Genomic DNA, 110,652 nt, shown 5'->3' with positions numbered 1-110,652 from the left:
TGCCGGCAGGCGTAGGGCAGGTCCCAGCCCTCCTCTTCGCCGGCGTCGAGGATGGTCTCGTTGTTGGCGACCTCGATGGTCTCGCCTTCCTTCGCGAACTCGATCTCGTAGTACTCGACCTCGTCGTCGGCGATAGAGTCGGGGTCGAAGCCTTCGTCTTCCTCCTCGGCTTCGTCTCCCTCGGCGAGTTCGCCCTCCGCACCGCCGGCGGGGATGGCGGCCGCACCGCCACCGCCGATGGAGCGGTTGTACGGTTCGGCGAAGTCGGTCTCCGGGACCGACGCGGCGCGCTGTTCGAGGACTTCCTGGGAGATGTCTTCCGGCGCCTCCCAGCCGGTCCCCTTCGCGTAGTGGAACGCCACCACGATGAGGGTCAGCGTGGCCCCGCCGAGGAGCCCTGCGAGTTCAACCATGTGCGCGGCTATGGAGTACTGGTTTAACTAAGCTTTGGATTCGCCCGTTTCGCCGTCCCCGCCGGGAGAAACGCGCCCCTCGCTGCTCACGGGTCGCTTCGCTCACGGTTGGCCCGTTCGCGTTCGAGGCGCTTCGTGCCTCGCGCTCCCCGTTCGCTATTCGAGGGCCGCTCACTGCGTTCGCGCCCCTCGCTATCTCCGCGGCACGTCGTGCCGGCCGAACCCGTAGCGGAGGCGACTCGCGAGGCGTCGCGAGAACCGGCCGTCGTCGGCCCGCGACCCGAATCGCTCGGCCAGCGCCTGATAGATGAGCGGGACCGGCACCTCCTGTTCGAGGGCTTCCTGCACCGTCCACGTTCCCGTCGAGCCGCCCTCGACGCGGTCGGCCACGTCGCCGAGGTCGTTACCCTCCTCGCGGAACGCCTCCTCACACAGCTCTAAGAGCCACGAGCGGATGACTGCGCCGTTGTTCCACGTTCGTGCGACGGCCTCTAAGTCGAGGTCGTAGCGGCCGTTGGCGAGCAGTTCGAACCCCTCGCCGTAGGTCTGCATCAGGGCGTACTCGACGCCGTTGTGGACCATCTTCACGTAGTGGCCCGACCCGGCCGGGCCCATGCGGTCGTGGCCCGCCGGCCCGGTGGCGACGGCGTCGAACACCGGCGTCAGTTCGTCGTAGGCCCACTGGGGACCGCCGACCATCAACGAGAACCCGTGTTCCGCGCCGGCGGGACCGCCGGAGGTCCCGCAGTCGAGGTACGCGGCGTCGGTCGACTCCGCGCGGCGAATCGAGTCCTCGAAGTAGGAGTTCCCGCCGTCGACGACCACGTCCTCGCCGTCGACTATTCCGTCGAGTTCGTCGAGCGCGGCGTCGACCGGGTCGCCCGCCGGGACCATCAGCCAGATGCGTTTCGCCTCGCCCAGCGAGTCGGCGAGGGCCGGAATCGAGTCGGCCGGCCGCGCACCCGCGTCGGCGGCGTCGGCCACCGCGTCCTCGTCGATGTCGAAGACGACGACGTCGTGACCGGCGTCGAGTACGCGGTCGACGACGATACGTCCCATGCGTCCGAGTCCGATGACGCCTAGTTCCATACGCGGGGACTCGCCGAGCGCACAAGTAGGGGTTCCGATTCAGTGCGTCGGCGGGGTGGGCGCGTCGGCTTCCGACGTTTAGTGAGTACTCACTCAGATTTATCACGCCGGGGCCCATAGCTATCACGCACAGATGCACGCGACACACGATACGACACCGCTCGCAGGCGCCCTCTCACTCGGTATTCTCGCTGTCGGTCTCGGCGGTCTCGCCCTCGGCGTCCCGTGGGCGTGGGTCGCCTTCCCGGTGGGATACGGCGGTGTCCTCCCGCTAGCGCTGGGGCTGGCACAACGGCGACGCGAACCGGAGACGCTCACTGACGACGCCGGCGACGACGCACTGGCGACACTCCGCGAACGGTACGCTACCGGCGAGATAGACGAACGGGAGTTCGAGGCGCGCGTCGAGGGATTGCTGGAGACGGAGCGGTGAGGACGGGGCCACGCCGAACGCGAGGGGCCGTTCGGCGTCGGCATACGGGTCAACCGCTGGTGGGCGCTCTCCCGCTCGCTCCCCATCCCGCTTACACTTCGGGTGGTCCGCGGACTGCGCTGTGACTCCGATAGCGGCTTGTTCGGGAGTCCAACGCGGTTCTCGTGGCAGTCTTCGGGTTCGTCCAGCACTGGGCCTATCGTACAGATATCCGTACCGCCGCGTGGCCGGGTCTGCTACGCGCCCTGACGCGGTTGCGTGGCTGTCGGCCGGACGGCACTCCCGACGCCGACACCTCGCTCGGAGAGGCGGTACGTTTTCCCGGTCGCCGTCCCTCGACGGCGCATGGACGAACGCGTACGCGAGCACGCACGGACGCTGGTCGACTGGAGCGCCCGCATCGAGGCGGGTGACGACGTCGTCGTACAGGTCGACGAGGGGGCACACGACCTCGCCGTCGCCGTCGCAGCGCACCTCGGTACACGGGGGGCGAACCTGCTTTCGACGTACAGTTCCGCCGAACTGCGGCGCGCCTATCTCCGGGCCCACGACGGCGCGTTCGACGCCGACCCCGAGTACGAACTCGCGATGTACGAGCGCGCCGACAGCGTGTTGATACTGAAAGGCTCCACCAACACCGCCGGCACCGCCGACGTGCCCAGCGAACGGCGGCAGGCTCACTCGAAAGCCCGACGAGCCATCCGCGAGGCGCGTCTTCACACCGACTGGGTGTCGACCCAGCACCCGACGCGAGCGATGGCCCAGCAGGCGGGCATGGCCTACGAGGCCTACGAGGACTTCGTCTACGACGCCACGCTCCGGGATTGGGAGGCACTCGCCGAGGAGCAGGCGCAGTTGAAGGAGCTACTGGACGCCGGCGACACCGTCCGCATCGTCACCGACGGCACCGACCTCACGATGTCGATCGAGGGCCGCACGGCGGTCAACTCCGCCGCCAGTGTCGCCTACGACTCGCACAACCTCCCTTCGGGCGAGGTGTTCACTGCCCCCGAGGGTACCGAGGGCGTCGTCACGTTCGACGTACCGATGACGATTCAGGGCCGGCGGGTGCGGGACGTCGAGTTGACCTTCGAGGACGGCGTCGTCGTGGACTTCGCCGCCGAGCAGGGCGAGGCGGTCATCGAGGAGGTGCTGGCGACCGACGACGGCGCCCGCCGACTGGGAGAACTCGGTATCGGGATGAATCGCGGCGTCGACCGGGTCACCGACAACATCCTCTTCGACGAGAAGATGGGCGGAACCGTCCATCTAGCGCTCGGCCGAGCCTACGACGCGTGCTTGCCAGACGGTGTCGCTGGCAACGACAGTGCAGTCCACGAGGACCTCATCACGACGATGGGGGCGGGGTCACGGCTGGAAGTCGACGGCGACGTGGTGCAAGAAGACGGCAAGTTCCGGTGGGAATAGCGAGGGGCGTGAACGGCCCTCGGCGGAACGGCGATCGGAGAGAGCCGTAGAGCAGTAGCGAGGGGCGCTCACTTCGGTCGCTCTGACTCGCCGGTCTTCGGTCCGGTGTCTAGAGACGCGACGACCAGACACGCGGCTATCGGACGCGCGTAGTCACTCCGAGCGGAAGCGATCGGAAAGAGGGGGTGGGGGTGGGGGGTGGTGGCACCCAAAGTGGGTGCAGCCGTAGCTTCGACGGTGATAATTAAGAACCTTCCGGCCAAGCCGTCCCGTGGTACGACGGTATAAATACATTTCAATCGTGATAGTCAGGGTCAGTGATCACTCGGCGAGTCGGCGGCAACACCTTTGTGTACTCACACCATACCCAGAGACGTGACAACCGTCGCACCGGACGGTCCAGACGGGGCCGACAGTCCGACGGTCCGGCAGGCAGAGCGGGCCGACTTGCTGGAGATTCACCGCATCGAGCAGTCGGTGTTCCCGCAGCCGTGGCCGTTCTCGGCGCTGGAGAGCTATCTGGGGGAAGAGGGGTTTCTGGTGGCGGAGACGGACGGTCCCGAGGACGTTCCGTCGGTGGCGGGCTACGTCGTCGCCGACACCGTCCCGAATCACGGGACGCCGCTGGGCCACATCAAGGACATCGCGGTGCGCGAGGAGTACCGACGGCAGGGCGTCGCCAGCGCGCTGCTGGAACGGGCGCTGGGCGTCCTCGCCGTGGCGGGCGCCGGGTCGGTCAAACTGGAGGTCCGGGCCGACAACCACGGGGCACGACGCCTCTACCGACAGTTCGGGTTCGAGCACCGCAAGACCATTCCGAACTACTACAGCAACGGCGAGAACGCGCTCGTGATGGTCCGGTTGCGCTGAGACCCGACGGCATATACCGCTGGGACGTCTCTGTGGACGTACAATGGGATACGCCTGTCCAGTGTGTGGTGACCCACAGTCCGACGCCGGCCACCTCGCGAACCATCTCGCCTTCACGGCGCTGACCGGTGGCGACGACCACGAGGCGTGGTTGGACGACCACGTCGACGACTGGGGCCAGATGGGGGAATCGGAACTGGCCGAGGCCGTCGTCGACCACGCCGAGGAGACGGAGTTCCCGCAGGTGTTCGAGGAGAGCGGCGTCGACGACGGGGGCCACGACCACGAACACGACCACGGACACACCCCGACGAGCGACCTGCCGCCGGGGGCCGACAGTCAGCGGGGCTCCCGCTCCATGAGCGAGGACGACCGGTCGGTTCTCGCCGAGGCCCGCGACCTCACGCGGGAGATGCTCGACGAGGACGCCGACCAGTCCGAAGACGAAACCGAATAAGCCTGCCGTCCCCTACACCCGTCCATGGAGACAGAGGGGCAGTTCTCGCCGACGACAGTCGCCGAGGCGCGTGACCGCTACGAGGCGTTCGGCCCGACCGCACAGGTCGTGGTCAAGGAGGTCGCGAAGGCGATGGGGCTGGACGCCGAGGAGTACAGCGAGCGAGTCACGGGCGAGGTGGTCGAGACGGCGCGTGACGTCCTCTTCGCCGAGTCGCTCGCCGTGACCGTCGGGACGACCGAGGAGTTCGAGTCGTGGCGGGCCGACGCCGACCACGACGTGACCGTCGTCGGGTCCGAGAACGTCGACAACGTCGTCTGGCACGCGCCGCCGTTCGCCGACGAAGCGGTGGCGGCGACCTTCCAGTCCGAGCGCCGGGCCGCCGTCGGCACCCTCCGACGACAGGCCTTCGGTCGCATCTACAGCGAGGTCGTCTGATGCGGACGGTCACTCGCAACTTCGTTCTGGGCGTGGCCGTCGTCGTCGTCCTCTTGCTGGCGCTGGGGGCTCTCCCGAGTTACCTCAAGAGCGGCGACCCGTATTACCTCACCGCGACGGCCGAAGGGAACGCCACGGCCCTCGACGGGAACGCCAGCGCCGTGAACGCCAGCACCCTCTCGGCCCAGCGGTATCCCTTCACGACGGCGGCGCTCGAAAACGCGACGGCCAACGGGAGCGACGGGACCGGCCAGTCCGACCCCTACTGGCGCGGCCCCGTCGGACTGAAAGGCGCGTTCACGCACTCGCCGTTCGACGAACTCGACGCCCTCCGCCAGCGAGTGCCCGAGGCCGCCGCCGACGAGACGGTACTGGTCCGACACGACGGTACGCTTTACCGCCTCGCGGTGACACAGCAACCATGAGCCGAGAGCCGACCTACGACTGGCCCGTCGTCGAATCGGAAGCCGAGTACGAGACCGGGTGGTACACCGGCGGCTACGACCGCGTGCGCCAACCCGACGGCTCCGAGAAGGACTACTACTGGGCCGAACTGCCAGACGCCGTCGTCGTCGTCGCGCGCACGGGCGAGGAACTCGTGATGGTCGATCAGTTCCGCCCGACCATCCGCGAGCAGTGTCTGGAACTCCCCGCCGGCATCGTCGAGGACGGCGAGTCCTACACGACAGCGGGTGCCCGCGAACTCCGCGAGGAGACGGGGTTCGAGCCGTCCGGCGTCTCGTTGCTGGAGGACTTCTGGTGTTCGACGGGCGTGTTACGACACCGCCGGGGTATCGTCTTCGCGGAGGGACTAAAACCGGTCGACCGAGACTTAGACGACAACGAGTTCCTCTCGGTGACGACCGTTCCCATCGAGGACGCTCTGGCAGTTGCTCGCCGCGAACCGGCCAACGACGCCACTATCGAGGGTATCCTGCTCGCACAGGCCGAGGGCTTGCTGTAGACCGCTGTGTGCGAGCGCCCACCCGCGTCCGGTGAACGTTTAGGCTTCGACCGCTAGCAGTCGCACATGGACGGCGAAATCGGGAGCGATGAACTCCGGTCGCTACTCGACGACGAGGACGCCCGCGTCGTAGACATCCGCCCGCCGGCGGCCTTCCAGCGAGGCCACATCCCCGGCAGCGAGAACGTCCCGTTCCAGTCGCTCGTCGACGAGGTCGAACGGTTCGAGGGTGCGGACCGCGTCGTGACGGTGTGTCCCCACGGGAAATCGAGCGTGCAGGCCGCTCGCCTGTTGGCCTCCTACGAGGGGTTCGACGGGACGGTCGAGAGCTTCGAACCCGGCCTCGACGGGTGGGACGGACCGCTCGAAGACGCCGCGTCGGCGGAGACGGCCGAAGCGGCGGCCGACGAAGGCCCGGACGCCCCGTTCTGAGGCAGGCCGTCTCGGCATCCAGACGGCGCTCGTGACAGGCCCACACAGCGGAACAACGTCTTCGAGCGACTGGAACGGGATACTAGGGCGTCGGCCCACTCGTCGTCGCGCTTTCGCTCGGCGACGCCGGCCTCCAGTCGGTTTCCGATGCGGTGACAGTCCGCGGCGGAACGCATCCGGAGCTCTCGGGAGTGTCCCATAGGCTATTGGGGGCGGTTTCGTCCGGAGTGTGACAGGTCGGTGTCGGGTTCCCGTCCCGCCGTTTTCCAGCCGAAGCGAGCGGGTCAGGACCGGAACCGGATCGCCACCGTCGTCGCACCGCTTTCCGTCTCCTCGACGGTGACGGCCGGTAGCACCGCTGCGAGGCGGGACGGGAAGCGCGCAGAGAGGGCCGAGAACCGCCTGCGAACGAGCGTGTAGCCACCCGCGACGGCGACCAGCCAAAACAGCGCGGCCTCGACCGTCGACCCGGACGCTGGCGAGCGTATCGCAGTGGCGGCGGCGACGAGTGCCAGGAGCCAGTCTTCGGGTGCGCCGGAGTAGCGCACGTACCGTCGCGGGCGGTGCCACGCGCCGAGCGCGTGGTTGTACACCGCCCGTTCGGTGGTCGGGTTCCACGGTTCGGCCTCGACGCTCCCGGCAAGCACGTCCGAACAGGTGTGGACGGCCGCCGACCCGACGAGGACCGCCGCGAGGAGGAGCGTCCCGGACGGTGCAACGACGTAGCCCACGGCCAGGAGGAACGCGAGCACGCTGTAGCCGACCGGGTAGTGGAGGGTCTTCCGGTGGTCGGCGACGATGTCGAGGTCGGGCAGGATACCGCCGAGGAAGGCGACCACGAGGAGGGGCAGGGCTACCGTATCGGGTAGCGCGGGCGTAGCGAGGGCCACGAGCGCGACGCTCACGGCCCCGTGGGTCAGGGCCATCATACGCCTATTGAGAGCTATATGCGGCTCCGTTGGCATAAGCTGGGCGGACGTCAGGTGACGCGTTCGAGGCCAGCGACGATGCGGTGGCGGACCGCGTAGGCGACGACCGACCCCGCGGTCAGGAGCGTCAGGACGAGTGCAGCGGTGCCGAGGGCGCCGTCGGCGACCTGGGTGCCGGCGTAGGCCACCGCGAGGAAGGAAGGCGTCCGCCCGACGACGACCAGCGTGAGGAAGGTTCGGAGACGGATGTCGGTCAGCCCGGCGACGAAACAGAGGACGTCGTCGGGGAACGTCGGGAGCAAGAAGAGGACGAACAGTCCGGAGACGCCGGTCCGAGCGACGAACTCGTCCCAGCGGTCCAGCGCGGCGGGGTCGACGACTCGCTCGACGTAGGGTCTACCAAAGCGGCGAGCCGCGACGAACACGAGCGTGCTCCCGAGAACGACGCCGGTCATGCTGTAGCCGGTGCCCCGGAGGGTTCCAAAGAGGTAGCCGCCGACGCTGGCGAGCACCTGCCCGGGAATCGGCGCGAGAACGACCTGTGCGGTCTGGAGCGCGAGGAAGGCGAGCGGTGCGAGCACGCCGAAGGCGGCGATACGAGCCCTGACCCACTCGGGGTCGGTCAGGCCGGGGACGGCGAGACGGAGCGCGACGGTGACCGCGACGAGGGCTCCGACCAGCACGAGGGTCCGGACGATGGCGTCACGACGGGCCACAGCGGACGCGAACACCCGGCCGTCGTCAGCGTCGTCACTGTCCACCATCGTCAGCGGAGCGAGGGCGTCTTGGAGCGGGCGTTCGCCACGAGTTTCCTGACGTACTGCCACGTGGAGGTACGGCGGCCCACGGCGGCGGTCCGGCCGGCCCGCATCGCCGCGACGACTGCCTCGGGCGTGCAGGCGGCTCCGGGCTCGAGTTGGACTTCGGTCGCCGCCAGCCCGATACCACTGGGCCGGTGGGCGTCGCTCCCGCCGAACGCGGGATACCCGTGCCGTCGGGCGTAGCGTTCGGCCTGTTCGTTGCGGAAGTTCACGAGGGTGTGGGCGTTGTACACTTCGACGCCGTCGACGTCGTCGATGGTGGTCGCGTTGGCGCCGTGTCGGGACCGTTGGAACGGGTGCGGGACGACGGCGACGCCGCCGGCCTTGCGCACCCGTTCGGCCGTCTCGGCGAGCGAATCGCCCGCTGGCGGGGCGTCCTCGACGCCGATAGCCAGCAGGTGCCCGTCGGCCGTCGAGACCTCACAGCCGACGACGGCGGTCACCGACGACTCGGCGGCGAGGTCGGCGACCACATGGGCACCGTCGACCGTGTCGTGGTCTGTGACGACGACGCCGTCGAGGCCGACGGCCTCGGCCCGTCCGAGGAGCTCTTCGGGGAGTGTCTCCCCGTCGTAGGAGGCCGTAGTGTGGAGGTGCGTATCGATCCGAACGGTCCGGCCGGTGGCCTCGCTCACAGGTAGCCCCACTCCAGCGCCAGCGCGAGTCCCGCGGCGACGAGTGCGCCGAGGCCGGCCAGCGCGTGGCTCACGTCGGTCTTGTATGCCTTGTAGTCCGAGACCATCAGCGGGCAGACGGCGGCGACGACCAGTCCAGCCAGCCAGCCGTTCCACGGGGCCACGAGCGTCGCGAGGAAGTAGTTCGCGACGACCACGAGGTTGGTGTGGACCACCGTCGTCCCGTGGTAGTAGCTCGCGCCCTCGTCCGACCCGAAGCCCTCGCTGCTGTGGCGGATGAGCCTGAGGCCGCCAAAGGCCAGTATCAGAAAGCCGACGACGAGGCTCGCGAGGTCGTTGGGCGCGATGGCGACGTGATACAGCAGCGCTCCCGGCACGACGTACGCGAAGATGTCGATGAACGAGTCGACCCGGCGGCCAAACGGCGAGGAGACGCCGGTCCGCCGCGCCCACCAGCCGTCGAGTTTGTCGAGTAGAAACGCCCCGAACATCGCCAGCAGCGCCCAGTTCGGCTCGCTTCGCAGGAAGAGCAACGCGCTTCCCCAGCCGACGAACAGTGCGCCGAGGCTGATGTAGTCCGCGCCGGTCAGCCGTGCCAGTACGTCCGTTCTGTCGCCCCGCTCGCCGACCACGCGGTCCGCCGCGTCGACCCGCTCTCTGACTCCTCGGAGCGCTTTACGCAGTTCCCCTGACATGGGCGTGTGAGAGAAACGGCCCGCTCGACGTATAAATCCACTCCGAGAATTATTTACTTGGGAGGAATCTATATATCTATGGTCCGGTCTGTTCCGGTTCAGGTCGCTCGGACGCTGTAGTGCGAGAGCGGGCCGACCCGGACGTAACGGTGGTCTCGGACCACGTCGAACCCGTGGGCGGCGAACAGCGCCCGCGAGGGAACGTTGTCACGAGCGACCAGCGCGCTCGCCCGTGTCGCCCCGCGTCCGTGTGCCCAGTCACAGGCCCCGACGACGAGTGACGAGGCGACACCGCGCTGCCTGTGGTCGGGTGCCACGAAGACGCGACGGAGGTAGGCCCCCTCGAACGACCGTCGGCGTTCGAGCGGTGCGATGGCGTGGGTCGCATCGAGCGAACAGAACAGGTATCCGAGCGGCGTTCCGCCCTCGAACGCGCCGAGGACGACTTCGCCGTCGGCCAGTTCACCCACTGGCGCGCCGAGTTCCGAGACGCGGGCGGGGTCACACACCTCGACGGACACTGACTCGCTTCCGGACGGGTCGACGGCCGCAGGGTCGGCGACGTACTCCGACAGCAGCGTCGCCGTCACGCCCGCCGCAGCCAACCGGTCGTAGACGGCACGGCCGTAGCGGTTCCGCGTTAGCCGCCAGAGTTCCACCATCTACGTCGGCGCTCAGTGGGACGGGATATAAACGCTCGGGTCGCCCACCGGCGGCACCGCTCACGGTATCGGACGGTGGCTCGGTCGGAAACGCCTCGTCACGAGAGGGTCAGCGAGACGTCTACGCATAGATTCGCTAGGCGTCTCGGAGAGTTGGTGGCTCAGGGGAAGCTATCTTCACAAAGGGCTCTGCGGGGGTAACATTTCGTCATTGCCACCATCGGGGGATAGCCTGCCACCGGTGAAAAACTCGTTCATCGACCGGTGGAGCAGGTCGACCAGGACTCGTCCAGCGTGTGTACGGTTCTGAGTCACCGAGCCTGCTACAGACCGGGGGACTCAATCTACTCTCTCGGAGCTCGGGGTGTGATGGCAGTGGCAAGCCAAGAGGCGGGACGGATGGGTCGGTTCCACGTCGGGTCGTTCGCCCCATCCGTGACGAAGATCACGACGCGATACCGGTAGCGCTCGACGAACCGGCCGTCGGCGTCGACCCCGACTCACGCGGAGCGTTCTACGACCTGCTGTACGACCTGAACGGCGAGCGGCTCACACTCTCCGCATCGAACACGACATCGGCGTCGTGACCGCTGGATGCCGTATGTTATCAGTTCTGAATACTGGCCCGCGAACTTGATATCTGTGTGTCATAGTGGTTGGGGGTATGGGTGCGAAAACAGCGAACATAGGTATTTTCGGCCGTATCCTCGTGTACGTGGGTGTGGTTCCGATCTGGATCGAACAGCGGCTTCCGGACGTCCTCCGGCGGAGTTTCGGTGCTCGGATCTTCTGGCTGGCCGCCATGTCGATCGCTATCGGACCGGCCCTCGCCGTGCTACTGTTCGACGACGTGTTGCTGGCGGCCGGATTCATCTCGCTGATCGTCGCCATCACCGGGTTTCTGGGCTACTGTGAGATGTACCGCACGCTACGAGCCATCAACGCGAACATTCGACGGGTCGACGACGGTGAGTTCGACATCTCGTTCGAAACCGACCGAATCGACGAGGTCGGTGAGACGTACACGGCCCTCGTCGACACGGCGGCGTCGCTCGGCGAAACGATCGAGGAGTCCCGAGAAGCACAACGCACGGCCGAACGAGCACGCGAGGAAGCCGAACGGGAGCGCGAGCAATCGGCGGCGCTCGTCGACCACCTCGAAGCCAAAGCCAACGCGTACAGCGAACGCATGTCACGGGCCGCCGACGGCGACCTCAGCGTCCGCTTAGACGCCGATAGCGAGAACGAGGCGATGATTCAGATCGCCAGCGCGTTCAACGAGATGCTGGCGCACGTCGAGTCGACGATACAGGAGATTCAGGGGTTCGCTCAGGAGGTCGCCGACGCGAGCGGGCAAGCAAACGCCGGGGTCCGCGAGGTCAAGCAGGCGAGCGAAGACGTGAGCGACTCGATTCAGGAGATATCGAGCGGAACGGCCGAACAGCGTGAGATGCTCGACGAGGTGGTGGGCGAGATGAACGACCTGTCGGCGACAGTCGAGGAAGTCGCCGCCTCCGCACAAACCGTCGCCGAGACATCGCACGAGATGGCCACTATCGCGGACGACGGGGAGACGACCGCCCAGCAGGCGATCGAAGACGCTCGGGACGTACAGGACTCGATCAACACGACCGTCGACAACATCGAAGCCCTCGACGAACAGATGGTCCAGATCGGTGAGATCGCTGATCTCATCAGCGACATCGCCGATCAGACGAACATGCTGGCGCTCAACGCCAACATCGAAGCCGCCCGCGCCGGACAGAACGGTGGTGACGGGGACGGCGACGGATTCGCGGTCGTCGCAAACGAAGTCAAAGAACTGGCTCAGGAAACCCAGACGTCCGCAAACGAGATCGAACAGCTCATCGCGGACGTACAGAAACAGACCGAGCGAACGGTCGAGGAGGGGCGGACGGCCGAACAGAAGATGCGCGACGAAGTCGACGCCGTTCGAGACGTCGTCGACGCGTTCACGAAGGTGGCGGCGACCACCGAGAAGACCGACAGCGGCGTTCAGGAGATAAGCGACGCGACCGACGACCAAGCCGCAAGCGCCGAAGAAGCGGTGGTGATGGTCGAGGAGGTGGCAGGCATCAGCGAGACGACGGCCGCCGAGGCCGAAGACGTCTCCGCGGCGGCCGAGGAACAGGCGTCGTCGATGACGCAGGTCGGTTCGAACGTCGAGTCGCTCACCGACCAGGCCGAGCGCCTCCAGACGCTGCTCGACCGGTTCGAAGTCGGCGGCGCGGCCGTCGCCGCCGAATCGAGTACGAACACGGTTATGCGCGACGGTGGCCGCCACGAATAGCCGTCTGACACCGTATGAGCACCCAGCGGGTCGGCGAACGCGCCCGCCGACGGCGGCGAGTCCGCCCGTTCCCGCCACCTACCGTTCGTCGGGGCCACCGAGTAATACTGGTGGCTGTAACAAACTGAAGTAATTCGCCACCCCGGAGTGGCGAATATCTTTACGAACTTACAGCTACCAGTATAACGAGCGGTGGCTCCCTGCGTGAGTCGTAGACCGGATCTCAGTGAGGACCGCATGCCGTCACTACCGTCGACGTCCCCGCTGATTCTGACTGAGAATCTGTCCGCGGGTGATATCGAGCGAGATATGAGCGATACGTTCGGCTCAATAGCTAGCCGTACCGGTATTGTTCTTTTATAGACGACTAGATCCATCGTAGCCGAAAATACCCCTATTATAAACGGGTTTAATACTCCTTCGGCCTGTTTCAGGTGATGACGCAGGACTCAGAGATGCTGTCTGACCGCGTTTCGCGGCGTAAGTTCATCGCGGCCACAGGGGTAACGGGTGCGGCAGCCATCGCCGGTTGTTCGAGCGGCGACGGCGGTAGCTCCGACGGTAGTAGCTCCGACGGGGAGTCCACGGAGAGCATGGAGAACACCGAGAGCACCGACAGCGGGAACGAGTCGGGTGACGTCTCCGCACTGGAGTCCGGTGGCTCCTCGACGGTGTACCCTATCATGAACACCGCGGCGTCCTACTGGAACGCCAACCGCCCGGCCAGCGACTCCGAGTACTGGCCCCACGGCGAGTACGACATAGATACGGACAAGAACCTCGCCGACTACTGGGGCGGCCTCTACGGCTTCGAGGCCGGCGGCGACGACGGCCCGCCGTTCCAGTTCACGGTCGGTCTCTCCCACTCCGGGACCGGCGTCGAGAAGGTCATGAACGGCCAGCACGACATCGGGAACTCCTCTGGGAACGTCGAGGACGAACTCCCGGACCGGGACTCCTACGACAGCTTCGTCGACCACGTCGTGGGCGTCGACGGCCAGCCGCTCGTGGTCTCCCAGGAGATCGCCGACGCCGGCATCGAGAAGATCACCGGCGACCAGCTGAAGGACCTCTACAAGGGCGAAATCACCAACTGGAGCGAACTCGGTGGCCCGAACAAGGAGATTCAGGTACTGGGCCGCGTCAAGGGCTCGGGGACCCGCACCTCCTTCGTCTCGAACGTCTTCGACAACCCCGAAGAGGACACGCAGGTCGCCAACCGCTACGGCCAGAACCAGCGCCTCGCACAGGCCATCGCACAGGCCGACAACGCCATCAGCTACCTCGCGCTGGCGTTCATCAACACGGACGGCCTCGCCCCCATCGCACTCGAATGGGAAGGCACGACCTACAGCTATCAGGACGACCAGAACGGACTCGACTCCAAGGCCTACCCGCTCTCGCGTGACCTACACTGCTACACGTGGGAGGGCACCTCCAAGAAGGAGGCCGCGGTCATCAACATGGTCCTCTCCGACTTCGGGCAGGACCTGTTCGTCAAGCCGAACAACTACTTCGCGCTCGGCAAGCGCCGCCAGAAGGAACAGCGGAACAAGCTCCCCAGCCAGGCGTAAGCAGCCACGGCGCGGACACGGCTGCCGGGGAGACAGGACGCCGACCGCACCGGTTTTTGATACAACGATATGATAGACGACGTACGTACGAACACACGAGAGACGATCCTCGGCGGGGACGCGACAGAGGGGTCACTGCTGGCAGTCGGCGCGTCGGCGGCGACGCTCGCGGCGACGATTCTGGTGTTCCTCTTTCGTCCGGCCATCGCCGTCCCGATGGTCGGCGCGTTCATCTTCGTGACCGCACTGGGGTGGGTCACGTACCAAGCCGAGATAGCACGATTGCTGACGCTAATCGCCACCGTGCTGACGGTGTTGACTGTCACCTTCATCACTATCTTCCTCTTTGCCAGCGCCTTCCCGGCGTTCGTCGAACACGGGCTGGGGCTCTTGCTCGTCCCGATTCAGGGCGGGGAGGTTCGCTGGTTCTTCTGGCTCGACGCCGTCCTGCCGACCAGCACGAGCTACTGGAACCCCGCCGGCGGGGCCTATTCGCTGATTCCCGCCATCTGGGGGACGGTGATGGTCACGCTCATCGCGGGCGCCATCGCCGGACCGCTGGGTCTGTTCGGCGCGCTGTTCATCGCCGAGGTGGCCAGCGACGGACTGCGCGAGATAATCAAACCCGGCGTCGAGGTGCTGGCCGGGATTCCCTCTATCGTCTACGGCTTCATCGGCTTCCAGGTGCTGAACGGCTTCGTCCAGCAGTCGTTCCTCGACGACGGCGCGAGCTTCCTCATCGCGGGCGTGGTCGTCGGCGTGATGGCGCTCCCGACGGTCGTCTCCGTCGGCGAGGACGCCCTCTCCAGCGTCCCCGACGCGATGGGTGACGGCTCCATCGCGATGGGCGCGACCCGCTGGCAGACGATGAAGAGCATCTCCATCCCCGCCGCGTTCTCGGGTATCTCCGCCGGGGTCATCCTCGGACTGGGCCGGGCCATCGGCGAGACGATGGCTGTCGCGGCCATCATGGCCGCCGGCGTCGGCCTCGCGAACCCGCTGTTCGACGTCTTCGACGCGAGCGCGACGCTGACGAGTCTCATCGCGGTCAACTACGGGAGCGCCTCGGAGAGTACGGTCGACGTGCTGTTCGTCGCGGGCGTGATGCTGTTCGTCATCGTCGCGGGCATGAGCGTCGTCTCCCAGTACATCGAGCGCCAGATGCGCGAGAAACTCCGGGGTGAAGCATGAGCGAGGGATACGCTACCGAGACGACGCTGGTCAACGCGGAGTCGAACGTCTACGACCGGGGCCTCGACGCCGCCATCGGCCTCAGCGTCCTGACGTTCGCGCTCGGGATGGTCACGCTCGTCGACGCCGTCCCGCTGAGCGCCAGCGGCGCGGCGCTGGGCGAGTCGCTCGGGCTGATTCTTGCCGTCGTCGTCGGCGGCGTCGGCATCGTCGGCGTCTCCTCGTGGGCCAACGTCACGCCGGTCGAGTCCCAGCGGGTCCGCGGCATCGCGCTCGGACTGGTCGTCAGCACGCTCGGTCTGACGGTGCTGGCCTACGCGGTCCCGGTGACGCTGGCGACGCTGCTGGGCCTCACGCTCGTCGTCGAGGCCGTCGCCGTCGCCGTCGCTGGCGTGGCCTCGCGCGTCGAGACGGTCGACACCAGCCCGAACACGAGCGCCGGCTTGCTCGCTGGCGTCGTCTTCGGCGCTCTCGGGCTGACTCTCGGGGCCGCTATCGGCGGTTCGCTCGTCGGCTTCGACTCGCCGGCGTGGGTCGCCGTCGCGCTGGGTGCCGGACTGGTCCTCTCGGCCCTGACGGTCCTCCCGCGCGAGGACGTCGGGTCGACGATTCCCGCGGCGCTCGTCGTCGGGACGCTCGGCCTCACTATCGCGACGGCCGTCGTCGGCGTCGGCTGGCAGTGGAACCCCCAGTCGCTCTCCGGCGGGTTCACCGGTGGCGCGGTCATCCCGATTTTCGTCCTCGTCGGGGCGATTCTCTCGTCGTGGTCGGCCGCGAAGTGTCGGGCCGGCTTTGGCGCCCGCGGGCGCGAGTTCGGTGCCTTCCTCGTCATCAATCTGAACGTGTTCCTGATGGTCGCCGTCATGGCGACCATCGTCGTGTTCGTGACGGTGAAAGGCGTCGGCTACGCGCTCCACGGGTTCACCATCGGGGCGCTCTCGGCGCTCGTCCTGCTCGCGCCGCTGCTCGTGGTCGTGGTGAACGCCGCACGGACGCCCGCGGGGACGGACGACTGGCACACCGGCGCGCGCCAACTGTTCCGACTCCTGCCGCTCGCCGCCGTGGGCTCGGTCGCCGCCGTCCTCCTGTCCGTACTCGTCACCGGCGACCGACTGGCCTACCCGTTCACCTACTCGGTACAGGTCAACCGGGCCCAACAGTCGCTCGACACCGCAATCGCGGTGACGCCGGAACCGACGGTCGGGTCGCTCCTGCTCGTCGCCCCGGCGCTGTTGCTGTCCGTCTACTTCTTCCGGACGTACGGCTCGCTGCGGAACGTCGGCAGTCGCGTCGGGTGGGCCGAGACGATTCGACAGACCCTCCCGCTGGCCGTCGCGGGAACGGTCGCGCTGACCGGTCTGTTCCTCCTCGTCGGCCCGCGACCGCTCGGCCTCCCGCTGGGTGGGACGCTCGGCGTCGCCGTGGTCGTGCTGGCCGCCGTCGCCGCCGTCGTACTCGCGGCCCTTCCGCTGGCCGGCGTCCTCGCCGGCGAGGGGACGCTGGCCGACCGCGCACAGGATCGCGCGACGCTGTTCACGCTCGGGGTGTTCGGCAGCCTCGCCCTGCTGACGTCGGCCCTCTTCCTGCAGGCGACGGCGACGGTCACGCCCAGCGTCGGTCCGGTCAACGTCGTCCCGGGCGTCGCGCTGGCCGGCGCCGTGGCTGCGAGTGCCGCCACGGCGCTGGTCGCGTACGCGAAACGCCAGTCCGGGGAGACGCTCCAGCGACGCTTGCTGGGCGAGGAGATAGCCCTCGGCCTGACCGGCGTCGCCGGCTTTCTGACCCTGCTGGGGCTTCACGTCGCCGTGACGAAGGTGTCCTTCACCGTACTCGGTGTCAGCGTCGCCAACGCCGGGACGCTCTCGTGGCCGATGACGATGCAGACGTACATCCCGCTGGGGACCGAACCCGGCGGCATCTTGCCCGCCGTCGTCGGCACGGTGTGGTTGGTCACCGGCGCGACGCTCTTTGCGGTGCCGCTGGGTGTCGGTGCGGCCGTCTTCCTCACCGAGTACGCCGAGCAGGGCCGCTTCACCGCGCTGGTCGAGATCGCGACCAACGCCCTGTGGTCGACCCCGAGCATCGTGTTCGGTCTGTTCGGGGCTGCCTTCCTCATCCCCCGACTGGGCGGCGACGAGTCTCTGCTCGCGGGGATGCTCGTCCTCGGGTTCATGCTCCTGCCGCTGGTGCTGATCACCAGCCGCGAGGCGGTCAAGTCGGTCCCCGACGAGTATCGGGACGCGAGTGCGGCGCTGGGCGTCTCCCAGTGGGAGACGATCAAGAGCGTCGTCCTGCCGGCCGCGATGCCCGGCGTCATCACCGGCGTCATCCTCGGCGTCGGCCGTATCGCTGGCGAGACGGCTCCGCTCATCCTCGTGTTAGGATCCACGCTGAACGCCACGGAGTCGGCACAGGTGCTGGACGGCTTCCGCTTCACCGCGCAACCGCCGTTCGTCGCCAACGACGCGCTCCTCTCGGCGTCGGCCTCGTTGCCGACGCAGGTGTGGGCGGTCATCGCCGCCGGTGTCAGCGGCTCCCCGTCGATGGGGTGGGCGTCGGCGTTCGTCCTGTTGCTGGTCGTACTGACCTTCTACGCCGTGGGTATCACGGCGCGGACCTACTTCCGGAGGAAACTAACCCATGAGTAACGCGCTTAACGACAGCGAGACGAAGCAGACGACAGAGGGTACAGACACGCAGCCGACGTCGACCACGACGGCCGGCGAGACCGAAGAGCGGGTCCGCGAAGCGTGGACCGACTACGACTTCGCGGGCGACCCGAAGCTCTCGGTCGAAGATCTGAACGTCTGGTACGGCGACGACCACGCACTGAAGGACGTCTCGATGGCCATCCCGGAGAACTCCGTGACGGCGCTCATCGGCCCATCTGGCTGTGGGAAGTCGACGTACCTGCGGTGTCTCAATCGGATGAACGACCGCATCAAGGCCGCCCGAATCGACGGCTCGGTCGAACTCGACGGAACGGAGATCTACGACCCGAACGCCAACCTCGTCGAACTGCGCAAGCGCATCGGCATGGTGTTTCAGTCACCCAACCCCTTCCCCAAATCCATCCGGGAGAACATCTCCTATGGCCCGCGCAAGCACGGCGACATCGAGAAGGGACTACTGGCGCGCCTGTTCGGCCGCGACGACACCGCCGAGGAGGACGAACTCGTCGAGCGCTCGCTGAAACAGGCGGCGCTGTGGGACGAGGTCAACGACCGACTCGACGACAACGCCCTCGGTCTGTCTGGCGGCCAGCAACAGCGACTCTGCATCGCTCGCTGTCTCGCCGTCGACCCCGAGGTCATCCTGATGGACGAACCGGCCTCGGCGCTGGACCCGATCGCCACCTCGAAGATAGAGGACCTCGTCGAGGAACTCTCGGAAGAGTACACCGTCGTCATCGTCACGCACAACATGCAGCAGGCGGCCCGTATCTCCGACCAGACGGCCGTCTTCCTCACCGGCGGGGAACTCGTCGAGTACGACGACACGGACAAGATATTCGAGAACCCCGAGAGCCAGCGCGTCGAGGACTACATCACCGGGAAGTTCGGGTAACTGCGCCGGCGCGCCGTCGTCCGGCGCACCGACCACGACCGTATCGTTCCCCACGCAGGGCGTCGTCCCGTCGCGTGGGTGTGACTATCACGACACACGCGACCGATGGAAACACGCAAGATACAGCAGGTCGGCGGCGGCACCTACACCGTCTCGCTCCCCAAGGAGTGGGCCGAAGTGGCCGGCATCGAGACGGGGTCTATCGTCGACCTCCACACGCACATCGACGGGGTCCTCGTCATCCAGCCACAGGAACGCGACCGGGAGACGACGGGCCGCCTCACCCTGACGGTCCCGCACGCCGACTCCACGTGTATCGAACGCGCCCTCCGTGCGGCCTACGCCGCGGGCGTCGAAGTACTCGAGTTCGACGCGCCCGACGAGTTCAGTGACGAGCAACGGCGCGCCGTCGAGCGCGTCACCCGGACGCTGACTGGCGTCACCGTCACCGAGTCGACGGCGACGACGATGACGGTCCGGACGCTACTGGACGCCGACGAGGTGTCCATCACGCAGTCGGTCCGCCAACTCCAGTTCGTGGTGCTGTCGATGCACCGCGACGCGACGGCCGCCCTGACCGGCCCGACGGCGGTGGACAGTCCCGCTGACAGGGACGACCAGGCCGACCGCCTGTACGCCATGGTCGACCGCTACTTCGAGCGCGGACTGGCCCGCTTCGACGAGATGGACGCGCTCGGCCTGACCCGCTCTGAACTGTTCGTCTGCTGGGTCACCGCCCGGGAACTCGAACGGGTCGGCGACCACGCCGAGCGTATCGCGCGGACGGCCGAGGAACTGGACGGCCGCATAGACGACGCGACGGCCGAGGAGATTACCGACCTCGCGGCGACGGCCCGCGACATCGTCGAGGACGCGGTCCACGCCATCGTCGGCGACGCGGGCGTCGACGCCGCTCGCGAGGCCCTGCACGCCCGTGACGCCCTCAGGTCGGACATCGAGGCGCTCGACCGTCGCCTCTTCGAGTCGACGGACGCCGCGTACCGACTGACCCACGTCCTCGACAGCATCGGTCGGACCGCCGAACACGGCGGGAACGTGGCCGAACTCGCCCTCCGGACCGCCATCCGCGACGGTGAACTGAGCGAGCACGTCGGCGACGCGACGGTCGAAGGGCAACTGGCGGAGTGAGTCCGTCGACCGAAACCGCCGGTTTATCCCCGTTGCGGTGCGTACATCACCCGATGACCGTACACCACGAGGGGGTGACCGTCGACTGGCTCGGGTACGCCACTATCCGTATCGCTGGCGACGACACCGTCGTCTACACGGACCCGGGACGCTACGGCGTTCTGACCGGGGAGTGGGAGCCGTACGAGGACGGCGTCGGTCACCCACCGAGCACCGACTACCGCCCTGGGGACGCCGACATCGTCTGTGTCACGCACGTCCACCACTACGACCCGGACGGCATCGAGCGCGTCGCCGGCGAGGACACGACCATCGTCGCCTTCGAAGGTATCGACGGCCGAGACGTCGAACGGGACCTGCCGCCCATCGTCGACTTACCCTACGAGGTCCGGCAGGTCGACGCGAAAGCACAGGTGACCGTCGACGACGTCCCGATATGGACGACGCCCGCACACAACGAACCCGACGGCCCGCACACCCTCCCCGACGGGTCGCCGTACCACCCCGAAGGGTTCGGCTGTGGGTTCATGGTCAGCGTCGACGGCACGCGCGTCTACTACCCCGGTGACAGCGACGTCCTGCCGGGCCACCGCACGCTCGACACCTCGCTGTTCTGTCCCCCTATCGGCCCGCGAGCGACGATGGACCGCCACGAGGCGGCCGCCCTCGCCGCGACTATCGAACCGCGTCTCGTCATGCCGGTCCACTACAACACCTTCTCGAACCTCGAAGCCGACGCCCGTGAGTTCGCCGCCGACGTGGCCGAGGCCGGCGTCCCCGTCGTCCTAGACGAACAGTAGCGAGGTTCTGAGTGAAACGAAGAACCTCGAAGCGAAACGGCGAACGAAGTGAGCCGGAGAGCAACAGCGAGGGGCTGGACGAAGTGAAGCGCCTCGGAGAAGCGCAGCGGTGACCGACGTGAACCGCGAGCGAAGGAAGCGGTCCTCGAAGCGAAACGGTCCGGCCGAACCAGCGCCAGACGTTTCTTCCCGGCCCACGCATCGGTGCTATGCCCTACGCCGACCTCTCACAGCCGATTCGATCGGGGATGCCCGTGTTCCCCGGTGACCCGCCGGTGTCCGTCTCGCCCCACGCCACCGTCGAGGCCGACGGTTACCGCGTCTCCAGCGTGGACTGCGGCAGTCACACCGGCACGCACGTCGACGCGCCGAGTCACACGGAAGCCGACGGCCGGACCGTCGACGACTTCGCCGTCTCGCGGTTTGCGTGGGACGCCGTCCTCGTGGACCTGCGCGACCGCGACCCCCGTGGCCGAATCCGCCCGGCGGACCTCCCGGCGGTCGAGGCCGACGTCGTGGTCCTCCGGACGGGGTGGGACGCCCACTGGGGGGACCCCCGGTACTTCGAACATCCGTTCCTCACCCCCGACGCCGCCCGTCACTGCGTCGAACACGGCTACGACGTGGCAATCGACGCCCTGAACGTCGACCCGACGCCCACCGACGCGGCGGCCGCCGACGAACCCGAGGGGTTTCAGGCCCACCACGAACTGCTGGGGAACGACTGCCTCGTCGTGGAGAACCTCGCGAACCTCGCGGGCCTCCCCGACCGGTTCGAACTGCTCGCGATGCCGCTGCAACTCGCCGGCGGCGACGGCGCGCCCGTCCGAGCGGTCGCCCGCTACGACTGAGCGTCGTCCCACGTGGCCCACTCTCGGTGGGCGGCGGCCACAGCCTCGACTTCGGCGGTGTTCAGTCGGCCCTGTTCGGTCACGACGGCCGTCACCGCGTCCGCCGGCGTCACGTCGAAGGTCGGGTTCACCACCGCTAGGTCCGCGTCGCCGTCGTACACCTCGGCGGCGTCGCGATGTTCGAGGTCGTAGTCGGCCGTCGCCGCGACTTTGTCGCTCGACGCGACGATCAGACACTCCGCTCCCGCCTCCGTCGCCGCCAGCGCCGCCCCGCGGGTCCCGGCCTTGTTGACGACGCGGCCGTCGGGGAGTACTCGGTCGGCACCGACGAGGACGGCGTCGGCGTCCCAGTCGTCGAGTTCGAAGGCCAGCGCCGCGTCGGTCGTCAGCGTCACCGCCGTCGCATCGGCCAGTGACTCGGCGACGCCGACGCCCTCGCCGCCCGGCCGGGACTCCGCGACGAGTACGGCCTCGGGGTCCGCCATACGAATCGCCGTCTCGACGGTGCCCGACCGCGAGAGCGTCGCCACCCGGTCCGGGAGCGCCCGGGCGGCCAGTTCGGCGGCCTCCCGGTCGGCGTCGACAGCCTGTCCGATCGCCCGGCGTGTGGCCGTCTCGACGGCCTCGGGCGTCCGTTCGTCGCTCGCGGCCAGCATGACGCGGTTCACGCGGTTCGCGAGGACGGCCATCGAGGGGCGGGCGTCCCGGAGTCCTCGTGCGAGCGATGCCAGTGCCGTCCAGTCGTCCCCGTCGCGGTCGGCCGATTCGAGTTCGTCCGTTCGGCCCTCTGTGGCCAGTGCGGCCTCGTCCCGCAGGGCTTCGAGGGCGCGCACCGAGAGCCACGCCGACCCGCGGGTCCGGTCGTCCCGAACCGTCGCCACGCGGGGCCGCACCCGGTCGTAAGCGGTCCAGAGGCGCGGGACCGTCTCGCGGCGCAGTATCTCGGGCGGGTGGACCCACGCCGTCTCGGTCGTCTCCTCGTTCGTCTCGACCGCCCGCGAGTCACAGTCGAACAGGAACGGGTGGACGACCCACCGGGTGTCGCGGTCGGCGTCCTCGACCGGAAACGGGTCGCCGCTGGTGACGAGCCTCACGGCGTCGGCGAGGCCGGTCTCCTCGGCTATCTCGGCCCGCGCGGCCGTCTCGGGGTCGCGCTGCTCACCGCTCGCGTCCGCGACGTGTCCGGCGACGCCGCCCCAGCGACCCTGATACGACCCGACGGCGTCGCTCCGGCGGAGGAGCAACACCTCGCCGTCGTTGCGGAGGAACGCGGTGACGACTGCCCGTTCGTCCATGCGTTCCCGTTGGCTCCCGGTCCCAATCAAACCGGAGGCCGTCACAGGTCGACGGCTTCGACTCGCTGTCGACAGAAGTGACGGCGAATCTATATCATTTGGCGGTCCGTCTGTGCCGACGTGGCAGACACGACCCCGAACTTCGACCTGCTGGCCGGCGAGTTCGGTCGCCGCCCCCGCGCCGCCGTGTTCCTCTACCCCGCCGACGACGCCGTCTACGACGAGTGGGTGGACGACGGGCCGGTGGCCGAGGCGGTCGTCGACGGCCTCGACCAGTTCGTCGAGTACGGCGCGCTGGGCGGCTACGCGGCGTTCACGCTGGCGGAATCGGAGCCGTTCGTCGCCGACGACGGCGGGGCCGAGTACGACGACGCCACGAAGGCCGCGTTCGTCGACGCCTTCGAGGCGTACACGGAGCGACACCCGGAGCTGTGTGGCGCTCGCGGCCTGCACTACGGCGTCGCCGGTGGCTTCGACGGTGGCGGCGGGTTCAGCGCCGACGAACTCGACGAACTCGCCTTCAGTACGAACTGCCGGATGGTCGTGGGGACGGCCTCCGAGGACGCCGCCCGCGTCGAGGCGTTCACCAAGCAGGAACTCGGGCATGCGCTCGTCAGCTACCGCCACCTCGCGGAGACGAGCGTGCTCGTCGAGAACGGCAGCCACATGCACGAACACGACACGGGCGTGGTCTACCCCTCCGGCGAGGTGTCGCCGATGGCGGTGACCTACCACGACAGCCACGCCGCCCACGGGCCCTGTGGCAACGGCCGCCTGCACTTTCGCGGGTACAACCCGAACTACACCGACTGCACGAAGATGGCTGTCAAACGCACGGCCGAAGCCGTCTTCGGAGGCGAGGGATGAGCGACGACCCGGTCAGCGTGACGCGGCGCGACGTCGTCCGGACCGGCGGCGTCCTCGGCGGGAGTTCGCTCCTCGGCGTCGTCGGGACGGCGTCTGCGGGGACCACGACGCGGGTGGTCGAAGTCGCCGCCGAGTTCGCCGTCGACGCGCCCGAAGACGTCCGTCTCCGAACACTGCACGTCGACGGCGCGCCGCCCTATCGAGTCGCGACCGACGACGGACTGCTCGTCTCCGACCCGTACGGACCGCTGACGGCGGCCGACCGGTCGCTGCTCGACGACGCGGCCTTCGTCGTGCGGGACGCCGTCGGCGTGGCTGCGTCGGGCGACCGCCTCGCGACGACGCTCACCGCCCGGGACGAGACGGTTCGGCGACTCCCGAGGCGATTGGCACCCGACTACCGGGCCGCCTACGCGGTCCGACTGGCCGCGCCGCTCGACGTCCGCGTCCCGTCGGTCACCCGGGTCGGCGAGGCGGCCCGCGTCACGCTGGGGTCCGACCGCTACCGCGTCCCGCCGGGGGAGACGCTGACGCTCGAACGCCCGGAACGCACGGTGACCGTCGAGCGTCGGACCGTCCGCGAGGCCGACGGGGCGTCGGGACTCGCAGCCGACACGGGCGACCCGGCGGCCCTCGCGGACGTTCCCCCGGCCGTCGAGACCGGCACCGCGGAACTGCACACCGCCGTGACGCCGGTGGTCCGGGTCCGCAACCTCGGCAGACTGACCGTCGAACACGGTCGGCGCTGACCGACTACAGCGCGTCGAGCAGTTCGTCCACGTCGCCCTCGGTGTTGAACGCGTGGACCGACGCTCGGACCGCCTCGGGGTAGGGGAGGTGCCGGACGACGATTCCCTCCCGAGCGAGTCGCTCGGCGGTCGCTTCGGGGTCCTCGGCGGCGAACGTGACGAGACCGGACTCGTACTCCTCGGGACTCAGCAGTCGGTCGCCGAGGCCGTCCTTCAGGCGGTCGGTCAGCCGTTCGACCCGGCGCTGGACGGTATCGATGCCCACTGACTCCATCGTCTCGATGGCCGCTGCGAGGGCGACGTAGGGGGCCGGCGAGGTGGTCCCGACCTCGAACCGGCGCGCGCCCTCGTGGTAGGTGTACGTCTCGGCAGCCGAGTCTTCGACGCTCCGATAGCCGATGCGGGTCTGGCGGAGTCGGTCGTGGGCCGCCGGGTCGACGTACAACATCCCCGCGCCCCAGATTCCCAGCAGCCACTTGTGGCCCGCCGCCACCACGAAGTCCGCGCCCCACTCTGTCACGTCGACCGGGTGCTGGCCGACCGACTGGACGGCGTCGACGAGCACCTGTGCCCCGGCGTCGTGGGCGACGTCGACCACCTCGCCGACCGGCAAGCGGGTGCCGTGAGTCCACGTCAGCGAGCTTAGCACGACGAGTCGGGCGTCGTCTATGGCCTCCGTCAGGTCGCCCGTATCGAGGCGTCCCCGTTCGGTCTCCAGCACTCGCACCTCGATGTCGTGGCTGTCTGCCAGTCGGTCCCACGGCAGGGTCCCGGCGGGGTGTTCGAGGTCGGTGCGGACCACCACGTCGCCGGGTTGCCAGTCGATGGCCCCCGCGACGAGGTTGACGCCGTCGGCGGTGCTCCGGGTGAACGCCACGTCCGCGGGACGCGCGCCCAGATGGCCGGCGGCGACCTCCCGGGCGGCGGCGATGGCGTCCCACGCGACGGCGTACGGCCCGTCGCCGGCGGGCGCTTCGAAGGCGTGGCGTTCCAGAAAATCCGTCGCCGCCCCGACGACGGTCCGAGGACTCGGGCCGCTCGCACCGGTGTTGAAGTAGGTACACCGGTCCAGCGCGGGTATCGATGCACGAAGTGCTGCAGGGTCCATACGCGGTGGAAGCACGCCGGCGTCTTGAGCGCTGTGCCGGGAACACCCCGGAGTATTAGACGACTCTAAAAATTAGATTAGAACAAAACTGTTATTTAGTTTGCCACCACTCTCCTCTTTCATGTCGAACCACGACGGTCAGCGCAGCCATAGTCGACGAGTGTCCAGACGGAAGGCCCTCGCGGCCGGCGGTAGCCTCCTCGCGACGGGGCTCGCCGGCTGTATCGGCGACAGCACGGGTCGGTCTGGCGGTGCCGAGAGCGGCGCGGGACAGGCCGACACGGGGGACGGACCCGTCGCAGTCGCTTCCTTCTTCAGTTTCTACGACTTCGCACGGACGGTCGCGACGGACACCCCGATTACGGTCGAGAACCTCATTCCGACGGGGCTCCACGGCCACGGCTGGGAACCGAACGCGAGCGTCACGAAGGACATCGTCGACGCGGACGCGTTCATCCACGTCGGCGAAGACTTCCAGCCGTGGGCCGACCGGGCCATCCAGACGCTCGAAGACGACGACGCCGATACGCATCTCATCAACGTCCGCGAGGGTATCGAACTGGTCGACCTCGCGGCGACGCTCGACCGTGAGGAGGAGGGCGTCGGCGCACAGCGGGGCAAGGACCCCCACTTCTGGCTGGACCCCGAGCGGGCCGCCCAGTCGGTCGACAACATCACCGCGGGGCTCGTCGAACTGGCTCCCGACCACGCCGAGACGTTGCGGAGCAACGCCGAGCAGTACAAATCCGAGGTCCTCCAGCGCATCGACGCGGACTACCGCGCCATCTTCGAGGCGGCCGACCGCGACGTCGTCCAACTCGCGGCCCACAACGCCTTCCAGTACATCGGCGTCGCCTACGGCGTCCGAATGCGCCCGCTCGTGACGAACCTCGCCGCCAGCGGCGACGTGAAACCGTCCGACATCACGGAGGCCAAGCAGGTCATCGCCGACAACGACATCAGGTACATCGCCAACGGCGTCTTCGAGTCCCGAAAGCCCGCGAAACAGTTGCTCGCAGAGACGCAGGTCGAGGCGTACTTCCCGGTGACGCCGTACGCGGGCGTCCGCGAGGCGTGGGTCGAGAACGACTGGGGGTACGAGGAGATAGCGTACAACATCAACATGCCCACCTTCGAGGTGGTCCTCGGGAACACGCCGCCCGCGGAGGCTGGCGACGACGGTTGGGCCGACGAGTGGAGGAACTTCGAATGAGCGACGCCGACCCCGTCGTCGAACTCGCGGACGTGGGGTTTGGCTACACCAGCGCGCGCGTCGTCGAGGACATCTCGCTGCGTGTCGGCCCCGGCGAGTACGTCGCCGTCGTCGGTCCCAACGGCTCCGGGAAGTCGACGCTCATGCAACTCATGCTCGGCCTCCTGCGCCCCGATTCGGGGACCGCTCGCCTGTTCGGTGAACCGGCCCACGCGTTCGACGACGGCGCTCGCATCGGTTACGTCGCCCAGCACGCAAGCGCCTCGAAGGAGATGCCAATCACTGTTCGGGAAGTCGTGCGGATGGGCCGATACCCGCACGTCGGATTCGGCCGTCTCTCGGCAGCAGACCACCGAATCGTCGATCAGGCGCTCGACACCGTCGGCATGTACGACTTCGCGGACCGACGCGTCACGCAACTGTCGGGCGGCCAGCGCCAGCGCGCGTTCATCGCCCGTGCGCTCGCCAGCGACGCCGACCTCCTCGTGCTGGACGAACCGACCGTCGGCGTCGACGCCGAGTCGGTCGACGCCTTCTACGGCCTCCTCGAATCGCTGCACGCCGACGGTATCACCGTCCTGCTCATCGAACACGACCTCCGGGCCGTCACGGAACACGCCGCCCGCGTCGTCTGTCTCAACCGCGAGATATACTTCGACGGCCCGACCGACGAGTTCGTCGAGAGCGACGCGCTGGCCCGGGCCTTCGGGACCGCGATGCCGGTCGGGGGTGACGCCTGATGGACGCCCTCGCGGTCCTCTTTCAGTCGACTCCGACCGACGCCGTCCTCTGGCCGCTGTACTGGCTGCTCAGCCTCTGGTCGGTGTTCATGTCGTGGCTGGGGAGCGTGACCGGCCTCGAACTGTTCCAGTACCAGTTCATGCACCGCGCCGTCCTCGTCGGTCTCTGTATCGGGGTGATGGCACCGCTCATCGGGACCTTCCTCGTCCACCGGCAACTCGCGCTCATCGGCGACGCGCTGGCACACACGGCCTTTGCCGGCGTCGCCGTCGGCCTGTTTCTCAACGCGGTCATCGACCTCGGCGTGTCGCCGTATCTCACCGCCGTCGTCGTCGCGATGCTGGCGGCGTTGCTCATCGAACTCATCTCCGAAGCGACCGACGCGTACAACGACGTCTCGATGGCTATCGTGCTCTCGACCGGATTCGCGCTCGGGACGGTCCTCATCAGCCTCAACGCGGGCGGCCTCGCCGTCGGCATCAACCAGTATCTGTTCGGCAACCTCTCGACGGTATCCGCCGAGAACGCCGCGATACTGCTCGTCCTGTTCGGTATCGTCGTCGCCACTATCGCGGTCACGCGCAACCAACTGCTCTACGTCACCTTCGACGAGACGGCCGCCGCCGTCTCGGGCCTCTCGGTCGGGTGGTACAACCGGCTGATGGTGATGCTGACCGCGCTCGTCGTCGTGGGCGCGATGCAGATAATGGGCGTCATCCTCGTCGCCGCGATGCTCGTCGTGCCGGTCGCAAGCGCGGCACAGGTCTCCCGCAGTTTCCGCTCGTCGCTGCTCACGTCCGTCGTCCTCGCCGAACTCGCCGTCGTCCTCGGCATCGGCGTCGCCTACTACGGCGAAGCGACGGCCGGCGGCGTCATCGTCCTCGTCGCGGTCGCGATATACGTCGTCACCGTCCTCGCGGGCAAACTCCGGACTCGCCTCGGGGACACCACCGCAGCAGACGTCGACCGAATATCCGCCGACGACACCGACTCGACCGCTGACTGACTCGCTTTGCCTCTCCTCGACGGGCCCTCAGGCAAGCGCCGTCGCGACGGCCCCGCCCAACGCGACGCCGACGAGCGCCACCGCCAGCGTCCCACCGGCGTACAGCGCCGCCTCGCGCGGGTGTCCCAGTTCGGCCAGTCGCACCGTCTCGAAGGCGAACGAGGAGAACGTCGTGAACGCCCCGCAGAAGCCGGTGCCGACTGCCAGTGTGACCGACTCCCCGACCGGGGCGGCCACGAGGGCACCCAGCAGGACGCTCCCCAGTACGTTGACGGTCAACGTGTCCGCCCGGTTCCGTTCGAGGCGCGTCCCGACGAGGTGCCGGCCCAGCGCACCGGCCATCCCGCCCAGACCGACGAGTAACAGTGGGTTCACGACACCCACCTCGCGACGAGACGGCCGAGGACGACGCCGAGGAAGGCCAGCGCGTAGTTGGCCGCGACGTTCCCGACGGCCAACGTCGGTGGCAGTCCGCTCGTCTGGACGGCGAACGTGCTGTAGGTCGTAAACGAGGAGAGAAAGCCGGTGCCGACGACCAGACGCGTCTCCGCCGAGAGGGCGTCCGCGAGGTGGGCCTCGTACAGCAACACCCCGAGCGCGAAACTGCCGACGACGTTGACGAGGAGGGTGCCGACGACGGCACCGCCGACGGCCCCCAGTCCCGGGGCCGCTACCGAGATAGCGTGGCGCATGACCGCTCCGACGAACCCCCCCAGCGCGACCAGCAGGAGCGGTTCTGCCCGCGAGAGGGCGTGGGGTCCGGTCATTACCGGCCCCTCGCGACGGCCCTACTCGTCAGTTGTGATGTGGACTGGTGGTTCCGTGGCCCGCTCTCACCCGCTCGGAGACACGCGGGCTCTCGCCGCCGTGGGACGTCCGCCGTTCGCGCACCTGCACGTGGTGGACCGACTCGGTCACGTCGTCGACGACCAGCGCCGCCCCCGTCTCCGCCGGGAGTCGCCGCTCGATACCGCCGTCGAGGTAGGTCGGTCGCGCGTCGGTCAGTGCGGCCACGTCGGCCTCGCTCGTCAGTCGGTGCGCCAGCAGGAGGTCGGCCTGTGAGACGGCGACGGGCGGCAGGGCGCTCGGGCGCTGTGTCGCCAGCCAGCAACTGACGCCGGGGTGGCGCCCTCGCGTCAGCAGGCGTTCGAGCGCCCGGCCCGCGACGCCGTCGGTGAAGGCGTGGGCCTCGTCGACGAGCAGCCACGGGAGATGCCGCGTCTCTCCCGCGACTCGGGTGTCGTACAGCGTACTGGCGACGGCCGCGAGGACGGCGTTCGCCGGCGCATGGTCGACGCCCGAGAGGTCGAGTACCGTCACGCTCCCGCCACAGAGGCGCTCGGACGACAGGCCCGCCGAGTCGAAGACGTCCCACGAGGCGGCGAGCGCGAGGTGGTTGCTCGCGGCCCGCCGCGTGGCCCCATCGGCGTCGCTGTCTTCGACCCACGCCGACATCTCCGTCAACGTGTCGCGACGGGCCGCCGCCTGCCAGACCAGCGCGCCGGCCCCGCTCTCGGGGTCGAGACCGAGCAGCGCACACCACAGCGACGGGTCCAGCGCGGTTGCCCTGACTCGGGGGTCGACCACCGTCGCATCGATATCGGCCGCGGAGAGCGGTGCGAACGCGCCCATCGGGTCCGCGACGACTGGCGAGACGCCGTCGGTGTCGGCCAGTTCTTCCAGCAAGACGCCCAGCGTGTACGTCTTCCCCGACCCCCGCTTGCCGACGATCAGACCGGCGTGTGGCCGGTCTAGGTCCACGTCGACGGGTGCACCGTGACTCCCGTCCCGCGCCCGGTAGTGTCCGAGACGCGCCGTCGGGCCCTGTTCTCGCTCGCGTCCGATGACGACCATGCCGTCGCTGGCCGCCCGCTCCCATTTGAACCTCTGTCCGAGGGTTCAAGTGTGGAGCCGGGACCACGCCACCTCATGAGCGAATCTCTGTGGCGAGACGAACGGGCCATCGAAGGACTGCCGATTCGACTGGTCATCGCGCTTGTCGTCGGCGTCGCCTGCCTGAGCGTGATGATGAGCACTATCTCGGGCATCGAGACGTTGCAGGTCACGGAAGTCGACGTGCAACCTCACCCGGAGGTGACGACGCCCGGAGAGCGCGAGGTGACCGTCACCGTCGTCGACCCGGAGGGTGCGCCCGTCTCCGGGGCCACCGTCGTCGCCAAGAGCGGGACGGCGACGCTCGATAGCGTGGCGACGGCCGAGACGGGGGCGGCGGGCAACGCCACCCTCTCCCTGTCGCCGTCGCTGGGGGCGAACCAGCAGGAGGGAACCGTGGTGTTCGACGTGAAACCGCCCGCGAGCAGCAGCTATCAGGACAGTCGGTCGAACACGGACCTGCTCGTGGTCGGCAGTTAGTCCCAGTCTATCCAGTCCTGTTCCCATCCGGTGCGGGACTGGGCGTTCCGTCGGGCGTGTTCCTGGTCCTCGCGGCGGGTCCGGTTGCGCTCGACGGTGTCGGCCTGCTCGCCCTCGACGAGCATCGGCCGGAACGCGACGCTGCCGAGACGCTGCGTCTCGCCGTCGGCGTCGACGGTGGCCAGCGTCTGCTGGCTGGCACCCAGTGGCATCACCATCCGGCCGTCGTCGGCCAGTTGTGCCAGCAGGGCACGCGGCGGTTCGATAGCGGCGGCTTCCAGCAGAATCCGGTCGTAGGGGGCGTACTCGGGGAGGCCGTCGGCACCGTCCCGCCGGTCGACGAGGACCTCCTCGTAGCCCGCCTTCGCGAGGTTCTGCCGGGCGTCGATGACGAGCCGCCGGGTGATGTCGATGGCCTGTACGTTGGCGGCGCCGACCCGTTCGGCGAGGACGGCGGCGGTGTAGCCGATGCCGGCGCCGACGACGAGGACGTCGTCGTCTTCTTCGGGGGCCAGTGCTTCGAGCAGTCGAGCCACGGTACTCGGCGAGAGCACGCGGGTCCCGAGTCGCTCGAACGGTCGGTCGGAGTAGGCCTGTTGCTCGCCGACGAACGCCTCGCGCGGGACCGCACGCATCGCTGCCGACAGCCACGCGCTCTGGACGACACCCTTGCTGTCGTGTTGCAGGCTGTCGACCATGTCGCCGCGCAGTACCGCAGGGTCCATATCCGAGATTCCGGCCGGAACTATATGAATGACGCGCCCCGCGAGTCCGCCGCGGTACCGTCGGCTTACTGCAACCGGACGAACCGCACGGCACCGTGTGTCTCGCGGGCCAGCGACCCGTCGGGGCGCCGGCGGACACGGACCAGCGTCTGTCGGCGCCGGCCACCGAGCGGTGCGAGCAACAACCCACCGGGGCGGACCTGTTCGACGACGGCGCTCGGGAACGCCGAGGCCGCACACGTCAGGTACGCGCGGTCGTAGGGCGCGTGGTCGGGCCAGCCCCGTTTCCCGTCGCCCGCGCGGACTGAGACGTCGCCGTACCCCGTCGCTCCGAGCGTCGCCTGCGCTCGCTCGGCCAGTTCGTCGTGGTACTCGACGGTGTAGACGTCGGCCGAACCGACGAGTTCGGCGGTGACGGCGGCGTGGTAGCCACACCCGGTCCCGATTTCGAGGACGCGGTCGCCTCGCTGGAGGTCGAGCAGTTCCGCCATGATGGCCACCATGTGGGGCGCAGAAATCGTCTGGTCTCGGCCTATCGGGAGTGGCCGGTCGCGGTAGGCGTCGGTCCGGTACTCCTCGGGCACGAACCGGTGTCGCGGGACCGCTTCCATCGCCGAGAGCACCCGCTCGTCGTCGATTCGCCCCTCTCGGAGGCGGTCGACCAGCGCGGTGCGGGCGCGCTCCCAGTCGGGCATCCTACCAGGCGGACCAGGCCGTCGAGGACTCGTCGCGAACGTACAACCGGTTGATGTCTTTCGCCACTGCGCTGTCGCCGTCGAAGTCCATCTTCTCGTGGTCGTAGCCGTGGGCGTCGTCGCGGACGTGGATGCCCTCGACGGTGAACTCCTCGTCGCCGAACGTCTCGGTCTCGCCGACGACGAACTCGAAGTCGCCGGGCACCTGCAGTTTGAAGCTCTCGGTCTCGTCGTGGCGCCCGTCTTTCGGGTGCATCGTGACGTTGACCGCGACGTTCCCCACCGCGCGGGACCAGATGGTCTCGACGGCCTCGACCGAGGCTTCCTCTTCGCGACCCTCGTCGGTTTCCAGACTCGTGATGCGGACGGTCAGGACGGCTTCCTCGGTCTCCAGTAAGAACTCCTCGCCGACGGCGAGGTCGGCGTCCTCGGGGACGTCGACCTGTGCGGTGAACGATTCGCCGTCTTGGGAGACGACGACGTCTCGCTGGAGCGTGGTCTCCTCGGGCAACTGTTCCTTGTGGACGTGGTCGCAGTCGGTACAGCGGACGGTGACGTGACCACCGGGCTTGAGCACCTCGTGGACGGTCTCTAAGTCCGGCGAGCAGGCCGGACAGGGGAGCGCGACGCGCTCTCCGGGTGTCGCTTCGGTCATACGCCTGCCTTGACGGCCCGGGCCTAAATGGTCGTCGCCACGGCTCTCGTCGTGGTTCTCCGTCGCACGGACGGGCCGCCGGCCCGAGTGCTCACTCGCCCCGCGGCAGGTTCACTGCCGCGCCGTCCTCGCGGCTCACTCCGTTCACGGGTCGCTACGCTCGCCGCTCACATTCGAGGCGACTCACTACGCTCGCCGCCTCGCTTTCACCGCTCAGACTGTGGGAGGTCTACGACCTCACTGTCCGCGTACACGGTCGGTTCCGTCAGGATGCCGTCCAGATGGATAGGGGCGTGGGTGTCGCCGCCGATGGCGTGGTCGTCGCCGATGGCGATGTGGACGGTTCCCCCTGCCTTCTCGTCCAGCAGGACGGATCCGACGAGGTCCGTGACGGCGACGTTGGTGCCGATGCCCAGTTCGGCGAGGTTGTAGGCGTCCCGGCCCACCTCCTCGGCGGCCGTCTCGACCTCCGCACGGATGTCGGGGTCGTCGATATCCGTGACGTAGCCGTCCTCGACCTCGAAGCGGAGTTCGCGACCGTCGAGTTTGCCGTGGGGGCGCATCGTCCCGTCGACGACGAAGGTGCCGTCGGCCGTCTCCGGGGCGAGGAACACCTCGCCCGCCGGGAGGTTCGACATCTCGCCGGGTTCGTGGACGATGCCCGTGTCGAGGTTCCACTCACGAGAGCCGACGCCGAAGGTGATGTCCGTGCCCTGCGGTGAGGTGACCCGAACCTCGGCGGCGTCGGCGACCTGTGCGAGGACGTCCTCGCAGTGCTGCCGGATGGCCTCGTAGTCGGCGTCTAACCCCATCAAGAACACGCCCTCGCTGATACCCGGGAGCGTGGCGATGCGGGCGCCGGCGGCGTTGGCCTCGCTTCGGGCCTCGGTGTGGCTCAGGCTCTTGGTCGTGGGCGCCAACACCACGTCGGCACTCCGCATCGCGCCGGCGACGGGTTCGGGCGGTTCCTCGCCGTGCTGATTCCCCGGTGGGTAGCGCAAAAAGACGGTGTCGTCGGTGATCTCGGCGGCGACCCGATACAGGGCCTCGCCGATGGCTTTGCACCCGTCGTCGGTGACGACGGCACACGACTCGTCGGACTGGAGGTTCATGCACTGCTTGACGGCCGTCTCCGCCGGGGCGCGAAGGGAGGAGTTGTCCATACAGACGCCTCGGCCCGGCCGGGATTAACTCTTGGTGGAAATCCGGGGGTGGACGAACGTCGAAACGACTCCATGTGTGGTGGTAACAGGGTGCGATAGTACAACTATCCGAGTTAATTTCTATCATCATTAACCGCAAAGAATATCCTCTCGCCACGTGAACGGTCGTCCATGCTCCACGTGGGCATCAACGGCTTTGGCACAATCGGCAAACGGGTCGCTGACGCGGTCCGTGTCCAGCCGGACATGACGGTGGCGGGCGTCTCCAAACGCTCCCCGAACTTCGAGGCAACTATCGCACACGACCGCGGATACGACCTCTATGCCGCCGGTGACGACGGCAGAGTGCCGTTCGACGCCGCCGGTCTCGACACCGCCGGCACGGTTCACGACCTCGTCGAGGTCAGCGACGTCGTCGTCGATACGACGCCGGGCGGCGTCGGCGCGACGAACGCCAGTCTCTACGAGGAACACGATACGCCGGCCATCTTCCAGGGCGGGGAGGACCCCGACGTCGCCGACGTGAGTTTCGTCGCTCGTGCCAACTACGACGACGCGGTCGGCGCCGACAGCGCCCGCGTGGTCTCTTGTAACACCACGGGACTCTCACGTCTCTTCGCTCCCCTAGAGGAGTCCTACGGCATCGAGAAGGCACGAATCACGCTCGTCCGGCGGGGTGGTGACCCCGGACAGACGAGCCGCGGCCCCATCAACGACACACTGCCAGACCCCGTCGAGATACCCTCTCACCACGGCCCGGACGTCCAGACGGTGTTCCCCGACCTCGACATCGATACGATGGGAATGAAGGTGCCGACCACACAGATGCACACCCACAGCGTCAACGTCACGCTGGAGTCGACGCCGTCGGCCGAGGCGGTCCGTGACCTGCTGGGCCGGGAGTCGCGCCTGTTTCTCATCCCGGAGACGCTGGGCATCGACGGCGCCGGCAAACTCAAAGAGTACACTCGCGACGCCGGCCGCCCGCGCGGCGACGTCTGGGAGAACTGCATCTGGGCCGAGTCGGTCACCGTCGAGGACAACGACCTCTACCTGTTCCAGGCTATCCACCAGGAGGCCGACGTGGTCCCGGAGAACATCGACGCGGTGCGCGCCCTCTCGGAACGGACCGCCAGCGCCCGACAGAGCATCGACCGGACCAACGACGCACTCGGCGTCGGCCGCGGACTCGTCGAACACGAGGGGAACGCCCCCCGAAGCACCGCCGACGACTGACCGACCGGTCGCCGGTCAGCCCAGTTCGTGGAACGTCAGGTCGCCACTCGCCGTATCCAACGTCGCCACCGAGAACGGCTCCGGTGCCGGCGGGATGGCGATGCCGCCGGGGTTGATTCGTACCGTCCCCTCGTACTCCTCTGATCCGGCCTCGTGCGTGTGGCCGTGACAGACGTAGTCGTAGGTCCCACACTCGACGAGGGCGTCGACGATGGCTCCGCTGGTGCCGTGATACACCGCGAACTCCGCGCCGTCGAGCGTCAGTTCGCCCATCTCCCCGAGGTAGGTGCCGAAGCCGTCGACGGTCGATTCGAGTGCCCACTCGCCGTCGTTGTTCCCGCGGACGGCGTAGAACGTCCAGTCGCCGTCGAACGGCGTCGCCGAGAACGGCGCGACGAAGTCGCCGCAGTGAATCACCGTCTCGACGCCCGCTTCGGTGAACGTCTCGACGGCCGCCTCGACCAGTCCGGTGTTGTCGTGCGTATCGGAGACGATGCCGACCTGCATGGCCGGCCGTTCTGCGGGCGGCCACAAGAACGTATCCTCTCGTCCCGCGAGGCTTTTGTCCCGCAGGAGCGAACCCCAGTCAATGGCACAGGGTATCCTCGACACGCTGGGACTGATGGCCATCGTCGTGCTGGCGATTCCGGTCGGCCTGTTCGGCGTCGAGCACCTCGTCCGGGGCGAGATGGTCGCCGGCGTCGTCTACCTCGGCATCGCCGTCGGGATGGTCGTCATAGAGCAGTACCTCACGACGCCGACGGACCTCCCGGGCATGGTCGCCGAGAAGACGGTCGGTGCCGTCGTCAAGACCGAGGACCCGACCGAGGAGGACTAGCGCTCCGACCGCCAGCGGTCGGGGTCGTCTGCGGCGAGATATTCGGTCAGCAGCGAGGGGAAACTCCGGCCCTTGAGGTATCGTAGCCCGAAGTCCTCCGCCCAGTTGATGATGCCTTGGTCCTCCGTGACGACGCCCGCGTCCAGTTCTTTCGCAAGCATCAGGAGGTCGAAGTCCTCGCGGGAGTCGAGCACACCCTGCCGGAGCGTGTCGCGGTACTCGTCCCGGAGGTCGGAGATGACCTTGTCCACCTCCGTCATGTGGTCGTGTTCCTCGACCGTCTCGGCGCGGGACTCTTCGGCTTTCCGGACGGCTTTCTCGGAGACGCGCAGGCCACGGTCGACCCGGTCGGACATCTCGTCGATGAACTTATAGACGAGGTCCGCCGGAATCATCACTTCGTGGTGGGCCGGCGACTTCGTGATGACCCACGTATCGAGTTTCGTCAGTACGTCGCCGCTGACGTCGCGGTTCTCCAGCATCCCCGTCAACTCCGCCTTGATGGAGGGCGGCATGTAACAGGAGATGTTGTGAATCTGTTTCGCCGCCGCGACGAGTTCCAGCAGGTCCCGACACGCCGCCTCGACGTCCTGGTCCGGTCCCCGTATCTCCGTGGTGAGAAACAGCGAGGTGTCCAGTACGAACCGCTGCTTGAGCGGACGGTCGGCCATAGCGGCGCTACGGCGCCTGTACACTAATGTCTGCTGTCGAGGGTCGCCTCGCCCGATAGGTTTAGTCGTTGTGTGAACAACTCCCATGCATGGTCCGGGACTGGTCGTCGGTGTTCGACCTCGGCGACACCGACCACGAAGACCTGCTGGAGCACTTCGACCGGGCGTGGTTTCAGGGGAACGAGTACCGATACCTCTCTGATGCGCGCCACGGCGTCGAACGCGGGACCGCCATCCTCGACGACGTCGTCGTCAGGGGGTACCCCTCGATGCCGCGAGCGCTCGTCCTCGAACCGGCCGTCCACGAGGTGTTCGACGGACCGGTCGCCGTCGAGGAGAAACTCAACGGTTACAACGTCCGGGTCGCCCGCGTCGACGGGGACTTGCTGGCGTTCACCCGGAGCGGGTTCGTCTGTCCGTACACGACCCGCAAGGTAGCGACGACGCTCGACGCCGACGGCTTCTTCGAGGACTACCCGGAGTACATGCTGTGTGGCGAACTCGTCGGCCCGGAGAACCCCTACACCGAACACGACTACCCGGAAGTCGACGAGGCGGCCTTCTACGTCTTCGGCATTCGCCACCGGGAGACGAGCGACCCGATGCCCGTCGCCCGCCGGCGAGAGTGCTGCGTCGACTACGACCTCGACCCGGTTCGCCACTACGGGACGTTCACGCCCGCGGCGGCCGTCTCGACGGCGAAAGAAACCATCCGCGACCTCGACGCCCGCGGCCGGGAGGGCGTCGTCCTCAAGTCCACCGACGGCCGGCGCGCGCTGAAGTACACCACCAGCGCCATCCACCGCGCCGACCTCGAACACGCCTTCGCGCTCCCGTTCGACTACGGCCGAGACTTCATCTTCACCCGCGTGATCCGGGAGGCGTTTCAGGCCGTCGAGTTCGATGACCCGCCGGACCGAGTCCGCGAGCGGGCCCGGAAACTCGGCGAAGCAATCCTGTTACCGGCCGTCGAGACGGTGCGGGCCGTCGACGCCGACGACCCGGTCGGGGAGACCCACACCGTCAGAGCCGACCCCGAGGTAGTCGAGGCGCTGCTGTCGTACTTTCGCGATAAGGGACTGGAACTGGCCGTCGAACGCGACCGGACCGAGGACGGCGAGCGCGTGGTCACGTTCACGAAGGTCGCGCGGTCGACCCGCGACAAGACGGCGTACTACCTCTCGGGCGGGACGATTGACGAGTGACTCGGGCGCGTTACCGCCGGCAGTCGCCGACGGTCCGTATCGTGTCGCGTCCAGAAAGTCCGTGTTCGCGGCCCGCGTCGCGGTCCCAGCGGAGTTCTGCCGTCTCGCTATCGTCGTCGAACCCAGCCTCGGCCGTTCGGAACTGTAACACGAGGTCCATCGACCCGTCCTCGTTCACGTCGTCGGTGTGAGACCGGACGGGCGTCGCACCGTCGCCGTCTGCGACCGCCTCGGGCGCACCGAAACGGTAGCGAACGTCCTCGATCGTCGGGTCGAACTCCTCGGTCTGGTAGACGACGACAGCGGTGACGCCGTTGCTCTCGGGGTTGATCGGACTCTCCTCGGAGTCGGGTTTCACCTCGACGTCGAGTTCGCGTGGGAAGTGCGCCAGCGCACCGCCGGTCGCCGCTGTGAGTCCGGCGGTCGCAGCGGCGAGACCGGCAGTCGCTCTGAGGACGGTTCGTCGGTCGGGCATAGGGTTCGTCATGCAGTCGTCCGGTACCGAGAGTGACGGGAAACGGATTCTGGTACGGTGGACGAACACGTTCGACGGGCGTACCACAATGACCGACTGCGACGGTCCGGCGCGTCCGGTACTGTGGGAAATCTCCTGTCTCTGTCAGTCCGCGACGATGGCCTCGCCGGCCTCGTCCAGCAGTTCGTCGATGGAGCGCTCGCTCGGTTCGTTCTCCAGAAGGACGTCGATGGGGAGGGTCGGTGCGCCGTCGACGAGGTTCTCCATCAGGACCAGTCGTTCGCGGGCCCGGGACATCCCGACGTAGAACACGCGCCGTTCGTTGTCGGTCAGCGTCGGCACCGGACTCGTGTGCTTGGTGAACTCCTCGACGCCGGGCACTTCGATGCCCTTCTGGTCGACTGTCGCGGCCATCTGCTCGACCACTTTCTCGGTCAGGTCCGTCGCGACGAACACGTGGTCGGCCTCACGACCCTTCGCGGAGTGGATGGTGCCCAGACGCACGCGGTCGGGGTCCATCCCGCGGTACTCGCCATTGAAGTAGGCGTTGACGGTACGCTCCTGGAAGTTCGTAACCTTCCGGAGCATGTCGCCCGCCGAGGCGGCGTCGGGGACGAACGGGACGTGGTCGGTGACGACCGTGTGGTCGATTTCGATCTCGGCGATGTCCTCGGAGTCGCTGTCCTCCTCGATGTCTTCGAGGGCGTCGAAGAAGTCATCGCGCTCCCCGGTGCCGAAGGCGGAGTCGACGAGCATGTCGGCCAATCGACGGGCCTCAAGCACCGAGAGCGTCTCCTCGTTCTCGACGGCCTCGACGGCGCTGACGTACTGGCTGAGGCGGTCGGTCCACATCCGCTGGTCGGTCAGACACGAGAAGGGGATCCCGTCGCCGATGAACTCGTCGATGAACTGGAACATCTGGTAGCGCGCCCGAAAGAGTACCATCACCGTCTCGTCGGACTGATCGACGGTACCGGTGACGTTGCGTGCGAGGTCGTACATCGATGGGTTCTGGACGGCCTCGACGCGACCGCCCTCTTTGCGCGGATTCAGGTCCTTCTCCTGGCGCTTCTCGATGTGGCGCACCTCGCGGTTGACGACGTTGAGGATGCGCGAGGGGAGGCGATAGGAGTTCGGTAGAATCTCGTCCTGCGTGACGTCCTCTTCGAGCAGGAGGTCCGGGTCCGCGCCCTGCCACGCGTAGACGACCTGGTCGTCGTCGCCGGCGATGAGTACCCGCTTCATGTGGGGCTTCCACTCCTCGTAGACGTCGTACTGCAGGGTCGTGATGTCCTGGAACTCGTCGATGATGAGGTAGTCGACGTTCGGGAGCAGGGAGCGCTGGGCGACCCGTTCGAGCATGTCGGCGAAGCCGGTGAGGTCGTTGTCGCCCTTGAACGTCCGCCAGCCACGGATGGCGCTGGGGACGTCCACCCGGTCGTCGTCGGTGGGCCACGTCGGCGTGTACTTGTTCCCGGTCTGGGCGTTGTCGTCGATTTCGGGCGGGAGGCGGACCTCCTCGTCGTCCCACTTGAAGGGGACGTCGTACCAGTCGGCCACGTCGCGGCGGGTCCGCTGGAGCCACTGACTCGTGGCGATAATCTTGTTGCCGAGTGTCGTCGACCGGGCCGAGCGCCGCCGCGACCCCTCGTACTCGTCCTCGTACTCGATACCGAACTGCTCGCAGAAGTCTTCCTTGTCGTCCTCGCCGACGACGTCGCCCCGCGAGAGGTTCAGCAGTTCGTACGCCTTCGCGTGCATCGTACAGACGTTTCCGCGTAGCGCCCGCGGCGTCAGGTCGAGTCGCTCGGCGAGACGCTCCCGTATCTCTGCGGCCGCGGCCCGGGTGTACGAGACCACCAGCACGTCACGAAAGTCCACGTCGTCGTCTTCCAGCAGTTCCTCGACGCGGTCCAGCAGTGCCGTCGTCTTCCCGCTACCGGGCCCACCGAACAGGCGGACAACCTCGGTGGTCGAATCGGTCATTGCACCTATACTAGTTCCCCGCACCAATAAACGACGTGCTTTAGAGAAACGGGGAGTCGTCGACCCGAAGCACTACCGATACAGCGAGACGTACAGCATCGCGAACCCGATGATGAAGGGGATGGTCTCGGCCATCTGGAAGAACACCCGCAGGAGTGCCCCCACCTCGCCGGCGCTCAACTGGGTGATGACACTGGAGATGGCGACGCCCATGCTGATGAACGCGAACCCGACGAACGCGTACTGCAGGCGCTCGGACGGTCGCTTCCGGTAGGCCTGAAAACTGATGAGCGTGATACCGAGCGTCAGGCCGAACACGACCATCCGCATCAACACGAGCGCTCCACGCGCGATTGCGACGCCGTCGGCCATCGTTTCAGTTCCGTCCGTTCATGTCGTCACTCGGGGTTCAGTTCGTCCCACAACTGGCTGAATCGGTCGGGGAGGTTCTCCTCGCGGTAGATGCGCACCTTGTACTCTTCGTCTTCCAGTGAGATGACCGTCGACTCGAAGTTGGACTCGTACACCTTGTAGTGGTTCCCGTCCTCGGCGACCAGCGTGTGGTCCGTGACGAGGTCGTACTCGTCTAACAGTTCGATGCGGCGGTACACCGTCGGCAACGAGAGGTCGCACTCTTCGGCGAGTTCCTTGGCCGAATGCGGTTCGCGGCTGATAGCGGCCAACACCCGTCGTGCGTGCTGGTCACCGATTGTGTCCAGAACCTCCTCGATGCTCTTGTCCTCTGCCACTATGAATGAGTTCTCATCCGGTCATATAAGCGTTTTCGAGACCGGGGGTTGTTTCAGAATCGGAAAACGCTGATGGGTTTATATGGCCACAGAGGCACTACGCACTGATGCGGATCGCGTTCAGGTAAAACGATGTCCGGAGACAACCTCCGTCGCGTGGCGACGGGCAAGACGATGGGTGACCGACCAGACGAGCGACTGACCCCCCTCGGAGGATCGGGTGACCCACGAGCGAACGACACCGCCAGTCGTGACGCCATCCCGGAGTCGCTGTTGACTTCGGTCATCGACGACGTTACTGATGGAGACCTCGCCGTCGACGACGGCATGGTGACCCAGAGCCTGGACGAGATTCTGCTCGCGCTGATAGCGTTGTCCGACGACGAGACGCACGGGACCGGTCTCATGGAGGAACTGTCACGTCTGTTCGACGCGCAGTTGAGTCCGGGCACCGTGTACCCGCGTCTGCACGACCTCGAAGCCGATGACACGCTCACGGTACACGAGCTCGTACAGACCAAGCAGTACTCGATAAACGACACCGCCGCAGCGGAATCGCAAATCGAGGCCGCGGCGTACAGGCATCTCCTGATCGGGATGTTCCTGCACGCGTCGCTGGACGCGCTGTAATCGCTCTCGTCTACCCCTCTTTGGCGTCGACGAGGCTGACGACTGACCCCCGTCGGCCGTCCTCGACGCTCGGGCGACGAACGCCGCTGGTCGACGACTGACCCCCGTCGGCCGGTGGCCATTTCTCGCTCTCTTGCTGCCTGACTCACCACCGACAGCGCATCCGCTCTGTCGTCACGAACGCGAAAAAACGAACCGCCGCGGAACCGCCCTCAGTTTACTGGTGTCCAGCCACACACCGAGCACTCGCTCGCGGCCGACTCGTGAAGGCCGCCACAGTCCGGACACTGCTTCTTGTTGTAGTTTTCCTCCCAGCCCGTCTCCTCGACGTCGTGGCCTCGCTGGGAGAGGAATTCGTCGAACATGTCGTCTCCACTCGGTGCGGTCGCCATACATGCTATGGTATAGCACATCAGTATTTAGAGCTACCGATATTGAGAAACGTTGCCGCACAACACGATATGTGTAGCCCACTCTGTCGTATCGAACTGCGGCCCCTCGATTTCCGCCGCCGACGACCGACTCGACGTCGAGAACAGCAGTGTCCCGCGGTCCTGGCGATTGTAGATCGCTGACACCGACCGGCCACAGGCAGTTCGTCGCTCGCACACCGACGCAGTGCCGTACTCGTCGAACGCGACACCCGGGTTCGTTTGCCGTCTCTCGTCGCTCGGCGGTCTCCGACTCCTCGCTGGCGACTGCCACCCGATACCCCTCGATAGTCGCTGCAATCGTCGTGTCGTACGACATCCCACTCCGAATCTTCGACGCCTTCGACCGTCGCGAACGACTTGACTCTCTTAGCGGTGATTTCAGTCGCGACGCCGTAACGAGTTCGTGATAACGACGACACACCAAATCGATTCGGCCGATGACGTTCTGGCCTCGCTTGTAGAAGCTGTGTCGGCTCAAAACCCTGCGAACTCTGGATGGGCCCTGCCGGGGAGTATCCAGAATGTACCGGGCTGTCAGCCAACCGTTTGTAGCAAGGTGCAGAGCTAACGCAGGCGATTTGATCGGGACCGTTTCTGCCTTCGCCAATTGACCATGTCAGATCTTGACCCACTCGACCCGGCAACGGCCAAGCAGATGTACCTCGACGATCGGCGGAATGAGCTCGCCGATGCAACGATACAGTCTCACGGCTACCGCCTCACGCAGTTCGTCGACTGGTGTGAACTGGACGGAATCGAGAACCTAAACGAACTCTCTGGTCGCGACATCCACCGCTTTCGCGTCGATCGGCGTAACGAAGATGATCTCGCGAGGGCGACGATGAAAGGCCAACTCGCGACCTTGCGGATCTTCCTTCGCTTTTGCGTGAGTATAGACGGCGTCGAGCCCGGACTAGACGAAAAGATCATCCTTCCGCGGACGACGGCGGAGGATGCCCGCGACGAGCTCGTCAGCGCCGACCGCGCACAGGAGATCCTCGAACACTTAGACCGGTACCGATACGCCACCCTGGAACACGCACTGCTTTCAGTCCTCTGGCACACCGGCCTGCGGATCGGCGCCGCCACCGGCCTTGACGTTGAGGACTATGATCCCGACGAACAGTGTCTGAACCTGGTTCATAGGCCGGACACTGGAACAACGTTGAAGAATAAGGGGAACAGCGAGCGCTTCGTGGCTCTGTCTGAGCGAGTCTGTCGTATTCTGGACGATTGGCTCACAGTGAACCATCCAGGCCTCATCGACAATCACGGGCGATCGCCGCTGTTCGCCACACGACGTGACAGACTTAGCAAGAATCGTGCGCGCTCGATCGCGTACCAGTACACCCCCCCTGCGTATACGCGAACGAGTGTCCTCATGACCGCGTCGAAGAGACTTGCGAGGCTAGGCCGACCGAGCGGGCCTACGCTTGTCCGTCGGCACTTAGTCCTCATCCGTTCCGACGCGGCGCGATAACGTACCACCTCCAGCAGGACACGCCGGAAAAGGTCGTAAGTGATCGGATGGATGTTGGGATGGACGTGCTGGAACGCCACTATGATCAGCGGTCGGCAAAGGAGAAGCTCCGACAGCGACGTCAATACCTACCGTAAACTGTTGTTTTGGAAGTATATTCAAGGGGGGATACGGAAAATAATCTGTTTCCGCAGAATTGGAACCTCGACTCACCTAAGAGGGTTAGCTACTGCAATTTAATTGCAGGCCGATAGTTTTTGGCCCTGTCAGTCGTATCCAGAACGGGGGTTTGGATCATGGGTAACGAATTTGTCTGTTGGCCGAACAGGAACGCGAGGCCGACTGGCCCTGCCATGAACAGATGTATTGTTGATGTGTTGGAGAGTTCGTTTAGGGAATCTCGGAGTCCCCTGCTGAAACATAGTTGTCGCTTGAGTCGCCGTCGAACTCCACGAGAACACCACCGTCGGCGGGACCATCCATGCCCGCGGCGAGATGATGATGCACACCGACGAGGTCATCGACCCGACGAGACGGCCGAAGCGATGGCCGAGGCCGCCGAGGAACTGGAAGCTGACGAGGAGAGCGACGAGGACGTGGTCGACGAAGAAGAGCCCGACGCCGCCGCACCCGAGCGGATGGAGGCCGACGACAACGCCATCGAGACGCCCGACTGACACTCAGGTCGCGTTTACTACCGACATCACCCACCCGTCGTCGCGGTCGCCGTACTCACCGATTGCGACGTAGTGGCCGTCCTCACTCGCGAGGCCAACCGGTTCGATTTCGCGGTCAGGAGCTATACCGTATTTGGTGCTCGACTGTACCCCACCATCTGGTCCGATAGCAGTTATCCAGATTCCTTCGTCACCTTCGCTGGCAAGAAGATACCCACTACTGCCGTTTGGTTCCAGAACGTCGAGTTCTATACCTGGCTCCTCGTACGTCCTCGTCCACTGCTCTTGCCGATTATGGTCGAGAGCGCGCACACGAACTTCGTTTTTCCGCGTACCCCACAACACGTACCCCGCCGGCGTCGGTAAAGCACGGCTGAACGTTTCGGGATTCACTCGCCATTCCTTCGCTCCGTCAGGTCCGAACTGCTGCATTACGTATCCACCCCTGATTTCGGACCCGTAGAGGAACCAGCTGCCGTCGTGTGTCCGTCGGACAGATTTGGTTGAGAGGGATTCGTAGTCTTTCTTCCACTGCACCGGACCCCCGGAGCCTTCGAACGCTCTGATGTACGTTTCGGCGCCTTCGGGGTGTTGGATAGTCCACGCGCACAAGTGGTTCCCATCGGCAAGCTCCAGAAACCATACGTTGTGGGCACCTTGCGTTGGTGCGTCGAATCCACGTTTCCATTCGAGTTCCCCCCGAGAATCCGTTTTGACGACGCCGACATCAGAGGTGTCGGCCTGTGGAATGCCGCCAAAGAGATATCCTCCATCCGACGCCACGTTCACGGTGACTCCACCCCGACCGGCCACCCAGTCCGAGAAGATTCGAGACCATTCGACGTCTAGATCGGTATCGAACGCGACGAGCCAGAGAGCCTCGTCTAAAGAGCCGGCACACAGAATCCCACCATCAGTCACGACGACATCCGAGAAGACACCTGTCAATTGACTCCCCTCGCGGTCAGACAGATCCTTCGTCCGAACGAGATGAGTCGGTGCGTTACCGTCCGGTGTTTCCGTCTCTGTCGGTGTCCCCGTCTCCGTCGACGTGTCGGATTCCGTTTGAGAAGATGCTTCGGTAGATGCTATTGAAGATTTATTCTGGCCCTCTGTCAGTTCGCTGTTTGGGTCCCCCGCAGGCGGTTGAAAATTGTTGCAACCAGCGACTACAGTTGTAGTAATGGCTCCAACGCTACCCAGGAATTTACGGCGTGAGGGGGGATCTGACATCTTTTGGTACACTAAGTTCCTGGCCGATAATAACCAACCGATTCTCAGTGATATTGGAAATTAGCCGATCCAGGCCCGCTATGTCCAAAAATCATTGGCTCAAAACCATGCAGACTCTGGATGGGCCCTGCCGGATTTGAACCAGCGCTCAATCGGTTATGAGCCGATCGCTTTAACCAGACTAAGCTAAGGGCCCTCGTGGGTCGTTTCTCGGTTCCGCGTCTTTAGCCTGTCGGGTCCGTGTCGGTCGGTTCGTGGCTCGTCGACGTCGGCGCGACACGCGTGGCTTGCGACGCGTTTCACCTGGTAACACTGAAGAAGGGGACGCCACCGCCAGGGCTCGAACCTGGGACAACCTGGGTAACAACCAGGTGCTCTACCAACTGAGCTACGGCGGCTTGTTCGCATGCATCGATTGACGGAGTTGTTAAATAGGGCTTTCGTTTCCGAACGCCATCGACACGCTTTCACGCACTCTGTGAGTACCGGTGGGCATGAGCGACGAGTTCGACGCCGTCGTCGAGCGGGTCCACGAGCGGGTCTCGCCCGACGCCGAGGAGCGCGAGCGGTTACAGCAGGCCGCCGAGACGGTGATGGAGCGGGCGAGAGACACTATCGCCGACCTCCCCGTCTCGGCCGAGGTGATACAGGTCGGATCGACGGCCAGAGGGACGTGGACCGCCGGGGACCGCGACGTCGACGTGTTCGTCGCGTTCCCGCCGGACCTGCCACGGGAGACGCTGGAGGAGTACGGACTGGAAGTGGGCCACGCCGTCCTCCCCGAGGGCCGGGAGGAGTACGCCGAACACCCCTACGTCGTCGGCGAGTGTGACGGCTACGACGTCGACCTCGTCCCGTGTTACGCCGTCGAGGACGCCACGGCCATCCAGTCCGCCGTCGACCGGACGCCGTTCCACACCCGGTACCTCGACTCGCGACTGGACGACGCCCTCGCCGGGGACGTACGGATCACCAAGCAGTTCCTGAAGGGCATCGGCGTCTACGGGAGCGACCTCCGTACCCGTGGATTCTCGGGCTATCTGACCGAACTGCTGGTGCTGGAGTACGGCGGCTTCCGCGAGTTCGTCGAGGCGGCCGCGGACTGGCACCCGCCGGTCACGTTCGATCCGGAGGACCACGGCACCGTCTCGTTCGACGACCCGCTCGTCGTCGTCGACCCGACGGACCCCGAGCGCAACGTCGCCGCGGTCTGTTCGGCGACGAACGTGGCGCGGTTCCAGCACTACGCGCGGGACCTCCTCGCGAACCCCCGAATCGGCCTGTTCGAGGCCAGCGAGCCCGACCCGTACGACGCCGACACAGTGGCTGTAGCCATCGAACGCCGCGGGACGACGCCGGTAGCCCTTCGGTTCGACGCGCCCGACGTGGTCGAGGACCAACTCTGGCCACAGCTACGGAAGTCACTCGGCGGCCTCACGGACGAACTCGACCGGCGGGGGTTCGACGTGCTTCGCTCGGCGGCCTTCGCCGCGGACGGTGTGGACGCCGAGGCAAGCACGGACATGCCGTCGGACGCGACCGGTGACGCCGTCCTGCTGGCGGAACTCGCCGTCGCCGAACGCCCGGCTATCGAGCGCCACGACGGGCCGCCGGTCCACGTCCGCGAGCACGCGACGGGGTTCTACGAGGCGTACGAAGACGACCCCGAGGTGGCCGGCCCATTCGTCGACGGCGAGCGCTACGTGGTAGAGCGACCGCGGGCGGTGACGACGGCGGCGGAATTCCTCCACAGCGACGCGCTGTTGGACGTGCGACTCGGGCCGCACGTCGAGTCGGCGCTCGACGCGGGCTACGACGTGCTGGTCGGCGAGGAGATTACCGAACTAGCCGACGCTTTCGGCGTGGAACTGGCCGACTACTTCGACCCGAAGCCCTGAGCGGCGACCTCGTCGAGGACGTCGCGGGCGTCCTCGCTCACGTCGTCGTCGGGTTCCATCGGCCGGTAGCCGTCGAACACCTCGTGGACAGTCGTCACCGAGTCGGAGAGCGTATCGAGGCCGTAGCCGCCTTCGAGGACGAAGCTCAGGCCGGCGTTACAGTCCTCGGCGAGCGTTCGCATCCGCTGTGTCATAGCGCCGTACCCCTCCGTCGTCACGCGCATCCGTGAGATGGGGTCGTGCTCGTGGGCGTCGAAGCCGGCGGAGACGACGAGCAGGTGGTCGTAGTCGGCGATGGCCGGCGCGATGGCCTCGTCGATGGCCGCGAGGTAGTCGGCGGTGTCCGCGCCGGGCTGGTACTTGACGTTGAGATTGGTATCGGCACCGTCGTCCTCACCGGTCTCGTCGATGGCCCCGGTCCCGGGGTAGAGGCCGTCCTCGTGAATGGAGGCGTAGAACACGTCGCCACGGTCGTAGAAGATGTCCTGCGTGCCGTTGCCGTGGTGGACGTCCCAATCGAAGATGGCGACGCGGTCGGCGTCGCGTTCGAGGGCGGCCTGTGCGGCGACGGCGGCGTTGTTGATGAAACAAAAGCCCATCGCGTCGTCGTAGACGGCGTGGTGGCCCGGCGGCCGGCCGAGCGCGAAGGGGGTGTCGCGGGCCGAGACGCCGTCCATCGCCGTCTCGGCGGCCCAGACCGCGAGTCCCGCGGAGGCTACCGCGGCGTCCCACGTCGCCTCGACGGCGACGGTGTCGGCGTCCCAGTTCCCCCCGCCGTCGTCGCAGAACTCGCGGAACTCCGCTATGTAGTCGGGGTCGTGGACGCCGTGGACCAACTCCAGGTCGACGTCGCCGGCGGCGACGTACTCGACGCCGTGGCGTTCCTTGAGTGCGCGTCTGACCGCCCGGAGTCGGTCGGGACTCTCGGGATGGCGCGGGCCGGTGTCGTGGTCTAGACAGACCTCGCGGTAGCCGAAGTTCATTCAGTAGTACTGGCCGAGTTCGAAGTAGGTCTCGATGTCTGCCGCCTTGACTGTACGGCGGTCTGCGTGACGGGCCAGCGTCGCCGCGGCGGCGGCCACGTCGTCGGCGAACGCTTCGAGGATGTTCGCGAGGGCGACGCGTGCGTCCATCGCGACGCGGTAGTCGTCGGCGATGTCGAGGCGCGCGATGCGGTCGACCGGGGCAACCGGGAGTTCCAGACTGTCCTTGTCCGGAACGTGGTTCACCCCGAAGTCAGCGGGCATCAGCGTCTTCCGGCCGTCAGCAGTCGCCTCCTCTGCGGCGGCGACCGCAAGCGACGCTCCTCGTTTCTGAATCCGACGAGCCAGTTCCTCTGCCGCGTCGGCACTGACCCGCAACCCGTCCGCGTTCCGTCGGATGACGGCGTCCACCGGCGCGAACGGTAGCTCGACGCTCATACCCACAAGCGAGAGTGTTGCGGCCTTAAGGGTTTCCGTAGCGGCGCTCCCCCGCTCAGAACACGTCGTCGGCGTCGAGACGACCGTCGTCCATGACTCCGCGTACCGTGATCTCCTGTCCCAGTTGGACGCGTTCGTTCGTCTCGACGCTCATCGTCTCCTCGCCGTCGTCTAAGACGACCGGGTCGCCGGTCTGGACGACGGTGCCGGTGAACTCGACCTGTTCGGCGGCCTGTACCCCCCCGCTGTCATCGGTACCGCTGGCACTGCTGCCGGCCCCACTCGACGCGCCCCCGCTGTCGCCGTCGCCGGCGAACGAAGCGAGGCCGGCGTGTTCGTCGTCCCCGGACTGGGCGGGTGCGCTCCCGACGTTCGTCCCGTCGTCTAAGACCACGACCGTCGAGGCCCAGTTGGCGGAGGCTTCCTTGTCGTCCTGCCAGCCGTCCTGGATCTCTACGTCGGCGACCAGTATCTCGTCGCCCGGCGCGATGTCCTTGTCGGCCTTATCGCCCCACAGGGCCACCCGGATGTCGCCGGTGGCGTCTTGAACCCGGACGTTCCGGACCTGTCCCTCGCTGCCGTCGTCGCGGTCGAACGTGCGGACCGGGTCCGTCGAGCGGACGACGCCGGCGATGTCGACGGTGTCGCCGATTTCGACGCGCTCGATGGGGTCGGCGTCGGGTTCGAAGTCGACCGCCTCGTCTATCTCGTCGATGGCGCCCTCGTCGCCGACGTGCAGTTCGAGCGCCCCGTCACGTTCACGGACGTAGCCGTCGACGACTTCGACGGCAGTGCCGGGGGCCAGTTCCTCGGCGCGGTCGGCCCGGTCGTCCCACATCGTCACGCGGACGCGGCCGGTCTCGTCGCCCAGCGTGAGGTTCGAGACGCGTCCTTCGCTGCCGTCGTCGCGGTCGAAGGTGCGGATGCTGTCGGTGTCCAGCACGAGGCCACGCAGGCTCACGTCGGACTGGCCCATCGTCAGCGACTCGACGCTGGATCCGTCACCGGGTTCGACGTCGATGGTGGCGTCCTCGTCGGGTTCGGCCTTGTCGACGGAGACTTCGAGGCCGTTGTACCCCTCTTTGGGGCGACCTTTGACCCGGAGAACGTCGCCCACGTCGAGTGCGCCCTCGTCGATGTCGACGGCCTGTCCGTCCCAGAAGGCGAGGCGGATACTGGCCGTCTCGTCTGCGGCTTCGACGTTGATGACTCGGCCGTCCTCGTCCTCGCCGTCGCGTTCGAACGTCTTCAGGTCGCCGACTGCCATCACCTTCGCGAGGAACTTCACCTCGTCCATCCCCGGTTCGACGTCCGCGATGGTCTCGACTTCGCCTTCGTTGAGTTCGTGGGCCAGCAACATCGCGGCCGTCTCCTCGTCCGCGAGGCCGCCCATCTGTTCGACCTTCTCCTTGACGGCCTCGCGGAACTCCTCCTCGGAGACGTCCGTCTCTAAGTCCGCGTAAATGTCCTCTATCGCACCCATTGCTACAACTCCATGTCGGTCAATTCTAAATACGATTGGCCGATACACGAACCCATGACTGACCTACCCGACCGCGACTCGCCCCAAAACCTGTTACGACAGGCTCGGGCGAGTCTTGAGACTGCTCGTGATGAAGGACGCATTTCTGAAAATGAGTTTGGCGTCATAGCCCAAATAGTCAACGCATATGACGAGGACCGACCATCTACACCACTTCCCGATGGAGAATCACATCGGAGTGGGACGACGTTGAAAGCGTGGTGCAACCGATTACGGTTAGTTGCGGAACGGATGGACGTCGACCTCACCGACGCGACTGCAGACGACGTCGATCAATTTTGGGACGACATACTGAGTGGCGAACACCCTGATGTGAAAGACGATGGACTGTCTCCTAATACTGTCACGGGACAGCAGTCGACAGTTAGGGTGTTCTTCGAGTATCACGACCAACTTGCCGTAGAACCCGATGAGCTGTCTGTCATTGCTCCTGAAAAGAACAACGTGGATGAACGGGATGTCTACACAGGTGACGAGATAGACGCAATGCGGGACAGTATCGACCACCCACGGGACCGCTGTTTGTTCGATCTACTCGTCTACACGGGACAGCGGTTACGTGCTGTCCAAACACTCCGCATCAAGGATGTCGATTTGGACGACGGCACTTTCTATCTCAACAAAGACGCTGGTGGACTGAAAGGTGCAGATGGAAAAAGACCATTGCTCGGTGCAGAAGCGGGAGTCCGTGAATGGCTTGATGATCATCCAAACCCCGAATCAGACGCCTATCTCATCACACAGCGTCCTGACTATCGAGCAGATGCGGATGGAAGTGAACCGTTGACACAGAAATCCATACGTCGGATTCTCGACAGAATAGCAGACGACGCGGGTGTCGACAAGCCGTCTAATCCCCATAACTTCCGCCACTCCTTCGTCACAATTGCTAAGCGACAGTATGGAATGGACGACTCAACGATTAAAGGACTCATCGGTCATCGGCTTGAGTCCCGAGTTATGGAAGAAGTCTACTCACATCTCAAAGACGACGACCACGTTCGTGCCGCACAAGAAGCGACGGGAATCCGTGAACCAGATAACGAGAGTCCGTTGTCCCCCGACTTTTGCCCTACGTGTGATGAACCACTCCCCGACGCCGCGAAGGCTTGTCCCCGATGTGGGATTATGTTCACTCCTGATGCAAGAGAGGTGAGCGACAATATGGAAGACATGTTCTATGAGGGTCAACGAGAAGCAGACGACGAGGAAGAAAGTGAAGCAGTTGACGCCCTGAAACAAGCGTTGGACGACAACCCCGACCTTGCCGCTGAAGTACTTGAGCAATTGGCCGACACTGAATAGGAGGGTCGATTACGCGACTGCGTCGGTTGCGTCCGTCGATTCCGTCGTCGTGGCTGGCATATTCCGGAGTGGCTTCGGCACCCGATATAAACCTCCGCCCGACACGGGCTCTCTCATCGCTCGGCCGTCGTCACCTCGGTCGGGCCGTCGCCGTGGTCGTGGGTGACGACGACGCGACCGGGCAGGCCGCCCTCGAACTGCACCATCGCCTCGTAGTCGATTTCGACGATGGCCTGCGTACACGCGTCGCCGGCGTCGTCGCGGGCACCCGTCTCGACGGCGACGGTCAGTTCGTCGGCCGCGGCGTCGTAGTCTGCCCCCGCCAGCGCGGCGGTCTTACAGCCGTTGGCGCCCCAGATGGTCCCGTCGACGGTCACCGCGTCCGTCCCGAAGGTGACGCTGGCCTCGCTCACCTGCGTGCCAGACTCGCGTCGGGTGACGGTGAACTCGGTCCCGGTCACGCGCGGGTCTTCGTCTCCGGTCCCGTTGTCTGTTCCGCCGCCGTCGCCGGTTCCGGGGTCGCCACTGGACGCACAGCCGGCCAGCGCAACCGCACCGGCCGCGCCGAGTCGCCGAAGGAGGGCTCTGCGGTGCATACCCGGACAACTACCCGGTAACAGGAAGGTCCTTGTGGTGGTTCAAACCCGGCTTTGACCGTGGTGTGCTCTCCCGTCGCGCGGGGCCGTCGAACCGTCACCCTTTTCATACCGACCACCCTCCGTCAAGATGAGTCCGGATAGGGTAGTGGACTATCCTCTTGGCTTGCGGAGCCAGGGACCGGAGTTCAAATCTCCGTCCGGACGTTACCTTTCCGCGAACCAACTCTGCGAGCGACGGCCCTGTCGCTCGCACCCGTGAGCGGTTATGCGGACTGCGGAGATTTGAACACGACAGTCACAGCGCGAGTGAAGCGAGCGACCGTCTGTCACCTGTTCAAATCTCCGTCCGGACGTTCACTTCGTTCACGACCGGCGAGCGACAGTGTCGTCACGCCGTTTTTCCCGACCCGTCGCATATCACCGCGCATGGACGCTCATCTCCGGGCCGGCATCGCCGTCTACGACGCCGGTCGGTTCCACGCCGCCCACGACGCGTGGGAGGACTACTGGCTCGAACTGGACGCGGGGCGCGACGAGCGGTTCCTCCACGGCCTCATTCAGTTCACCGCCGTCGTCCACCACGGCCGGACCGAGAACTGGTCGGGCGCACAGGGCCTCGCGGAGAGCGCCGGCGAGTACCTCGCAGGCCTGCCCGCGGACTACCGCGGCGTGAACCTCGACGACGTGCGGCCGTTCCTCGCGCGTGCGGCCGAGGACATCGAGGCAGTCGACTGGGACCACCCGCCCGCGCTTCGCCACCACGGCGAGACGCTGGACTACGAGGCGCTGGACTTCGAGGCGACGGCCGTCGCCGCCGGTGTGCTGGCCGAGGCCGAGGGGTACGACGACGGCGTCGTCGCCGACGCCGTCGACTACGCCCGGGACGAACTGGACGACAGAGGAGAAGGGCGGTTCGTCGGCCTCCTGTTCTCGTTCGTCAGAGAGGGCGAGCATCGGCCGGTGGTGTACCACCGCCTGCGCGACCACGTCGAACGCGAACGGCAGAAAGACGACGACGTGCGGGGACTGTTCGACGAGCGATCGGGGTGAGCAGGTCGATTGCCGTCGCCACACGGCTGGACCCGGTCGATCACAGAACCAGCAATAACGCCGCTCAGACGTCCGGTTCGACGACCCGCTCGTCCCCTTCGAAGTGAGCGGAGTTGTCCCGCGGGGTGTAGCCCAGCGCCTCTTTGGCGCGTTCGAGGGAGTAGTACTTCCGGTCGTTGTCGGAGATGCCGTAGACGATTTCGAAGTCGTAGTCCGCTTCGAGCGCGCACTCGTGGATGTGGGCGCAGTCGGGGTAGGAGAGCCACATCGCCTGTCCGCGCTCGTAGTCGATGGGCGGGTGGCCTCGGGTCAGGTTGCCGATGCGGATGTTACACACGTCGATGCCGTATTCGTCGTGGTAGTAGCGGCCGAGTATCTCGCCGGTGGCCTTCGAGACGCCGTAGAGGTTGCCCGGGCGGGGGAACTCCGTCCCGTCGAGCAGGAAGTCGGCCTCCTCGCGGTACATCTCGGGGGTGCGGCGGTCGGTCTCGAACGCGCCGACGGCGTGGTTCGAGGAGGCGTAGACGAACTTCTCGACGCCCTCGTCGACGGCGGCCTCGTACATCTTCTGGGTGCCGTCGATGTTGTTCGCTAAGACCGAATCCCACGGGGCTTCGGGGCGGGGGTCGCCGGCGAGGTGGATGATGGCCCCGACGCCGTCGACGGCGGCCGCGACGTCCTCGTCGTCGGCGACGTCGCCGACGAGGAACTCGTGGGATGGCTCCTCGGCCGGCGGACTGTGGAACATGAGTTTCCACTCGTAGGCGTCCCCGATGCCTTCGAGGATGGCCTCCCCGACCGCGCCGCCCGCGCCTGTGAGTAGAACCGGGTCGTCCATTCGTATACGAGGGATAGACAGCGCACAATAGGTAGCTTGCGGTTCCGTTATGTGCCGGTAGACCGACCAATGGGTATGGACCCGACAACGCCGCAGGTCGCCTGTTTCGAGGCCGGCATCAAGTTCGGCTCGCTGTATCACCAGTTCGCCGGCACGCCCGTGAGCCCCGATAGCGCCGATTCGCTGGCGGCGGCGATCGAAGAGGCCATCGAGAACCAACCACACTGCGAGTCGGTCACCGTCGAGGTCCGCGAGGCTCCGCTTCGCGAAGCCATCGCGGCGGCCGGCGCCGACTACACGGAACTGACCGGGCGGTTCCTCGACGTCTCGATGGTCATCGACTACGAGGGCTGTGTCGTCGAGACGAGCATGGCGATGGAGGACGGCTACCCGCTGATGCAGGTCGATTCGGTCAGCGAGTGACGCTGCCGTTCGGTCGGTGCCGTCACGCTTTCCCTCCGAAAATTTTACCCACGCTGGTCGTGCAGGTCCGGTGATGTCCCTCCACGCGATAGACAACATCGACGACGCTATCGACGCCACGCAGGCGTTCCTGTTCCCGTTCGACCTGCGCACGTGGCTCAAACTCGCGTTCGTCGCCTTCTTCGTCGCCGGTGGCGGTGGTGCCCTGAATCTGGTCCGGAGCATGAACAGTTTCAACAACTTCGATCAGGGGGCGTCGCCGACTGGCCCGTCTGGCACCGAGAGCGAGTTCGCACTCACGGGCACGCTCGACGTCTTCCCGTCGCTCGTCGGTGGGACGGTTTCACAGGTCACTCAGCCCGGACCGGACCTCCCGTCGGGCGGTGCCGAGGCGCTGGCGGGCCTCGGCGTACTCGTCATCGTCGCTATCGTCGCTATCGTCCTCTTCGCACTGGTCGTCGGCGTACTGAGCAACTTCATGGAGTTCGTCTTCGTCCAGTCGCTCGCCGAACAGGAGGTCCACGTCCGACGGTACTTCGGCGACAACGTCGGCAACGGCGTCCAGTTGCTCGCGTTTCGGTTCGTCTTCGGTCTCCTCGCTGGCGCCGCCTCGGTCGGTCTGTTCCTGCTGTTCTTCCTCGTCGCTGCTGGTGGCGAGATGGCCGACCTCGGCCCGCAGTTGCTAGCGGCGTCGTCGACGCTCTTGATCGTCGGGTTCCTCGGGTTCGCCCTCGTCACCGGGACTATCAACGGCTTCACCACCGTGTTCGTCGTCCCGTTGATGCTACAGGGCGACCACGGAATCATCACCGGGTGGCAACGCCTCTTCTCATCGCTCCGCGAGCAACCGAAGCAGTACCTCGCCTACCTCTTTTTCTCGGTCGTCCTCGGCATCGGCGTCAATATCGTCTCCGGGTTCGCTCTCCTCATCGGCGGCGGGTTGCTGGCGATACCGTTCGGCCTCGTCGCTGTCGCCCTGTGGTTCGCGCTCGGCGAGGGACTCGCCGCCGGTATCCTCGCTGGCATCGTCGTCGTCCTGTTCGTACTGACGCTTTTCGTCGTTGCCATGTTGGTCAAGGTACCGCTCGTCTCTTTCCTGCGCTACTACGCGATGTTGGTGCTCGGCGACATCGACGCCGACATGGACCCGATTCCGGACGTCCGCGCCGACGTCGAAGGCTGAGTGATACTGGTGGCTGTAACAAACTGAAGTACTTCGCCACCCCGGGGTGGCGAATATCGTTACGAACTTACAGCCACCAGTATGAGGACTTTCGGTTTTCGGTTCTCCCGTCCGCTCGCGTCTGTCGGTTTCACTTTCACTTTCAGGCGGGCTTTTAACCCCACACCACGTCAACTGGCAACCATGAGTCAGACCAGTCTGGACGACGACGAACTGTTCGGCGAGGCCGCAAACGAGATGCGAAGCGACGTCGAGGCCTCACTCGCCGAGGCCCGTACGGCCCTTCCCGAGGCAGACGCGGTGTGGGACGTCGAGGCCGACAACACGCTGGGCGTGCTCAACGCCCTGAAGACCGCACTCGACGTCGGTGACGCCGAGGACCACCTGCGCGATGCGAAGAAGTGGTACACGATGGGCGAACGCGCCGACGCCTTCGAGGACGCCGAGGACCTCGCCGAGGACATCGAGACTGTCGAGGACCTCATCGGCGACGTCGAGGACGCCCGCGAACAGGTCGGCGACCTCACCGCGACGATTCCGCAACTCCGCAGTACCCTCGAGGAGTTCGAGGAGAGCGAAGACGACGGAGCGGACGCCGACGCCGACGCCGACGCGGACGCCGACGCCGAGGAAGCCGAGGCCTGAACGCGCGGTGGTTCGCGCCAGCGGGTGCGTTCCGAGAAGCGCTTCGCTCGTCCCGTCCAGACCTCGTTTTCGAGTTTTTCAGGGGCCGTCGACGACGTCGACACTACCTGCCCGACGGCGGTCACCGTCGCCAGCGCTCCAGTACTGAGTGTCGAATCTGACGCCCGGTTCAGACGATGGAGTCCGGTCGCGTCGCGAAGTAGTTGAAGACGGCGCCCAGACCGATGCCGTAGACGACGTGGGCCGCTAGCGTCAACACGGCGTACAGCGCCAGCGTCAGGCCCGACTGGCCGGTGTAGAACGCGAGGACGAACCCGGTCCACATCGCCGCGCCGAAGAAGGCCCCGGAGACGGGGTCTGACTTGCCCGGCAGGTACTCTTTCAGCGAGGCGAACAGCAGCGGCCACGGGAACATCCCGCCGCCGAGGAAGATGATGTACCCGAACAGCACCTCGGGGACGTAGCCGGTCAGCCCCACGAGTTCGGTCAGGATGGCGAAATCCGAGAGGTTGAACGCGCCCAGCGACTGTGCGATGAGGAAGACGACGCTCATCATCGCCGTACCCACTAACCCACCGGCCGCACCGACGACGCCGTCGGCGAGGATGCCGCGTAGATTGTCGAACTCCTCGCTCTCCGCGACTGTCTCGTCGTTCACCGGGTCTTCGACCCCTGATGACGTATCTACCATGCGGTGTTGTACCATACCAATGAATAAAAAAGTTCGCGCACACGTTCGGGTCAGCAACCGCATATGTAAGACAGCTGTCCACAATGCCTAATAGATGGTACAAAAAACCATGAGGAAACGATGGGTCACATGGTACCACACGCCGCGATCGGCGTCCCACTCCACGGCGGCGACGTCAGGGCACCGGCGGACGTGTTCAACAGTATCTTCGAGGTGTTTCTCGTCCTCGGGACGGCCGTCGGCGTCCTCGTGGTGACGTACACGCTGTATCACGCCATCAAGTATCGCGAGACGGCGGGCGAAGACCCCTACGCCGACAAGGTCGAACGCCCGTCGATGGGCGAGATGCCTACCGGGGGGTCCGGCGGTCGGAAGGTGTTCTACTCTTTCGGCATCAGCGCCATCATCGTCGTCTCGCTCATCGCGTGGACGTACAGTTCGCTCGCGTACGTCGAGGACGGCCCACAGATAGCGGGCGAGGAGGACATCACCGTTCAGGTCGAGGGGTTCCGCTTCGGGTGGGCGTTCATCTACCCCAACGGCCACGAGGCATCGACGCTCAAGGTGCCACGGAACAGGGTGGTCAGGTTAGAGGTGACCTCTCGGGACGTGTTCCACAACTTCGGCATCCCCGAGTTGCGGGTCAAGGCCGACGCCATCCCGGGACAGACCACCGACGCGTGGTTCACCGCGAGCGAGACGGGGACCTATCAGGCCAAATGCTACGAACTCTGTGGGAGCGGTCACTCCGTGATGGTCGCCCCCGTCGAAGTGATGCCACAGGACGAGTACCAGTCGTGGTACGCGGGGACTAACGGGACCCAGAACGGGTCGTCGAACCAGACTGCCGCCAGCGTTGGAGGTGCCCCGGCATGAGCGAGGCCCACGACCACGGCCTGCCGCCCAAATCCTCGGTCAGTCGGTGGTTCCTCACGACTAACCACAAGGACATCGGCGTCCTCTATCTCGTCACGGCGCTGTTCTTCCTCGTCTTCGGCGGCTTGCTGGCACTCCTCTTCCGTCTGGAACTCATCACGCCCGGCGCGGACCTGCTGGGGTCGCTGGGGTACAATCAGGCCGTCTCGACGCACGGCCTGTTGATGGTGTTCTGGTTCATCTCGCCCTTTGCCTTCGGCTTCGCCAACTACGTCGTCCCCCTGCAGATCGGGGCCGACGACCTCGCGTTCCCGCGCCTGAACGCGCTGTCGTACTGGCTGTACCTCTTCTCGGGGGTCCTGATGGGCGTCTCCTTCTTCCAGGGGTCGACGTTCGCGGGCGGGTGGACCATGTACGCGCCGCTGAACACGCCGGCGTACATCCCCGGCGAGGGACTCGGTGCGACGTCGGTGGTGCTGGCACTCATCATGTTCACCGCCGCCGTCACGCTGGGGTCGGTGAACTTCCTGACGACGATGTACCGGATGCGCGCCGAGGGCCTCCGGATGCGGGACATCCCCATCTTCTCGCTGTCTATCAACCTCACGGTCTGGATGATGCTGTTCGCGTTCGCGGCGCTGCTTGCCGCGCTGATGATACTGACCTCGGACCACATCCTCGGGACGACGTACTTCCAGTTCGCCAACGACGGGTCGACGCTCGCTACCGACGCCGACAATCCGGGGGCGTCGCTGCTGTGGGCGCACCTGTTCTGGTTCTTCGGCCATCCGGAGGTGTACATCGTCTTCTTCCCGGCGCTGGGCGTGATGGCCGAGTGCTTCCAGACGTTCACCGGGCGACGGCTGGTCGGTCGCAAGTGGTTCATCATCTCGATGGTGCTGGTCGCCATCCAGAGCTTCGCCGTCTGGATGCACCACATGTTCCTCACCGGTATCAACCTCCCAATCAAGACCATCTTCATGGCGACGACCATCGGCATCTCCCTGCCGTTCGACCTGATGGTCTTCTCGCTCATCTACACGATGGCGAAAGGGCGGGTCCGGTTCACGACGCCGTTCCTCTTCTCGCTGGGTGCCCTGATACTGTTCATCGTCGGCGGCATCACCGGCGTCTTCCTCGGCGCCATCGTCCTCGACTACCAGTTCCGCGGGACCTACTGGGTCGTCGCGCACTTTCACTACGTGATGGTCTCCGGGGCGACGGCCCTGTTCGGCGGCCTCTACTACTGGTACCCGAAGATAACCGGGAAGATGTACGACGAGACGCTGGGGAAGATTCACTTCGCCACGTACTTCGTCGGGTTCAACCTGCTGTACTTCCCGATGTTCGTCGCGTGGGAGACGCCCCGACGGGTGTTCGAGTACTCTCAGGACCTCCAGATTTGGCACTCGATGGCCACCGTCGGCGGGTTCATCCTCGGGGCGAGCATGCTCATCATGTTCTACAACCTGTTCGTCTCGCTGTGGCGCGGCGAGGACGTCGGTGACAACCCGTGGGCCTACGCGACGACGGCCGAATGGGCCGTCTCCTCGCCGCCGCCGCTGGAGAACTTCCCCGGCGTCCCGACGTACGCCGACGGATCGCTCTCGTTCATGGACGACGAGGAAGTCGCCCGGCGGACCAGCGGGCCCGGCGGGAGCGGCGTGGCCGCGGACGGCGGGACCGCGGCCGACGGCGGCACCGCCTCCGTGACGACGGCGGCCACCGCGACGCCGGCGACGCCCGCCCACGAGGCGGCCGGCGAGGAACACGCGAGCCACGCCAGTTTCTGGCCGTTCCTCGTCAGCCTCGGCGGGTTCGTCGCGTTCCTCGGTCTCTCGGGCGTGCGCACGGGGAGTGTCGTCTACGTCTCGATGGCGGCGGTGGGTGGTCTCGTCACCGTCGGGTCGCTGTTCGGGATGACCCGCGAACCGTTCCACGCGCCGGAGATGCCTATCGCCGAGCGGTGGCCCTTCGCCAGCGTCGAGAAGATGAAACTCGGGATGTGGACGTTCCTCGCCAGCGACATCGTCCTGTTCGGCGCGTTCATCGGGTCGTACGCCTTCGTCCGGGTCGCCTACGGGTGGTCCGAGTGGCACCACGACCTCATCCCGGCCGAACACGTGACGATGCCGGGCCTGATCAACACCTACCTCCTGCTCACGTCGAGTTTCCTCGTCGTGCTGGCGATGGTCGCCGCCGAGCGCGAGAGCAAGAAGGGGACGACGGCGGCGCTCGCGGGGACGTTCGCACTCGGCGTCGGATTCCTGATAAACAAGGGCATCGAGTGGAACCACCTGTTCCACATCAGCACGGAGATGTTCCCCAACGGGTGGAACCTCTCGACGAACATCGCCTCGTCGACGTTTTACCTCACGACCGGACTCCACGGCGCTCACGTCACTATCGGGCTGCTCATCTGTGCGTACATGACCTACCGGGCGTGGACCGGGGCCTATCAGGGCGACGACAGGGCCATCGAGTACTTCGGGTTGTACTGGCACTTCGTGGACATCGTCTGGCTGTTCCTGTTCCCGCTGTTCTACATCCTCTGAGGTGATACTATGGACTGGAAAGGATACACCGTCATATACGTCGTGTTGTTCGTCTTCGCGACCGCACAGGCCGTCGTCGAGTTCGTCGGCATCGTCGACAGCGCCTACTGGCTGGCCTTCGGCATCATCATGGTGCTGTCCGTCGTCAAGGCCGTCGGCGTCGCCGCCTACTACCAGCACCTGCGCTGGGAGCCGCGGGCGGTGACGTACCTCGTGCTGGGTGGCACTGTGGCCGCACTCGCACTGACCGCCGCCGCGGCGTACTCCATCGTCTGAGCGGTCGACCCGCCTTCCGCCCGAAGTCACCAGACGACGACGGCCGCCAGCGATGCGAGGCCGACGGCCCCGGTACCGAGGCCGGTCAGTAGGGCGGCGGTCCCGTCGCCCCCGTCCAGCGGGTCGGCCGACAGGCGGAGCGGCGTCTCCTCGTCGTCCGTGAGGACCAGTTCGTCCGGGTGCCCGGTGACGGTGCCAGCGTCGGCCCGTCGGGAGACGGTCCCGAGGACGCTCACCTCGTCGCCCGGGCGGAGCCACCCCTCCCGATAGCGGCGCTTGCTCTCGTCGACGGTCGGCGTCGACGCCAGAGGCTCCGTCGAGAGGCCGTCGGTCGAATCGAGAAACCGCGCGAGTCGTGGGGGCGGCGTCTCCCCGCTGTCGGTCTCGACGTGCGTGTCGAACCGCTCGAACCGACAGCGGACCGCCGGCAGGGAGACGCCGTCGGACACCAGCACGCTCTCCGGCGTGAAGACGTCGTCAGTCCCGTTGCCGACCACGGTGTCCTCGACGTCGACCAGCAGGCGGTCGCCGTCGGCCTCGATGGCGAACGGGACGCTCGTGACGCCCCACGCGGCCTGCTCCCACGTGCTGTCGGTCGGCGTGTCGTACTGCTCGTCGATCTCGTAGCCGGCCAGCACGCACTCCCGGTCGGCGATTGGCGAGGCGAACGTCCCGTCAGCCGTCGTCGCCACCGTGCCACGAAGTCGGACGAGCGTATCCGGTTCCGCCTCGGCCGGGGTGACGTGGTCGGCGTCGGCGAGCAACGCCGCCGTCTGGCGCTGGTCCCAGCCGACGTAACACATCAGACCGCCACAGACGAGCAGTAGGGCGCCGCCACCGAGTGCCACCTCCTCCAGAACGGCGACGAGCCACTCGGGCAGTGCGAGTAGCGACATGACGAGTCATGCACAGGACGCGTATTTGAACGTTCGGCCGGACCGAGAGACGACGCCCCGTCGACCGGCGCTTATCCCATCAGCAGTTGGGCGGTCACGGCGACCAGAAAGAGGACGCCGGCCACCGTCGCGGATTCGGCGACGGCCAGCGAGCGCGGGTGCCCCCGTCGCGTCGCGGAGAGGTAGACGCCGAGCAGGAGATAGCCGACGAGGACGAGGCCGCCGGCGGCGGCGACGGCCAATCCGGCCGTGGCCTGCATCTCCACCGGCCCCGAGACGAAGAGGGTGACGCCCCCGACGAACCCGACGACGAGCAGTGTAAAGGCCACCGCCAGCACGCGCGGGTCGTCGGACATGGTCCCGAGCCGCGTCTCTCCGTCCCCGGTATGTGCAAGCGCGAGGTGCTCGGCGTTCGGCGAGTAGTGATACCAACCGCGACTCCGTGCCACCCAGCCCAGTACCGCGACCACGAACAGCCCCATGACCGCCGTGCTCGCGAGGAACGCGGTCGTCATGGTATGTCGGTACATGACACTCCGCCATAACTGTTTGTGCCGACTCGACCGGTGGAGAACAGACACCGAGCACCGGTGTCGAGGAGTCTACAGTACCCGCGGAGACGACTGATGTCTGGCACACTCGACACCGTCGGCGGCGGACGCGTCGGCTTCCAGACAGCTTCGATTCCCGACGACCGAGGCCACGACGTCAGCATCGTCGAACGCGATCCGGTCCGGCGTGGGACGCTGACGGACGCCTACGCCGCGCGGTCATCGAGGGCGACGCCTCGAACCCGGACGTGCTCGAACAGGCCGACGACGTGCTGTGCCTGCTGTGTGGTTAGGCCTCGACGGCTCGCTCTTCGACTGTCACCGTTTCGCCCAGTGCCCGACGGACGCTCTCCTCGAAGGGGGTCAGTTCCACGTCGACGACCGACGTGATGCTGTCGTCGCTGACGACGACGCGGTTGCGAAGCCCGTCGACCAGCGGCACGGCGACGCTGACCGGCACGTCGGTCACGAGGCCGAGCCATCGGGCCGACAACCCCGGTGAGAGTACCGGAACAGGGACGATAAGCGGCTGGCGACCCAGCATGAGACGCGCCGTCGTCGTCAGTATCTCTTGATACGTGAGCACGTCGGGGCCGCCGACTTCGTACGTCTGGCCCGCCGTCTCCGGATGTTCCAGTACGCCGACGAGGTACGCGACCACGTCGTCGACGTAGATGGGCTGGCACTCCGTGCGGACCCACGACGGTGTCACCATCACTGGCAGGCGGGCCGCTAGCTGGCGGATAATCTGGAAACTCGCCGACCCCCCGCCGATGACGATGGCTGCCCGGAGCGCCGTCAGTTCTGCCTCACCGGTCCCGAGGAGACGTTCGACCTCCCGGCGGGACCGGAGGTGCTCCGAGAGACCCTCGTCCTCGTTGCCGAGGCCCCCGAGGTAGACGATTCGCTCGATGCCGGCGGCGTCGACGGCGTCGCGGAAGTTCCGGGCGGCCCGCCGGTCCCGTTCCTCGAAGTCATCGCCGGCCTGCATCGAGTGGACGAGGTAGTAGGCGGCGTCGACCGGCGGGAGCGTCAGATCCGGGTCGAGGACGTCCCCCTCGACGACGTCGACGCCTGCCGGTGCGTCGTAGCTGCCGGCGTCGCGCGTGAGTGCAACCACGTCGTGGCCCCGGGCTAACAGTTCGGGCACGAGGTGGCTGCCGACGAAGCCGGTAGCGCCGGTGACGAGGACGCGCATACCGCTAGGTGTCGCTCCAGTGGCTTAATGGCGACCCCGCACAACGACCCCCGCCTCATACTGGTGGCTGTAAGTTCGTAACGATATTCGCCACCCCGGGGTGGCGAAGTACTTCAGTTTGTTACAGCCACCAGTATCAGTCGTCGGCGTCGGTTCGGGCCCGACGTTGAATCGCCCGCTGGACGAACTCCTCGGGGAGTTCGTCTATCTCGCCGGCCTGCACCGCCCAGAGGTTGGCGTACAGCCCCTCCGAGGCGAGCAGTTCCTCGTGCGTTCCACGCTCGACGATGCGGCCGTCTTCGAGGACGAGGATGGTGTCGGCGTCTTTGACCGTCGAGAGGCGGTGGGCGATAGCGAACGTGGTCCGGTCGGCCGTCAACTCGTCCAGCGAGCGCTGGATGAGCATCTCGGTCTCCGTGTCGACGTCGCTGGTCGCCTCGTCTAAGACGAGAATCTCGGGGTCTTTCAGCATCGCGCGAGCGATGGCGATACGCTGGCGCTGGCCGCCCGAGAGTTTCACCCCGCGTTCGCCGACCATCGTGTCGTAGCCGTCGGGGAGGTTCGTCACGAACTGGTGGGCCTCGGCGGCCTCCGCGGCCGCGCGAATCTCCTCGTCGGTGGCGTCGAAGGTGCCGTAAGCGATGTTCTCCCTGACGGTGCCGTAGAAGAGGAACGTCTCCTGACTGACGTAGCCGATGGCCTGCCGGACGGAGGGGATCTGCACGTCGCGGAGGTCCTGGCCGTCGATGCGGACCGCGCCCTCGTCCACGTCGTACATCCGGAGGAGGAGTTTCAGCACCGTCGACTTGCCCGCACCGGTCGGACCGACCAGCGCGACGGTATCCCCGCCGTCCACTTCGAAGTCGATGTCGGAGACGACGGGGTCGCCGTCGTAGCCGAAGGTCACGTCGTCGTACTCGACGGCGCCCCCGGTGACCGAGAGCGGCGGTGCGTCGTCGGCTTCGGCGAGGCGACCGGGCGTCTCCATCAGGCCGAAGACCCGCTCTGCGGAGGCGTAGGCCCGCTGGTACATGTTGATGATCTGCCCGAACTGGGCCATCGGCCAGACGAACCGCTGGGTGTAGATGATGAACGCGACGAACTCGCCGGGCGAGAGCGCCACCGACAGCGCCGCCGGGGCCTCCCCGATGACCATCAGGCCGCCGACGACGAAGGTGACGACGAAGCCCAGTCCGGAGACGAGTCGCAGGCCGGGAAAGAACGTGATGCGCGTCTCGATGGCGTCCCAGTTGGCGTCGAGGTACTCCTGTGAACTGTCCTCGACGCGGTCGGACTCGTAGGTCTCGGTGTTGGCCGTCTTGATTATCTGGATGCCACTCAGGTTGTTCTCCAGCCGCGAGTTGAGTCTCCCGACCGACGAGCGCACGTCGGCGTACTTCGGTTGGATGGTCTCGATGAACCGCTTGGTGAAGACGGCGATTATCGGGACGGGCAACAGGGCGACCAGCGCCAGTTGCCAGTTCATGTAGAAGAGGTAGGTGGCGATGCCGACGACCATGATGACCAGTCGCGACGTGGAGTTCAGCCCGTCGTTGAGGAACTTCTCCAACCGGTTCACGTCGTTCGAGAGCACCGACATCATCTCGCCGGTCTGCTTGTCGGCGAAGAAGTCCATGTTCAGCCGCTGCATCGTCCCGTAGGTGTCGGTTCGCACCGCGTGCTGGACGTGCTGGGCGAACTTGTTCCACCCCCAGTTTCGACTCCAGTGAAAGATGGCGCCGCCGGCAAAGGAGGCTGCGATGAGGCCCGCCGTCAGCCACAGTTGGCCGGTCGTCCCGTCGGGGATCAACTCCTGTGGGACGAACAGCAGGCTGTACCCGGACTCGCCCTCGATGACGGCGTCGATGGCCAGCGCGAGCAACAGCGGCGGGAGCAGGTCCAACATCCGCGCGAAGACGGAACTGACGAGGCCGACGAGGAAGGCGCTTCGCTGTCCGCGCCCGTACTCGGTGAACAGTCGCCACATCGGGCGCTCGACGCGCTCGCGGGCGTCCTCGAAGGCGTCCTCGTCGGACGCCGCGTCGATGTCCATGGTCCGTTCTCACGGGGCCGACGCGCAAAAGGCCGTCGGGCTACGCGACGCCCGCCGGCAGTTCCACCCGGTCGCCGACGGTGACGCCGGTCCGGTTGGCCCACCCGCGGTTCACTTCGAGGACGTACTTCCCCTGACCGCTGTACTCCTTGAGTTCGGACTCGCTGGTCCCCTCGGGCGGGAGCGGCGCGTGGTGGATGGTGGTGATGGTGCCGTTGGCGTCGACGAAGATGATGTCCAGCGGGAAGTCCATGTCACGCATGACGTAGCCGTACTCGCCTTCCTCGTCGTGGACGAACAGCATCCCCTCGTTCGGTTCCAGCGACGTCGTGTTGCTGAGTCCGAGATAACGCTTCGGTCCGGTATCGGCGATGCGAACTTCGACGGTCGCCAACCGCTCGGCGTCGTCGCGGACGGCGACCGTGGTGGCGTTCTCCGACTGGGTGGCCGTCTCGGTGGTCGTCCCGCTCGCCGTGCCGGTCGTCCCCTCACGAACCGTCACCGTCCCCTCGTCGTACTCGCCGACGCCGAGGACGCTGACCCACAGGCCGCTCTGCAGGACGAGGACGCCGACGACGAGGAGGCCGACGAGGCCGAGGACGACGGCCAGCGGACCGCGTTGCATGTTCAATACTGACGGACAGGTCGGGGGTAAGGGTTCCGACCGAGAGAGAAAGTGTTATTCCTGCCGGTGGAAAATTTGGGAGTACGGGTCCGTGGTCTAGTTGGTTATGACGTGGCCTTTACAAGGCCGAGGCCGGTGGTTCGAATCCGCCCGGACCCACTTCTGACGGCGACTGCAACGAACGTAGTGAGGTGCCAGCGGCGTTTGTGTGGAAACGCGGATTCGCACCCTGAAAGACGAGCGACGCGAGTCTTTCTCCGGTTCGAATCCGCCCGGACCCATCCTGCGACGAACGGCGGTGAGGAGCGGATGGACTATGTGGATTCGAAGTAGACGAGACGCGCACAGCGAAGCGAGTACGTCTCGGCGTGGTTCGAATCCGCACGGATCCACTGCACTGCTCGCGGCGCTCACCGACGAGCGCCGCGTGTGTGGCCGTCGACACGCCGTGCGTCGACGCCTGTCGCCCAATCGACACCTGCCGAAAGCCATTTATCACGACCTGTGGTACCGCAGACCATGATAGACGGCTCGACGTGCCCGAAGTGTAGCGGGCACGTCTCGACGGAAAACGGGACGGAGTACACCTGTGACGACTGTGGCGCAGAGTTCGACAGCGCCGACCTCTTTCTGCCGTAACGTGGTATGGTGACCCGCCCCGCGATTCGGCGGATGGCGGCGGGGTATCGAAATCCTTTTTTCTACCCTCGTCCTCGGATGGAGTGCACGCCGCCTTAGCTCAGACTGGGAGAGCACTCGACTGAAGATCGAGCTGTCCCCGGTTCAAATCCGGGAGGCGGCATCCCCTTCTCGGTTCACATGCCCGTAAGACATTCACTGTAGAGTGGGGTCTCGCGTCTCTCCACCGGCTTGTACTATTCTCTTCAAATGCCGCATATTCCTTCTGTAGCCGCGCATATCGGTCAAATTGGCCTTCAAGCGCAGCCGACACTTGGGGGTGTCGCGCGTGACGGGTTACGTCGAGCCGGCCCCGCACGAGTTCGCTGCGAACTTCCTATTCGACGAGGGAGGTCTCGCCCCGTTCTTCGCTGCTGACTCACGAGTCAAAGCGGGTGATGGCAGTCAATCCGCGGAGTTCCTTGACCGAGGCGAACGGTGGGTCGTGAAGCTGTACTTCCAAGACAGCAATATTGTCCATCCGGGGAACCAATTGCCGACAGGCACCGACTGGCGACTCCAAGAGATGCGCGAGTTCCGGCTGAAAATTGCTCGCCACCCCGACGAGGATTCGGTGGGAGAGCAGGATTTCAACGCGCATCTTACGCCGCGCTGGCAGGGGATGAAAACCGAGGACAAGTACGGCAACGTCTCGGAGTATTCGATCCCGGAGTCGATCCGAGAAGCGGTCAATGTGAAGATCATGGGGTCGAACATCGATTTCGATCGCTATCAGGCACTGCTCCAATCGGCAGCCGCAGCGGTTCGGATCCGCGGTGATTACTTCGAGACTCCACACGAGTACAGCAACGTCCAGGACGCCGAGCGGTACGTGCGCGTCCAGGAAGATGCCAGTGGCCCGGTCCACGCTCGTGATGGGCCAATCGCCTCGATGGGACATCTGCTCGAAAGCGACCGCACTGGCTACCGCAAAGTCGTACAGAACGATGATGACGACTACGGGCGGAATCTTCCCGGGTACTACCACACGGTCACACTCGGTCCGCGACGTGTTCGCGAGGTCTTCCCCGATCACGCGCTACCCAAAGAGATCAAGCACTACTACGCCCGGGAGGCGTTGGCCCAGCCCGATGATTCTCCGCTCCGACATCCGAAGATCGGCGTGTCGTATCAGGTGAGTCGCTGGGACGAAACGCTCGGCGTCTCGTCTGAGGATCTGGTGCAACTCCAGAGAGAACTCGATCAGACCCTTCTATCGGTGCTTGCTGATGCTGGGCTCGACATCGCACCAACGAACGGCAGCGGTGTCTTCGTCCCAGACGCATACTTCGACGCAGTGACGACGGAAGAGAGCCCAGAAATCGTTTCTCTGGACGTGACAGAGATTCGGTCGACGCAGGAGAGCGTCGTGATTCGTCACCTCGCGGATGGCCTTAGCCCGGTCCAATGGGAGAGCCTTGAGACGCTGGTCACTGACGGTGGTGAAGTTTCGCCGGCTGATATCGCGGAGGACCATGGCCGGCACGTCGAAAGCGTTCGCCGGGCACTCCGCGGGATCGAAGATCTCGTCGAGCGCGAATACGCCAAGGTGAGTCTTCGGTCGAGCTACGTCGCCGATCTGGTTCACCAGGCGGTCAAAGAAGCCGAGGACGCTGTCAAACGAGCTGCCGAAACCGGAGCCAAAGCAGTACGAACTGCCCAGCAGGGCATGGAGGAGACGATGGGCGTGTTTATCGCCTGGGCTGCTCGCCACGATATCGATATCGACGACGCTCTCAGTCGGCGCGACGCGCGGATGGAAATGCGGTTCGGAAATCCGGGCCAACAGGCTAGTCGCGTCATCCGTGAGGGATTCCGAATCTGGGAGGAAGCCGGTCTTCCGACGGAACGGTATCGGATGGCTCGGGTTCGTTTCAACGATGGCAGTATTGCCGACGCCTGGCGCTATCTGAAACCCGGATAGCGGGGCGACCTGTGAGTGGCAACGCTGGCTAGCACCCTTGTTTACCGGCGAATGCTACTGGATACTGCCCTGATTCCGATTTTGTTGGCAGGCTATTGACTGCTTTCGAGATCGCAAGCGACCAGTCTCACGCTCGAAACAAACCCGAGGGGTTTGATTCTCTCTTAGGGGTGTGCCTAAGAGCACAAAATCAAAATACCCGTTTCCGCTCCGCAGTCGAGTGTCAAAGAACACACGGTTGAGTGCACCGAGACGATCCGGGACGGACTCTTGATTACCTCCACTAACTCAACCGCTCTCAAGTAAGACCGAGCCCATTGTGGCGTATCTGTCCCTAATACCAAACCAACCCAAGCATTATCCTCGCCAATTCCGGGACATGACACGGTGGCTGTATTTCTCCCGGATTTTCAGGGGGTGTAGAGGTCAGTCAATGGTCGAATTATATCGTTTCAGATTGTTAGAGTCCGTTTTTCTCCGAAAAATGCGCAACCACATGAGTTAGTATGAAAATGCGATGGGTTTATGTATGTTGTTGGCATTAGGTGTACGTACAGATGACAGATGCGAAATCTCACACGAGGAGGCTAACGGCACACTTCCCCGCTAAGCAGTCGGAGAACCGGATGTACGGGAAGACTGCCACAGACATGGCGCTCAACTCGAAGCTGATGACGATTCCCCGCGAGGCTATCCAAAACACGGACGACGCTGGTCTCGAGGGCGAGACGCCGGAACTCGTGTTCCGGTTCGAGACGCTTGAAGGAGATGCCCTAGAGAAGTTCCTCACGGCTATCGACTGGGAGGAACTGCGAAAACACATGGAGGCAGTCGCCGAGACAGACGACTCCATTGGCATTGAGGAGGCCCTCCAGCAGGTTCGTGACGGTGGGCTGAACGTTCTCGTCGTTGAGGACAAACACGCCGAAGGCCTCGACGGTGCCGAAGACTCGAAGAAGACGAACTATTCTTCGCTTGTCAAGGACTTCGGTATCACGACCAAGGAAGGCGACCAGGCCGGGAGCGAGGGGGTCGGCTCCTCCATCTTCTACGGATTCAGCGGGTTCAAGACAGTGCTGTTCAACACGGTCCCGGCGAACCTCGCGGACGGGGAGACACCGCCACGTCTGGTCGGACGTGTAGACCTGCCCGACCACGAACTACGTGGGAAACCCTACAGTGGGGACGGGTGGCTCGGCGTCGACAGCACGGAGTACGACCGTCCGGTCTCGGCGTGGGGCGAAGCCGCCGAAGCCGTCGGCGAAGACCTGAACATCTCCCGACCGGACGAGCCGGGCACCTCCATCGCCATCGTCGGGTTCCGTGAGCCAACCCGGAGCACGCGGTCGCCGGACGAAGTCGTCAACCGGCTGTACGAGGCGACGGCCCAACACTACTGGCCGGCACTCGTCGACGGCAGTATCGAGGTGTCCGTCCAAGGCCCGTCGGACCCGGAACCACGTCCGGTGGAGCCGAAGACAGTCCCGAAAATCGCACCGTACATCGAGGCCTACGAGCGGGGAGCGTCGGCCGACGACTCGTTGGACGAGGAAGGGACCGTCGTCACGAGCGAGATACCGTTTCAGGTGCCGCCACTGAAAGGCGGGACGACCCACCCGGAAAGCCAGCTTCGGCTGGTCGTCCGCAGGCCCGACGAAGACGACCCCAACGCCTTCCGAAACAAGGTTGCACTGTTCCGGGGAGCACGGCACGTCGTCAAGTACCGAAAGTACGGCCACGTCGCGCGGACGGCCGGCCAGGACTTCGTCGGGCTGCTGCTCGTCGGGGGTGCCAATCAGGATCTCGGAGAGGAGCTCTCGGACGAGAATCAGGCTGCAGAGCGATTCTTCCGCGACGCAGAGCCCGAAGAACACGACAACTGGACGGATGGTACCTCGAAGCTCGAGAATCGCTACGAGGGGGACGGCCTGGACCTCATCAGGGACTTGCTCCGTAACCGAGTACAGGACGAACTCCACGACGTTCTCGCGACCGCCAAAACCGACGACGAGGACCGATTGCGCAACGCTGGGAAAGAATTCCCCTTCTTCCCGAACAGTCGGTCCGGGTCGGGTGGACCCGGTGGCGGTGGTGGCGGTGGTGGGTCTTCACCGTTCGAGGAGGTCTCGAGCGAGAGCCACTTCGACGGCCGTTCCCACCACTACGACGGGAAGCTCGTGACGGCCGACGCCAGTCCCGGGAAGTGGACGGCGACGGTCGAAATCGAAGAAGTGGACGGCGCCAACCGAAAGCTGGACTTGGTTGACGTCGCGGACGTGGACGCACCGCTCGCGACGCGGGACGAGGTCGTCGACGGCGTCGCAGAACTGGAGTTCCCGGCAGGCACGCGGACCGCCGAGTTCGAAGTGGACTCGGTCGAAGTCGGCGACGGTGGTGACCTTCTGGGTGGCGGACAGACACGGCTGAAAATCGGCTACGACTTCGACGAGGACGATGAGGAGGACGACTCATGAGCAACTCCATCCAAATCGACCAGTTCCCGTACCAGCACGCGGGCGAAACGCTCAGTTTCGCCATCGAAACGTACGACTTGGACACCGGTGAGGCAGGTGAGCCCGACGGGGAACAACACATCTCGTTGCCCGAAGAGTCTGGTTGGGAGACTGGTGAGCTCTCGGTCAGGGTGGCCGTTGACGACGAGACTCTGGAAGAGGTGTTCCCGGCGACGGAACCGAACGCCGGGGCGCTCGTTGTCGTGGGCTACTGCCCGACGAACCACCATCGGTTCGTCTCGGTGCTCGCGAAGCCACCGCTCACGGCTGGATCCGTGACCGGGACTGTCGAGTTGACGCACGAGGACCTGCGCGGTCGCGTGACGCTCACGCCGTACCTCGTGCGGACTAAAAAACGGGACGATGGCGACGACTACGCACACCGCATCGGGAACAAGCTGGCGTCCGGCCCGGCGTGGGTCGTGGACGTCGACGAGCCGTCGACGGGGCAGTCGACTGACCTGGACATCCGAACGAAGTCGTTCTCCGAGCCCGACTTTCCGGCGAACGAAGCGAACACGTGGTACGTCGACATCACCAACTCGGAGAGCCCGAAACTATACGTGAATAAAGACCACGCGTACATGGCCCCGCTGATAGACGAAGACGCTACGCAGACGTTCCGAGGCAGGGTGCGGTCGGTCGTGCTCGACACGATCGGGATCCCGATGCTCGTCGAGTTCGTCGTCAAGGCTGCCGAGCTGGCGGTCAATAGTGGCGAAATCAAGTACGAGTGGCAAGAGCGGATGCTCACCGAGGTCTGCGGTGACGTCTTCGGTGACGACCCCGAGCCCGACGACATCGAAGAGATGCTGAAGCCGGGCAGTCTCTCGGCGACGCTCAACGACATCGAGAGCGCCGTCCAACGCCGCCGGAGTCCACACGAGAACATCAAGCGCCTCCTGGAGCTGAACACATGAGCGAGAACACACTCTACAAGCTGAACGACGACGCATCGACCCTCGTCACCGAGGACTTCCGAGCCGGTGACGTGCAGTACTCCGACGCCCGCCTCAAAGCGTTCCGCGAAGCGACCGACCTAACGGCGAACTTAGACGCCCTGGAGCAGGTCATCGACTGGGTGCTGGACGAGCGGAGTCCCGTCGAGAAGGGGACGACGGAGATAGAGGCCGCCGTCGCCCCGGCGGTCCGGAAGTTCATCGACATCCCGCTCCGTGAGGCGGGTGACCCCTCGCTTTGGCACTGGCTGGCCATCGCCTGGAAGCCGGAGTTCGTCCGGTACCGATGGCCCTACGACGACTCCCAGCGGACGGTCACGTCGATGAACGAGAAGTTCTTGGGCTCGACGCAGGACCTGTACACCAACGCGTTCTCGCGCATGTGGTTCATCGCCGAGTTCACTTGTGACGGTGACGACTACTCGGTCACTGAGGCAGTGTTCAAACAGCAGTACCGCGTCAACCGTATCTTCGACCGGATGGACCTGCGTCGGCCAGCGACCGGGCGCGCGCTCAGCAAAGTCGCGATTGACGAGGACGCCGACGACGATATCTTGGAAGAGACGGCCAAGACGGTGAGTCACCAGTGGTCAGTAACCGCTGAGGAGTGCCTCAAAGAGGACATCATTGAAGACATCGTTGGCGAGATACACGAACGCGTGGAACGGAGGACCATGTGATATGAAGATGGTCGTCGACATTCCAGACGAGTTGGTCGCCCGTGTGCGGACAGCCGTAGCTGACGGAAGCTACGACGACCCAGAGCAGTTCTTAGAGCTCGCGCTCCGAAATCAACTGGAGATGGAAGAGTCTGAGCAGTCGTCGCTGCCGTCGTTCGGCGAAGCCGTCGGCAGCGGGCGTCCAGAGCAACAGAACCTCCTGACGGCTGCACACGAGAGCGAGTCGGAGGTCAAAGAGGCGAACGACCCGGATACATCCGACCACCTCGAGGATCTCTCGTGGCGGTCGTTCGAGGTTCAGACCGTCGCGCCGCCCGACGAGTCCCGACTTGACGACGGGCCGCTGTGGGGACAGTACAACCGATTGTTCCCAGTCAAGCTCGTCGTCCGACGGCTGGCGACGCTGCTCGCGGACGGTGAGAACGGAAGGGTTTCGTACAAACGCTTCAGAGAAGAGACTGCGACCACCGCCCGTGAATATGGACTGCGACTCGAAGAGATTGACGACCTCCAGGACCGTGGCCGTGGAGAGAAACTTGCCTCGGCACTTCCGACGAGCGATAAGAAAGATCGGTCGCTAGAACGTTTCAAGACTCATTTTGTCGGCCAGTTAGAGACGAGTGGTGAACTGACTGGTGCCGCGCCTGATCTCCGGTTTGTGGACATCCACCCGGATGAGAAGACGTTCGGACTCACCGACGCCGGGCTGGAGTTCGCGTCGATTCGGAATCCCTTGTTGGATGAGGGACTCGAAGCCGAGCAGTCCCTCTCGGCGGAAGAGAGGGAGTTCTACGTCAAGCACGTCCGATCGGCGGTGACCGACGAGTACGAGGCGATGCAGTTCCTCGCGGACGCGGTCATGGAAGGCGTCAATCGGCCGACGTCGCTCACGGAGAAGATCGCCGAATTGAACGACAATTGGTCGGAGTCACAAGCCAAGACGGTCCGCTCGGGCCTCGTCAGCCGCATGGTCGAGTTGGGGCTCCTGTCTCGGCATCGCGTCGGTGCCCGTGGGACCGGCTACGACGTAACCGACGAGGGGAGGCACTTGCTGCTACCTCAGATCGAATAAGCCCTTCTCTATATCACACCCGCTCTTTCTAACACGCGGTGTCGTTGTTTCCTGTTCTTAGGCCACCCTGCTCTGTCTGGAAGCCCAGGGTTTAAAAGAGAGAAAGTGGTTAATGCGGACCCACGACCAATCTGTTATGATGGCTTGTTCCGACGCTGAGTGTTGACTTGTCTGAGTCAATCATCGTTGAGAAGAGATCCTCCTGCATCAACCGAAGAAACTTGTTACCTATTCTTATCCTGAATCAATCAGTCATTTTATTAACACCGGGTTTGAACTGAGTCGCACTTATTCACATGTCTAGTGGTTCTGAACTTCCTGACGGATGGTGGTTCGAAGACCAACCGTGTGGTCGTACCAGACAGCCAGGGTTGCTTCAAAAGAAGACCGTAGATCGAAGTATCGACACATTCGTCCGCGAGATTCTGCAGAATATCACCGATGCTGGACTTGACAACGGTGACCCTGTCGAAGTAACCTTCCGCTTGTTGGAATTAGACGCAGAGGACCGAGCCGCGTTTGACGATGCGGTCTGTTGGGAAGATCTCTTCGCCCACGCCGAGAGCGCCGGCCGGGAGCAGGACGGTGCAGGTATTGAGGACTATATTGAGTACCTAGAAGATGGTGGTCCGCTCCGCGTCCTGATCGCCGAAGAAGAGAATACGACGGGTATCCAGGGTAACGAGGTAGATAAGAGAACGGACTACGCAGCACTCGTACGTGACCCCGGTCGAAGTAACAAGGAGAGCTCTTCGGCAGGCCGTCACGGGCTCGGAAGTGTCGTACTGTGGGTCGCGTCTGGTCTCCAGTCGGTAGTTTTCAATTCCAGTCTCGCCGACGATGGGCCCGAACAAGAGTCTCCCCGACTGGTTGGCCGTTCCTTTCTTCCGACACACGAACTCTCTGAAGGCGAATGCTACGATACTGAGGGATGGTTCGGATCACCGACTGGATTAGACAACGACCAATTAGAACGGCCTGAGTCAATCTGGGGTGATCTCGCGAGTGATATGGCCGACGACATGTTACTCTCGCGATCTCACTTAGATTCGTCTGGTACCTCGACGATGATTCTCGGATTCCGAGATCCATCTGATCCCTCGATGGACGATCAGCCCGGTCCCGAGGAGATCCTCGATACCTTCGAGACGGCCACGATCGAGAACTTCTGGCCAGCTATCTCGAAGGACGAACTCCGTGTTAAATTCGATATGGCTGGTGAAGAACGGCAGGTCACCTCCGACAATATCGACGATTACGACTCGATCCGTCCGTTCGTCGAGTGTTACGAACAACGCCTTGACGCATCTGACTCGCTCGGGGACCCTGGTGAAGTCGCTAGTGTTGATGTCGACTATAACATACAGAGTCTGAAAGAAGAGGTGACACCGACGGACGGGCAGGTCACGGTGGCCGCCCGGAAGGCGTATCCCCATGAGGAGGACTTCCGATCGGAGATCGCGTACTTCCGCGGGGCTGGAATGGTCGTCAATTACAAGCCGGGCCGTTATCTAGGTTTCTCTGGCAAGTACCATGCAATCCTCGTCGCGGGCGAGGCGCGCACTCCAAACGGAGAAGATCATTCACCAGCAGACGAAGCAGTCGAAAACTTCCTCGCGATGGCTGAACCGGTTGCTCACAATAAGTGGTACGGGTCTGGTAACGACGAACTCCAGGCAGAGTACGAGTCTGGCTGTGCACAGACAGCGGATTCGTTGACTACCGGCGTCCTTCGCGACGGCCTCGCAGAGCTATTCTACAGTGACGATATCGACACGAGCAAACCAGCGTCACCGGACCGAGACATCTTGCCACCGACTCGGAGTACGAAATCGAAACGGCCGGAACCACCCGGACCTTCGCGTGCTCCTCTGTTCGAGTGGGGAGTCACGGACTGTATCGAAGATCGTCGATGGCGATTCGACGGCCAAATTGAGCCCAATCGTGATCTAGTAACAGACTGGCAGGTCGTCATCGAATTGCGAGCGATGTTCGAAGACGATCAAGAAGCCGAACAAATCCCGATTGACGACATCGAATATGAGGAGAAAAGTAATCTCGATCACACGTACTCCGACGGTCGCGTCAAGCTTACAGCTACAGACGACGTCGGCCGTGTCGAATTCGTCGTCAAGTCGGAGCAGCTCGCTGCTGTCGATCCACGACTGGGGGACGCTACTGAGACGAAATTCAAGATCGTCGATGGGTACGTCTCCGTTCCGGACGACGAGGAGGGATCTGAATGACTCCACAACTTCGTCTCAATCGGTCACTGACACACGAAGCGTTCCCGCACGCTTGTCGGCCTGGAGAGTTAGATTTCGAGGTCGTTGAGTACTCTCTCGACGGAGAAAGTCCAGTTGAGCCCGAAACCGATGGGACAGTCGATCTCAAAGATTACGAGGGGTGGGACACTGCGAGTTTGAAGGTAAAAGTCGACGTGAGCGAAGACATTTTGGACGCAGTTTTTCCGGAAGATACGGACTATCCGGGTCGAATTCTGGTGGCGGGTCACTGTCGAGCGACGTACCTACGGGATCGGACGATTCTCTCGTCGTCTCCGGTTGATCCAGGTTCACACTCGGACGAGGTTGAGCTCAAAGTAGACGCCGTCGGAGGAGTCGTTGAATTACGTCCTTACCTCATTCGAGCTGAGACTGTATCTCCCGTTGATGACTATGGAGTTGACGAGGGTGTCATGTTGGCGGATGGGCGTGAGTGGACTGTTGAAGTCACCGAAGACGACGCCGGTGGCAAAAATCACCTCGAGGTCGACAGGACCTCGTTCGAAGAAAAACACGAAGAAGACGAGGACACTCGATTCCCTCCGAAAGACGAAATGTACTACCTGGATCTCGAACGAGACAGCGCGAATCCTGTGCTTTGGTTCAACGAGGACCACAGGGAGATCGTGAACCTCATCTGGGCAGGCGAGAGCGACTACGACAACCTCACCGCGAATCTAGTCTGGAATCACGTCCTCACGGACGTCTGGACGCGGATGATAACAATCGCTGCGATAGAGTTTGAGGCCGAAGACTCCGAATGGACACCGGAGTGGCACGCGGGTGTGATGGACGAAGCGAGCCAACATCTGTTCCCTGAACTAAACCCATCCGCGCGGAAGGCAGCTCAGTTCTTACAAGAGGAACTCCGTGAAGGGGGGCACGTCACTGCAACCAAGCGAATCGAGTCAGCCGTGCAAGAAATTTTGGATCCCGCATCGGGATTCCTTGATCACGTGGATCGGATCGGAGGAGAATGATGAAGGGAGAAAATCTACAAAGACTCACTTCTGGGGCAGAAGAGCTCCTTCGGGAGAATCTGTCCTTCATGAAAGGCGAGAGTGGCCACGAATATCTCGACGAGGACGAGACTACCGATTACGTAAAAGAACTGGATTTCGTACACGATAGCGAAACGCCGGGTGACGCAGATTTGGACGGGTTGGAAGAGGAACTTCGTCGTATCGAGAGCGAGTACGACCAGGGAGACGGAAAGATGGATAGCGAGGCAGCAGTAGCTGTGCGAGAACACGTCGACATAACTCGGACACAGGCGAGTGACCACGGTATTTGGCACGACCTCTCAATCCGGAAGTTCCCCTGGTTCGTCCGGCATCGGTGGAGCTACGAAGGAGAAGCAGCGATGCGCAAGAAGTTTTGGACTCACGGAGTAGCGCTCGATAGCCAGAGCTGCACGTTTGAGCGGCTGTGGTGGATCGCCGAAATCACTCGTAGAGAGAACGACGAAGATGACCCGTACCTCTACACGAGACGAGCGTTCAGTACCCGCCGGTTCGTCTTCCGTGTCTTCGACATCAAGATGGGGCGGTACATGCCGGCAGCGTACGCACTGATCAACGTCCTCTTTGATGAGAAGGGTGACGAAGAGGAAAGTGATGAGGTCGTCAACGGTGAATTCGTCAAGAACGACATCATCGACGAAGTGGTACAGCGATTCCGTAAATCCGGGGCAGCTATGCCCTACGAAGGACGTGACAAAGAGAGCCTTGAGGACGCACTGGGAGACATTCGATCCAACGTTGAGGCCGAACTGGCGGACAAGTGAGATCGTCACCCTGAACGATATCCACCAGTGGTATACGTCTGTATCTGATGACCCCGAACGGAGTGCCTGCCACTATCGAACCGTTCCGGAAGGACTTACTGGAGTGGGCAGAGTCGAACCTCCGGAACTTCCCATGGCGCGACGACTCGATTTCGGTGTACGAGATGTTCGTCGCAGAGTTCTTTTTGACCCAGACGCCAGCAGAGAACACTGCAGATGTCTATCCCGAGTTCTTAGACCGATATCCCGCTCTCGAACACGTCCGGGAGGCGTCCCAGGCGGAGTTGGCCGAAATGATCGAACCAATCGGCTTCCAGCACATGCGGGCGGACGCCCTCGCCGAAATAGCGAGCGAGTACGATGAGCTCCCGACCGACGTAGAAGAACTGCTACAGCTCCCACGCGTCGGTCCGTACGTGGCAAACGCGACCTTGTGCTTCGCACTTGACCGTCGGTTGCCCGTGGTTGATCGGAACGTGAACCGCGTCTACAGTCGTGTCTTCGGTGACGAGTATCCAGACGGTGACGCCGATCGCCGTGAGTTCGCGTTGGAATCGTTGCCCGAAGATGGTGCGATAGCACGGACGTACAACCTGGCACTCCTGGACTTCGGTGCGATGGTCTGCACGAAACAGGCACCGCGGTGTTCGGAGTGTTTCGCACGAGAGTACTGTTCGTACTATCAGTCGGTCGTCGCAGACGGCGAGAACCTGGATGCGTGACGTGTGTTCAGGCGCGTTAGTGAACGTCGGAGATGATTCGCCGGATGAGATCTCGCGCCTCTGTTTCGGTGAGACCCTCCAGTTGAATATTCGTCAAGGCGTGATTGAATCGTCGAGTTGTCTCGTCGATTACCCAGGACGGTTCGTCCGAGAGTTCGTCACAGATCGCGACGACGGCCGGCTGATACCGGGCGAACCACCGGTCGAACACCTTATTGACCATCGTCTGATTCCCGAACACTTCGTGGGTGAGACTGTAGTCGCCATCGTCTTCGGTCAGTTCGGCGATCCACCACAAACGATGAATCGCGTTCGAATAGAGGTCCGAGCCAGCGCCGAGAAACTTCTCACGCATCGCTTCCTCGGACGTGTACTCCCATCGCTGACGGACGAAGTGAGGATACCGAACCACGGCGAGCCAGTGCCATAGACCGGGGTCACCCGCGACTCGCCGGCTCACGTCCAGGTACTGGTGAACGTCGGCTGCCAATGCACCATCCATCGCCGTATCGAACTGGCCGTGCTCTTCCACGACAACCTCGACAGCCGCGTTCAACGAGGCTAAATCGGCTTTCACGCCACTCGGCATCGGTTCGACGAACGGTGCCACGTCGGCTTCGGTGAGTGTGACGTCGCCTTTCAGAAACTGGTCGCTGACGAGTCGCTGTCCATCTTCGGCCAACCGCATCAGTCGGTTCGAGTTCGAGGCAGTCACGTTAGATCTGGAGTCCTTCCTCCATGAGGTTGATTAGCTGTTCTTGTGGGTCGACGAACTTTTGTAGTTCTCTGTCGAGTTTCGGCATCAACCGAGCGAGTCCGTTGGGGTCTCTCACGTCGTCCCTGAGCAGGTGCATCGCGTCGTTGATGTCGTCGACATCGTACATGTCCGGTGCGAAGGCTTCTAACACCGTCTCCTGCCACTCGTATTCGACGTCTCCGTTCCGATCGATCGCCGTCGCTGCCCGGACGACGAGCTGTGACCAGACCGCGTAACTGATATGATCGAGGACGACGTCACGCATCCGTGGTTCTGCGCCGACCGATCCCTCGCTCCTGAGAACGTCGGCGATTCGTGGGTGATCAGAGTTGATCCACAGTTTCGGTCGTTCCTCGTTCCGGAAATCCAGGTAGTAGAGTTCGCCGTTGTCTGGAAGGTGCTGAGTCTGCGAAAAGCTCGCTTCTTCGCCGTCGATCGCGGGTGGTGCGTCCTCGTCCCAGCGGTCGACGACGATCTCGTAGCGGTCGCCGCTGGCGACCTTGACGTTTCGCGTCGACGCGTACGGACCAGTCTCGGTGCGTGCTTCGGTCCGAACCAGATACGGTCTGAGCTCAACGATGCCCCTGAAATCCTCCCAGTCTAGCTCGATCTCCACCTCGTAGGTCCCTGGGGTCGTCGGTGCTTCTTTCGCAGTGACGCTGTCACGGTAGATTGTGTCGTGGCACCGGACGGCGACATACAACTTCGCGGGTGGAGCATCCTGCTCGTCGTCCGGGAAGATGTCGTCCAGCACCTCTCGCTCTATAGTGACGATTCCGTACAGAGTCGCACGATCCCAATCGTCGCGATCGTCGTTCAGCGTCGCCGTGACTGACGGTGATATGTCGACCGTCCCCTCGCCGGGTCCCAGGTCGACGACTTTCGGTTTGCGCTTGTCGATTCTGTACTGCTCGAGTTCGAAGTTGAGACCGTCCTCGCGGTATTTGAACGGCAGGCTTCGACTCCGGTGTCGTTGTGATTGGCGGCTCATCGTCAATCTTCACCTCCCGTGCGTAACTCGGCCCGAATCTCGAGTTGGGTCTCGCCGACGCGACCACTTCGCACGTCGCCTTCGCCGACTCTCTCGGACACACCCTCGAACCGCACCCGGCCAGTTCCCGATTCGGCAGTCACGTGACCGACTCCGTCCTCACAACGAGTTGTGATTCCTGAACCTTCTGCATCGATTCGAGCAATCGAGATATCGTCGTATCGCGACCCGTCTTCTCCCACGCCAGTCAGTGAGACGGTCGCTGTCCAACTCTCGAAGTCGTCCTCTAGTGGTTCTATGTACCCTGTGAACGTCCAGTGATCCTCGTCGAACCCCGAACTGCTCCCGATATCGAACACCGTTGACGGTGACGGCATGGACCGAGTCCGTGCCTGTCCACCGTGGATGGGGAATCGTTTTCTCACTCTATCGGCGAGTACCTGCCCTCGCCCGTCCGTCTGTGAGACTAAGTGTCTGAGACCATCCCTGAGGGTGTCGAACATATCGTCAAGTGCGGTTCTGAACCCTTGCTGGTAGTGTTCCCGAAGGTTCTCAGTCGATTGCCAGTCGTCGTGCTCTGGTGGCTCGGCGTATCTTAGAAAGCGATCTACTTCCCTGTCGCCGTCCGTAATCGACTCCGGCGACTTCGCTTCCCCACAGGCCAATACTGCGTGGAAGTTTCGGTCACTGAACGCCACACGTGACTGGTCGTAGTACTTGACCACCATCCCCGCTCCTCTGAACATCGCGACGTTGTTCAGATACGAGTCGTCGTCCGCTGGTGAGGCTAACCTCGCCGCAAGTCGAACATCTCCATCGGGTGTCGGTTCTCCGTCCGCACGTGGCGGAAGTTGGACTGGGATATCGACCCCGGCCACGTCTCCAGACTCCTCCAGCGACTCACTGCTGACGAATCGCGATTCGAAGCAATCGACGAACGGGCGGACAGCGGGTACGTCTCGGACGTCTGCAATTCGGGATTCCTCGTCCCACTCAACAGTTACACGGAGGTCGTCACGAAGCATCGCTGGCCAGAAGTACTTGACCGCCGCTTCGACGAATTCGTCGGCGAGTTCGTCTATTTCCGGTCGCTTGTCTCGCGTGGGGTCACGATAGTCGACGACCAGTGCACTGGTGCCTGGGGTTTCGGGCCGGTCCACATGGAGGCGATTCGCTAATTCGGTGGCTTCGTTCCCCCACAGCGAGTCTGGTCTCACACCGTCGTCAGTCTGTTTCGGTTGGCAGAGCCAGCCTGCACCCTGGTAGGTAACGCCGTCGTCTAACTGATGAGTAGGAAGCTTCGTCCGTGCGATGAGTCGCTGCCGTTCATCGCGCTCTGTCCGATGTGGTGCGAGATTCGAATTGAAGACAACTGTCGACGCACCGGAGAACGTCCACAGTACTGATTTTCCGAGTCCGTACGACCCTCCGGCGCGGTCGTCTTGTTTGCTACTGTATAGTTCGTCTCTGACGAGTGCAGAGTAGTTGGAATCGTCATCCCAACTCCCAGTCAGTCCCGTCGTGTGCTCGTCTTCGACGACGAGCAGCCGTAGCTCTCCCTCGGGGTCCTCGAGGCGTCCGAAGAGGTCGTTGTGCCCACGTCCTCTCTCTGCCTCTGTGACGGCTCGCAATCGCGTCGAGAGTTCTTTGCCCCAGCCGAGTGCCTCTAAGAACGCGGTTCGCTCCTCACCCGAGAGCGTCTCGAATCGGAAGGTAACTTCTACGGGTCCATCGTCGTCCAAAGACTGGTCGTTCGCATTCTGTAATACCTCGCGGACGAACGTCTCCGTGTCGTGATCGACGGCGTGTTTCGTCGGGTCGTCACCGTATCTTGGGGCACCGGGTCCTCCGTCGAAAAAGAACCACTCGGCCAAGTCTGTACGCTGTCCTGTTCTTTGGGTCATGTCCACGTTTTCATCCATCGGCTCACAATTCGAGGGACTCACTGGCAACCACGCACTATCGGCCCGAACTCAGTTTCTGTCTTGTGCGTACTGCACATCCCTCAGAGGTCCAGCCACACGTCACCTATCGGGTAGTTCTCACACGTATCCTGTCGTATTGATGTTCAATGGTCAATACGTCCGCTCACATTGTTGCCGGACACTTTCGTCTCACTTAGCGTTGCCGGTGGGCGGGTCCCGATGTAATTTCGCCGGGCGCCACTCGGTAATCGTAGCCGTGAATGATTCCCTGAACGGTGGTAGATATTCGCAGTTCTCGTCTAGATATTTAAACAAGATTTTAGAGAACGACACCACATTGGTCTGTATGGACATCTCTGCTGTCGACATGTTCTGCGGCGCAGGTGGGTTGACCTACGGATTGGAACAAGTAGGGATCTCGGTCAACCGTGGACTCGACATTGATCGTCACAGCTCGTATCCATACGAAACGAATACGAATTCGTCGTTCAGACGGGTGGACATTAAGCCACTGGCACGGGATCCAGAACCGATCAAGCAGATGTTCCCTTGGAAAGCCGACGTCAAAGTATTGGCCGCTTGTGCCCCGTGCCAGCCGTATTCGACGCTCAGTCACGCAAAGAAAGGCGATACTACCGATCACGAGAAGTGGGGACTTCTAGACGACTTCCGGAAGATCGTAGAGTACGTTGAACCGGACGTTATCGTCACCGAGAACGTCCTACAAGTCCGGCACGACGACACCTATCGGCAGTTTGAGGAGACTCTCAAAGAGATGGGCTACACGCTCAACGACCCGGAGAACAGGAAGGTCTACGGTCCGGAGTACGGGATTCCACAGAAGCGCAAACGCTGGGTCTTACTCGCCTCTCAGGAGGGGCCAATACAGCTTCCAGACCCACTCCACACTGACGAAACGGAGTATCCGACCGTCCGCGAGACGATCGGACACCTTCCACCACTCGAAGCCGGCGAGATCCACCCAGACCTTGGGCTCCACCGGGCACGGACACTCTCAGACACGAATCTGGAGCGAATCAGGCACATGGAGCCGGGTGCCGACTGGCGCCTCTGGGAAGAGCGGGGTTTGGACCACCTCCTCGCCGACTGCCACAAGAAGGACAGTGGCCGATCGTACAAAGCACCGTACAGCAGGATGCGACCGGATGAACCGTCTCCGACGATTACGACACAGTTCTATAACTATGGGAGCGGTCGGTTCGGTCACTATGATACCGCCCAGGACCGTGCACTGTCGCTCCTCGAAGGCGCGCTTCTCCAGACCTTCCCAGAAGAATACGAATTCTACGACAACTTTGACGACGTCGGCGTCAAGAACGTCGGACGACTGATCGGGAACGCGGTTCCACCACTTCTCGGACAGCACATCGGCGAGGCCATCGTCCAGCACGTGAGTGGTACCGTTTCAACTGCGAGTGCGAAGGCCGACGACTGAGACCAGAGTAAGGATATTTTTTAGCACACCTCGGCACTAACCGACCGAAATCGTCAAGAGAAACGGCGACAAGGTACCTGTTGAAGCGATTGTGCACCAGTCGTCTCTCTCAACCGTGACGAATTTCCGACGCATCTTCAAAGATCGAGTAGTGAAAGCCACGCATTCGTCCAACCCTGCTCCTGTCACCATCTTCTATGGTCGTCAAGGTGGTGGGATTGATGACTGACGAGGAGCGCTCGATCCAGGCGGTTGATCTCTTCTGTGGCGTCGGCGGGTTCACTCACGGCTTGGAGCGAGCCGGTGTCGATGTGGTCGCGGGAGCCGACATCGAACCTCGCTGTGAAGTTCCTTACGAGGCCAATAATGAGTCTGTGTTCTACGAGCGAGACCTCGCGAAGGTGGCTCAAGAAGAGCCAGAGTGGGTCGAGAGTCTCTACTCAGACTCGACAGATGTCCGTGTACTCGCTGGTGGCCCCCCGTGCCAGCCATACTCGAACCTGAACAACGGGAAAGAAGATCACGAAAAGTCGGGGCTGATAACTGCGTTTGCGGAGATTGTTGAGGAAGTACGTCCGGACATCGTGGCGATGGAAAACGTCTACGGGGTCCGGAACGACGAAGAGTATGAGCGACTACTCGAAATCTTCACTGATGCTGGCTACTACGTGAACGACTCTCAGAACCGCCGTGTCGCGTGTCTTGACTACGGCATTCCACAACAACGCAAACGATGGATAACTTTAGCTTCCTTAGAGGGTCCCATCGAACTGGACTCGCCTTCTCGAACTGACGTTGAACTTGATCCGAATCCTACAGTGGAAAAGTTCATCGGCGACCTACCGAACATTAAGGCTGGTTGCCAGGACGAAGATGACCCGCTACACGCCGCGAGAGACCTCAACGACACGAACTTACAGCGTATAGAAATCTCGGAGCCGGGAGGTGACTGGACAGACTGGAAAGAGAAAGGTCGGGAAGATCTTGTCGCAGATTGTCACAAAGAAGATAGCGGGAAGAGTTACAAAGCACCATATAGTCGGATTCGAGGTGACCGACCGGGCCCGACGATCACGACACAGTTCTACAACTACGGGAGCGGCCGGTTTGGGCACTACGATACGGATCAGAACCGGGCCTTAAGTATTCGTGAAGGCGCAATTCTCCAGACGTTCCCAGATGACTACCGGTTCCTGCCCGGCGAAGAAATTGATGATGTGGGATTCCAGCGACTCGGCCGCTGGATCGGGAACGCTGTCCCACCAAAACTCGCTGAGGTTATCGGAGCAAGCATTCTGCGACACATCAATGGATTCCGTCAAATGACGGTCGTTGATTTCACTGAATGATCGGTCGTGTCATATCGCTTTCCTACGGTTCTCGTGGTACAGAAAGCATTAAAAAATGGGAAGTGGTTCGATACTGACCTGGCTGGGGCCGTACAGCAAAATCACTCACTCCGTTGTAGAGGGATACATTACAGCGGAAAATGGTACTGATTGCTGATGAGCGACGACCCTCCGGGGTTCAAGCTGGATGTATTCACCAATCGGGATCTATGCACATTCCGGCACCCAACGATTCGGCGATGTACATAGATCTCGACGTGATTGGTCGGGTCTGACCTTGCGACTCGGCTCTGCGATTCCCTCCTTTATCACCAATCCCCCGGACAATTACCCGAGAATAACGCTCTAGACCCCCCGGTGCATACATCAGATTATAATGGGATCGACCAAGCGGACGACCATCCGACTGACCGACGAGCGCCACCACCTTCTCGACCGGGCCAAGGACATCATTGCAGCCAGCGAAACCGACGACCCACCGAACTCTGTCGTCATCGACGCTGCCCTAACACATCTGATCGAGTCCTACGAGAACCTTGACGATGCTCGGCAGGAACTGGATCCAACCACGATACAGCAATTCAATACGTCGGTGGTCGGTCTCCGATATCGAACCTCGGTCGAAAGCCGGTGGCGCTAGTCTGTGAGAGGTCCTGAAACCTACGCTGTATTGAGAAAGTCATCCGCGGGATAGCCAGCACGGGAAACCACCGATCGGGCTATACGCCGGATCTTACGGTTTGGTGGACGTTTGCTTTCTTCTCGAATCGTGATTTTGATTTCCTCAGCAACGTGATCCACCTCAGCCTTTGTTGCACACTCTGCAACGCTTTTGAGTGTGTTCTCGTATCCGGTGATTGCTGGAGGAAACCCTTGGCGACTGCCAATCACCCGGTTGTTCTCGTCGCGGATCTCCTGGAGGTGACCGTTGATACGCAGCTCCAGGTCTCTCGGGATTGCCATTGTGACTTGTCCTAAAACAGACACCATCATCAACCCTCGGTCGACCGTTGGTGCATACTGACTGTCCCGATTGGTGTGGGTATCAATCGGGGGATTGCTATCACGAGGAAAACCGACACTTGATATATAAGAATACGTAAGTTAGTATCGGGTGCGGTTAGGGCCTGCCCTTGTGGCAGATTAAAGCACCCAGCCAGGGTCCCGATTAGGGGGCTTTGGTCCATGTAGCTCACCTCGACCAATTTTGGTCGGGGTGTTCCACATTACTATGACCGACAGTTCAAGTATCTACCAGCCACAATTTAATCCGGCTACATGGCCTTTCCCTACCCCCTGACCGGGATCCCTTCCTGAAAACAAAATTCAGTTGACTGATTGTGCCAGTCGAGCCTCGGTAGAGTTAGAAATATATTGTAGCAGTGCCTCCGAGACAGTATCTGAACCATATCCTTGGTTCTTAGGTAATCATAATATATCTAACATCCCTAACTGCGGACCCACGCGAGGTGATGGCTACATGTTCAGACTGGTCCAGGATGTAATGTGTTGAATGAAACGATGTCGTGGGGACAAGGTTCCCTTAGCCAACTCCCCAAGACATCGAATCGTACCGCTTGGAGCAACCCAGAATGGGGCTCCGGATGAGCGCTAGGTACCACACCGATAAAGCGTTTCTCTTGGCTCCTTCTGATTGCCCAGCTTCGCTGCCGACACTCCGATCAAAAGTAAATGCTGGCCATCGAACGTGCAGAATCGCACAAACCAGTTGGACGAATTGAGTACAATCAGACGAACCCTCAAACGACTAATCGAATCCTGGGGGTTCTGCGATGATAGAGGATCGCGCGCACCACCGGGTTCGACTAGTCAAGTGTCCTTTCTGTGGAGAGGACCTTCGAGAAAAAGTCCCGTCTGCCCACATCGCAAAGAAGCACGATCCCACAGACATCGTCTCGAAAGCAATACGGGAGGATGATGCCTGATGCGGGGTTACGACGGCGATCCGGAAAAATTCGTCCGCGAGAACCACGAAACCCTCATTCGCATCCTGAAACACTCTGACGACAAGTTCGTCAGAGGGCTGGCTCTCTCAGCACTCATCAAATACGGGCCTGAGCCTTGTCTTGATGATCTAGAACATGACCTGACACGAGCTCGTGACGAAGACGGAGGTGTCGCTTGATGGTCGCTGAGTCAGTCAGTAGTTGCGTCGACGAACGCTCTAGCTTCCCGTACGATTCCGGGATTGGAATCGACGAACTCCATCACCTGTTCGAACCGCTCGATGTCGTCGAGCAGGGTCGGATCTTCGCGGGCGATACGGAGCAGTTCGGTTCGTGTCTCTCGCTGCTCGGCGTGCAGTTCTTCGACCGCTCCCTGTTCCATTGCCTGACCACACCAGACACAGAGCGAATCTTCTCGCGGGGTCTCGTTGCGGCAACGCGGGCAGGTAACTGGTGCGAGACGCTCGTGTTCCTCTTCTTGGACATCAGCTCCGTGAGCACGCGCAATCTCTCGATCATTTGCTTTTCCGAAGACCGTGACGTACCGAGAGGCGATATCAGATCCACGCTTCCACCCGTGATGGTCTTCGAGATGGGCCTGGTTGACGTTCTGATTAGCGAGATAGGAGGCACTACTCTTTCTCATACGTCGGAACGTGATGTCCGTGTGGTCGATACCAGCTCGGCGGGCTGGCTTCTTCAGCATCTTGAGCTTCATCCGGTAGGAGACCTCTTCTGCCGAATTGAGCTTGCACCAGAGAGGCGCAGCAGGGTTGTCCGAGGCCGGATGAACATTGAGCCACTGACGGAGGTACGGGACGCTGGGAATGAGGAGGATCGACCGCTCCCCCCGTTTCCCGTCGACCGATATCTTCAATCCGTGTTCGTGGTCGGAAACGTCTCCGACGCGGAGGTTACAGAACTCTTCACTTCGTGCACCGGAGTCCCACGCGACAGTGATGGCCGCCTTGTCACGAAAGTGGTGAGCGTTCTCGACCATCGGTTGGATGTGCTCTTCCCACCAGAGCATCTTTGCCGGGTCGGGAACCGGGTTGTAGTTGCGCGGGGTTCCAGCAGAGAGCCGCTGAATCGGCTCGGGTATTTCCTCCCCCTCGGTAGCGTGTTCGCCAAACATCCGAACTGCGACTCTGTAATCTCGCTTCGTCTCCTCGTTGTCGAAGTTCCGCTTGATCCAGCGACCGACGTCTTTGACAGCGGTTTCACTGTCGAAAGTATCGACGAGACGCACGTCCGGAAGTTCGTCAGGGGCGTATTTTTGGGAGTCTCCAGCGAGGATGATGCAGTGCTGGAGAAGCTTGATGTGGCGTTTATCGGAGTATCGCGCATCGAGGAACTCCATCTCCTTGGAGAATCTCGTGAGGGCTTCTTTGTCGGCTTCGCAGAGTCGTTCAGACCTGCTGATTCGCTCCCGGAGAGCGTCGATTCTTTCGACAGGGTTGGTCATCGTCTACAACGGGCTTCTAAGCATGAGGATATGAACTGTCGGTCGCAGTCTGGGAGGCGGCATACCCGTTTTCTTCGATCCTCATTCGAGAAGCTACCGTACTCGACTGAAGACCGGGCTGTCTCCCCGTTTCCGCGAGCGGAGAGCAGTTCGTGCGGTGTGTGGACCCAGATAGTCTCGGCCTCTCGCCGGGCGTGTCACAGCGAACCCGGTCTTTATCGAGTCTGGGTGACACTATCGTGTATGGCTCCGTCACAACCACAGAACGGCCTCGCCGACACGCTGGAGAGCGGTGACGCCGCGCTGGGTCTGCTGGACAACACGTATAGCTCGACGCTCGTGGAGTTCTGCGGCGACCTCGGACTCGATTTCGTCTGGCTCGACTTAGAACACGGCGGGCCGGATCCGTGGGACGCGGCCGCGATGGAGGACCTGCTCCGTGCGGCCGAACGGACGGGTATCGAACTCCTCGTTCGGTTGCCCGATACGGACCCGACGCTGGTCCGGAAGGTGCTGGACCTCGGCGTCAGGAACGTCTTCTTACCGCGCGTCGAGACGGCTGCGGAGGTCCGCGAAGCCGTCGAATCGGCGCGGTTCCGATACGACGGCGGGCCGGGGAAGCGGGGGCTGGGCGCGCCGCGGGCCCGTCGCTGGGGGCTCGCCGATGACTACGCCGCCACCGAAGACGCGGAGACGCTCGTCGGAACGACCGTCGAGACCGAGGCCGCCGTCGACGACCTCTCGGAGATACTCGCCGTCCCCGAACTGGGGTTCGTCTTCGTCGGGCCGCTTGACCTCTCCGTGTCACTCGGGCACCCCGGCGAACTCGACCACCCGGACGTACAGGAGACCGTCGAGAGGGTCCGTGCGGCTGCCATCGACGCGGGGATCCCGGTTGGCGGTCTCGGCTTCGGGATGGACGACGTCAACGAGAAGGTGGCCGACGGCTACCAGCTACTGAACCTCGGGAGCACCACCGGTGCGCTCAAACAGACCGTCGACGGGTGGTTCGATGCATACGAGGGGGAGCGTCCGAGACGGGCGTGACCGACCCGTCGCCGCTCGGTGTGGCCAGTTCCATGGGATTCTCTCGCTAACAGCGAGCACACTGTTTTCGCGACCGTGTCGGTTATTTTTGGGCCCTCGATACGCTCTCGAAGGCGTTTTCGATACGGTCACAACGCGCGTCGGGTGCCGATTAGTCGGCAAATAAGCAACCCATACCACGGAGTAAGGGGCGACATGGCAGACTCGAAATTGGGAGTGGAGACGTCACGTAGGGCTAGTGCGACGGTGGTCATAGTCGGACTCGTCGTCGGTGCCCTCCTCCTCGCGACCGGTGGTATCGTCGCCGTCGGCTTCAGTCCGTTCGGTGGTGGGGACGACACTCAGACCCAGCCCACCGCGACACCGAACGGGGCCACGCCGAGCGAGAACCACGTCCGACCGTTCACCATCGACGTTCGGAACATCGAGAAGTGCGGCAATACGTGCCGGGACGTCACGGTCAAGATAACGAACAACGGCGGAAACCCGCGTGAGAACATTTCGGTCACGACGACCATCTACACGGGGGACAGTTCGGTCTGGGAGGGCGAGGAGTCCGTGGGGACGCTCGGCCCGGACGAGTCGTCGACCAAAACCAAGCGCATCGACGTCGGGTTCGTCGGTGGGGCGAAGATAAAGCAGAACGACGGCAAGATACGGATCGAGACAGTCGTTCACTGGGACGGCGGATCGGCGACGTTCAGCGAGCGACGCGACGTCGCCTGACTACTGTCGCACGAGGGGGCCACGCGCACCGGGTCCGGCGGTGTTGTGGTCCCCGTTAATTTCGTTTTAATCGTCTCGCTCGAATTTATCCATCCGATAGACGATCGAATCCAACCATCTAGCAACCGGGCTTGCCGTCGGTAATACGCACCCGAGTCTGGTCTCCACCATTGCAACGGCGTCGTCGATTCAGCTGTCAGCACACCGAGTGACGGTCGTGGCTGTGGCGTGACGAAAAGCGGCTACGACGCGTCTTCGTCGCTCTCGACGTCGATGTGGTGGGCCTCTCGTTCGGACTGGTCGTCGCTGCCCAGCAGTTTCTTTCGCACGTCGTCGGCGAACGATTCCACCTGATTCCGGAGGGTGCCGACCTCCTGTTCGAACTCCTCGACCGACCGCTCGACGTAGTGGACCCGCTCTCGCGGAATCCGCCGGACGACGTCACGGTCGGCGTCCTCGTCGGTCTTGAGTATCCAGTGGTCCTGAAAGTACGCGACGTGTTCGTTCTGGACGACCCGTTCGACGGTGCCGTCCTCGGGCGTTTCGTACACTATCGTCGCCGTACCGAGGTCGTCGTCGACCATGTCTCGGGTTTGGGGTCGACATCGGTTATGTCCTGTGCCTGACGACGAATAAACTTTCAACCGGTGGTTGTTTCTCCTTTCGAAGCCCCCTTCCAGTGTCCCCCTGTATGGCGTGCGATGCCAGCGACGAACCGCGTCTATCGGTTGGCGCACAGACCCGAGGGAACACCGACTCACGACGCCTTCGACCGCTCCGAGGAGTCCGTCCCGGACCCCGGCCCGGGCGAGGCACTCGTCCGGACGCTGTATCTCTCTGTCGACCCCTATATGCGTGACCGGATGCGCGCAGGCGAGTCGTACGCCGAGCCGTGGGACGTGGGCGACGCGCTCCGCGGGGCCGTCGTCGGCGAAGTCGTCGAATCGAACGGTGCGGGGTTCGAAGTCGGCGACGTGGTCACCGGGGAACTCGAATGGGCCGACTACGCCACCGCTCCGGGGACGGAACTGACGCAGATCGACCCCGACGTCGCCCCGCTCTCGACGCGACTGGGTGTCCTCGGGATGCCCGGCCTGACCGCGTACTTCGGCACGCGCGAGGTGGCCCAGCCGTCGGCTGGCGAGACGTTCGTCGTCACCGGCGCGGCGGGCGCCGTCGGGTCGGTCGCCGGCCAACTCGCCAAACTGCAGGGCGCCCGCGTCGTCGGCTTCGCTGGCTCCGACGAGAAAATCGCGTTCGTCGAGGACGAACTGGGCTTCGACGCCTGCATCAACTACCAGACGACCGACGACTACCGGGCGGCGCTCGACGAGGCCGCGCCGGGCGGCGTCGACGCCTACTTCGACAACGTCGGCGGCGAGATAACCGACGCCGTGTTCACGCGCCTGAACGTCGACGCGTCCGTCGCCGTCTGCGGGCAGATCTCGATGTACAACGACGAGGAACCGCCCGCCGGACCGCGGAAACTCGGGCAACTCATCCAGACGCGAGCCACCGTCGAAGGCTTTCTCGTACGCGACTTCCAGCCGCGATTCGAGCAGGCGGCCAAACAGCTCGGGCGCTGGGTCGGCGCGGGCGACGTCGCCTACCGCGAGACTGTCACCGAGGGACTGGAGAACGCCCCGGACGCCTTCCTCGGCCTGTTCGAGGGCGAGAACATCGGGAAGCAACTCGTGCAGGTCGCCGAGCGCGACGGCGGTCAGTAGTCGTAGACGGCGGCGGCGATACCGGCCGTCTGTCCGACGTTCGTCAGCGCGAGTCCGGCGAGGACGAACGCCGAGAGCGGCGCGAGGACGCCGGCGGTGTACGCGACGGCACCCCCGGCGCTCAGGGCCGCGCCGACGGTGTAGACGCGCGGGTGCCGGTCGATGTGTAGGCCCGTGTACGCGAGACCGGCCGCGGGGACGAGCATCCACCCGACGACGGTCGCCGTCAACAGCGGGTCGAGCGTCGGGTCGGCCAGCAGGCCGGCGGTCCCGACGAGCGTGACGACGAGGCCGACCAGCAGGACCCGTCGCCACGCCAGCAGGATGCCGTCGGTCATCTCGCGCCACGAGAGGCCGGTGAACGCGGCGATGATCGCGTCCATGACGAGGTGTGCGATGAGGACGGTCCGGAGTGTCAGCAGGTCCAGATGGGCCGCGGTGGCGAACGTCCACGCCAGCGGCACCAGCACCACCGGCCCGTTCTCCCGAAGTCGACGAAGCATATCCGAGGGTCGGGGCCGACCCACAAGAACGGTATGCCTACGTGACCCGCTCGAGTTCGACGACGAAGTGGGCGCCGCCGTCCTCGTCGGCCAACCAGATGTCGCCGTCGAACCGTTCGACGAGCGTCTCGACGAGGTAGAGCCCACCAGGTGTCTCGCCCGCGCGGGGGGAGAAAACGTTCTCGCGCTGGGCCGGCGGTATGCCGGGTCCGTCGTCGACGACGTGGAGTCGGACCGTCTCGCCGCTCCGCTCGATAGTGACCTCGACGGTGGGGTGGCCGCCGTTGTGTTCGATGGCGTTCTCTACGAGGTTCTTTACGACTGGGCGGACCGCCTCGTTCGCGTAGACGACCGCGCTGTCCGGCGAGTCGACGGTAATCGTCGCGTCGTAGGTGGCCCGAGCGCCGTCGACGACGTCCGCAACGACGCCGACGAGGTCGATGTGTTCGAACGCCGATTCGGTCGAGAGTGTCGCCGCGACCGCGCCGGCGTTGTCCACCAGTTGGGCTATCTCTGCGACCTGTTCGCGGATGGCGCGTGCGGCCGCCCGCGTCGATTCGTCGTCGGCGTCGGTCGCCAACAGCCCCGCGCGGCCGTCGATGACGGTCAGACTGTTCGTGATGTCGTGACGCAGGAGGTCGTTGACGAACGTCAGGGTGTGTATCGCTCTGGCCGCGCGGTCTGCGTCTTGACGTGCCTGACTCGCGAAGTAGCCGGCGATGGCGCCCGCGACAGCGCCCGTGTCGGCGGCCAGCAACATGATGAACACCGGTTCGGCGACGATTCGCCCCTCGGTTTCGCGGATGAGGATGCTCAGGCCGATGACGACCGCAAACAGCAGGCAGCCGGCCAGACTCCAGACGAACACCGTCCAGATTCGCCCCATCGGGAGGTCGGCCCGGACGAGGCGGTAACTGCCGTATACGAGCGTCAGCGGAACGAGTCCGTCGAGCGCGAACGAGACGACCGGCCCGCTCGACACGCTCAGGGAACTCGTCTCGAAGCCGAGATGCCACACTGCGGCGACCCCGTACAGCACGACGCCCAGACCAGCGAGTAGCCACGGCGCAGTCTGGTATACCCCCCTCCGGTCCATGCCCGACGTAACCTCAGGAATCCTATAGTTGTTGTGAACGATCGGCGCCGCTCGGCGTCGAAATCCCGCGTCCTCGATGGGTAGACCCGCTGTTTAGCGCCGTCGGTGGCCGTACCGGAACTGTTATCCGTGGCCCCGGTCACAGTTCGAGTGCAATGGCGAAAGGAACGGTTGATTTCTTCAACGACACTGGCGGTTACGGTTTTATCGAAACTGAGGACGCGGACGAGGACGTTTTCTTCCACATGGAGGACGTTGGCGGTCCGGACCTCGAAGAAGGACAGGAACTCGAATTCGACATCGAAGAAGCAGACAAGGGTCCGCGAGCGACCAACGTTACACGGCTCTAACAATGGCGAAAGGCAAAGTCGATTTCTTCAACGACACGGGCGGGTACGGTTTCATCGAGACGGACGACGCAGACGAGGACGTTTTCTTCCACATGGAAGACGTCGGCGGTCCTGACCTCGAAGAAGGACAGGAAGTCGAGTTCGACATCGAGCAAGCGGACAAGGGTCCGCGAGCGACCAACGTCACGAGGCTCTAACGATGGCGAAAGGCAAAGTCGATTTCTTCAACGACACGGGCGGGTACGGTTTCATCGAGACGGACGACGCAGACGAGGACGTTTTCTTCCACATGGAAGACGTCGGCGGTCCTGACCTCGAAGAGGGACAGGAAGTCGAGTTCGACATCGAGCAAGCGGACAAGGGTCCGCGAGCGACGAACCTCGAACGACTGTAAGACGGGTTCTGTCTTCAGTCAGCACTACGCTCGTTCGTGAGCGGCCGCTCCGGCGGTCGAACGTCGCCGGCTACGACTCGGTGAGCGGCGCTGCCGACCGATAGACGAGTGCCATCGGCAGTCCCGCCGTGTCCGTCGGTGGGTCCGCCGGCAGGGTCCGAAGCTTTCCCTCACCCGGCCGGACGGTGTAGGCAAGCACCACGGCGTCGAGGACGTCGGCGACTGTCACGTCGTGGCCAGCGGTCGCCTCGGCGGCGTTCTGGACCAGCGGTGGGGCATCGCGGTCGTAGTGGGCCAGCGTCCGCATCCGTTCGGCGTACCCGCCGGCGGTCTCCCGGTCGTATTCCAGTGGCTCGCCGGCGAACGCGCGGAAGCAGACCTCGGGATGGCTCTCACGGACGACGGCGGCGGCCTCGGGCACCTCTCGGAGGAGCTCGTCACACATCGCGATGCCCTCTCTGGCCTCGAAGGCCGCTTCCGAGAGGGGGGCATCGCTCTTGCGCTCGTGGACGCGATTTGCCGTTGAGTACCGCCGCTTCCGTGTCGCCTCTCGCACCGGCGGGTCGAAGACGGCGGCTCGCCGTGGCCCAAGTACCGACCGCGCGAGGGCGTCACAGCGCCGGACGGGGTCGCCGGACTCCACGAGACCGACGGGGACGTCGACCAGTATCTGACTGGCCGTCTCCTCGTAGCGGCTCCAGCAGTCCCCGATGCCCTCGAACACTGCGGTGTGGTCGTAGCCGTCGGCGTCGAACGCGACGGCCAGCCATGACTCGCCGCTCCAGTGGACGCCGACGTGCAGTTGCCCAGCCATCGGTGGGTATCGGTGATGGGGGCACAAAGGTCTGACCCGCTCGTGTCGGGTGGCTCACTCCTCGGATCCGACGAACACCGTCCGCAGACGCGCCCCGCAGTGGGGACAGCACAGGGTATGCCACCCGTCTAAGTCGCCGAACGTCCCCGACACGTCGGCCTCGGCGCGGGCGACCGTTCGCCCGCAGGTGTCGCAGTCGAACCGTGCGTCGGTCATCGGTCGGAGTAGGTCGTCGCCGGTGAAAAGCGACCCGCCGGGACGCTTTTTCCCGTCGCACCCGAGCAGTCACCCATGGACGGCGTCGTACTGGCTGCTGGCGAGGGGACGCGGATGCGCCCGCTCACGGCTGACCGGCCGAAGGGACTCGTCGACGTCGCGGGACAGCCGCTCGTCTCGTACGCCTTCGACGCGCTGGTGTCGGTCGGCGTGGATCGACTGGTGGTCGTCGTCGGCTACCGTGGCGAGGACGTGGTCGACCACTACGGCGACAGCTATCGCGGGACGCCCATCGTGTACGTCCGGCAGGACGAGCGACTGGGCACCGCTCACGCGCTGCAACAGGCGCTGTCGGTGGCCGATCCGCCACTGGTCGTGATGAACGGCGACAACGTCTGCCGGGCGAACCTCGACGCGGTGGTCCGGCGTCACCGTGTGACCGACGCGGCCGCGACGCTGCTGATCGAATCCGTCTCGCGAGAGCAGGCCCGGCAGACCGGCGTCGTCGAGACGGGGGCCGAGGGCCGCGTCACCGGCCTCGTCGAGAAACCAGACGACCCGCCGTCGACGCTGGTCACGCGGGGGTTCTACGCCTTCGACGACGCCATCGGCCCCGCTATCGACGAGGTCGCGCCGTCGGCCCGCGGCGAGTACGAACTGGCCGACGCCGTCGACCGCCTCGTCCGGACGGGTCACCGCGTCGAGACCGTCGAACTGGAGGGATGGTGTCGGAACGTCAACGACCCCGAGGACCGCGCGGCAGTGACCGAACGGTTGCCGTAGCAGTCGCTCGGGGAGCGAGAACGGAGAGTGAGGGTGGTGTGGCCGGGTTACCCTTCCATCCCGCTGAACGACAGACCACCTTCGATGTACCGCTGTGCGAAGAGGTACACGAGCATGATGGGCGTCGCGAAGGTGAGCGCGAAGGCGGAGAAGCGCGCCCACGGGATGGAGTACTCGCCGACCAGCGAGTACAGGCCGACCGGCAGGGTGTAGTTCTCCGTGCCCAGCAGCGTCTGGGCGACGACGAACTCGGTCCACCCGGTCAGGAAGATGAAGATGAACACCGTCGCCAGTCCGGCGGCGGACATCGGGAGGATAACCTCCGTGACCACGCGCCACGGCGGCGCGCCGTCGACGACGGCGGCCTCCTCGTAGGAGACCGGGATGCCGTCCATGTAGGTCTTCAGCAGCCACGTGTTGAACGGCACGGCCGTCGCGGCGTAGTACACCGCCAGTGCCAGTTTGCTGTCGTTGATACCGAACTGCACGTAGATGGCGTACATCCCGATGAGCAGGGCGACGCCGAGGCCGCCACCGACCTGCGTCATCAGCACGTAGAGGAACAGCACCTTCCGGCGCAGGAGGAACTCCTGCCGGGAGAGTGCGTACGCCGCCGGGATGATGAGCGACATCGCGATGAGCACCGTCGGGATGGCGACGGTGACGCTGTTCCAGAGGAACTTCTTGAAGCTCGACGGCCGGTCGATGCCGTAGTTGGCGGCGTCGAGTATCGTGATTTCCGGCGTGTTGAACACGACGGCGAGGTCCGTCAGCGGGATGCTGAGCGAGATGGCGTACCCCGGGACGATGAGGTCGCCGATCACCCAGATGAACGGTTTCAGGGTTGGGTTGGCCGGAACTAGCCTGAAACTCTCTGAGGTGTAAAGCGACGCCCCGCTGCCCGACAGCGCAGCCATCAGGATCCAGTAGATGGGAAAGAGGAGCACGAGCACCATCACCGTCGCGAGTATCGTCGAGACGGCGACTTTCACGACTTCCGAGGCCGGCACTTCGCCGCGCTGGACGGCCTCGACGGTGTACTTCCAGTTCCGAAGCGTGTCGACGGGTGTCGTCGCGACGTTCTTCGCGTCCTCCGAGAGCTTTCGCCCGATGTTGGCGAGGAGTCCCATCAGTCGTTCACCCCGTCAGCCAGCCGTCCTTTCTTGACGTTGAGCCACATGAACGCACCGATGAAGACGAGTGCGACGATGCTGATGGCGGCCCCGCGACCGTACTCCTGGAACTGGAGCGCTTCCCGATAGCCGTAGACGATCAGCAGTTCGTTCGCCCGAGCGGGCCCTCCCTCGTTGAAGACGAAGGGGATGAGGAACTGCTGGAACGACGCGGCCGAGGTCAGGATGGTCGCGAACAGTACCGGTCGTTTGATAGAGGGGAGCGTGACGTGGAGGAACCGGGAGACGAAGCCAGCGCCGTCGACGACGGCGGCCTCGTGGAGTTCCTCGGAGACGTCCTGCAGTGCGCTCACGGTGATGATGACCATGAACGGGTACGCGAGCCACGCTTCCGTGATGTTGTACGCCATGAACGCGGTCCAGCGACCCGAGAGCCACGCGACCGGTTCGAAGCCGAACCCGGTGAGGAACTGGTTCATCAGTCCGAACTCCGCGGAACTGAAGATGCCCCGCCACACCGTGATGGTGAAGATGGGGGGCAGCCCCATCGGGAAGATGATGAACGAGCGCAGGAACCGCTTCCCGCGAACGAGGTCGCTGGTGACCACCAGCGCGATGGAGAGGCTGGTGAGGATCTTCAGCACCACGCTCGTCGCCACGAACAGCCACGTGATACCGAAGGAGTTCCAGAACTGCGGGTCGGTTAGGATGTTGGCGTAGTTCTTGAGGCCGACGAACGTCGCGTCACCGAACGTCAGGATGGAGACGACGCCTTCGCCGGCAAAGAGGTTCGCCGGTTCGGCGTTGGTGAAGGATATCCCGACGAGGTAGACGACAGGAAACAGCATGAACGCAGAGAAGATGAACAGGCCGGGGAGCACCAGCAGTAGCGATGCGTCTCCACGACTGAGGAACGGCACCTTCTCGACGCGGTTCGCGACGCGTGTTGCCGTACTCATGTTGGTCAGGTCTTACTCCCAGTTGCTGCGGATCTGCTCTGCGGCTTTGTCGAGTGCCTTCTGTGCAGTGGCGTCGCCGTTGAACGCCGAGACGAGTGCGTTCTCGACCGGACCCCAGACGTCGCCCATACGGGGGTCGCTGGGCATCGGGACGCCCTGCCCGGCGGACTCGGAGTACGCCTGCACCTCTGCGGGCAGGTCGCTGCTGCCGACGAGGCTGGAGAGCACCGGAATCGCGCCCTGTTCATTGGCCAGATTGAGGAGGTGGTCCTCGTTGGTGACGAACCACTCGGTGAACTGTCGACCGGCCTTCGCGGCGGCGCCGCCGTCGGCCATCGGCTTGGCGAAGTACCAGACCGAGATGCCCGTATACGGGCTGGGGGTCCCGTCGCTCATCTCGGGGAAGCTGAAGACCTCGTAGCTGATGTCGTTGCTGTTGAGACCCGACAGCGACCACGGCCCGTTGATGGTGAACGCGGCGTTGCCCTCGGCGAAGGCGGCGGCCTGCGGTTCGTAGTTGGGGTCGTTTGGCATGTACGGCGCAAGGTTGTCAAGCGCGAACTGCAGCCCACGGACGGTCTCCTCGCTGTTGATGCCGAGTGGTTCCTCGGCGCTCGGGTCGAAGTAGTAGCCACCGAAGGCCTGGAGCCAGGCGCTCGTGAAGTACGGATCGAAGGGGTAAGCAAGCCCGTACTGCCCGTTGTCCGGGTCGTGGTGTTCTTCCATCATCGAGACCATCTCGTCGACGGACTCGGGGACCGAGTCGACGATGTCCGTGTTGGCGATGGGGGTCACGGTTTCGGCGCCGTACGGGAGGCCGACGAGGTTCCCCTCGTACTGGACGGCGCTTTGGGCCGTCTCGGTGAACGTGTCGAGGCTGACCGACACCTCGTCACTCTGGTCGACGACGAACCCCTGCTCGTAGGAGTTGCCGGCCCAGTCGTGGGCCCAGTCGAATATCTGCGGTCCCTCGCCGGCCGGGATGGCGCTCGACGTCTTCTTCTTGAGGTCTGAGATGTCCGCCCCGTCGATGGTGTGTTGGCTCTGCTCGTTGAACGTGCTAAGGACCTCTTCGCGGACAGCCAGTTCGCTCTCGCTGAGCGAGTACCAGGCCGTCGCCGTGCCGGCTGGTCCCTGACTGTCGGTGCTGCCGCCGGACTCGCCGTCGGACGAGCCGCTGCCGTCACCAGTGTCTTCCTGCACGCTACAGCCGGCGAGTGCCGCCGCGGCACCGACGCCGCCGATGTGCTTGATGAGTGTTCTGCGGTCCATTGTCATGGATGGATAATGGATGAAATAGTCTTTCACAACTTAAATCATTCGGATGATAACGAACGATAATCACATACTGGCCGACTGCTGTGGCTCTGTGAGAGGCCGAGAGAACGGGAATCGGTCACCGCGCCCGACGATGTGACAGCGGCTCACATCCATCGTGATCCTCCATGCACAAAAATACTACGAAATTGTTCTCCAAATGTATAAGCGGGCGATTAGGCGTTTTCCCAACTCTTTCACTAGACGTCGAAATCAAGAGTAACAATCAAATACTGGGGTGGCAAGCCATGGCGTATGCACCACCCCGGTCCACCACGCTTCTGTACGGTCGACGAATCCGTCGAACTGGCACCACGCCGACCAGACGTCGACGCCACGTTCACGTGGCGACTCGCGGACGCGCCCGACGACAGTTCTGTCTCACTCGGCGATGGTCCGGTCGTCCACCTCGAACCCGACGTGCCCGGAACCTACCGCGCCGAACTCGTCGCCCCCGACGGGACACACACTCAGACCGTCAGGGCGTTTCCGGCCTCCGCACGCGAGGCGGTCCGGTTCAGCGTCACCGCCGACGACGTCGTGGAAGGTGATCCCGACGACGTCGCGGACGCCGAGGAGTGTGTCGTCATGGGGCGGTTCAACGACTTCACGATGGGGTCCCACTGGGCCACCGAGGAGCGCGAGGGCGAGTGGGTCTTCGAGACGGACCTGCCGCCGGGGACTCACAGCGTCATCTTCGCGTTCGACGGTGAGTTCGATCCGTTCGCCGACGACGAGGTGACCGTCGACGGCGCGGGCCGGCCCCGCGTCGAACTGCAGGGCCGACGCGAGGGCGACACCGTCGTCGTCTCGGCGGACGCACGCGCGGCACCCGAGGGCAGCGACCCCGACGTGGAGTTCCACCTCGACGACCGGGACGCACTCGCCGACGCGGACGTGACCATCGCTGGCGACGAACTGCGAGTCCCGGTCGAGTCGCTCCCCGTCCTCTCACGAATCCACGCCGTCGCCGTCGCCGAACAGCACAGTATCGCCGATACGCTGACCATCCACGCGGGCGACGACGTTGCCTTCGAGCGACCCGCCGACGCCCCCGAGTGGGCGAGCGACGCTACGATCTACGAGATATTCGTCCGCGAGTTCGTCGGCGACATCGCCGAGACGTCTTTCGAAGAGATAGAGCGACGGGTCCCTTACATCGAGTCGCTCGGCGTCGACGTGGTGTGGTTCACCCCCGTCGTCCAGAGTCCGACCCGGCACGGCTACCACATCACGGACCTGTTCGACACCGCAAACGACCTCGGCACGCGCGAGGCGTTCGCGTCGCTGGTCGATGCGCTCCACGACGCCGGCATCCGCGTCGTCTTCGATTTGGTCATCAACCACACTTCGCGGGACCACCCGTACTTCCAGTTCCACCGTTCGGGCGTCCCCGAGTACGCCGACCACTACGAGCGGATTCCCGAATCGCAGAACGTCACCGGCGTCGACTGGGCCGGCGACGACGCCGCCGGCCTGTACTTCAACTGGACGAAAATCCCCAACGTGAACTACGACTCGCTCGACGTCCGTCGGTGGATGCTCGACGTGGTCGACGAGTGGGCCGGCGAAGTCGACGGCTTCCGCTGTGACGTGGCGTGGGGCGTCCCCCACGGCTTCTGGAAAGAGGTTCGCGAACGGTTGAAAGCCGAGAACTCGGACTTCCTCCTGCTCGATGAGACGGTCCCCCGGGACCCGAGTTTCCGCGAGAACGAGTTCGACGTCCACTACGACACGGACTTTTATTTCACCCTCAGAGACATCGGGAACGGCGAGGCACCGGCGACGGCGCTGTTCGACGCCCTCGAACTGTCGCCGCGGCGGGGGTACCCCGACCGCTCGGTCCACATGCGTTACGTCGAGAACCACGACGAGGACCGCTACCGGGACGAGTGCGGCGAGACGCCCCTGCGGGCCGCCGTCGGCGCGACGTTTACCGTCCCCGGCGCGCCGATGATCTACTACGGGCAGGAACGCGGCGTCGAGGACCAGCGCGGAACCATGCGGTGGCACGACGGCGACGCCGCCCTGACCGACTTTCACCGCCGCCTCGTCGCCCTCCGGAACGACCACGCCGCCCTCCGTGCGCCCGGCGTCGACCCGGCCGGATGGTCGGTCAGAGAGGGCGACGCCGAGAAGGTGGTCGCCTACACCCGCTCGGACGGTGACGAGACGCTGGCCGTCGTGCTGAACTTCGCCGTCGAGGACGCGACGGTGGCGCTCGACGCGGACGTGACGGGCCACGACCTGCTCTCGGCGACGGACGTCACGACCGACGACGGTCTGCGGGTGGCCGACGTCGTCGTGACGCGGGTCGAGGGGTAACGAGACCGCGGATTCTGCCGTCGTCTGCTCGGTTTTCGGTGTCGGTCACTGCCTGTCGGTCTTCTGCTACTGGCTTCCCGCCGGACGCTCGGAAAAAAGTCTACGAAATTTTCCATCACAAATTCGAAGTTTTGGGGAACATTTATCATGCGGGACACGTACACAGGGAGTAATGGCGAGTCTCGAACTGAAATCGCTTCGCAAGGAGTTCGACGGCGGATCTATCGTCGCGGTCGACGACCTGAACCTCGAAATCGAGGACGGGGAGTTCGTGACGGTGGTCGGACCGTCCGGGTGTGGGAAGTCGACGACGTTGCGGATGATAGCCGGACTGGAACGACCCACGAGCGGTCGCATCCACGTCGGCGGCACGGACATCACCGACGTCCACGCGCGCCACCGTGACGTGGCGATGGTGTTCCAGAACTACGCGCTGTACCCGCACAAGACCATCCAGCAGAACATGGCCTTCGGCCTCCGGATGAGCACCGACATGTCCGCCCAAGAGCGCGAGGAGAAGGTGTACGACGCCGCCGAGATGATGGGCATCGAAGACCTACTGGACGACACGCCCGGCGAACTCTCCGGCGGGCAGAAACAGCGCGTCGCGCTGGGTCGCGCCATCGTCCGCGAACCCGACGTGTTCCTCTTCGACGAACCGCTCTCGAACCTCGACGCGAAACTCCGGACGACGATGCGCACCGAGATCCAGCGCCTCCAGGAGGAACTGGACATCACCTCGGTGTACGTCACCCACGATCAGGAGGAAGCGATGACGATGGGCGACCGCATCGTCATCCTCAACGACGGGGAACTCCAGCAGACTGGCAAACCCACGGACGTGTACCAGAACCCCACCAATCAGTTCGTCGCCGGGTTCGTCGGCTCGCCGTCGATGAACTTCGTCGACGTCGAGGCCGACCCCTTCGACGGCGGCGTCCGCCTCAAGGGGGCCGACGGGAGCTTCTCCTACGACCTGACCTCGGGTCGGGCCAGCGCCTTCGGCGACATCGCCGGTGGTTCGTACGTACTGGGCATCCGCCCCGAACACGTCGCCGTCAGCGACGCTCCCGGGGCCGACACCATCCCGTCGACGGTCGACGTCGTCGAACCCATCGGCAGCGACAACTACCTCTATCTCGACCTCGGCACGGAGTCCCGGTCGTTCGATACCGAAGACGCCCCGGACTTCATCGCCCGCGTCCCGGCCGACATCGAACCCGAAGTCGGCGACGTGATACAGATCGCCTTCGACGAGGACTCCGTCCATCTGTTCGACGTCGAGACGGGCGATGCCGTCACGGCGGCCGACGCCGAACCGGTAACGCCGACCCAGTAACGACTCGCGGCTCTGCCGTCCGTACGCGACCTGTTCGGTCGTTCGAGTGCGTCGCTACCGCGACCCCTGTAGTCGCCGCACTTCGCTGCGAATCGCGCTACTGTTCTGTGGTTCCCTACGCTCACCGCGCCGCGACGGCGGGCCGGGCCGTTCAGTCGCGCTCCTCGTCCCTGCGCTACGGGTCGTTCGTCCCCCGAGGTCTCTCGCGCTCGGGGCCTCGCTCACTCCGCTACTTCTGCCGTTTCGACCCGCAGTTCGTCCGCCTCGTCGAGGTGGGCGATGGTCGCCAGCCGAAGCGCGTGGGGCCACCCCAGCGGCGTCGCGGAGTCGGGCGTCCCGTCGTCGAACAGTTGCTCGGGGAGGTAGCCGCCCTGTCGGATGAGCGACCCGCCGGGCAGAATCTCGCCGAGCAAGTCACGCGACCGGTCGAAGGCGTCGGCCGCTCGGTCGTCGTCGCGGTCGCAGAGGAGGCTGCCGAGTTCGGCGGCCGCGTTCGCGCCCCACGCCGTCGAGACGGTCCACACCTTCTCGGCGCCCTGTCCGTGCTGTCGCCAGTCGTCCTCCTCGAAGCGGACGAGACCACGGATGGCGTCCGTTTCGCGTTCGAGGCCGGAGAGCGTCGCCTCGACGTGGGTCACGAGGCGGTCGACCGTCTCGTCGGAGAGCGGCGCGACTTCGGCGTACTCGCGCATCGCGGCGGGCAGCGCCAACGACCCGGAGTCGAGGCGCTCGTCCAGTTCGCCCTCGTGTTCCCGCAGGGCGTAGTGCTCGCCGGTCCACAGGCGGTCGAGGCCCTCGAGGACGGTGTCGGCCTGTGCCCGCGCGTGGTCGCGGAGGTCGGTCGACACCGGTGCCCGGGCGACGGCGGCGTAGGCGTGGAGGAAGGTAGCGGCTGTGTGGACGAACCGACCCTGCATGTTCTCCCAGGCGTTCTGGCAGGCGATGGGGAGACCGTCGGCTTCCAGCGTGTCGTCTAAGCTCTCGACGGCCTGTTCGATGGCGGCCTCGATACGTTCGGGGTCGTCTGGCTCGCCGGTTCGCAGGAACGTCGCGAGAAAGCCCGCGACGCTGCCGCTCTGGTCGGCCTGATAGTCCGTGTCCGCGCCGCTCTCGATGCGGGCGTTGGCCCACCCCGGAGCGAGCGTCTCGTCGCCGGGCCAGACGCGGTGTGGCCAACTCCCGTCGTCCAGTTGGGTCCGGCAGTAGAACTCGGCCGAGCGCTGGTGCCAGTGGGTCAGGTCGACGCCGAGGCTCTCGCTTCCGTCGAGCAGGAACCGGGAGATTTCGGCGTCGTCGCGGAACCACGTGTAGCCGTACCCGCCGGAGGTGACGTAGAACGGGTCGAAGTCCGGGCCGGCGATGCGGGCGCCGTTCTCGGCCGACAGCATGGAGACGACGCGCAGGTCGTCGACGACCGTCTCGCGGTGAGCGGCCGTCTGTGGCACGGCCCACTCGCGCCGGTCCGCGTTCGCGCTGGCAAGCGCCGAGCCGTCGGCGTACTCGCCCGTGAGGCTATCGAGCCTCGACAGCACGGTCTCGCGGTCGGTCTCGCCGCGCTCGGCGAGGACGGTGACGAGGGTGACGCTGCCGTCCTCGAAGGGCGCGGTGACGAGCGCACCGGCCGTCATCACCTCGTCCTCGTAGCGCTCTTCGTCGGTCGTCCGCGGGAACTCCACGGGGTCGTCGTCGACGAGTTCCTCGAACCGTTCGGGAATCTGGCCGTGGACCGCCGACAGGTCGGTCGAGACGCCGACGTAGTCGTGTTCGCGGCGGTGGTAGGCCTCGACGGCGTCGTCGTGGACCAGCAGACTCGTCTGGCCCTCGCGGCCGTCCGGGGCGAACCGGACGTACGCTCGGAGGTCGAGGTCCGTCGGCGCGTCGCCCTCGAGTTCGAATCGCGTGACGTGCGCGCGGCCGAGCGTCAGGTCCTGCTGGACGACCTGCCACGCGCCCTCGTCGTGGACCGTCTCGACGACGCCCGTCTCACCGCGGTAGCGCTGGTCGGCGTCGCCGTCGAACCAGGTGTCTCCTACCCCGAAGCGAGATGCATCGATGCCCGAGAGACCACTGAGCGGATAGGAGTAGTCCTGCAGTGAGCCGTCGGCGTCGACGTGCACGAGGCGGTCGTCCTGCCCGGCGAAGAGGCCTGTCGTAGAACGAAGTTCTCCGGGAAACTTCCGGTCTGCGTCCCGGTGGCGTTTGAAGTCGTCTAGCGATGTCCGGAGCGTCATTGCCACTAAGCAACACGCCCTCCACCATAAAATATGGTGTAATTATTTTTCGCACTTACACCGGCGATCGTCGGCCCGTTCAGACCCGCTCGTACGCGATAGTTGTCTCGGCGGCGGGGAGGCTCCCGCTCGCCGCGACGACGGTGACGCGCGCGTCGGCCTCGGCCGCGGCGGTGACGTCGACGTCGCCGCCCGAGACGTGTACCGTCTCGGTCTGTGTTTTCACGACGAGGTCGTCGCCGTCGGTGTGGCCGGTGACGCGAGCGCTGTCGCCCTCGCGGTCGATGGTCACGTCGAGGTTAGGACCGTCGGTAGGGGTCGACCCGCCGTACCGCTCGCGGACGACGGCGGGCGTCTCGACGGGTTCGCCCGCGTCGATACTCCACGCGAGGCGGACGAACTGGGCGTTGGTCCACGACAGCGGCGTCGCACTCGACGTGCCCGACCCGAACGCCCAATCGAAGTCGTTCTCGCCGGCCTCGTCCCACACCTGTTCGGGGAGCATCCGTCCGTCGTTGGCGAAGGCGCCGAGCGTCTCCAGCAGACCCTCGGGGTCGAAGGTCGGGTCGTCCAGCAGGAGTTCGTACTCGCCGCGCTCGCCGGTGAAGAACGGCCAGAGGCGACCTTTGCCGGTCTCGTCCGGCATCCACGGCGCGCCGGGTTGGACCCGCTTCTCGCCGTAGCCGTCGCCGGTGTAGCGGTACCACGCGGGGCCGTGAGGCGTCTCGACCATGATGTCGCCGTCGTACTCCGTGACGGTGTTCCGGACGGTCTCGTCGTCGGCGGGCAGGACGCCCAGACGGACGAGTTCGAGGAACCCGCCGTCCATGATGTTGCGTTCGTCGAGGGTTCCGCCGCCGTTGTTGTGGGTGCGGAGTTCGCCGTCGTCGGGATTGCCTTCGTCGGTGATGCGCACGTAGTACGGCGTGTTCGTGTGTTTCTCGGTGCCCGTCGTCGTCGCGTGCCAGTCCTCCAGTCGGTCGACCCAGTGGTCGGCCACGCCGAGATAGGCGATGGCGTCGGCGGATTCGCCGGCGTCGAGAGCGAGGTCGGCGGCACAGACGAGGCCGGCTATCTCGGCGGCCGTCGTCGACGGGGAGTAGCCGGGTTCCTCCTCCCAGCGTTCCTGTTGGGTGTGGGGGCCGGTGGCGACCACGTAGTCGCTGGAGCGGCGGACGTTCTCGTAGCCGTAGCCCGCCTCGTCGAGGCCGTAGCCGTGGCGCGCTTTCAGTTGCTGGGCCATCACCTGCGGGAAGGCTATCTCGTCCATCTGCTCGCCGCCCCAGCGGGTGCGGCCGTCGAGGAACGTGTTCTGCGGGAAGAAGCCGTCGTCGTCCTGCTGGTACGCATAGACGTACTCGGTGGCGTCGATGGCGCTCTGGACGTCGCCCATCGCGTCGAAGGCGGTGTACGCCTGATAGAGGTCCCGCGGCCAGACGTAGTTGTAGCCGTAGTCGATGGGGTCGTTGGCGTCGACGGCGTCGCCCCACGGGACCGAGGGGGAGGCGATGCCGGCACCGGGGAACTGCTTGGAGTCGGCGGCTTTCATCACCATCACGGCGGTCTTGTACTGAGCCAGCAGGTCGTCGTCACCGACGACGCTGTCGGGCACCGCCACCTCGTCGAGGTAGGCCGCCCACGAGTCGGCGTAGGCGGCACGGACGTCTTCGAACGCGTCGTCGAGGGCGGCATCGGCGGCCACCAGTGCGGCCTCGTCGTCGCTGTCCTCGGCGAACCCGAGCGCCAGCGTGGTGTCGTGACTGGACAGCGTCCCGGCGAGGACGACGTTGCCACGGGCTTTGGCGTGGCGTGCGTCGGTCGACCCGGTCTCCAGTAGCGCCGTCTCGACGTCGCCCTCGCGGACGTCGGCGGTGGTCCAGTCGAATCCGTCGGCGCTCGAAAGCGCCATCCCCACGTCTATCGGATCGCCGTTCTCGTACAGGAAGACGGGGTCGGCGTCGGCGGGTCGGTCGTGAGCGGCCAACAGGGCGTCCCCGCGGGCACGTGCGACGTCGTGATCGGCGTGTGCGGACAGCGCCGGGTCGACGACGACGTGGAGGTCGTACCCCTCGCCCTCGAAGTCGACGTCGAGGAGGAGGGCGTCCTCGCCGGGGTGTGTCGCGTGGTCGACGGTCAGCGTCCAGTCGTGGTCGTCGGTCGGTCGCGCGGTCTGTCGAAAGAGGAGTGCGTCCTCACCGACCGCTTCCGCCGACCGTTCGACGGTGTCTGGCAGGTCGCGCCGCTCCCGGAAGGTCCGGACGGCGTACCCCTCGCCGTCGGTGATCAGGAAGTCGAGTTCGCGGACGTTCATCACGTCGATGCGGGGGAACCGAACTTCGGTGACGGCGCCCTCGGTCAACGTATACCAGACTCGGGACGGGTCGACGTCGTCGTGGTCACAGACGGTGCCGAACCCGTACTTCTCACCGACCGTCCACGTCGCGTCCGCCGTGGCAGTCGGAACCTCTCGCTGTGTCATACGGGACCCTGCACGACCAGTACCTTAATGGTTTCTCAAGTTGTAATGAATTATTACAACTATCATCTTCGGGGCAGCAACGGCCCAGATGGGACCGAACCAAATTACTTGCCACAGTGGCGATGATAAATTAGCATGGACGATTCGACGCTCGCGGACAGGCTCACACAGTTGGGGCTCTCGGAGAAGGAGGTGGATACGTATCTCTCTATACTCCAGAACGGGGAGGCGAAGGCCAGCGAAATCGCCGACGACACTGGTGTCTCGAAGCGGTACGTCTACAGTATCAGCGAATCGCTCGAGAAGCGTGGGTTCGTCGAGGTCAACGACCACGTCGTCCCGACGACGATACGCGCCCGCCCGCCCTCGGAGGTCATCGCGGCGCTCTCGGACCAGCTAGAGGAGATGGAGACGGCACTCGACGAGCGGTTCTCCGATACGGAACGCCGCACGCAGCAGTTCGACGTCATCAAGTCCCGCGTCACGGTGGTCAAACGGCTCACCGAGTACCTCGCCAACGCCGAGAACGAGGTCATGCTGTCGGTACCACAGCAGTACCTCCCCGAGATAGCCGACGAACTGGAGGCGGCCGTCGACCGCGGGGTCCTCGTTCTTCTCGTCGTCAGCAGCGCGACGGACGTCGACGGCGACGACGTGGCGGGGATGGCCTCGGTCGCACGGGCGTGGGACCAGGAGATGCCCATCATGCTCACCGTCGACGGCCAGTTCGGACTGGTCGCGCCCGCGGACATCATCATCCGGTCGAACTCCGACCAGCGCGCTATCGCCTTCGTCCAGGAGCAACTCGTTCCCGTGCTCTCGGGGTCGTTCCTCGGGAACTACTGGCCGATGTCGAGCGAGATATACGTCGCCGAACCGCGCGCCCTCCCGGCCACGTATCGGAACTTCCGTCAGCCGGTTCTGGAGGCGACGCTCCGCCTTCGGGCGGACGAACCGGTGTACGTCACCGCCACCGTCCACCCGGTGCAGGCCGCCGACGACCCTGGCACTATCGAGGGAACGGTCGTCGACACCCGACAGGGGCTCGCCGAACCACAGACCAACGCCTACCCCATCGAACACACGCTCGTCGTCGACACCGGTGAGAAGACGGTGACCATCGGCGGCCCCGGGTCGTTCATCGAGGACTACGAGGCCGACGAGGTCACGCTCTCGGAACCCTAACGCCGACTCGGGTCCGGCCACCGGTAGACGACGTACGTCTCGCTCTCTGTCGACGGTTTCGGGTCCCAGATCAATCGGACCGCCGCCTCGTTCAGGTCGAGGTGTTCCCCAGCCCCGGTGTCGACTTCGTCGAAGTGGTCGGCGTGAATCGATATCTCGACGCCCGACCCGATGGTCGTCGGCGCCTGTGTTCCCAGCGGGTCACCGGTCAGCGGTGCGGCGTTGCCGTCCGAGTCTCTCGCACCCGAGAACGCGAGCGAGAGTCGGTCACGAGTCAGCGTCTCTCCGCTCTCGAAGCTCAGGTTCAGGTACTGTCCGTTCCCCGTCGTCCGCTCGCTGTAGTCGGCGACGACAGCGGTCTGGGGTGCCCGTGTGGGTTGCTCGTCGCTGAACGCGACGAGGTAGGCCCCGACCGTCGCCGCCAGTACGACCACGATGGCGACCACGAGGACTACGCCGATGACTGGACTGACACCCCGGGATTTCCCCCGTTCCATACCCACACCCTCTCTCACTCGACTGAAAAAGGGCTCGCATCGCTCCGTCGCTCGATACCGGCCACCGCAAGCGCGCGATTAGACGGTCGCGAGCAGGTCCTCGGGGACGCCGCCGGGCAGTTCGTCCCGGTCGTGGGCCGCCTCGAAGTCGGGGTCGGGCCCCACCGGAATGATGCGCTTCGGGCTGACGTCCGGGTGGGTGGTGTAGTAGTGTTCCGTGATGTGGTCCATGTCCACCGTCTCGGCCACACCGGGCGTCTGATACAGGTCGCGAAGGTACGGCCAGAGGTTGTCGTACTCCCGGATGAACTGGTGGTTGCACTGGAAGTGGGTGTGGTACACCTCGTCGAAACGCACCAGCGTCGTGAACATGCAGATGTCCGCCTCGGTCAGGCGGTCACCGGCGAGGTAGCGCTGGTCTTCCAGCACCGAGTCCCAGTGGTCGAGCGCGTCGAACAACTCC

General features: G+C 64.4%; 112 protein-coding genes, 5 tRNA genes and 2 pseudogenes (2 of these 119 cut by a window edge). 64 read left to right on the top strand and 55 right to left on the bottom strand.

Going from position 1 to position 110,652, the window contains the following annotated elements; translation table 11 throughout:
• Positions 1-413, bottom strand: partial view of a 2Fe-2S iron-sulfur cluster-binding protein gene (locus IEY28_RS20840; RefSeq protein WP_244995585.1) — the 5' portion only. It extends 172 nt beyond the left edge of the window; the window shows 413 of its 585 coding nt (coding positions 1-413); its start codon is at positions 411-413; its stop codon lies off the left edge, out of view.
• A 192-nt stretch (positions 414-605) separates the two neighbouring features.
• Positions 606-1,502, bottom strand: coding sequence for a phosphogluconate dehydrogenase (NAD(+)-dependent, decarboxylating) (gnd, locus tag IEY28_RS15400; protein ID WP_188999683.1), 897 nt, complete (start codon positions 1,500-1,502; stop codon positions 606-608).
• Positions 1,503-1,635: 133 nt separating this feature from the next.
• Between gnd and IEY28_RS15395 the strand changes: the two genes are divergently transcribed.
• From IEY28_RS15395 to IEY28_RS15360, 8 genes are all read left to right on the top strand, one after another.
• Positions 1,636-1,935: an SHOCT domain-containing protein gene (locus IEY28_RS15395; RefSeq protein ID WP_188999680.1), complete on the top strand. Its 300-nt coding sequence runs from the start codon at positions 1,636-1,638 to the stop codon at positions 1,933-1,935.
• Positions 1,936-2,280: 345 nt separating this feature from the next.
• On the top strand, positions 2,281-3,363 hold the full coding sequence (locus IEY28_RS15390; protein ID WP_188999677.1) for an aminopeptidase: 1,083 nt from the start codon (positions 2,281-2,283) through the stop codon (positions 3,361-3,363).
• A gap of 375 nt (positions 3,364-3,738) precedes the next feature.
• Positions 3,739-4,233, top strand: coding sequence for a ribosomal protein S18-alanine N-acetyltransferase (gene rimI / locus IEY28_RS15385; RefSeq protein WP_188999673.1), 495 nt, complete (start codon positions 3,739-3,741; stop codon positions 4,231-4,233).
• Between the two features lie 43 nt (positions 4,234-4,276).
• Positions 4,277-4,690 carry a DUF5810 domain-containing protein gene (locus tag IEY28_RS15380; RefSeq protein WP_188999654.1) on the top strand — a complete coding sequence of 138 codons (414 nt, stop codon included), beginning with the start codon at positions 4,277-4,279 and terminating at the stop codon, positions 4,688-4,690.
• 24 nt (positions 4,691-4,714) lie between these two features.
• Positions 4,715-5,128, top strand: a complete 414-nt coding sequence (locus IEY28_RS15375) for a DUF5809 family protein (RefSeq protein WP_188999651.1) — start codon at positions 4,715-4,717, stop codon at positions 5,126-5,128.
• Positions 5,128-5,553, top strand: coding sequence for a hypothetical protein (locus tag IEY28_RS15370; protein ID WP_188999646.1), 426 nt, complete (start codon positions 5,128-5,130; stop codon positions 5,551-5,553). The genes IEY28_RS15375 and IEY28_RS15370 overlap by 1 nt, the downstream gene beginning before the upstream one ends.
• Positions 5,550-6,092, top strand: a complete 543-nt coding sequence (locus IEY28_RS15365; protein ID WP_166967955.1) for an NUDIX hydrolase — start codon at positions 5,550-5,552, stop codon at positions 6,090-6,092. Before IEY28_RS15370 ends, IEY28_RS15365 begins: the two co-directional genes overlap by 4 nt.
• Positions 6,093-6,158: 66 nt before the next feature.
• Positions 6,159-6,524, top strand: a complete 366-nt coding sequence (locus IEY28_RS15360; RefSeq protein WP_166967957.1) for a rhodanese-like domain-containing protein — start codon at positions 6,159-6,161, stop codon at positions 6,522-6,524.
• A gap of 284 nt (positions 6,525-6,808) precedes the next feature.
• Here IEY28_RS15360 and IEY28_RS15355 read toward each other — a convergent pair whose 3' ends face one another.
• The 5 genes from IEY28_RS15355 to IEY28_RS15335 all read right to left on the bottom strand — a co-directional run bounded on the left by IEY28_RS15355 (position 6,809) and on the right by IEY28_RS15335 (position 10,266).
• Positions 6,809-7,450, bottom strand: coding sequence for a metal-dependent hydrolase (locus IEY28_RS15355; RefSeq protein WP_229783162.1), 642 nt, complete (start codon positions 7,448-7,450; stop codon positions 6,809-6,811).
• Positions 7,451-7,503: 53 nt separating this feature from the next.
• The gene (locus tag IEY28_RS15350) at positions 7,504-8,217 is read right to left on the bottom strand and encodes a TVP38/TMEM64 family protein (protein WP_188999641.1); all 714 of its coding nucleotides are present in this window, start codon (positions 8,215-8,217) and stop codon (positions 7,504-7,506) included.
• A 2-nt stretch (positions 8,218-8,219) separates the two neighbouring features.
• A complete protein-coding gene (locus IEY28_RS15345; protein ID WP_229783161.1) occupies positions 8,220-8,909 on the bottom strand; it encodes a CehA/McbA family metallohydrolase in 690 nt (229 codons plus the stop codon).
• On the bottom strand, positions 8,906-9,604 hold the full coding sequence (locus tag IEY28_RS15340; protein ID WP_188999636.1) for a CDP-alcohol phosphatidyltransferase family protein: 699 nt from the start codon (positions 9,602-9,604) through the stop codon (positions 8,906-8,908). The genes IEY28_RS15345 and IEY28_RS15340 overlap by 4 nt, the downstream gene beginning before the upstream one ends.
• A 98-nt stretch (positions 9,605-9,702) precedes the next feature.
• Positions 9,703-10,266, bottom strand: a complete 564-nt coding sequence (locus IEY28_RS15335) for a GNAT family N-acetyltransferase (protein ID WP_188999633.1) — start codon at positions 10,264-10,266, stop codon at positions 9,703-9,705.
• A gap of 296 nt (positions 10,267-10,562) precedes the next feature.
• On the opposite strand from IEY28_RS15335, the gene IEY28_RS20695 reads away from it, so the two are divergent.
• From IEY28_RS20695 to IEY28_RS15290, 9 genes are all read left to right on the top strand, one after another.
• Positions 10,563-10,853, top strand: a complete 291-nt coding sequence (locus tag IEY28_RS20695) for a hypothetical protein (RefSeq protein WP_220639411.1) — start codon at positions 10,563-10,565, stop codon at positions 10,851-10,853.
• 134 nt (positions 10,854-10,987) lie between these two features.
• Entirely contained in the window at positions 10,988-12,577 is a 1,590-nt protein-coding gene (locus IEY28_RS15325) for a methyl-accepting chemotaxis protein (RefSeq protein WP_229783160.1), read from the top strand.
• 437 nt (positions 12,578-13,014) lie between these two features.
• Positions 13,015-14,151, top strand: a complete 1,137-nt coding sequence (locus IEY28_RS15320) for a substrate-binding domain-containing protein (RefSeq protein WP_188999628.1) — start codon at positions 13,015-13,017, stop codon at positions 14,149-14,151.
• 69 nt (positions 14,152-14,220) lie between these two features.
• Positions 14,221-15,342 carry a phosphate ABC transporter permease subunit PstC gene (pstC, locus tag IEY28_RS15315; RefSeq protein WP_188999625.1) on the top strand — a complete coding sequence of 374 codons (1,122 nt, stop codon included), beginning with the start codon at positions 14,221-14,223 and terminating at the stop codon, positions 15,340-15,342.
• On the top strand, positions 15,339-17,990 hold the full coding sequence (gene pstA / locus IEY28_RS15310) for a phosphate ABC transporter permease PstA (protein ID WP_188999622.1): 2,652 nt from the start codon (positions 15,339-15,341) through the stop codon (positions 17,988-17,990). Before pstC ends, pstA begins: the two co-directional genes overlap by 4 nt.
• A complete protein-coding gene (gene pstB / locus IEY28_RS15305; protein WP_188999619.1) occupies positions 17,983-18,909 on the top strand; it encodes a phosphate ABC transporter ATP-binding protein PstB in 927 nt (308 codons plus the stop codon). The genes pstA and pstB overlap by 8 nt, the downstream gene beginning before the upstream one ends.
• Positions 18,910-19,014: 105 nt before the next feature.
• Positions 19,015-20,058 carry a phosphate signaling complex PhoU family protein gene (locus IEY28_RS15300; RefSeq protein ID WP_188999616.1) on the top strand — a complete coding sequence of 348 codons (1,044 nt, stop codon included), beginning with the start codon at positions 19,015-19,017 and terminating at the stop codon, positions 20,056-20,058.
• Between the two features lie 53 nt (positions 20,059-20,111).
• A complete protein-coding gene (locus tag IEY28_RS15295; RefSeq protein WP_188999609.1) occupies positions 20,112-20,858 on the top strand; it encodes an MBL fold metallo-hydrolase in 747 nt (248 codons plus the stop codon).
• A gap of 209 nt (positions 20,859-21,067) precedes the next feature.
• Positions 21,068-21,709 (top strand): cyclase family protein, encoded by a 642-nt coding sequence (locus tag IEY28_RS15290; RefSeq protein WP_188999604.1) that lies wholly within the window; start codon positions 21,068-21,070, stop codon positions 21,707-21,709.
• On the opposite strand, the gene IEY28_RS15285 is transcribed toward IEY28_RS15290, so the two are convergent.
• Complete coding sequence (locus tag IEY28_RS15285) at positions 21,700-23,004, bottom strand: eIF2B alpha/beta/delta subunit family protein (RefSeq protein ID WP_188999602.1); 1,305 nt, start codon at positions 23,002-23,004, stop codon at positions 21,700-21,702. The genes IEY28_RS15290 and IEY28_RS15285 overlap by 10 nt on opposite strands.
• Before the next feature lie 120 nt (positions 23,005-23,124).
• On the opposite strand from IEY28_RS15285, the gene IEY28_RS15280 reads away from it, so the two are divergent.
• Both IEY28_RS15280 and IEY28_RS15275 read left to right on the top strand, forming a co-directional pair.
• Entirely contained in the window at positions 23,125-23,871 is a 747-nt protein-coding gene (locus tag IEY28_RS15280; RefSeq protein WP_188999597.1) for a hypothetical protein, read from the top strand.
• Positions 23,868-24,620, top strand: coding sequence for a hypothetical protein (locus IEY28_RS15275; RefSeq protein WP_188999593.1), 753 nt, complete (start codon positions 23,868-23,870; stop codon positions 24,618-24,620). The genes IEY28_RS15280 and IEY28_RS15275 overlap by 4 nt, the downstream gene beginning before the upstream one ends.
• 4 nt (positions 24,621-24,624) lie before the next feature.
• On the opposite strand, the gene IEY28_RS15270 is transcribed toward IEY28_RS15275, so the two are convergent.
• The gene (locus tag IEY28_RS15270; protein ID WP_188999589.1) at positions 24,625-25,728 is read right to left on the bottom strand and encodes an aminotransferase class V-fold PLP-dependent enzyme; all 1,104 of its coding nucleotides are present in this window, start codon (positions 25,726-25,728) and stop codon (positions 24,625-24,627) included.
• 121 nt (positions 25,729-25,849) lie between these two features.
• Between IEY28_RS15270 and IEY28_RS15265 the strand changes: the two genes are divergently transcribed.
• From IEY28_RS15265 to IEY28_RS15255, 3 genes are read left to right on the top strand one after another with little or no spacing between them, the layout of a single operon-like run.
• Positions 25,850-26,941, top strand: a complete 1,092-nt coding sequence (locus tag IEY28_RS15265; RefSeq protein ID WP_188999585.1) for a metal ABC transporter substrate-binding protein — start codon at positions 25,850-25,852, stop codon at positions 26,939-26,941.
• The gene (locus IEY28_RS15260) at positions 26,938-27,681 is read left to right on the top strand and encodes a metal ABC transporter ATP-binding protein (RefSeq protein ID WP_166967993.1); all 744 of its coding nucleotides are present in this window, start codon (positions 26,938-26,940) and stop codon (positions 27,679-27,681) included. Before IEY28_RS15265 ends, IEY28_RS15260 begins: the two co-directional genes overlap by 4 nt.
• Complete coding sequence (locus IEY28_RS15255; protein WP_188999582.1) at positions 27,681-28,688, top strand: metal ABC transporter permease; 1,008 nt, start codon at positions 27,681-27,683, stop codon at positions 28,686-28,688. Before IEY28_RS15260 ends, IEY28_RS15255 begins: the two co-directional genes overlap by 1 nt.
• A 27-nt stretch (positions 28,689-28,715) precedes the next feature.
• Here the strand turns inward: IEY28_RS15255 and IEY28_RS15250 are convergent, their stop codons facing one another.
• The 3 genes from IEY28_RS15250 to IEY28_RS15240 are packed head-to-tail and all read right to left on the bottom strand — an operon-like array spanning position 28,716 to position 30,542.
• Positions 28,716-29,063, bottom strand: coding sequence for a fluoride efflux transporter FluC (locus IEY28_RS15250; RefSeq protein ID WP_229783159.1), 348 nt, complete (start codon positions 29,061-29,063; stop codon positions 28,716-28,718).
• Positions 29,060-29,455 carry a CrcB family protein gene (locus tag IEY28_RS15245; RefSeq protein WP_188999576.1) on the bottom strand — a complete coding sequence of 132 codons (396 nt, stop codon included), beginning with the start codon at positions 29,453-29,455 and terminating at the stop codon, positions 29,060-29,062. Before IEY28_RS15245 ends, IEY28_RS15250 begins: the two co-directional genes overlap by 4 nt.
• Positions 29,456-29,483: 28 nt before the next feature.
• Positions 29,484-30,542 carry an ATP-binding protein gene (locus IEY28_RS15240; protein WP_188999572.1) on the bottom strand — a complete coding sequence of 353 codons (1,059 nt, stop codon included), beginning with the start codon at positions 30,540-30,542 and terminating at the stop codon, positions 29,484-29,486.
• A gap of 75 nt (positions 30,543-30,617) precedes the next feature.
• Here IEY28_RS15240 and IEY28_RS15235 point away from each other — a divergent pair, with 75 nt between their 5' ends.
• Positions 30,618-31,061, top strand: a complete 444-nt coding sequence (locus IEY28_RS15235) for a carboxypeptidase-like regulatory domain-containing protein (protein ID WP_188999569.1) — start codon at positions 30,618-30,620, stop codon at positions 31,059-31,061.
• Here the strand turns inward: IEY28_RS15235 and IEY28_RS15230 are convergent.
• The 4 genes from IEY28_RS15230 to IEY28_RS15215 all read right to left on the bottom strand — a co-directional run bounded on the left by IEY28_RS15230 (position 31,058) and on the right by IEY28_RS15215 (position 34,299).
• Positions 31,058-31,786 (bottom strand): protein-L-isoaspartate O-methyltransferase family protein, encoded by a 729-nt coding sequence (locus tag IEY28_RS15230; protein WP_188999566.1) that lies wholly within the window; start codon positions 31,784-31,786, stop codon positions 31,058-31,060. The two genes, IEY28_RS15235 and IEY28_RS15230, sit on opposite strands and share 4 nt — an antisense overlap.
• 65 nt (positions 31,787-31,851) lie before the next feature.
• Entirely contained in the window at positions 31,852-32,481 is a 630-nt protein-coding gene (locus tag IEY28_RS15225) for a protein-L-isoaspartate(D-aspartate) O-methyltransferase (protein ID WP_188999560.1), read from the bottom strand.
• Between the two features lies 1 nt (position 32,482).
• Entirely contained in the window at positions 32,483-33,136 is a 654-nt protein-coding gene (locus IEY28_RS15220; protein ID WP_188999557.1) for an HVO_0476 family zinc finger protein, read from the bottom strand.
• 206 nt (positions 33,137-33,342) lie between these two features.
• Entirely contained in the window at positions 33,343-34,299 is a 957-nt protein-coding gene (locus tag IEY28_RS15215; protein WP_188999554.1) for an aminopeptidase, read from the bottom strand.
• A gap of 171 nt (positions 34,300-34,470) precedes the next feature.
• Here IEY28_RS15215 and IEY28_RS15210 point away from each other — a divergent pair, with 171 nt between their 5' ends.
• Positions 34,471-35,535 carry a type II glyceraldehyde-3-phosphate dehydrogenase gene (locus tag IEY28_RS15210; protein ID WP_188999551.1) on the top strand — a complete coding sequence of 355 codons (1,065 nt, stop codon included), beginning with the start codon at positions 34,471-34,473 and terminating at the stop codon, positions 35,533-35,535.
• 15 nt (positions 35,536-35,550) lie between these two features.
• On the opposite strand, the gene IEY28_RS15205 is transcribed toward IEY28_RS15210, so the two are convergent.
• Positions 35,551-36,042 (bottom strand): metallophosphoesterase, encoded by a 492-nt coding sequence (locus IEY28_RS15205; RefSeq protein WP_188999548.1) that lies wholly within the window; start codon positions 36,040-36,042, stop codon positions 35,551-35,553.
• Between the two features lie 82 nt (positions 36,043-36,124).
• On the opposite strand from IEY28_RS15205, the gene IEY28_RS15200 reads away from it, so the two are divergent.
• On the top strand, positions 36,125-36,373 hold the full coding sequence (locus IEY28_RS15200; RefSeq protein ID WP_188999544.1) for a DUF7533 family protein: 249 nt from the start codon (positions 36,125-36,127) through the stop codon (positions 36,371-36,373).
• On the opposite strand, the gene IEY28_RS15195 is transcribed toward IEY28_RS15200, so the two are convergent.
• Positions 36,370-37,044, bottom strand: a complete 675-nt coding sequence (locus IEY28_RS15195; protein WP_188999542.1) for an RNA ligase partner protein — start codon at positions 37,042-37,044, stop codon at positions 36,370-36,372. The two genes, IEY28_RS15200 and IEY28_RS15195, sit on opposite strands and share 4 nt — an antisense overlap.
• 89 nt (positions 37,045-37,133) lie before the next feature.
• Between IEY28_RS15195 and IEY28_RS15190 the strand changes: the two genes are divergently transcribed.
• Positions 37,134-38,249 carry an RNA ligase gene (locus IEY28_RS15190; RefSeq protein WP_188999538.1) on the top strand — a complete coding sequence of 372 codons (1,116 nt, stop codon included), beginning with the start codon at positions 37,134-37,136 and terminating at the stop codon, positions 38,247-38,249.
• A 10-nt stretch (positions 38,250-38,259) separates the two neighbouring features.
• Here the strand turns inward: IEY28_RS15190 and IEY28_RS15185 are convergent, their stop codons facing one another.
• The 4 genes from IEY28_RS15185 to IEY28_RS15170 form a co-directional block, all read right to left on the bottom strand.
• Positions 38,260-38,724 (bottom strand): hypothetical protein, encoded by a 465-nt coding sequence (locus IEY28_RS15185; protein ID WP_188999535.1) that lies wholly within the window; start codon positions 38,722-38,724, stop codon positions 38,260-38,262.
• A gap of 144 nt (positions 38,725-38,868) precedes the next feature.
• The gene (locus IEY28_RS15180; protein WP_188999532.1) at positions 38,869-40,710 is read right to left on the bottom strand and encodes a UvrD-helicase domain-containing protein; all 1,842 of its coding nucleotides are present in this window, start codon (positions 40,708-40,710) and stop codon (positions 38,869-38,871) included.
• Between the two features lie 72 nt (positions 40,711-40,782).
• Positions 40,783-41,082 (bottom strand): DUF7521 family protein, encoded by a 300-nt coding sequence (locus tag IEY28_RS15175; protein WP_166968030.1) that lies wholly within the window; start codon positions 41,080-41,082, stop codon positions 40,783-40,785.
• A 26-nt stretch (positions 41,083-41,108) separates the two neighbouring features.
• Positions 41,109-41,459, bottom strand: coding sequence for an ArsR/SmtB family transcription factor (locus IEY28_RS15170; protein WP_166968032.1), 351 nt, complete (start codon positions 41,457-41,459; stop codon positions 41,109-41,111).
• A 132-nt stretch (positions 41,460-41,591) separates the two neighbouring features.
• Here IEY28_RS15170 and IEY28_RS15165 point away from each other — a divergent pair, with 132 nt between their 5' ends.
• A complete protein-coding gene (locus IEY28_RS15165; protein WP_188999529.1) occupies positions 41,592-42,089 on the top strand; it encodes a PadR family transcriptional regulator in 498 nt (165 codons plus the stop codon).
• Positions 42,090-42,301: 212 nt separating this feature from the next.
• Here IEY28_RS15165 and IEY28_RS15160 read toward each other — a convergent pair whose 3' ends face one another.
• Positions 42,302-42,481, bottom strand: coding sequence for an HVO_0416 family zinc finger protein (locus IEY28_RS15160; protein ID WP_166968036.1), 180 nt, complete (start codon positions 42,479-42,481; stop codon positions 42,302-42,304).
• A 655-nt stretch (positions 42,482-43,136) separates the two neighbouring features.
• Here IEY28_RS15160 and IEY28_RS15155 point away from each other — a divergent pair.
• Positions 43,137-44,140: pseudogene (locus tag IEY28_RS15155) on the top strand (tyrosine-type recombinase/integrase).
• An 89-nt stretch (positions 44,141-44,229) separates the two neighbouring features.
• Here IEY28_RS15155 and IEY28_RS21025 read toward each other — a convergent pair.
• Positions 44,230-44,409, bottom strand: a pseudogene (locus IEY28_RS21025) (SAVED domain-containing protein); the annotation flags it as partial.
• Positions 44,410-44,548: 139 nt separating this feature from the next.
• On the opposite strand from IEY28_RS21025, the gene IEY28_RS21020 reads away from it, so the two are divergent.
• On the top strand, positions 44,549-44,680 hold the full coding sequence (locus IEY28_RS21020) for a hypothetical protein (protein ID WP_396275537.1): 132 nt from the start codon (positions 44,549-44,551) through the stop codon (positions 44,678-44,680).
• A 3-nt stretch (positions 44,681-44,683) separates the two neighbouring features.
• Here IEY28_RS21020 and IEY28_RS15140 read toward each other — a convergent pair whose 3' ends face one another.
• From IEY28_RS15140 to IEY28_RS15130, 3 genes are all read right to left on the bottom strand, one after another.
• On the bottom strand, positions 44,684-45,628 hold the full coding sequence (locus IEY28_RS15140; protein WP_188999526.1) for a hypothetical protein: 945 nt from the start codon (positions 45,626-45,628) through the stop codon (positions 44,684-44,686).
• Positions 45,629-46,034: 406 nt separating this feature from the next.
• Positions 46,035-46,109: transfer RNA gene (locus tag IEY28_RS15135), tRNA-Ile, on the bottom strand.
• Positions 46,110-46,238: 129 nt separating this feature from the next.
• Positions 46,239-46,311 (bottom strand) — tRNA-Asn (locus tag IEY28_RS15130).
• A gap of 96 nt (positions 46,312-46,407) precedes the next feature.
• Between IEY28_RS15130 and cca the strand changes: the two genes are divergently transcribed.
• Positions 46,408-47,811 (top strand): CCA tRNA nucleotidyltransferase, encoded by a 1,404-nt coding sequence (gene cca, locus IEY28_RS15125; protein ID WP_188999523.1) that lies wholly within the window; start codon positions 46,408-46,410, stop codon positions 47,809-47,811.
• On the opposite strand, the gene IEY28_RS15120 is transcribed toward cca, so the two are convergent.
• From IEY28_RS15120 to IEY28_RS15110, 3 genes are read right to left on the bottom strand one after another with little or no spacing between them, the layout of a single operon-like run.
• On the bottom strand, positions 47,790-48,794 hold the full coding sequence (locus tag IEY28_RS15120; protein ID WP_188999520.1) for a histone deacetylase family protein: 1,005 nt from the start codon (positions 48,792-48,794) through the stop codon (positions 47,790-47,792). The two genes, cca and IEY28_RS15120, sit on opposite strands and share 22 nt — an antisense overlap.
• Positions 48,795-49,232, bottom strand: coding sequence for a histone family protein (locus IEY28_RS20835; RefSeq protein ID WP_166968042.1), 438 nt, complete (start codon positions 49,230-49,232; stop codon positions 48,795-48,797).
• Positions 49,233-49,287: 55 nt separating this feature from the next.
• Positions 49,288-50,715, bottom strand: coding sequence for a single-stranded DNA binding protein (locus tag IEY28_RS15110; RefSeq protein ID WP_188999518.1), 1,428 nt, complete (start codon positions 50,713-50,715; stop codon positions 49,288-49,290).
• Between the two features lie 291 nt (positions 50,716-51,006).
• On the opposite strand from IEY28_RS15110, the gene IEY28_RS15105 reads away from it, so the two are divergent.
• The gene (locus IEY28_RS15105) at positions 51,007-52,080 is read left to right on the top strand and encodes a site-specific integrase (protein ID WP_188999515.1); all 1,074 of its coding nucleotides are present in this window, start codon (positions 51,007-51,009) and stop codon (positions 52,078-52,080) included.
• Between the two features lie 113 nt (positions 52,081-52,193).
• Here IEY28_RS15105 and IEY28_RS15100 read toward each other — a convergent pair whose 3' ends face one another.
• Complete coding sequence (locus IEY28_RS15100) at positions 52,194-52,676, bottom strand: hypothetical protein (protein ID WP_188999512.1); 483 nt, start codon at positions 52,674-52,676, stop codon at positions 52,194-52,196.
• Positions 52,677-52,810: 134 nt separating this feature from the next.
• Here IEY28_RS15100 and IEY28_RS15095 point away from each other — a divergent pair.
• Positions 52,811-52,883, top strand: a tRNA-Arg gene (locus IEY28_RS15095).
• A gap of 222 nt (positions 52,884-53,105) precedes the next feature.
• Positions 53,106-53,729 (top strand): DUF309 domain-containing protein, encoded by a 624-nt coding sequence (locus IEY28_RS15090; protein ID WP_188999509.1) that lies wholly within the window; start codon positions 53,106-53,108, stop codon positions 53,727-53,729.
• A gap of 64 nt (positions 53,730-53,793) precedes the next feature.
• Here the strand turns inward: IEY28_RS15090 and azf are convergent, their stop codons facing one another.
• Positions 53,794-54,567 (bottom strand): NAD-dependent glucose-6-phosphate dehydrogenase Azf, encoded by a 774-nt coding sequence (gene azf, locus IEY28_RS15085; protein ID WP_188999506.1) that lies wholly within the window; start codon positions 54,565-54,567, stop codon positions 53,794-53,796.
• Positions 54,568-54,642: 75 nt separating this feature from the next.
• Here azf and IEY28_RS15080 point away from each other — a divergent pair, with 75 nt between their 5' ends.
• From IEY28_RS15080 to IEY28_RS15070, 3 genes are all read left to right on the top strand, one after another.
• Positions 54,643-54,990 (top strand): dihydroneopterin aldolase family protein, encoded by a 348-nt coding sequence (locus IEY28_RS15080; protein ID WP_188999503.1) that lies wholly within the window; start codon positions 54,643-54,645, stop codon positions 54,988-54,990.
• Positions 54,991-55,063: 73 nt separating this feature from the next.
• Positions 55,064-56,173, top strand: coding sequence for a DUF7544 domain-containing protein (locus tag IEY28_RS15075; RefSeq protein WP_188999500.1), 1,110 nt, complete (start codon positions 55,064-55,066; stop codon positions 56,171-56,173).
• Between the two features lie 183 nt (positions 56,174-56,356).
• Positions 56,357-56,818 carry a DUF5790 family protein gene (locus IEY28_RS15070; RefSeq protein WP_188999497.1) on the top strand — a complete coding sequence of 154 codons (462 nt, stop codon included), beginning with the start codon at positions 56,357-56,359 and terminating at the stop codon, positions 56,816-56,818.
• Between the two features lie 169 nt (positions 56,819-56,987).
• Here the strand turns inward: IEY28_RS15070 and IEY28_RS15065 are convergent, their stop codons facing one another.
• Entirely contained in the window at positions 56,988-57,509 is a 522-nt protein-coding gene (locus tag IEY28_RS15065) for a DUF6789 family protein (RefSeq protein ID WP_188999494.1), read from the bottom strand.
• A 129-nt stretch (positions 57,510-57,638) separates the two neighbouring features.
• On the opposite strand from IEY28_RS15065, the gene coxB reads away from it, so the two are divergent.
• The 3 genes from coxB to IEY28_RS15050 are packed head-to-tail and all read left to right on the top strand — an operon-like array spanning position 57,639 to position 61,216.
• Entirely contained in the window at positions 57,639-58,385 is a 747-nt protein-coding gene (gene coxB / locus IEY28_RS15060; RefSeq protein WP_229783157.1) for a cytochrome c oxidase subunit II, read from the top strand.
• Positions 58,382-60,940, top strand: coding sequence for a cbb3-type cytochrome c oxidase subunit I (locus IEY28_RS15055; RefSeq protein ID WP_188999488.1), 2,559 nt, complete (start codon positions 58,382-58,384; stop codon positions 60,938-60,940). Before coxB ends, IEY28_RS15055 begins: the two co-directional genes overlap by 4 nt.
• 9 nt (positions 60,941-60,949) lie before the next feature.
• Positions 60,950-61,216, top strand: coding sequence for a cytochrome C oxidase subunit IV family protein (locus IEY28_RS15050; RefSeq protein WP_166968061.1), 267 nt, complete (start codon positions 60,950-60,952; stop codon positions 61,214-61,216).
• 26 nt (positions 61,217-61,242) lie between these two features.
• Here the strand turns inward: IEY28_RS15050 and IEY28_RS15045 are convergent, their stop codons facing one another.
• The 5 genes from IEY28_RS15045 to IEY28_RS15025 all read right to left on the bottom strand — a co-directional run bounded on the left by IEY28_RS15045 (position 61,243) and on the right by IEY28_RS15025 (position 66,539).
• Positions 61,243-62,112, bottom strand: coding sequence for a hypothetical protein (locus IEY28_RS15045; RefSeq protein WP_188999484.1), 870 nt, complete (start codon positions 62,110-62,112; stop codon positions 61,243-61,245).
• Positions 62,113-62,183: 71 nt separating this feature from the next.
• Entirely contained in the window at positions 62,184-62,627 is a 444-nt protein-coding gene (locus tag IEY28_RS15040; RefSeq protein WP_229783156.1) for a hypothetical protein, read from the bottom strand.
• A gap of 325 nt (positions 62,628-62,952) precedes the next feature.
• Positions 62,953-63,861 carry an NAD(P)H-binding protein gene (locus tag IEY28_RS15035; RefSeq protein WP_188999481.1) on the bottom strand — a complete coding sequence of 303 codons (909 nt, stop codon included), beginning with the start codon at positions 63,859-63,861 and terminating at the stop codon, positions 62,953-62,955.
• Positions 63,862-63,997: 136 nt separating this feature from the next.
• Positions 63,998-65,914, bottom strand: coding sequence for an ABC transporter ATP-binding protein (locus IEY28_RS15030; RefSeq protein ID WP_188999478.1), 1,917 nt, complete (start codon positions 65,912-65,914; stop codon positions 63,998-64,000).
• Between the two features lie 40 nt (positions 65,915-65,954).
• Complete coding sequence (locus tag IEY28_RS15025; RefSeq protein WP_188999476.1) at positions 65,955-66,539, bottom strand: DUF192 domain-containing protein; 585 nt, start codon at positions 66,537-66,539, stop codon at positions 65,955-65,957.
• A gap of 85 nt (positions 66,540-66,624) precedes the next feature.
• Here IEY28_RS15025 and IEY28_RS15020 point away from each other — a divergent pair.
• The 11 genes from IEY28_RS15020 to IEY28_RS14970 all read left to right on the top strand — a co-directional run bounded on the left by IEY28_RS15020 (position 66,625) and on the right by IEY28_RS14970 (position 79,158).
• A tRNA-Val gene (locus tag IEY28_RS15020) sits at positions 66,625-66,698 on the top strand.
• 569 nt (positions 66,699-67,267) lie between these two features.
• Positions 67,268-67,341, top strand: a tRNA-Phe gene (locus tag IEY28_RS15015).
• Between the two features lie 165 nt (positions 67,342-67,506).
• Positions 67,507-69,141 (top strand): DUF7845 domain-containing protein, encoded by a 1,635-nt coding sequence (locus IEY28_RS15010; RefSeq protein WP_188999473.1) that lies wholly within the window; start codon positions 67,507-67,509, stop codon positions 69,139-69,141.
• A gap of 626 nt (positions 69,142-69,767) precedes the next feature.
• Positions 69,768-71,615 (top strand): hypothetical protein, encoded by a 1,848-nt coding sequence (locus IEY28_RS15005; RefSeq protein ID WP_188999470.1) that lies wholly within the window; start codon positions 69,768-69,770, stop codon positions 71,613-71,615.
• Positions 71,612-72,574 carry a hypothetical protein gene (locus IEY28_RS15000; protein ID WP_188999468.1) on the top strand — a complete coding sequence of 321 codons (963 nt, stop codon included), beginning with the start codon at positions 71,612-71,614 and terminating at the stop codon, positions 72,572-72,574. The genes IEY28_RS15005 and IEY28_RS15000 overlap by 4 nt, the downstream gene beginning before the upstream one ends.
• Positions 72,571-73,293 carry a DUF6339 family protein gene (locus IEY28_RS14995; protein ID WP_188999465.1) on the top strand — a complete coding sequence of 241 codons (723 nt, stop codon included), beginning with the start codon at positions 72,571-72,573 and terminating at the stop codon, positions 73,291-73,293. The genes IEY28_RS15000 and IEY28_RS14995 overlap by 4 nt, the downstream gene beginning before the upstream one ends.
• Before the next feature lies 1 nt (position 73,294).
• On the top strand, positions 73,295-74,365 hold the full coding sequence (locus tag IEY28_RS14990; RefSeq protein WP_188999462.1) for a hypothetical protein: 1,071 nt from the start codon (positions 73,295-73,297) through the stop codon (positions 74,363-74,365).
• 296 nt (positions 74,366-74,661) lie between these two features.
• Positions 74,662-76,611, top strand: a complete 1,950-nt coding sequence (locus IEY28_RS14985) for a hypothetical protein (protein WP_188999459.1) — start codon at positions 74,662-74,664, stop codon at positions 76,609-76,611.
• Entirely contained in the window at positions 76,608-77,630 is a 1,023-nt protein-coding gene (locus IEY28_RS14980; protein WP_188999456.1) for a hypothetical protein, read from the top strand. Before IEY28_RS14985 ends, IEY28_RS14980 begins: the two co-directional genes overlap by 4 nt.
• Positions 77,630-78,436 (top strand): DUF6339 family protein, encoded by an 807-nt coding sequence (locus IEY28_RS14975; RefSeq protein WP_188999452.1) that lies wholly within the window; start codon positions 77,630-77,632, stop codon positions 78,434-78,436. The genes IEY28_RS14980 and IEY28_RS14975 overlap by 1 nt, the downstream gene beginning before the upstream one ends.
• A 47-nt stretch (positions 78,437-78,483) precedes the next feature.
• On the top strand, positions 78,484-79,158 hold the full coding sequence (locus IEY28_RS14970; RefSeq protein ID WP_188999449.1) for an HhH-GPD family protein: 675 nt from the start codon (positions 78,484-78,486) through the stop codon (positions 79,156-79,158).
• A 16-nt stretch (positions 79,159-79,174) separates the two neighbouring features.
• Here the strand turns inward: IEY28_RS14970 and IEY28_RS14965 are convergent, their stop codons facing one another.
• The 3 genes from IEY28_RS14965 to IEY28_RS14955 all read right to left on the bottom strand — a co-directional run bounded on the left by IEY28_RS14965 (position 79,175) and on the right by IEY28_RS14955 (position 82,828).
• Positions 79,175-79,747, bottom strand: a complete 573-nt coding sequence (locus tag IEY28_RS14965; RefSeq protein ID WP_229783155.1) for a DUF6339 family protein — start codon at positions 79,745-79,747, stop codon at positions 79,175-79,177.
• Positions 79,748-79,874: 127 nt separating this feature from the next.
• Positions 79,875-80,669, bottom strand: a complete 795-nt coding sequence (locus tag IEY28_RS14960) for a hypothetical protein (protein ID WP_229783154.1) — start codon at positions 80,667-80,669, stop codon at positions 79,875-79,877.
• Between the two features lie 239 nt (positions 80,670-80,908).
• On the bottom strand, positions 80,909-82,828 hold the full coding sequence (locus IEY28_RS14955) for a hypothetical protein (protein ID WP_229783153.1): 1,920 nt from the start codon (positions 82,826-82,828) through the stop codon (positions 80,909-80,911).
• 349 nt (positions 82,829-83,177) lie between these two features.
• Between IEY28_RS14955 and IEY28_RS14950 the strand changes: the two genes are divergently transcribed.
• From IEY28_RS14950 to IEY28_RS14940, 3 genes are all read left to right on the top strand, one after another.
• Positions 83,178-84,287 (top strand): DNA cytosine methyltransferase, encoded by a 1,110-nt coding sequence (locus IEY28_RS14950; RefSeq protein WP_188999443.1) that lies wholly within the window; start codon positions 83,178-83,180, stop codon positions 84,285-84,287.
• Between the two features lie 221 nt (positions 84,288-84,508).
• Positions 84,509-85,636: a DNA cytosine methyltransferase gene (locus IEY28_RS14945; protein WP_188999440.1), complete on the top strand. Its 1,128-nt coding sequence runs from the start codon at positions 84,509-84,511 to the stop codon at positions 85,634-85,636.
• 376 nt (positions 85,637-86,012) lie between these two features.
• Positions 86,013-86,276: a DUF7386 family protein gene (locus tag IEY28_RS14940; RefSeq protein ID WP_188999438.1), complete on the top strand. Its 264-nt coding sequence runs from the start codon at positions 86,013-86,015 to the stop codon at positions 86,274-86,276.
• A 20-nt stretch (positions 86,277-86,296) separates the two neighbouring features.
• Here IEY28_RS14940 and IEY28_RS14935 read toward each other — a convergent pair whose 3' ends face one another.
• On the bottom strand, positions 86,297-86,599 hold the full coding sequence (locus IEY28_RS14935) for a hypothetical protein (protein WP_188999435.1): 303 nt from the start codon (positions 86,597-86,599) through the stop codon (positions 86,297-86,299).
• 982 nt (positions 86,600-87,581) lie between these two features.
• Here IEY28_RS14935 and IEY28_RS14930 point away from each other — a divergent pair.
• Positions 87,582-87,782 (top strand): hypothetical protein, encoded by a 201-nt coding sequence (locus tag IEY28_RS14930; protein WP_188999432.1) that lies wholly within the window; start codon positions 87,582-87,584, stop codon positions 87,780-87,782.
• A gap of 11 nt (positions 87,783-87,793) precedes the next feature.
• On the opposite strand, the gene IEY28_RS14925 is transcribed toward IEY28_RS14930, so the two are convergent.
• A complete protein-coding gene (locus IEY28_RS14925) occupies positions 87,794-89,068 on the bottom strand; it encodes a site-specific integrase (protein WP_188999426.1) in 1,275 nt (424 codons plus the stop codon).
• A 243-nt stretch (positions 89,069-89,311) separates the two neighbouring features.
• Here IEY28_RS14925 and IEY28_RS14920 point away from each other — a divergent pair, with 243 nt between their 5' ends.
• Complete coding sequence (locus tag IEY28_RS14920; protein WP_188999423.1) at positions 89,312-90,115, top strand: HpcH/HpaI aldolase family protein; 804 nt, start codon at positions 89,312-89,314, stop codon at positions 90,113-90,115.
• Positions 90,116-90,361: 246 nt separating this feature from the next.
• On the top strand, positions 90,362-90,841 hold the full coding sequence (locus IEY28_RS14915) for a hypothetical protein (protein ID WP_188999418.1): 480 nt from the start codon (positions 90,362-90,364) through the stop codon (positions 90,839-90,841).
• 242 nt (positions 90,842-91,083) lie between these two features.
• Here IEY28_RS14915 and IEY28_RS14910 read toward each other — a convergent pair whose 3' ends face one another.
• Positions 91,084-91,425, bottom strand: coding sequence for a hypothetical protein (locus tag IEY28_RS14910; RefSeq protein WP_166968114.1), 342 nt, complete (start codon positions 91,423-91,425; stop codon positions 91,084-91,086).
• A 117-nt stretch (positions 91,426-91,542) separates the two neighbouring features.
• On the opposite strand from IEY28_RS14910, the gene IEY28_RS14905 reads away from it, so the two are divergent.
• Positions 91,543-92,568, top strand: a complete 1,026-nt coding sequence (locus tag IEY28_RS14905) for an NADP-dependent oxidoreductase (protein WP_188999415.1) — start codon at positions 91,543-91,545, stop codon at positions 92,566-92,568.
• Here IEY28_RS14905 and IEY28_RS14900 read toward each other — a convergent pair.
• Complete coding sequence (locus IEY28_RS14900) at positions 92,562-93,071, bottom strand: hypothetical protein (RefSeq protein WP_188999413.1); 510 nt, start codon at positions 93,069-93,071, stop codon at positions 92,562-92,564. The two genes, IEY28_RS14905 and IEY28_RS14900, sit on opposite strands and share 7 nt — an antisense overlap.
• Before the next feature lie 37 nt (positions 93,072-93,108).
• Positions 93,109-94,167, bottom strand: a complete 1,059-nt coding sequence (locus tag IEY28_RS14895; RefSeq protein WP_188999410.1) for an ATP-binding protein — start codon at positions 94,165-94,167, stop codon at positions 93,109-93,111.
• Positions 94,168-94,322: 155 nt separating this feature from the next.
• On the opposite strand from IEY28_RS14895, the gene IEY28_RS14890 reads away from it, so the two are divergent.
• The 3 genes from IEY28_RS14890 to IEY28_RS14880 are packed head-to-tail and all read left to right on the top strand — an operon-like array spanning position 94,323 to position 94,911.
• Positions 94,323-94,517, top strand: coding sequence for a cold-shock protein (locus IEY28_RS14890; RefSeq protein ID WP_166968122.1), 195 nt, complete (start codon positions 94,323-94,325; stop codon positions 94,515-94,517).
• Between the two features lie 2 nt (positions 94,518-94,519).
• Positions 94,520-94,714 (top strand): cold-shock protein, encoded by a 195-nt coding sequence (locus tag IEY28_RS14885; RefSeq protein WP_166968124.1) that lies wholly within the window; start codon positions 94,520-94,522, stop codon positions 94,712-94,714.
• 2 nt (positions 94,715-94,716) lie between these two features.
• Positions 94,717-94,911, top strand: a complete 195-nt coding sequence (locus IEY28_RS14880) for a cold-shock protein (RefSeq protein ID WP_166968126.1) — start codon at positions 94,717-94,719, stop codon at positions 94,909-94,911.
• A 70-nt stretch (positions 94,912-94,981) separates the two neighbouring features.
• Here IEY28_RS14880 and IEY28_RS14875 read toward each other — a convergent pair whose 3' ends face one another.
• Together IEY28_RS14875 and IEY28_RS14870 are read right to left on the bottom strand one after the other, a co-directional pair.
• Positions 94,982-95,725, bottom strand: coding sequence for a DUF429 domain-containing protein (locus tag IEY28_RS14875; protein WP_188999406.1), 744 nt, complete (start codon positions 95,723-95,725; stop codon positions 94,982-94,984).
• Between the two features lie 54 nt (positions 95,726-95,779).
• Positions 95,780-95,941, bottom strand: a complete 162-nt coding sequence (locus IEY28_RS14870; RefSeq protein WP_188999404.1) for a hypothetical protein — start codon at positions 95,939-95,941, stop codon at positions 95,780-95,782.
• A gap of 75 nt (positions 95,942-96,016) precedes the next feature.
• Between IEY28_RS14870 and IEY28_RS14865 the strand changes: the two genes are divergently transcribed.
• Entirely contained in the window at positions 96,017-96,724 is a 708-nt protein-coding gene (locus IEY28_RS14865) for a nucleotidyltransferase family protein (RefSeq protein WP_188999402.1), read from the top strand.
• Between the two features lie 47 nt (positions 96,725-96,771).
• Here the strand turns inward: IEY28_RS14865 and IEY28_RS14860 are convergent, their stop codons facing one another.
• From IEY28_RS14860 to IEY28_RS14850, 3 genes are read right to left on the bottom strand one after another with little or no spacing between them, the layout of a single operon-like run.
• The gene (locus IEY28_RS14860) at positions 96,772-97,854 is read right to left on the bottom strand and encodes a sugar ABC transporter permease (protein WP_188999399.1); all 1,083 of its coding nucleotides are present in this window, start codon (positions 97,852-97,854) and stop codon (positions 96,772-96,774) included.
• Positions 97,854-98,816, bottom strand: coding sequence for a carbohydrate ABC transporter permease (locus tag IEY28_RS14855; RefSeq protein WP_188999397.1), 963 nt, complete (start codon positions 98,814-98,816; stop codon positions 97,854-97,856). Before IEY28_RS14855 ends, IEY28_RS14860 begins: the two co-directional genes overlap by 1 nt.
• Before the next feature lie 12 nt (positions 98,817-98,828).
• A complete protein-coding gene (locus IEY28_RS14850) occupies positions 98,829-100,094 on the bottom strand; it encodes an extracellular solute-binding protein (protein ID WP_188999395.1) in 1,266 nt (421 codons plus the stop codon).
• Between the two features lie 294 nt (positions 100,095-100,388).
• Here IEY28_RS14850 and IEY28_RS14845 point away from each other — a divergent pair, with 294 nt between their 5' ends.
• Positions 100,389-102,458 (top strand): alpha-amylase family glycosyl hydrolase, encoded by a 2,070-nt coding sequence (locus IEY28_RS14845; RefSeq protein WP_188999391.1) that lies wholly within the window; start codon positions 100,389-100,391, stop codon positions 102,456-102,458.
• Between the two features lie 172 nt (positions 102,459-102,630).
• Entirely contained in the window at positions 102,631-103,797 is a 1,167-nt protein-coding gene (locus tag IEY28_RS14840; protein ID WP_188999387.1) for an ABC transporter ATP-binding protein, read from the top strand.
• 221 nt (positions 103,798-104,018) lie between these two features.
• Here IEY28_RS14840 and IEY28_RS14835 read toward each other — a convergent pair whose 3' ends face one another.
• Together IEY28_RS14835 and IEY28_RS14830 are read right to left on the bottom strand one after the other, a co-directional pair.
• Complete coding sequence (locus tag IEY28_RS14835) at positions 104,019-106,028, bottom strand: DUF7997 domain-containing protein (protein WP_188999385.1); 2,010 nt, start codon at positions 106,026-106,028, stop codon at positions 104,019-104,021.
• Positions 106,029-106,107: 79 nt separating this feature from the next.
• Positions 106,108-108,507, bottom strand: coding sequence for a glycoside hydrolase family 15 protein (locus IEY28_RS14830; protein WP_188999382.1), 2,400 nt, complete (start codon positions 108,505-108,507; stop codon positions 106,108-106,110).
• Positions 108,508-108,642: 135 nt separating this feature from the next.
• Here IEY28_RS14830 and IEY28_RS14825 point away from each other — a divergent pair, with 135 nt between their 5' ends.
• Positions 108,643-109,692, top strand: a complete 1,050-nt coding sequence (locus IEY28_RS14825; protein ID WP_188999380.1) for a TrmB family transcriptional regulator — start codon at positions 108,643-108,645, stop codon at positions 109,690-109,692.
• Here IEY28_RS14825 and IEY28_RS14820 read toward each other — a convergent pair.
• Positions 109,689-110,189: a type IV pilin domain-containing protein gene (locus tag IEY28_RS14820; RefSeq protein WP_188999376.1), complete on the bottom strand. Its 501-nt coding sequence runs from the start codon at positions 110,187-110,189 to the stop codon at positions 109,689-109,691. The genes IEY28_RS14825 and IEY28_RS14820 overlap by 4 nt on opposite strands.
• Positions 110,190-110,267: 78 nt before the next feature.
• Positions 110,268-110,652, bottom strand: partial view of a glutathione S-transferase family protein gene (locus IEY28_RS14815; protein WP_188999373.1) — the 3' portion only. It continues 614 nt past the right edge of the window; the window shows 385 of its 999 coding nt (coding positions 615-999); the start codon falls outside the window, past its right edge; its stop codon occupies positions 110,268-110,270.

This window comes from Haloarcula pellucida (assembly GCF_014647235.1).
In the GTDB taxonomy this organism is placed as follows: domain Archaea; phylum Halobacteriota; class Halobacteria; order Halobacteriales; family Haloarculaceae; genus Haloarcula; species Haloarcula pellucida.
Note: the sequence above shows the minus strand (reverse complement) of the source record. Positions and strands in the feature narration are given on the sequence as shown.

Excerpts from the sequence above, each read along its gene's own strand:
- IEY28_RS14930 (WP_188999432.1), top strand. The coding sequence starts at position 87,582 with ATGCGGGGTTACGACGGCGATCCGGAAAAATTCGTCCGCGAGAACCAC.
- IEY28_RS14905 (WP_188999415.1), top strand. The coding sequence starts at position 91,543 with ATGCCAGCGACGAACCGCGTCTATCGGTTGGCGCACAGACCCGAGGGA.
- IEY28_RS15205 (WP_188999548.1), bottom strand. The coding sequence starts at position 36,042 with ATGCAGGTCGGCATCGTCTCCGATACGCACGACAACACCGGACTGGTC.
- cca (WP_188999523.1), top strand. The coding sequence starts at position 46,408 with ATGAGCGACGAGTTCGACGCCGTCGTCGAGCGGGTCCACGAGCGGGTC.
- IEY28_RS15050 (WP_166968061.1), top strand. The coding sequence starts at position 60,950 with ATGGACTGGAAAGGATACACCGTCATATACGTCGTGTTGTTCGTCTTC.
- IEY28_RS15090 (WP_188999509.1), top strand. The coding sequence starts at position 53,106 with ATGGACGCTCATCTCCGGGCCGGCATCGCCGTCTACGACGCCGGTCGG.
- IEY28_RS14845 (WP_188999391.1), top strand. The coding sequence starts at position 100,389 with ATGCACCACCCCGGTCCACCACGCTTCTGTACGGTCGACGAATCCGTC.
- IEY28_RS14965 (WP_229783155.1), bottom strand. The coding sequence starts at position 79,747 with ATGCCGAGTGGCGTGAAAGCCGATTTAGCCTCGTTGAACGCGGCTGTC.
- IEY28_RS20835 (WP_166968042.1), bottom strand. The coding sequence starts at position 49,232 with ATGAGCGTCGAGCTACCGTTCGCGCCGGTGGACGCCGTCATCCGACGG.
- coxB (WP_229783157.1), top strand. The coding sequence starts at position 57,639 with ATGGTACCACACGCCGCGATCGGCGTCCCACTCCACGGCGGCGACGTC.
- IEY28_RS15240 (WP_188999572.1), bottom strand. The coding sequence starts at position 30,542 with ATGGTCGTCATCGGACGCGAGCGAGAACAGGGCCCGACGGCGCGTCTC.
- pstC (WP_188999625.1), top strand. The coding sequence starts at position 14,221 with ATGATAGACGACGTACGTACGAACACACGAGAGACGATCCTCGGCGGG.
- IEY28_RS14830 (WP_188999382.1), bottom strand. The coding sequence starts at position 108,507 with ATGACACAGCGAGAGGTTCCGACTGCCACGGCGGACGCGACGTGGACG.
- IEY28_RS15100 (WP_188999512.1), bottom strand. The coding sequence starts at position 52,676 with ATGCACCGCAGAGCCCTCCTTCGGCGACTCGGCGCGGCCGGTGCGGTT.
- IEY28_RS15225 (WP_188999560.1), bottom strand. The coding sequence starts at position 32,481 with ATGCCCGACTGGGAGCGCGCCCGCACCGCGCTGGTCGACCGCCTCCGA.
- IEY28_RS14940 (WP_188999438.1), top strand. The coding sequence starts at position 86,013 with ATGGGATCGACCAAGCGGACGACCATCCGACTGACCGACGAGCGCCAC.
- IEY28_RS15215 (WP_188999554.1), bottom strand. The coding sequence starts at position 34,299 with ATGGACAACTCCTCCCTTCGCGCCCCGGCGGAGACGGCCGTCAAGCAG.
- IEY28_RS15270 (WP_188999589.1), bottom strand. The coding sequence starts at position 25,728 with ATGGACCCTGCAGCACTTCGTGCATCGATACCCGCGCTGGACCGGTGT.
- IEY28_RS15245 (WP_188999576.1), bottom strand. The coding sequence starts at position 29,455 with ATGACCGGACCCCACGCCCTCTCGCGGGCAGAACCGCTCCTGCTGGTC.
- IEY28_RS15175 (WP_166968030.1), bottom strand. The coding sequence starts at position 41,082 with ATGGCCGACGGCGTCGCAATCGCGCGTGGAGCGCTCGTGTTGATGCGG.
- IEY28_RS14865 (WP_188999402.1), top strand. The coding sequence starts at position 96,017 with ATGGACGGCGTCGTACTGGCTGCTGGCGAGGGGACGCGGATGCGCCCG.
- IEY28_RS15290 (WP_188999604.1), top strand. The coding sequence starts at position 21,068 with ATGCCCTACGCCGACCTCTCACAGCCGATTCGATCGGGGATGCCCGTG.
- IEY28_RS15355 (WP_229783162.1), bottom strand. The coding sequence starts at position 7,450 with ATGGCCCTGACCCACGGGGCCGTGAGCGTCGCGCTCGTGGCCCTCGCT.
- IEY28_RS15395 (WP_188999680.1), top strand. The coding sequence starts at position 1,636 with ATGCACGCGACACACGATACGACACCGCTCGCAGGCGCCCTCTCACTC.
- IEY28_RS14890 (WP_166968122.1), top strand. The coding sequence starts at position 94,323 with ATGGCGAAAGGAACGGTTGATTTCTTCAACGACACTGGCGGTTACGGT.
- pstB (WP_188999619.1), top strand. The coding sequence starts at position 17,983 with ATGAGTAACGCGCTTAACGACAGCGAGACGAAGCAGACGACAGAGGGT.
- IEY28_RS14820 (WP_188999376.1), bottom strand. The coding sequence starts at position 110,189 with ATGGAACGGGGGAAATCCCGGGGTGTCAGTCCAGTCATCGGCGTAGTC.
- IEY28_RS15025 (WP_188999476.1), bottom strand. The coding sequence starts at position 66,539 with ATGCAACGCGGTCCGCTGGCCGTCGTCCTCGGCCTCGTCGGCCTCCTC.
- IEY28_RS15230 (WP_188999566.1), bottom strand. The coding sequence starts at position 31,786 with ATGGACCCTGCGGTACTGCGCGGCGACATGGTCGACAGCCTGCAACAC.
- IEY28_RS15200 (WP_188999544.1), top strand. The coding sequence starts at position 36,125 with ATGGCACAGGGTATCCTCGACACGCTGGGACTGATGGCCATCGTCGTG.
- IEY28_RS15365 (WP_166967955.1), top strand. The coding sequence starts at position 5,550 with ATGAGCCGAGAGCCGACCTACGACTGGCCCGTCGTCGAATCGGAAGCC.
- IEY28_RS15190 (WP_188999538.1), top strand. The coding sequence starts at position 37,134 with ATGGTCCGGGACTGGTCGTCGGTGTTCGACCTCGGCGACACCGACCAC.
- IEY28_RS14985 (WP_188999459.1), top strand. The coding sequence starts at position 74,662 with ATGTCTAGTGGTTCTGAACTTCCTGACGGATGGTGGTTCGAAGACCAA.
- IEY28_RS14980 (WP_188999456.1), top strand. The coding sequence starts at position 76,608 with ATGACTCCACAACTTCGTCTCAATCGGTCACTGACACACGAAGCGTTC.
- IEY28_RS15350 (WP_188999641.1), bottom strand. The coding sequence starts at position 8,217 with ATGGTGGACAGTGACGACGCTGACGACGGCCGGGTGTTCGCGTCCGCT.
- IEY28_RS14875 (WP_188999406.1), bottom strand. The coding sequence starts at position 95,725 with ATGGCTGGGCAACTGCACGTCGGCGTCCACTGGAGCGGCGAGTCATGG.
- IEY28_RS14970 (WP_188999449.1), top strand. The coding sequence starts at position 78,484 with ATGACCCCGAACGGAGTGCCTGCCACTATCGAACCGTTCCGGAAGGAC.
- IEY28_RS14855 (WP_188999397.1), bottom strand. The coding sequence starts at position 98,816 with ATGAGTACGGCAACACGCGTCGCGAACCGCGTCGAGAAGGTGCCGTTC.
- IEY28_RS14990 (WP_188999462.1), top strand. The coding sequence starts at position 73,295 with ATGAAGATGGTCGTCGACATTCCAGACGAGTTGGTCGCCCGTGTGCGG.
- IEY28_RS15390 (WP_188999677.1), top strand. The coding sequence starts at position 2,281 with ATGGACGAACGCGTACGCGAGCACGCACGGACGCTGGTCGACTGGAGC.
- IEY28_RS14910 (WP_166968114.1), bottom strand. The coding sequence starts at position 91,425 with ATGGTCGACGACGACCTCGGTACGGCGACGATAGTGTACGAAACGCCC.
- IEY28_RS15105 (WP_188999515.1), top strand. The coding sequence starts at position 51,007 with ATGGACGTCGACCTCACCGACGCGACTGCAGACGACGTCGATCAATTT.
- IEY28_RS15320 (WP_188999628.1), top strand. The coding sequence starts at position 13,015 with ATGACGCAGGACTCAGAGATGCTGTCTGACCGCGTTTCGCGGCGTAAG.
- IEY28_RS14925 (WP_188999426.1), bottom strand. The coding sequence starts at position 89,068 with ATGACCAACCCTGTCGAAAGAATCGACGCTCTCCGGGAGCGAATCAGC.
- IEY28_RS15380 (WP_188999654.1), top strand. The coding sequence starts at position 4,277 with ATGGGATACGCCTGTCCAGTGTGTGGTGACCCACAGTCCGACGCCGGC.
- IEY28_RS15360 (WP_166967957.1), top strand. The coding sequence starts at position 6,159 with ATGGACGGCGAAATCGGGAGCGATGAACTCCGGTCGCTACTCGACGAC.
- IEY28_RS14880 (WP_166968126.1), top strand. The coding sequence starts at position 94,717 with ATGGCGAAAGGCAAAGTCGATTTCTTCAACGACACGGGCGGGTACGGT.
- IEY28_RS15055 (WP_188999488.1), top strand. The coding sequence starts at position 58,382 with ATGAGCGAGGCCCACGACCACGGCCTGCCGCCCAAATCCTCGGTCAGT.
- IEY28_RS15265 (WP_188999585.1), top strand. The coding sequence starts at position 25,850 with ATGTCGAACCACGACGGTCAGCGCAGCCATAGTCGACGAGTGTCCAGA.
- azf (WP_188999506.1), bottom strand. The coding sequence starts at position 54,567 with ATGGACGACCCGGTTCTACTCACAGGCGCGGGCGGCGCGGTCGGGGAG.
- IEY28_RS15005 (WP_188999470.1), top strand. The coding sequence starts at position 69,768 with ATGTACGGGAAGACTGCCACAGACATGGCGCTCAACTCGAAGCTGATG.
- IEY28_RS14825 (WP_188999380.1), top strand. The coding sequence starts at position 108,643 with ATGGACGATTCGACGCTCGCGGACAGGCTCACACAGTTGGGGCTCTCG.
- IEY28_RS15075 (WP_188999500.1), top strand. The coding sequence starts at position 55,064 with ATGTCCCTCCACGCGATAGACAACATCGACGACGCTATCGACGCCACG.
- gnd (WP_188999683.1), bottom strand. The coding sequence starts at position 1,502 with ATGGAACTAGGCGTCATCGGACTCGGACGCATGGGACGTATCGTCGTC.
- IEY28_RS15375 (WP_188999651.1), top strand. The coding sequence starts at position 4,715 with ATGGAGACAGAGGGGCAGTTCTCGCCGACGACAGTCGCCGAGGCGCGT.
- IEY28_RS15160 (WP_166968036.1), bottom strand. The coding sequence starts at position 42,481 with ATGGCGACCGCACCGAGTGGAGACGACATGTTCGACGAATTCCTCTCC.
- IEY28_RS14935 (WP_188999435.1), bottom strand. The coding sequence starts at position 86,599 with ATGGCAATCCCGAGAGACCTGGAGCTGCGTATCAACGGTCACCTCCAG.
- IEY28_RS15195 (WP_188999542.1), bottom strand. The coding sequence starts at position 37,044 with ATGGCCGACCGTCCGCTCAAGCAGCGGTTCGTACTGGACACCTCGCTG.
- IEY28_RS14945 (WP_188999440.1), top strand. The coding sequence starts at position 84,509 with ATGACTGACGAGGAGCGCTCGATCCAGGCGGTTGATCTCTTCTGTGGC.
- IEY28_RS15340 (WP_188999636.1), bottom strand. The coding sequence starts at position 9,604 with ATGTCAGGGGAACTGCGTAAAGCGCTCCGAGGAGTCAGAGAGCGGGTC.
- IEY28_RS15035 (WP_188999481.1), bottom strand. The coding sequence starts at position 63,861 with ATGCGCGTCCTCGTCACCGGCGCTACCGGCTTCGTCGGCAGCCACCTC.
- IEY28_RS14995 (WP_188999465.1), top strand. The coding sequence starts at position 72,571 with ATGAGCGAGAACACACTCTACAAGCTGAACGACGACGCATCGACCCTC.
- IEY28_RS15260 (WP_166967993.1), top strand. The coding sequence starts at position 26,938 with ATGAGCGACGCCGACCCCGTCGTCGAACTCGCGGACGTGGGGTTTGGC.
- IEY28_RS14975 (WP_188999452.1), top strand. The coding sequence starts at position 77,630 with ATGAAGGGAGAAAATCTACAAAGACTCACTTCTGGGGCAGAAGAGCTC.
- IEY28_RS15285 (WP_188999602.1), bottom strand. The coding sequence starts at position 23,004 with ATGGACGAACGGGCAGTCGTCACCGCGTTCCTCCGCAACGACGGCGAG.
- IEY28_RS14920 (WP_188999423.1), top strand. The coding sequence starts at position 89,312 with ATGGCTCCGTCACAACCACAGAACGGCCTCGCCGACACGCTGGAGAGC.
- IEY28_RS15335 (WP_188999633.1), bottom strand. The coding sequence starts at position 10,266 with ATGGTGGAACTCTGGCGGCTAACGCGGAACCGCTACGGCCGTGCCGTC.
- IEY28_RS15180 (WP_188999532.1), bottom strand. The coding sequence starts at position 40,710 with ATGACCGATTCGACCACCGAGGTTGTCCGCCTGTTCGGTGGGCCCGGT.
- IEY28_RS15220 (WP_188999557.1), bottom strand. The coding sequence starts at position 33,136 with ATGACCGAAGCGACACCCGGAGAGCGCGTCGCGCTCCCCTGTCCGGCC.
- IEY28_RS15070 (WP_188999497.1), top strand. The coding sequence starts at position 56,357 with ATGAGTCAGACCAGTCTGGACGACGACGAACTGTTCGGCGAGGCCGCA.
- IEY28_RS21020 (WP_396275537.1), top strand. The coding sequence starts at position 44,549 with ATGGCCGAGGCCGCCGAGGAACTGGAAGCTGACGAGGAGAGCGACGAG.
- IEY28_RS14955 (WP_229783153.1), bottom strand. The coding sequence starts at position 82,828 with ATGGATGAAAACGTGGACATGACCCAAAGAACAGGACAGCGTACAGAC.
- IEY28_RS14950 (WP_188999443.1), top strand. The coding sequence starts at position 83,178 with ATGGACATCTCTGCTGTCGACATGTTCTGCGGCGCAGGTGGGTTGACC.
- IEY28_RS15165 (WP_188999529.1), top strand. The coding sequence starts at position 41,592 with ATGTCCGGAGACAACCTCCGTCGCGTGGCGACGGGCAAGACGATGGGT.
- IEY28_RS15065 (WP_188999494.1), bottom strand. The coding sequence starts at position 57,509 with ATGGTAGATACGTCATCAGGGGTCGAAGACCCGGTGAACGACGAGACA.
- IEY28_RS15110 (WP_188999518.1), bottom strand. The coding sequence starts at position 50,715 with ATGGGTGCGATAGAGGACATTTACGCGGACTTAGAGACGGACGTCTCC.
- IEY28_RS15080 (WP_188999503.1), top strand. The coding sequence starts at position 54,643 with ATGGACCCGACAACGCCGCAGGTCGCCTGTTTCGAGGCCGGCATCAAG.
- IEY28_RS14835 (WP_188999385.1), bottom strand. The coding sequence starts at position 106,028 with ATGACGCTCCGGACATCGCTAGACGACTTCAAACGCCACCGGGACGCA.
- IEY28_RS15275 (WP_188999593.1), top strand. The coding sequence starts at position 23,868 with ATGAGCGACGACCCGGTCAGCGTGACGCGGCGCGACGTCGTCCGGACC.
- IEY28_RS15210 (WP_188999551.1), top strand. The coding sequence starts at position 34,471 with ATGCTCCACGTGGGCATCAACGGCTTTGGCACAATCGGCAAACGGGTC.
- IEY28_RS15030 (WP_188999478.1), bottom strand. The coding sequence starts at position 65,914 with ATGGACATCGACGCGGCGTCCGACGAGGACGCCTTCGAGGACGCCCGC.
- IEY28_RS15295 (WP_188999609.1), top strand. The coding sequence starts at position 20,112 with ATGACCGTACACCACGAGGGGGTGACCGTCGACTGGCTCGGGTACGCC.
- IEY28_RS15040 (WP_229783156.1), bottom strand. The coding sequence starts at position 62,627 with ATGACGACCGCGTTCCTCGCGAGCACGGCGGTCATGGGGCTGTTCGTG.
- IEY28_RS14850 (WP_188999395.1), bottom strand. The coding sequence starts at position 100,094 with ATGACAATGGACCGCAGAACACTCATCAAGCACATCGGCGGCGTCGGT.
- IEY28_RS14885 (WP_166968124.1), top strand. The coding sequence starts at position 94,520 with ATGGCGAAAGGCAAAGTCGATTTCTTCAACGACACGGGCGGGTACGGT.
- pstA (WP_188999622.1), top strand. The coding sequence starts at position 15,339 with ATGAGCGAGGGATACGCTACCGAGACGACGCTGGTCAACGCGGAGTCG.
- IEY28_RS14900 (WP_188999413.1), bottom strand. The coding sequence starts at position 93,071 with ATGCTTCGTCGACTTCGGGAGAACGGGCCGGTGGTGCTGGTGCCGCTG.
- IEY28_RS14860 (WP_188999399.1), bottom strand. The coding sequence starts at position 97,854 with ATGGGACTCCTCGCCAACATCGGGCGAAAGCTCTCGGAGGACGCGAAG.
- IEY28_RS15235 (WP_188999569.1), top strand. The coding sequence starts at position 30,618 with ATGAGCGAATCTCTGTGGCGAGACGAACGGGCCATCGAAGGACTGCCG.
- IEY28_RS15000 (WP_188999468.1), top strand. The coding sequence starts at position 71,612 with ATGAGCAACTCCATCCAAATCGACCAGTTCCCGTACCAGCACGCGGGC.
- IEY28_RS15185 (WP_188999535.1), bottom strand. The coding sequence starts at position 38,724 with ATGCCCGACCGACGAACCGTCCTCAGAGCGACTGCCGGTCTCGCCGCT.
- IEY28_RS15255 (WP_188999582.1), top strand. The coding sequence starts at position 27,681 with ATGGACGCCCTCGCGGTCCTCTTTCAGTCGACTCCGACCGACGCCGTC.
- IEY28_RS15045 (WP_188999484.1), bottom strand. The coding sequence starts at position 62,112 with ATGTCGCTACTCGCACTGCCCGAGTGGCTCGTCGCCGTTCTGGAGGAG.
- IEY28_RS15370 (WP_188999646.1), top strand. The coding sequence starts at position 5,128 with ATGCGGACGGTCACTCGCAACTTCGTTCTGGGCGTGGCCGTCGTCGTC.
- IEY28_RS15120 (WP_188999520.1), bottom strand. The coding sequence starts at position 48,794 with ATGAACTTCGGCTACCGCGAGGTCTGTCTAGACCACGACACCGGCCCG.
- IEY28_RS15300 (WP_188999616.1), top strand. The coding sequence starts at position 19,015 with ATGGAAACACGCAAGATACAGCAGGTCGGCGGCGGCACCTACACCGTC.
- IEY28_RS14840 (WP_188999387.1), top strand. The coding sequence starts at position 102,631 with ATGGCGAGTCTCGAACTGAAATCGCTTCGCAAGGAGTTCGACGGCGGA.
- IEY28_RS14870 (WP_188999404.1), bottom strand. The coding sequence starts at position 95,941 with ATGACCGACGCACGGTTCGACTGCGACACCTGCGGGCGAACGGTCGCC.
- IEY28_RS14895 (WP_188999410.1), bottom strand. The coding sequence starts at position 94,167 with ATGGACCGGAGGGGGGTATACCAGACTGCGCCGTGGCTACTCGCTGGT.